This window comes from Mesorhizobium sp. AR02, from assembly GCF_024746835.1.
Classification (GTDB): Bacteria; Pseudomonadota; Alphaproteobacteria; order Rhizobiales; family Rhizobiaceae; genus Mesorhizobium.
Genome location: NZ_CP080530.1, coordinates 802898 through 918240, shown reverse-complemented (window position 1 = coordinate 918240; position 115343 = coordinate 802898). Strand labels below are relative to the sequence as shown.

General features: G+C 61.0%; 79 protein-coding genes and 40 pseudogenes (2 of these 119 running past the window's edge). 58 read left to right on the top strand and 61 right to left on the bottom strand.

Annotation, left to right across the window (positions count from 1 at the left end; genetic code table 11):
* Positions 1-111: pseudogene (locus DBIPINDM_RS04335) on the top strand (HipA domain-containing protein); its annotated part reaches 314 nt to the left of the window's first position; the annotation flags it as partial.
* A gap of 20 nt (positions 112-131) precedes the next feature.
* Here the strand turns inward: DBIPINDM_RS04335 and DBIPINDM_RS04330 are convergent.
* The 9 genes and pseudogenes from DBIPINDM_RS04330 to DBIPINDM_RS04290 form a co-directional block, all read right to left on the bottom strand.
* A pseudogene (locus DBIPINDM_RS04330) lies at positions 132-347 on the bottom strand (transposase); the annotation flags it as partial.
* Positions 348-724: 377 nt separating this feature from the next.
* On the bottom strand, positions 725-2182 hold the full coding sequence (locus tag DBIPINDM_RS04325) for an NAD-dependent succinate-semialdehyde dehydrogenase (protein ID WP_258581220.1): 1458 nt from the start codon (positions 2180-2182) through the stop codon (positions 725-727).
* 475 nt (positions 2183-2657) lie between these two features.
* Positions 2658-4052, bottom strand: coding sequence for a M16 family metallopeptidase (locus DBIPINDM_RS04320; RefSeq protein ID WP_258581219.1), 1395 nt, complete (start codon positions 4050-4052; stop codon positions 2658-2660).
* 7 nt (positions 4053-4059) lie between these two features.
* Positions 4060-5358 carry a M16 family metallopeptidase gene (locus tag DBIPINDM_RS04315; protein WP_258580867.1) on the bottom strand — a complete coding sequence of 433 codons (1299 nt, stop codon included), beginning with the start codon at positions 5356-5358 and terminating at the stop codon, positions 4060-4062.
* Positions 5359-6689: 1331 nt separating this feature from the next.
* A pseudogene (locus tag DBIPINDM_RS04310) lies at positions 6690-7268 on the bottom strand (class I adenylate-forming enzyme family protein); the annotation flags it as partial.
* Positions 7217-7339: a hypothetical protein gene (locus DBIPINDM_RS04305; protein WP_258580866.1), complete on the bottom strand. Its 123-nt coding sequence runs from the start codon at positions 7337-7339 to the stop codon at positions 7217-7219. The pseudogene DBIPINDM_RS04310 and the gene DBIPINDM_RS04305, both read right to left, overlap by 52 nt.
* Positions 7336-7804: pseudogene (locus tag DBIPINDM_RS04300) on the bottom strand (biotin carboxylase N-terminal domain-containing protein). The gene DBIPINDM_RS04305 and the pseudogene DBIPINDM_RS04300 overlap by 4 nt, the downstream one beginning before the upstream one ends.
* A gap of 530 nt (positions 7805-8334) precedes the next feature.
* Positions 8335-9678, bottom strand: coding sequence for an IS1380 family transposase (locus DBIPINDM_RS04295; RefSeq protein WP_258580818.1), 1344 nt, complete (start codon positions 9676-9678; stop codon positions 8335-8337).
* A gap of 371 nt (positions 9679-10049) precedes the next feature.
* Positions 10050-10298: a hypothetical protein gene (locus tag DBIPINDM_RS04290; protein WP_183455186.1), complete on the bottom strand. Its 249-nt coding sequence runs from the start codon at positions 10296-10298 to the stop codon at positions 10050-10052.
* A 205-nt stretch (positions 10299-10503) separates the two neighbouring features.
* Between DBIPINDM_RS04290 and DBIPINDM_RS04285 the strand changes: the two genes are divergently transcribed.
* Positions 10504-10716 (top strand): cold-shock protein, encoded by a 213-nt coding sequence (locus tag DBIPINDM_RS04285; RefSeq protein WP_120019369.1) that lies wholly within the window; start codon positions 10504-10506, stop codon positions 10714-10716.
* A gap of 251 nt (positions 10717-10967) precedes the next feature.
* Here the strand turns inward: DBIPINDM_RS04285 and DBIPINDM_RS04280 are convergent, their stop codons facing one another.
* Entirely contained in the window at positions 10968-11438 is a 471-nt protein-coding gene (locus DBIPINDM_RS04280; RefSeq protein WP_183455479.1) for a MucR family transcriptional regulator, read from the bottom strand.
* Between the two features lie 583 nt (positions 11439-12021).
* Between DBIPINDM_RS04280 and DBIPINDM_RS04270 the strand changes: the two are divergent.
* The 3 genes and pseudogenes from DBIPINDM_RS04270 (at position 12022) to DBIPINDM_RS04255 (ending at position 13880) form a co-directional block, all read left to right on the top strand.
* A pseudogene (locus DBIPINDM_RS04270) lies at positions 12022-13075 on the top strand (cytochrome-c peroxidase).
* 128 nt (positions 13076-13203) lie between these two features.
* Positions 13204-13341: pseudogene (locus DBIPINDM_RS43580) on the top strand (IS3 family transposase); the annotation flags it as partial.
* A gap of 182 nt (positions 13342-13523) precedes the next feature.
* Positions 13524-13880: a hypothetical protein gene (locus DBIPINDM_RS04255; RefSeq protein ID WP_258580862.1), complete on the top strand. Its 357-nt coding sequence runs from the start codon at positions 13524-13526 to the stop codon at positions 13878-13880.
* Here the strand turns inward: DBIPINDM_RS04255 and DBIPINDM_RS04250 are convergent.
* From DBIPINDM_RS04250 to DBIPINDM_RS04235, 4 genes are all read right to left on the bottom strand, one after another.
* Positions 13877-14341, bottom strand: coding sequence for a YbaK/EbsC family protein (locus DBIPINDM_RS04250; protein WP_258580861.1), 465 nt, complete (start codon positions 14339-14341; stop codon positions 13877-13879). The genes DBIPINDM_RS04255 and DBIPINDM_RS04250 overlap by 4 nt on opposite strands.
* Positions 14342-14538: 197 nt before the next feature.
* Positions 14539-15936, bottom strand: a complete 1398-nt coding sequence (locus DBIPINDM_RS04245) for an ATP-binding protein (RefSeq protein WP_258580860.1) — start codon at positions 15934-15936, stop codon at positions 14539-14541.
* A 62-nt stretch (positions 15937-15998) separates the two neighbouring features.
* Entirely contained in the window at positions 15999-16691 is a 693-nt protein-coding gene (locus DBIPINDM_RS43305) for an HWE histidine kinase domain-containing protein (protein WP_318036875.1), read from the bottom strand.
* 176 nt (positions 16692-16867) lie between these two features.
* Positions 16868-18094, bottom strand: a complete 1227-nt coding sequence (locus DBIPINDM_RS04235) for an ATP-binding protein (RefSeq protein ID WP_258580859.1) — start codon at positions 18092-18094, stop codon at positions 16868-16870.
* Between the two features lie 717 nt (positions 18095-18811).
* Here DBIPINDM_RS04235 and DBIPINDM_RS04230 point away from each other — a divergent pair.
* The 3 genes and pseudogenes from DBIPINDM_RS04230 to DBIPINDM_RS04220 form a co-directional block, all read left to right on the top strand.
* Positions 18812-19075 (top strand): annotated as a pseudogene (locus DBIPINDM_RS04230) (twin-arginine translocation signal domain-containing protein); the annotation flags it as partial.
* 51 nt (positions 19076-19126) lie between these two features.
* Positions 19127-19837, top strand: a complete 711-nt coding sequence (locus DBIPINDM_RS04225) for an IS6 family transposase (RefSeq protein WP_258580858.1) — start codon at positions 19127-19129, stop codon at positions 19835-19837.
* A gap of 272 nt (positions 19838-20109) precedes the next feature.
* Positions 20110-20904: a serine protease gene (locus DBIPINDM_RS04220; RefSeq protein WP_258580857.1), complete on the top strand. Its 795-nt coding sequence runs from the start codon at positions 20110-20112 to the stop codon at positions 20902-20904.
* 302 nt (positions 20905-21206) lie between these two features.
* Here the strand turns inward: DBIPINDM_RS04220 and DBIPINDM_RS04215 are convergent, their stop codons facing one another.
* From DBIPINDM_RS04215 to DBIPINDM_RS04195, 5 genes and pseudogenes are all read right to left on the bottom strand, one after another.
* Positions 21207-21911, bottom strand: coding sequence for an IS6 family transposase (locus DBIPINDM_RS04215; protein WP_258580856.1), 705 nt, complete (start codon positions 21909-21911; stop codon positions 21207-21209).
* A 111-nt stretch (positions 21912-22022) separates the two neighbouring features.
* Positions 22023-23593 (bottom strand): annotated as a pseudogene (tnpC, locus tag DBIPINDM_RS04210) (IS66 family transposase).
* Between the two features lie 54 nt (positions 23594-23647).
* The gene (gene tnpB, locus DBIPINDM_RS04205) at positions 23648-24001 is read right to left on the bottom strand and encodes an IS66 family insertion sequence element accessory protein TnpB (RefSeq protein ID WP_014761846.1); all 354 of its coding nucleotides are present in this window, start codon (positions 23999-24001) and stop codon (positions 23648-23650) included.
* Positions 23982-24455: an IS66-like element accessory protein TnpA gene (gene tnpA / locus DBIPINDM_RS04200; protein ID WP_258580855.1), complete on the bottom strand. Its 474-nt coding sequence runs from the start codon at positions 24453-24455 to the stop codon at positions 23982-23984. The genes tnpB and tnpA overlap by 20 nt, the downstream gene beginning before the upstream one ends.
* 235 nt (positions 24456-24690) lie before the next feature.
* Positions 24691-26147, bottom strand: a pseudogene (locus tag DBIPINDM_RS04195) (ISKra4 family transposase).
* Between the two features lie 566 nt (positions 26148-26713).
* On the opposite strand from DBIPINDM_RS04195, the gene DBIPINDM_RS04190 reads away from it, so the two are divergent.
* Positions 26714-27475: an ATP-binding protein gene (locus DBIPINDM_RS04190; RefSeq protein WP_258580854.1), complete on the top strand. Its 762-nt coding sequence runs from the start codon at positions 26714-26716 to the stop codon at positions 27473-27475.
* A 164-nt stretch (positions 27476-27639) separates the two neighbouring features.
* Positions 27640-28782 carry a heparan-alpha-glucosaminide N-acetyltransferase domain-containing protein gene (locus DBIPINDM_RS04185; RefSeq protein WP_258580853.1) on the top strand — a complete coding sequence of 381 codons (1143 nt, stop codon included), beginning with the start codon at positions 27640-27642 and terminating at the stop codon, positions 28780-28782.
* A 106-nt stretch (positions 28783-28888) separates the two neighbouring features.
* Here DBIPINDM_RS04185 and DBIPINDM_RS04180 read toward each other — a convergent pair whose 3' ends face one another.
* On the bottom strand, positions 28889-33832 hold the full coding sequence (locus DBIPINDM_RS04180; protein WP_258580852.1) for a C48 family peptidase: 4944 nt from the start codon (positions 33830-33832) through the stop codon (positions 28889-28891).
* A gap of 282 nt (positions 33833-34114) precedes the next feature.
* On the opposite strand from DBIPINDM_RS04180, the gene DBIPINDM_RS04175 reads away from it, so the two are divergent.
* The 3 genes and pseudogenes from DBIPINDM_RS04175 to DBIPINDM_RS04165 all read left to right on the top strand — a co-directional run.
* The gene (locus tag DBIPINDM_RS04175) at positions 34115-36034 is read left to right on the top strand and encodes a potassium transporter Kup (RefSeq protein ID WP_258580851.1); all 1920 of its coding nucleotides are present in this window, start codon (positions 34115-34117) and stop codon (positions 36032-36034) included.
* A 1283-nt stretch (positions 36035-37317) separates the two neighbouring features.
* Complete coding sequence (locus DBIPINDM_RS04170) at positions 37318-37782, top strand: transposase (RefSeq protein WP_258580850.1); 465 nt, start codon at positions 37318-37320, stop codon at positions 37780-37782.
* A gap of 420 nt (positions 37783-38202) precedes the next feature.
* Positions 38203-38957: pseudogene (locus tag DBIPINDM_RS04165) on the top strand (PLP-dependent aminotransferase family protein); the annotation flags it as partial.
* 79 nt (positions 38958-39036) lie between these two features.
* Here the strand turns inward: DBIPINDM_RS04165 and DBIPINDM_RS04160 are convergent.
* Together DBIPINDM_RS04160 and DBIPINDM_RS04155 are read right to left on the bottom strand one after the other, a co-directional pair.
* A complete protein-coding gene (locus DBIPINDM_RS04160; protein WP_258580849.1) occupies positions 39037-39606 on the bottom strand; it encodes an IS66 family transposase in 570 nt (189 codons plus the stop codon).
* Positions 39576-40280 carry an IS6 family transposase gene (locus tag DBIPINDM_RS04155; RefSeq protein ID WP_258580848.1) on the bottom strand — a complete coding sequence of 235 codons (705 nt, stop codon included), beginning with the start codon at positions 40278-40280 and terminating at the stop codon, positions 39576-39578. Before DBIPINDM_RS04155 ends, DBIPINDM_RS04160 begins: the two co-directional genes overlap by 31 nt.
* A gap of 148 nt (positions 40281-40428) precedes the next feature.
* On the opposite strand from DBIPINDM_RS04155, the gene DBIPINDM_RS04150 reads away from it, so the two are divergent.
* Entirely contained in the window at positions 40429-40593 is a 165-nt protein-coding gene (locus DBIPINDM_RS04150) for a helix-turn-helix transcriptional regulator (protein WP_258580847.1), read from the top strand.
* A 311-nt stretch (positions 40594-40904) separates the two neighbouring features.
* Here DBIPINDM_RS04150 and DBIPINDM_RS04145 read toward each other — a convergent pair whose 3' ends face one another.
* Positions 40905-41087, bottom strand: coding sequence for a hypothetical protein (locus tag DBIPINDM_RS04145; RefSeq protein WP_258581255.1), 183 nt, complete (start codon positions 41085-41087; stop codon positions 40905-40907).
* Between the two features lie 359 nt (positions 41088-41446).
* Between DBIPINDM_RS04145 and DBIPINDM_RS04140 the strand changes: the two genes are divergently transcribed.
* From DBIPINDM_RS04140 to DBIPINDM_RS04115, 6 genes are all read left to right on the top strand, one after another.
* A complete protein-coding gene (locus tag DBIPINDM_RS04140; protein WP_416361683.1) occupies positions 41447-42853 on the top strand; it encodes a TolC family outer membrane protein in 1407 nt (468 codons plus the stop codon).
* A gap of 328 nt (positions 42854-43181) precedes the next feature.
* On the top strand, positions 43182-43571 hold the full coding sequence (locus DBIPINDM_RS04135) for a hypothetical protein (RefSeq protein ID WP_258580845.1): 390 nt from the start codon (positions 43182-43184) through the stop codon (positions 43569-43571).
* Between the two features lie 125 nt (positions 43572-43696).
* Positions 43697-43831, top strand: coding sequence for a DUF2285 domain-containing protein (locus DBIPINDM_RS04130; RefSeq protein ID WP_258580844.1), 135 nt, complete (start codon positions 43697-43699; stop codon positions 43829-43831).
* 201 nt (positions 43832-44032) lie between these two features.
* Complete coding sequence (locus DBIPINDM_RS04125) at positions 44033-45007, top strand: hypothetical protein (RefSeq protein ID WP_258580843.1); 975 nt, start codon at positions 44033-44035, stop codon at positions 45005-45007.
* An 863-nt stretch (positions 45008-45870) separates the two neighbouring features.
* The gene (gene glmS, locus DBIPINDM_RS04120; RefSeq protein WP_258580842.1) at positions 45871-47694 is read left to right on the top strand and encodes a glutamine--fructose-6-phosphate transaminase (isomerizing); all 1824 of its coding nucleotides are present in this window, start codon (positions 45871-45873) and stop codon (positions 47692-47694) included.
* A gap of 143 nt (positions 47695-47837) precedes the next feature.
* Positions 47838-48780, top strand: a protein-coding gene (locus DBIPINDM_RS04115) for an IS630 family transposase (protein ID WP_258580841.1) whose coding sequence is annotated in 2 segments (ribosomal slippage) — positions 47838-48175 and positions 48174-48780 — 945 coding nt in all. Because the reading frame shifts where the segments join, the coding sequence is not laid out codon by codon here.
* Positions 48781-48921: 141 nt separating this feature from the next.
* Here DBIPINDM_RS04115 and DBIPINDM_RS04110 read toward each other — a convergent pair.
* Positions 48922-50553, bottom strand: a complete 1632-nt coding sequence (locus DBIPINDM_RS04110; RefSeq protein WP_416361682.1) for an IS66 family transposase — start codon at positions 50551-50553, stop codon at positions 48922-48924.
* Between the two features lie 83 nt (positions 50554-50636).
* Between DBIPINDM_RS04110 and DBIPINDM_RS04105 the strand changes: the two are divergent.
* A pseudogene (locus tag DBIPINDM_RS04105) lies at positions 50637-51728 on the top strand (IS1595 family transposase).
* Between the two features lie 483 nt (positions 51729-52211).
* A pseudogene (locus tag DBIPINDM_RS04100) lies at positions 52212-52862 on the top strand (reverse transcriptase domain-containing protein); the annotation flags it as partial.
* Between the two features lie 14 nt (positions 52863-52876).
* Here DBIPINDM_RS04100 and DBIPINDM_RS04095 read toward each other — a convergent pair.
* Both DBIPINDM_RS04095 and DBIPINDM_RS04090 read right to left on the bottom strand, forming a co-directional pair.
* A complete protein-coding gene (locus DBIPINDM_RS04095; protein ID WP_258580840.1) occupies positions 52877-55102 on the bottom strand; it encodes a recombinase family protein in 2226 nt (741 codons plus the stop codon).
* Entirely contained in the window at positions 55095-55253 is a 159-nt protein-coding gene (locus DBIPINDM_RS04090; RefSeq protein WP_183454876.1) for a hypothetical protein, read from the bottom strand. The genes DBIPINDM_RS04095 and DBIPINDM_RS04090 overlap by 8 nt, the downstream gene beginning before the upstream one ends.
* Positions 55254-55586: 333 nt before the next feature.
* Between DBIPINDM_RS04090 and DBIPINDM_RS04085 the strand changes: the two are divergent.
* Positions 55587-56426: pseudogene (locus DBIPINDM_RS04085) on the top strand (reverse transcriptase domain-containing protein); the annotation flags it as partial.
* Positions 56427-56561: 135 nt separating this feature from the next.
* Positions 56562-57248 (top strand): annotated as a pseudogene (locus tag DBIPINDM_RS04080) (IS110 family transposase); the annotation flags it as partial.
* Between the two features lie 164 nt (positions 57249-57412).
* On the opposite strand, the pseudogene DBIPINDM_RS04075 reads toward DBIPINDM_RS04080, so the two are convergent.
* Positions 57413-58291, bottom strand: a pseudogene (locus tag DBIPINDM_RS04075) (IS1380 family transposase); the annotation flags it as partial.
* A gap of 324 nt (positions 58292-58615) precedes the next feature.
* On the opposite strand from DBIPINDM_RS04075, the gene DBIPINDM_RS04070 reads away from it, so the two are divergent.
* Both DBIPINDM_RS04070 and DBIPINDM_RS04065 read left to right on the top strand, forming a co-directional pair.
* The gene (locus tag DBIPINDM_RS04070) at positions 58616-58774 is read left to right on the top strand and encodes a hypothetical protein (protein ID WP_183454876.1); all 159 of its coding nucleotides are present in this window, start codon (positions 58616-58618) and stop codon (positions 58772-58774) included.
* Positions 58767-59156 (top strand): annotated as a pseudogene (locus DBIPINDM_RS04065) (recombinase family protein); the annotation flags it as partial. The gene DBIPINDM_RS04070 and the pseudogene DBIPINDM_RS04065, both read left to right, overlap by 8 nt.
* Before the next feature lie 132 nt (positions 59157-59288).
* Here DBIPINDM_RS04065 and DBIPINDM_RS04060 read toward each other — a convergent pair.
* From DBIPINDM_RS04060 to DBIPINDM_RS04030, 8 genes and pseudogenes are all read right to left on the bottom strand, one after another.
* Positions 59289-59948 carry a class I SAM-dependent methyltransferase gene (locus DBIPINDM_RS04060; protein ID WP_258580839.1) on the bottom strand — a complete coding sequence of 220 codons (660 nt, stop codon included), beginning with the start codon at positions 59946-59948 and terminating at the stop codon, positions 59289-59291.
* A 259-nt stretch (positions 59949-60207) separates the two neighbouring features.
* Positions 60208-61551 carry an IS1380 family transposase gene (locus tag DBIPINDM_RS04055; RefSeq protein WP_258580818.1) on the bottom strand — a complete coding sequence of 448 codons (1344 nt, stop codon included), beginning with the start codon at positions 61549-61551 and terminating at the stop codon, positions 60208-60210.
* Positions 61552-62003: 452 nt separating this feature from the next.
* Positions 62004-62522 carry a signal peptidase II gene (locus DBIPINDM_RS04050; RefSeq protein ID WP_258580838.1) on the bottom strand — a complete coding sequence of 173 codons (519 nt, stop codon included), beginning with the start codon at positions 62520-62522 and terminating at the stop codon, positions 62004-62006.
* A gap of 132 nt (positions 62523-62654) precedes the next feature.
* Positions 62655-62849 (bottom strand): integrase core domain-containing protein, encoded by a 195-nt coding sequence (locus DBIPINDM_RS04045; RefSeq protein ID WP_258580837.1) that lies wholly within the window; start codon positions 62847-62849, stop codon positions 62655-62657.
* A 31-nt stretch (positions 62850-62880) separates the two neighbouring features.
* The gene (locus tag DBIPINDM_RS43575) at positions 62881-63189 is read right to left on the bottom strand and encodes a DDE-type integrase/transposase/recombinase (RefSeq protein WP_416361681.1); all 309 of its coding nucleotides are present in this window, start codon (positions 63187-63189) and stop codon (positions 62881-62883) included.
* A pseudogene (gene ltrA, locus DBIPINDM_RS04040) lies at positions 63161-64693 on the bottom strand (group II intron reverse transcriptase/maturase). The gene DBIPINDM_RS43575 and the pseudogene ltrA overlap by 29 nt, the downstream one beginning before the upstream one ends.
* A gap of 590 nt (positions 64694-65283) precedes the next feature.
* On the bottom strand, positions 65284-65697 hold the full coding sequence (locus DBIPINDM_RS04035) for an IS3 family transposase (RefSeq protein ID WP_258580836.1): 414 nt from the start codon (positions 65695-65697) through the stop codon (positions 65284-65286).
* Between the two features lie 4 nt (positions 65698-65701).
* A complete protein-coding gene (locus DBIPINDM_RS04030) occupies positions 65702-66184 on the bottom strand; it encodes a transposase (protein ID WP_258580835.1) in 483 nt (160 codons plus the stop codon).
* 37 nt (positions 66185-66221) lie between these two features.
* On the opposite strand from DBIPINDM_RS04030, the pseudogene DBIPINDM_RS04025 reads away from it, so the two are divergent.
* Positions 66222-66401: pseudogene (locus tag DBIPINDM_RS04025) on the top strand (IS5/IS1182 family transposase); the annotation flags it as partial.
* An 84-nt stretch (positions 66402-66485) separates the two neighbouring features.
* On the opposite strand, the gene DBIPINDM_RS04020 reads toward DBIPINDM_RS04025, so the two are convergent.
* Positions 66486-67517 carry a LacI family DNA-binding transcriptional regulator gene (locus DBIPINDM_RS04020; RefSeq protein ID WP_258580834.1) on the bottom strand — a complete coding sequence of 344 codons (1032 nt, stop codon included), beginning with the start codon at positions 67515-67517 and terminating at the stop codon, positions 66486-66488.
* A gap of 242 nt (positions 67518-67759) precedes the next feature.
* Between DBIPINDM_RS04020 and DBIPINDM_RS04015 the strand changes: the two are divergent.
* From DBIPINDM_RS04015 to DBIPINDM_RS03995, 5 genes and pseudogenes are all read left to right on the top strand, one after another.
* A pseudogene (locus DBIPINDM_RS04015) lies at positions 67760-67984 on the top strand (fatty acid desaturase); the annotation flags it as partial.
* Between the two features lie 113 nt (positions 67985-68097).
* Positions 68098-68255, top strand: a pseudogene (locus tag DBIPINDM_RS04010) (ferredoxin reductase); the annotation flags it as partial.
* Positions 68256-68280: 25 nt separating this feature from the next.
* Positions 68281-68664: pseudogene (locus DBIPINDM_RS04005) on the top strand (3-methyl-2-oxobutanoate hydroxymethyltransferase); the annotation flags it as partial.
* An 11-nt stretch (positions 68665-68675) separates the two neighbouring features.
* Positions 68676-69587 (top strand): LysR family transcriptional regulator, encoded by a 912-nt coding sequence (locus DBIPINDM_RS04000; RefSeq protein ID WP_258580833.1) that lies wholly within the window; start codon positions 68676-68678, stop codon positions 69585-69587.
* 118 nt (positions 69588-69705) lie between these two features.
* Positions 69706-69876, top strand: coding sequence for a hypothetical protein (locus DBIPINDM_RS03995; protein WP_258580832.1), 171 nt, complete (start codon positions 69706-69708; stop codon positions 69874-69876).
* Positions 69877-70292: 416 nt separating this feature from the next.
* Here the strand turns inward: DBIPINDM_RS03995 and DBIPINDM_RS03990 are convergent, their stop codons facing one another.
* Together DBIPINDM_RS03990 and DBIPINDM_RS03985 are read right to left on the bottom strand one after the other, a co-directional pair.
* Entirely contained in the window at positions 70293-70589 is a 297-nt protein-coding gene (locus DBIPINDM_RS03990) for a sensor histidine kinase (RefSeq protein WP_258580831.1), read from the bottom strand.
* 244 nt (positions 70590-70833) lie between these two features.
* Positions 70834-71085, bottom strand: a complete 252-nt coding sequence (locus DBIPINDM_RS03985) for a hypothetical protein (protein ID WP_258580830.1) — start codon at positions 71083-71085, stop codon at positions 70834-70836.
* Between the two features lie 173 nt (positions 71086-71258).
* On the opposite strand from DBIPINDM_RS03985, the gene DBIPINDM_RS03980 reads away from it, so the two are divergent.
* Positions 71259-72464: an ROK family transcriptional regulator gene (locus DBIPINDM_RS03980; protein WP_258580829.1), complete on the top strand. Its 1206-nt coding sequence runs from the start codon at positions 71259-71261 to the stop codon at positions 72462-72464.
* A 4-nt stretch (positions 72465-72468) separates the two neighbouring features.
* Here the strand turns inward: DBIPINDM_RS03980 and DBIPINDM_RS03975 are convergent.
* A pseudogene (locus tag DBIPINDM_RS03975) lies at positions 72469-72891 on the bottom strand (family 20 glycosylhydrolase); the annotation flags it as partial.
* Here DBIPINDM_RS03975 and DBIPINDM_RS03970 point away from each other — a divergent pair.
* On the top strand, positions 72871-73005 hold the full coding sequence (locus DBIPINDM_RS03970; protein ID WP_258580828.1) for a hypothetical protein: 135 nt from the start codon (positions 72871-72873) through the stop codon (positions 73003-73005). The pseudogene DBIPINDM_RS03975 and the gene DBIPINDM_RS03970 overlap by 21 nt on opposite strands.
* A gap of 148 nt (positions 73006-73153) precedes the next feature.
* On the opposite strand, the pseudogene DBIPINDM_RS03965 reads toward DBIPINDM_RS03970, so the two are convergent.
* The 3 pseudogenes from DBIPINDM_RS03965 to DBIPINDM_RS03955 form a co-directional block, all read right to left on the bottom strand.
* Positions 73154-73289, bottom strand: a pseudogene (locus DBIPINDM_RS03965) (IS1595 family transposase); the annotation flags it as partial.
* A gap of 6 nt (positions 73290-73295) precedes the next feature.
* A pseudogene (locus DBIPINDM_RS03960) lies at positions 73296-73617 on the bottom strand (peptide deformylase); the annotation flags it as partial.
* A pseudogene (locus DBIPINDM_RS03955) lies at positions 73614-74143 on the bottom strand (MucR family transcriptional regulator). The pseudogenes DBIPINDM_RS03960 and DBIPINDM_RS03955, both read right to left, overlap by 4 nt.
* Positions 74144-74490: 347 nt before the next feature.
* On the opposite strand from DBIPINDM_RS03955, the gene DBIPINDM_RS03950 reads away from it, so the two are divergent.
* The 8 genes and pseudogenes from DBIPINDM_RS03950 (at position 74491) to DBIPINDM_RS03915 (ending at position 82167) form a co-directional block, all read left to right on the top strand.
* Positions 74491-74673 carry a hypothetical protein gene (locus DBIPINDM_RS03950; protein ID WP_258580827.1) on the top strand — a complete coding sequence of 61 codons (183 nt, stop codon included), beginning with the start codon at positions 74491-74493 and terminating at the stop codon, positions 74671-74673.
* Between the two features lie 236 nt (positions 74674-74909).
* Entirely contained in the window at positions 74910-75896 is a 987-nt protein-coding gene (locus DBIPINDM_RS03945) for a DUF3991 and toprim domain-containing protein (RefSeq protein WP_258580826.1), read from the top strand.
* A 112-nt stretch (positions 75897-76008) separates the two neighbouring features.
* Positions 76009-76611 (top strand): DUF1419 domain-containing protein, encoded by a 603-nt coding sequence (locus DBIPINDM_RS03940; protein ID WP_258580825.1) that lies wholly within the window; start codon positions 76009-76011, stop codon positions 76609-76611.
* A 13-nt stretch (positions 76612-76624) separates the two neighbouring features.
* A pseudogene (locus tag DBIPINDM_RS03935) lies at positions 76625-77024 on the top strand (DUF3085 domain-containing protein).
* A gap of 85 nt (positions 77025-77109) precedes the next feature.
* Positions 77110-79057: pseudogene (locus DBIPINDM_RS03930) on the top strand (N-6 DNA methylase); the annotation flags it as partial.
* A gap of 626 nt (positions 79058-79683) precedes the next feature.
* Positions 79684-80271 carry a hypothetical protein gene (locus tag DBIPINDM_RS03925; RefSeq protein ID WP_258580824.1) on the top strand — a complete coding sequence of 196 codons (588 nt, stop codon included), beginning with the start codon at positions 79684-79686 and terminating at the stop codon, positions 80269-80271.
* Positions 80272-80612: 341 nt separating this feature from the next.
* A pseudogene (locus tag DBIPINDM_RS03920) lies at positions 80613-81167 on the top strand (ArdC family protein); the annotation flags it as partial.
* Between the two features lie 129 nt (positions 81168-81296).
* Positions 81297-82167 (top strand): annotated as a pseudogene (locus DBIPINDM_RS03915) (ArdC family protein).
* A 290-nt stretch (positions 82168-82457) separates the two neighbouring features.
* Here DBIPINDM_RS03915 and DBIPINDM_RS03910 read toward each other — a convergent pair.
* Positions 82458-82676 carry an integrase gene (locus tag DBIPINDM_RS03910; protein ID WP_258580823.1) on the bottom strand — a complete coding sequence of 73 codons (219 nt, stop codon included), beginning with the start codon at positions 82674-82676 and terminating at the stop codon, positions 82458-82460.
* A 182-nt stretch (positions 82677-82858) separates the two neighbouring features.
* Between DBIPINDM_RS03910 and DBIPINDM_RS03905 the strand changes: the two genes are divergently transcribed.
* The 5 genes and pseudogenes from DBIPINDM_RS03905 to DBIPINDM_RS03885 all read left to right on the top strand — a co-directional run bounded on the left by DBIPINDM_RS03905 (position 82859) and on the right by DBIPINDM_RS03885 (position 85343).
* Positions 82859-83167, top strand: coding sequence for a type II toxin-antitoxin system RelB/DinJ family antitoxin (locus DBIPINDM_RS03905; RefSeq protein ID WP_183455093.1), 309 nt, complete (start codon positions 82859-82861; stop codon positions 83165-83167).
* Positions 83164-83455: pseudogene (locus DBIPINDM_RS03900) on the top strand (type II toxin-antitoxin system RelE/ParE family toxin). The gene DBIPINDM_RS03905 and the pseudogene DBIPINDM_RS03900 overlap by 4 nt, the downstream one beginning before the upstream one ends.
* A 641-nt stretch (positions 83456-84096) precedes the next feature.
* Positions 84097-84403, top strand: a pseudogene (locus DBIPINDM_RS03895) (DUF736 domain-containing protein).
* Positions 84404-84681: 278 nt separating this feature from the next.
* Complete coding sequence (locus DBIPINDM_RS03890) at positions 84682-84909, top strand: CopG family transcriptional regulator (RefSeq protein ID WP_258580822.1); 228 nt, start codon at positions 84682-84684, stop codon at positions 84907-84909.
* A complete protein-coding gene (locus DBIPINDM_RS03885) occupies positions 84906-85343 on the top strand; it encodes a TA system VapC family ribonuclease toxin (RefSeq protein WP_258580821.1) in 438 nt (145 codons plus the stop codon). Before DBIPINDM_RS03890 ends, DBIPINDM_RS03885 begins: the two co-directional genes overlap by 4 nt.
* Before the next feature lie 36 nt (positions 85344-85379).
* On the opposite strand, the gene DBIPINDM_RS03880 is transcribed toward DBIPINDM_RS03885, so the two are convergent.
* Entirely contained in the window at positions 85380-85601 is a 222-nt protein-coding gene (locus tag DBIPINDM_RS03880; protein ID WP_258580820.1) for an HU family DNA-binding protein, read from the bottom strand.
* Between the two features lie 176 nt (positions 85602-85777).
* Positions 85778-86023, bottom strand: coding sequence for a WGR domain-containing protein (locus DBIPINDM_RS03875; RefSeq protein ID WP_258580819.1), 246 nt, complete (start codon positions 86021-86023; stop codon positions 85778-85780).
* Positions 86024-86902: 879 nt separating this feature from the next.
* On the opposite strand from DBIPINDM_RS03875, the gene DBIPINDM_RS03865 reads away from it, so the two are divergent.
* From DBIPINDM_RS03865 to DBIPINDM_RS03845, 5 genes are all read left to right on the top strand, one after another.
* A complete protein-coding gene (locus DBIPINDM_RS03865) occupies positions 86903-88246 on the top strand; it encodes an IS1380 family transposase (RefSeq protein WP_258580818.1) in 1344 nt (447 codons plus the stop codon).
* A 1260-nt stretch (positions 88247-89506) separates the two neighbouring features.
* Positions 89507-90190 (top strand): hypothetical protein, encoded by a 684-nt coding sequence (locus DBIPINDM_RS03860; RefSeq protein WP_258580817.1) that lies wholly within the window; start codon positions 89507-89509, stop codon positions 90188-90190.
* Complete coding sequence (locus tag DBIPINDM_RS03855; RefSeq protein WP_258580816.1) at positions 90187-92445, top strand: hypothetical protein; 2259 nt, start codon at positions 90187-90189, stop codon at positions 92443-92445. Before DBIPINDM_RS03860 ends, DBIPINDM_RS03855 begins: the two co-directional genes overlap by 4 nt.
* Before the next feature lie 85 nt (positions 92446-92530).
* On the top strand, positions 92531-93487 hold the full coding sequence (locus DBIPINDM_RS03850) for a TniB family NTP-binding protein (RefSeq protein ID WP_258580815.1): 957 nt from the start codon (positions 92531-92533) through the stop codon (positions 93485-93487).
* Positions 93484-94932 (top strand): TniQ family protein, encoded by a 1449-nt coding sequence (locus DBIPINDM_RS03845; RefSeq protein ID WP_258580814.1) that lies wholly within the window; start codon positions 93484-93486, stop codon positions 94930-94932. Before DBIPINDM_RS03850 ends, DBIPINDM_RS03845 begins: the two co-directional genes overlap by 4 nt.
* 14 nt (positions 94933-94946) lie before the next feature.
* On the opposite strand, the gene istB is transcribed toward DBIPINDM_RS03845, so the two are convergent.
* The 7 genes from istB to DBIPINDM_RS03810 all read right to left on the bottom strand — a co-directional run bounded on the left by istB (position 94947) and on the right by DBIPINDM_RS03810 (position 102327).
* Complete coding sequence (gene istB / locus DBIPINDM_RS03840; RefSeq protein WP_258580813.1) at positions 94947-95681, bottom strand: IS21-like element helper ATPase IstB; 735 nt, start codon at positions 95679-95681, stop codon at positions 94947-94949.
* Positions 95614-97182, bottom strand: coding sequence for an IS21 family transposase (istA, locus tag DBIPINDM_RS03835; protein WP_258581217.1), 1569 nt, complete (start codon positions 97180-97182; stop codon positions 95614-95616). Before istA ends, istB begins: the two co-directional genes overlap by 68 nt.
* Before the next feature lie 329 nt (positions 97183-97511).
* Positions 97512-97850, bottom strand: a complete 339-nt coding sequence (locus DBIPINDM_RS03830) for a hypothetical protein (RefSeq protein WP_258580812.1) — start codon at positions 97848-97850, stop codon at positions 97512-97514.
* 599 nt (positions 97851-98449) lie between these two features.
* On the bottom strand, positions 98450-98737 hold the full coding sequence (locus tag DBIPINDM_RS03825) for a hypothetical protein (RefSeq protein ID WP_258580811.1): 288 nt from the start codon (positions 98735-98737) through the stop codon (positions 98450-98452).
* Positions 98738-98927: 190 nt separating this feature from the next.
* The gene (locus DBIPINDM_RS03820; RefSeq protein ID WP_258580810.1) at positions 98928-100832 is read right to left on the bottom strand and encodes a hypothetical protein; all 1905 of its coding nucleotides are present in this window, start codon (positions 100830-100832) and stop codon (positions 98928-98930) included.
* Complete coding sequence (locus DBIPINDM_RS03815) at positions 100829-101317, bottom strand: ABC-three component system middle component 2 (RefSeq protein ID WP_258580809.1); 489 nt, start codon at positions 101315-101317, stop codon at positions 100829-100831. The genes DBIPINDM_RS03820 and DBIPINDM_RS03815 overlap by 4 nt, the downstream gene beginning before the upstream one ends.
* On the bottom strand, positions 101314-102327 hold the full coding sequence (locus tag DBIPINDM_RS03810) for an ABC-three component system protein (RefSeq protein WP_258580808.1): 1014 nt from the start codon (positions 102325-102327) through the stop codon (positions 101314-101316). The genes DBIPINDM_RS03815 and DBIPINDM_RS03810 overlap by 4 nt, the downstream gene beginning before the upstream one ends.
* Positions 102328-102873: 546 nt before the next feature.
* Between DBIPINDM_RS03810 and DBIPINDM_RS03805 the strand changes: the two are divergent.
* Positions 102874-103656, top strand: a pseudogene (locus tag DBIPINDM_RS03805) (ISNCY family transposase); the annotation flags it as partial.
* A 135-nt stretch (positions 103657-103791) separates the two neighbouring features.
* A pseudogene (locus DBIPINDM_RS03800) lies at positions 103792-103887 on the top strand (TIR domain protein); the annotation flags it as partial.
* A gap of 99 nt (positions 103888-103986) precedes the next feature.
* On the opposite strand, the gene DBIPINDM_RS03795 reads toward DBIPINDM_RS03800, so the two are convergent.
* The 3 genes from DBIPINDM_RS03795 to DBIPINDM_RS03785 are packed head-to-tail and all read right to left on the bottom strand — an operon-like array spanning position 103987 to position 107140.
* Positions 103987-104985, bottom strand: coding sequence for a site-specific integrase (locus DBIPINDM_RS03795; protein ID WP_258580649.1), 999 nt, complete (start codon positions 104983-104985; stop codon positions 103987-103989).
* Positions 104982-105920 (bottom strand): tyrosine-type recombinase/integrase, encoded by a 939-nt coding sequence (locus DBIPINDM_RS03790; protein ID WP_258580807.1) that lies wholly within the window; start codon positions 105918-105920, stop codon positions 104982-104984. Before DBIPINDM_RS03790 ends, DBIPINDM_RS03795 begins: the two co-directional genes overlap by 4 nt.
* Positions 105917-107140 (bottom strand): site-specific integrase, encoded by a 1224-nt coding sequence (locus DBIPINDM_RS03785; RefSeq protein WP_258580651.1) that lies wholly within the window; start codon positions 107138-107140, stop codon positions 105917-105919. The genes DBIPINDM_RS03790 and DBIPINDM_RS03785 overlap by 4 nt, the downstream gene beginning before the upstream one ends.
* Positions 107141-107530: 390 nt before the next feature.
* Between DBIPINDM_RS03785 and DBIPINDM_RS03780 the strand changes: the two genes are divergently transcribed.
* Positions 107531-108535 (top strand): tyrosine-type recombinase/integrase, encoded by a 1005-nt coding sequence (locus DBIPINDM_RS03780; RefSeq protein ID WP_258580806.1) that lies wholly within the window; start codon positions 107531-107533, stop codon positions 108533-108535.
* Between the two features lie 100 nt (positions 108536-108635).
* Here the strand turns inward: DBIPINDM_RS03780 and DBIPINDM_RS03775 are convergent.
* Positions 108636-109273, bottom strand: a pseudogene (locus DBIPINDM_RS03775) (sigma factor-like helix-turn-helix DNA-binding protein); the annotation flags it as partial.
* A gap of 153 nt (positions 109274-109426) precedes the next feature.
* Between DBIPINDM_RS03775 and DBIPINDM_RS03770 the strand changes: the two are divergent.
* Together DBIPINDM_RS03770 and repA are read left to right on the top strand one after the other, a co-directional pair.
* Positions 109427-109996 (top strand): annotated as a pseudogene (locus tag DBIPINDM_RS03770) (IS6 family transposase); the annotation flags it as partial.
* A 200-nt stretch (positions 109997-110196) separates the two neighbouring features.
* On the top strand, positions 110197-111486 hold the full coding sequence (repA, locus tag DBIPINDM_RS03765) for a plasmid partitioning protein RepA (RefSeq protein ID WP_258580805.1): 1290 nt from the start codon (positions 110197-110199) through the stop codon (positions 111484-111486).
* Positions 111487-111514: 28 nt separating this feature from the next.
* Here the strand turns inward: repA and DBIPINDM_RS03760 are convergent.
* Positions 111515-112195, bottom strand: a pseudogene (locus DBIPINDM_RS03760) (IS6 family transposase); the annotation flags it as partial.
* A gap of 130 nt (positions 112196-112325) precedes the next feature.
* Between DBIPINDM_RS03760 and DBIPINDM_RS03755 the strand changes: the two are divergent.
* A pseudogene (locus tag DBIPINDM_RS03755) lies at positions 112326-113953 on the top strand (IS1634 family transposase).
* A 92-nt stretch (positions 113954-114045) separates the two neighbouring features.
* On the opposite strand, the pseudogene DBIPINDM_RS03750 reads toward DBIPINDM_RS03755, so the two are convergent.
* From DBIPINDM_RS03750 to DBIPINDM_RS03735, 4 genes and pseudogenes are all read right to left on the bottom strand, one after another.
* Positions 114046-114120: pseudogene (locus tag DBIPINDM_RS03750) on the bottom strand (IS6 family transposase); the annotation flags it as partial.
* A 49-nt stretch (positions 114121-114169) separates the two neighbouring features.
* A pseudogene (locus DBIPINDM_RS03745) lies at positions 114170-114319 on the bottom strand (IS6 family transposase); the annotation flags it as partial.
* A gap of 182 nt (positions 114320-114501) precedes the next feature.
* Positions 114502-115215: a GntR family transcriptional regulator gene (locus DBIPINDM_RS03740; protein WP_258580804.1), complete on the bottom strand. Its 714-nt coding sequence runs from the start codon at positions 115213-115215 to the stop codon at positions 114502-114504.
* Between the two features lie 77 nt (positions 115216-115292).
* Positions 115293-115343 (bottom strand): annotated as a pseudogene (locus tag DBIPINDM_RS03735) (AAA family ATPase); its annotated part runs 501 nt beyond the window's last position; the annotation flags it as partial.

Here is a 115343-nt window from a genome sequence, read left to right as displayed (position 1 = left end):
ACCGCGACATGGCGGGACGCCGCCAAGGCAGTCGGCGCCCGCTCGGCCGAGATAAACCGCATGGCCAGCGCCTTCGAGCACGACGACCTCAAGCGGGCGCGGGCGCTGTGACAAGGACATTCCTTCACAGTTTCGGCGGTGCCGGCCCGCGTCTCCCAATCGCGATCGCGATAGCCGTTGCGCTGAGCCGTCCGCAGCGGGTTCTTCTCGCCATAGCCGGCGCCGGTGGCGGCGCCCACCTCCAGCTCCATCAGCCGCTCGGCGGCAAAGCCGATCATCTCGCGCAAGATATCGGCGTCGGGGGTCTTCTCCACGAGCGTGCGCAGGTTCATCATGTCGTCGGTCATCGGTGGTTCCTTCGAATCAGGTTGGTGTCAGCAACCCGACCTTACCGGGGAACATCGATGACCGCCGCAAAGCCGCTCGCTCGCTACGGCGCTGTTGAGGGCGCGCTCGCGAGCGGCTTCGCTACCGCCGAGCTACACCACGTCTGGGGACGCGACCGGTGAGGACGCCTGGTCGATCGCAAGCGCCACATGCGCCCTCTTCGCCGACAACGAGGCGCTTGTCACGTCGAGAGAACAATCCAGCCAGTACTTCAGAATTGCGTCTCCACGGGTTGCAGAGCCGCACGCCGGCACCCATCGAGCAGCGATCTTTCGATTTCCGTCTTCGGAGATCGCTCGTGCAATTCCCGGATCTGCGAACCGCGCAAGCAGATGCTTCAGATTCCGCCCATGCAAAGGTATTTCATTTCGAGGTAGTCTTCGAGGCCATGGCGGGAACCCTCCCGCCCGATGCCGGACTGCTTGATCCCGCCGAAGGGTGCCGCTTCCGAGGACATGCGTCCCGTGTTGATACCGACCATGCCATATTCCAGGGCCTCGGCCACACGCCAGACACGCTTCAGGTTTGAGGCATAGAAGTAGGCGGCGAGGCCGTAGATCGTGTCGTTGGCCTCACGCACGACCTGATCCGCATCGTCGAAGCGAATGATCGGCGCCAGCGGCCCGAAAGTCTCTTCCTGCGCAACCGCCATCACGCTGGAAATCTCGGTGAGGACCGTTGGTTCGAAAAACGTGCCATCCTTGCCGATGCGATTGCCCCCGCATCGAATTGTGCCGCCTTTGGCGACGGCATCGGCGATGTGCGACTCGATCTTGGCCAGAGCATGCTTGTCGATCAGCGGCCCGATGTCCACTCCGGCAGCGAAGCCGTCACCAACCGATAAGCGGCGGACTTTCTCCACGAATTTCTCAACGAACTCGTCGTGAACGCTCGATTGGACGTAAAGGCGGTTCGCCGACACGCAAGTCTGGCCGGCATTGCGGAACTTCGCCTGGATCGCACCGTCGACCGCAGCGTCGATATCGGCGTCGTCGAAGACGATGAAAGGTGCATTGCCGCCGAGCTCGAGGCTGACCTTCTTGATCTGGTCCGAGCACTGGCGCATCAGCAGCCGGCCAACCTCGGTCGAGCCGGTGAAGCTGATCTTGCGGACCTTGGGATTGGCGCAGAGTTCACGGCCAACCGCATCACCTTCGGACGCATAGATCAGGTTGACGACGCCTTCGGGAAAGCCGGCCTGGTGGGCGAGGGCGAACATTGCGCCAGCCACGAGCGGCGTCTGCTCAGCGGGCTTGAGCACGATGGTGCAGCCCGCAGCTAAGGCTGGCGAGATCTTGCGCGCGACCATCGAGGCTGGGAAATTCCATGGTGTTATCGTTCCCACGACGCCGATCGGTTGCTTGATCACCAGCATGCGGCGGTCCGGCGATGGTGCGGAGATCGTCTCGCCATATATGCGATTGGCCTCCTCGGCGTACCATTGCAGGTACGCCGCAGCATGCGACACCTCCGATTTGGCTTCGGCAAGCGGCTTGCCCATCTCCGCTGTGAGTATAGCGGCGAGATCGTCGGCGTGGTCGATGATCAACTGATGCCAACGCCACAGAACGTCGCTGCGCTCACGTGCGGTCAATCCTGCCCATCCAGGCTGGGCGACATACGCCTTGTCGATCGCAGCGCATGTTTCCTCGACACCCATGTCGGGAAGCTCTGCCAGCACTTCGCCGGTCGACGGGTTGAGGACCTCGAATGTTCGCTTGCTAATCCGCGTGCCAAGTGCCGGCAGGCGATCAATGGGTCCAAAGAGCTCGGGGGATTTCAGGTGACGGATCATCGGCAGGCACAGGGGCAATACCGGATTCCTCCTCGACGCAGCGGGTATATGTAGCAGGGTGCGATGTATTCCGCGACGTCCGGGTTCCTTAGGGCCTCAGCCAGGCAGCTGGTAGACCACCGTCCCCAAACTGGAAAGGGAGGATACTTTGAATTCTCTAATCGATGCTCGCGGTTCTCGTTCGGCGAAAAAATCGGAAGTCGGCTTCGCCATCCGCACGCAGTGCATGCAGGGGGCCTGCGCCTTTCAATCTGCGGACCATGATCGGGTCTTCTACCTACCCGAAGAGAAGCTGGCGTGAGGAGGAGCGTGCCACAATCAGCCAAGTCGGCCGCCTGAACCGGCAGATGCTTGCAAGGGCCCCCCAACCGCTCGGCGGGACTTTTGAAAAACCCCACTAGCCCACCGAACCGGACTACACTCCCCATGAGAAGACCTCACAAGAGGAAAAGGAAGTCGAAACGGGCTCCTGTATTCATCCTTTGCCCCCCAGCGGCGGGCCAACGACCATAATGGCGGGCTCGGCCGTAAGCAGCTTCTTCGCCGCAGCCTTGACCTGGTCGAGTGTCACTTGATCGATGAGGGCGGCGCGGCGCTGGATGTAGTCGATGCCAAGCTTGTCGAGCTGCAATCCGACGAGCGTGGCTGCAATCGAGCTGGAGGAATCCAGATAGTTGATGGCATAGGCGCCGATCAGATGCTTCTTGCTCGCCTCGAGCTCGGCCTCCGTCGGGCCCTTCTCCGCCATATCCTTCACCACCTGATGCACGATGCTCAGCGTCTCGGCGGCACGGTCCGAGCGCGTCGCCGTCGTAACCAGCAGTTCATGAGAATGCTCGTAGCCGGCCAGATAAGAGCCGACGCCATAGGCAAGGCCGCGCTTTTCGCGCACCTCCTCCCACAGGCGCGACGTGAAGGGCGAGCCGCCGAGGATATCGTTCATCAGCAGCGCGGCGAAGAAACCCGGCTCACTGCGTCCGACGCCAGGAAAAGCCAATCGCAGCGAGGTCTGGGGAAGCTCGTAGTTCACCTCCACCTGCTGTCCGAGTTTGGCGGCGACATCGGCAACGGGGGAGAGCGTCTGCTTGTCGTGCAAATCGCCGAACAGCTGGTCGAGCTTTTCACTCAGCCTCTTTGCGTCAATGTCACCGACCACGGCAACATGGAGCCCGTCGCGAGCGAAAGTGGCCTTGTGGAAGGCGCCGAGATCGGCCGGCGTGATGCCGGCGAGGCTCACTTTGTTCCCTTCGTCCGGCCGGGAATAGGGATGGGTGCCATAGATCGCGCGCAGCCATTTGCGCTGAGCGATCGCCTCGGGGTCGCGCTCATTGGCGATGATGCCGGAGAGCATCTGGGCGCGGATGCGGTCGACCGACTCCTGGTCGAAGCGCGGCCTGTTGACCGCGAGCCTGAGCAGATCGAAAGCGGCGTCCTGTTGTTCCGAAAGCATGCGCATCGAGCCGTGGATGCCGTCACGCCCCGCGTCGAAGCTCATCTCGGCGCCGGCGTCGTCAAGCTTCACCTGGAAGGCATTGCTGTCGAGACCGCCGGCGCCCTCGTCGAACAGGCCGGCCATCAGGTTCGCCAGCCCCTCCTTGCCGGCCGGGTCCTGGGTAGAGCCGCCGTGGAAAGCGAAGCGGATGGTGATGATCGGCAGCGTATGGTCCTCCACCAGCCAGGCGGTGATGCCCTTTTCAGATTTCACCTCCTGGATATTCATCGCCGCATGGGCCCTGAGCGCCGGCAGGATGAGGAAGAAAATGGCGATGAAAAGGATGGCCAGCGGGGTGGCAAGGCGCGCGACGCTGCCTTGTGCCGCTGAAAGCGGAAAAGGCAGGGCTTGTGCAAAGGCGGCACGGTGTTGGTTCATCATCACTTCATTTCTCCGTCTTGGGCAAGAGATAGCCGGTGGTCGAATGGTCGGACACGAGATAGCGGGCGGCAACCGTCTTGACCTGATCGGCGGTGACCTCGCGGATGCGGTCCTGCCATTCCTCGACGTCGTTTACGGTGCCGCCGGTGGCAAGCGTGGAGCCATACATGCTGGCGATGGAGTCCTGCTTGTCGCGGGCGAAGATCACCGAGCGGACACGGCGGTTCTTGGCCTTGTCCAGTTCGTCATTGGTCACACCGTCCTTGGCGATGCGGGCGATCTCGGCATCGACCGCAGCCTCGATGTCGGCGAGCTTGGCGTCGCCGCGCGGCGCCCCGTAGACGGTGAAATTGGTGGCGTCGAGCATGGTGCCCTGAAACCAGGCGCTGGCCTCGGTGGCTATTCCCTGTTTCACCACCAACTGCTGGTAGAGCCGGCTGCGGCTGCCGCCGCCGAGGATCTCGGCAAGCAGGTCGAGCGCCTCGGCCTCGCTATGCTCAGCGGTGCGATAGGACGGCACCACCCAATGCGTCGAAAAGTTCGGCACCGACACGCGCGCGTCGGTGCGCGTCACCGTGCGCTTAGTGTTCTGCTCCGGCTCGACCGGCCGGACTCGCGGCAGCAGCTCGGGTCCACGCGGGAGCTTGCCATAGGTCTTCTCGGCCAGCGCCTTCACCGTCCCCGGCTCGACATCGCCCGCCACCACCAGCACGGCATTGTTGGGGTTATAATATTTGTTGTAGAAGGCGACGGCGTCGGTGCGGTTCAGCTGCTCCATCTCTTGCATCCAGCCGACGATCGGGATGCGGTAAGGCTGATTCTGCCACAACGTCGCGTTGACCTCCTCTTCTAGAACCGCCTGCGGATTGTTGTCGACGCGCAGACGGCGCTCCTCCATGATCACGTCGCGCTCGGTCTTGATATCGTCGTCGGTGAGGCTGAGGTTGCGCATACGGTCGGCCTCGAAGCTCATCATCTGCTCCAACGCCGAGGGCGCCACTCTCTGGTAGAAGGCGGTATAGTCGTAAGAGGTGAAGGCATTGTGCGAGCCGCCGATCTCGGCCACCGCGCGGTTCAGCTCGCCGGCGACGTGATTGGCCGTGGCCTTGAACATCAAATGCTCGAAGAAATGCGCGATGCCGGATTTGCCCGACGGCTCGTCGGCGCTGCCGACCTTGTACCACACCATATGGGTGACGATCGGCGCGCGGTGATCGGGGATGACGACCACCTCCATGCCGTTGTCGAGCAAGAAATCCGTCACCTTGCCGTCGTCGGTGGCGGCCAGAACCGGAGCGGTCATCGCGAAAACCAAGGCGGTCTCAATGAATGCCCTGCGCAGCCACCGAGACGGAAGTTTGGTGGATGGCTCCGGTTGTGGTGGCCGGACGATCGGCAAGGTTCGTGGCAAAGCGATTTCCTTATTTTGAAGGCGCTGCGTCCCCGTCTCCCCGTGTGGGAGAAAGTGGACCGATAGGCAGCGCCGATCCACCCGAGCCGTCTGCATGTTGCCAGGCCTTGCTCGAGCCTCATCTTTGGATGCGTCCGGGAGTCGTGGGGCGTTATTTTTTGGTGAGGTGATCATGGGACGGCTTCTCCTTGGTCCGTGACGCGTTTGCGGATGACCGCGCACGTGCCGTGCCAAATGAGAAAACCGTTTCGGCAATGTGATAAATCGGGCTCTGCTCTGTTGCGTATCCGACATTGTCGGACATCGGACGGCGCCGAACGCGAAGCGCTTGCGGCTTGAGACGATATCTTGCTCGGGTGGAAGACGATTGAGCGTGCTGCCGCGGCAGGGGATAGGAAGCTTCTCGAACTGGCCGCGGCACTGAGAGGGTTGGAATGGAGACGATGGTGGTCGACGCAGAACGCTGTCCTCGACAGGCAGGCCAGGGGCGACGCTGAACGAGCAGCGGAGTCAGGAGCGTGGCCGGTAGGAAAGAGCTGGCCGCCAGGCTATTCGCAGTGGCGGAGAGGCGACCGGGAGCTTGGCAGGCCGACGTCAAGGAGGCCGCTCAATGGCACCTGGCTAGAGCGTGGCATCGCCGGCTCTGGCCTCGGCAGCGTGCTTGATATCAGTTGTCAGAGTTGCCCAAAGCTATCCGGGATCGCGAGGCAATGTGTGTACACCTCCCGACAAAATCGCGGGGCTGCTAGACGCTGGGCCGCGCCCCCAAGCCGACAGACAGCGCCTGGCCGTTTTGAAAAACCAACAAATAAGGCAGCGCCGGGAGACGCTCTCGGCGTGTTTCTTATCGGCATGCCTTCTTCAATGTCCGGAGCGGACCAAGGAACCGCAATTCGCCATCCTCAGGACGCTGAGACATTGCCTTTAATTGATCATATATCGGCGGATGCGAGGACGAAGCGGCCTTGAGCGACGCCCTTTGCTGATCCCGCCGGCAGCCGAAGCTGGGAGATTTCGTAAAGGGCGATCGACGGCCGGACGGCGATTGGTGAGGCGGCATGAGCAGCGCGCTCAATATTACGCTTCACGTCCAAAATCTAAATCGCGAAAGAAATCACAAGCGATAGCCTCCGAACCTTTCGCCGAGGCCGAGTTCGTATGGCACCGTCACCGCCGCATTCATCTTGAATCGCAAGTTCACCTGTGGCCGTAAAAGAACCCAGTCATCGCGCAAGGCCCTGTTCTTCAATTGCTGCCTCTTTGCAGGCATCGCGCTCTTTCAGAATAGAGTGCTGGATTTTGCCCAACGCCGTTCGCGGCAATTCTTTGGTGAAAATAAACTCGCGCGGGACTTTGAAACGGGCGACTTGGGACTGCACATAGGCAGCCAGTGCTTCTGCTTCGATCCGAGCCCCCCGCCTGATCACGTAGGCGACTGGTACTTCGTCCCAGCGCGGATCCGGCCGGCCGACGACAGCGCATTCTGCGACATCGGTCGTTAAGCACACGCTCGACTTCCGCCGGATAGATGTTTTCTCCGCCGGAAATGATCAGGTTCTTTTGCGATCACGGACCCAAAAATAACCGTCGGCATCGCGGTGACCGAGATCGCCACTGCGATACCCTCCCTCACGCTGCGCCTCTCGGGTCGCTTGTTGATCGCGCCAATATTCATAGAAGACGTTGGGGACCGGCACCGCTACTTCGCCTGTCACGCCTGGCGGCAACTCCTTGCCAGTGCCATCGATAATCATGGCTTCGCAGCATCTCCGAAATACCGCTGCGCCTGCGTGCCTGCACAATGGCGTGTTCCAATGCATCGATGTCGCGCGATCCGCATGCCCTTGCCACCGCCGCCGGCGGATGGTTTCACCAAGGCGTTCCAATGGACCGTGCGCGCGAAATGAACGTTGCTGGATCATCCTCTTCGATCGCCGAAGGCGCGACGGGAAAGCCATTCCGCTGAACGAACTTGCGGGCCTGGATCTTGTCGCCCATCAATTCGATATTCTCTGGAGTAGGCCCAATGAACACGATGCCGGCCTCCAACACCTTGCGAGCAAATTCCGCATTCTCCGACAAAAATCCATAGCCCGGGTGAATCGCCCCAGCGTTCAAATCGTGGGCGGCAGCGATGATTATCGAGATAGGCCGCGACCGGTGTGCGACCGCTTATGGGAACCGCCACGTCGGCCATTGAGACGGCTGGCGTCCCCGCATCGAAATCGTGGTAGACAATTGCAGAGCGCAGCTCCAGCTCGCGCAGCGTCTTGATGATTCGTACGGCGATCTCGCCTCTATTGGCGATCAGAACTGTATCAAAGGGTAATTTTTGCATTATCCTGTTTTTCCAAGAACAGGGCTGGGGTTAGTATTGTCGTTGTTCGCAGTTTAGGTGGCGGCCTACCTCAAGGCGTTGGGTCAATCGTCGAGATAGATGCTGCCATTCGAGAGCCGAAATCGCACGGTGTTTGCATAGCCATTTTCGGCAACGGAAATGGACTTCGCTCATTACAGCCTGGCGCAGCCAGGATCGGGCGCAGCCCCGATTGGAAGGCAGAACATCTGATGCTTCGCCATCTGCGAAAGTGCGAAAACACACTTTGCAGTTTGGGCAGTTTGGATCAGAATTTTTCTCTTCTCCGTTCAGTCGTCGGGACAAGCAGAAACCGTAACAATTTCCGCCGATCGGGTTCTTCGGTGCTGGGTGGTTAACCCGTCCTATTCATGACGGATCTGGGTTTGTTTGCCGCTGAGCGGCGGACAGGTGGCGGCTCGGCGTCTTTTTCACCGCGGCTGTGTCTGGACTTGTGAACGCGCTGGAGGGTGGAAGCTGTGTGGTTTCGGCGGGGCCTGCTGCCCCGGCGGTCATGGTCCTGTTGGTAGCAGATTGCTGGCGATCGCCCGGAACAGACTTGCCTCGGGACAGGCGGCGGCGAAGGCCAGGCGGATGCGCGAGACGGTTTCGATGACGCGGGCGCCGAGCTTGAGCAGCCTGAGCCGCAGCGTAGCGAACTCGGCGTTGCGCAGATGATGGGTCGTTGGCACCGCCTCGCGCAGGGTGAGCATCAACCAGTATGCGGCGGTGTGCAGGACAAGACGGACCTGGTTGGCAATCGGTGAGCGGCAGGAGGTTCGGTCGGATGCGAGCTGGCTCTTGTGCATCTTGATCAGGTTTTCGGCCTGGCCGCGGGCGCAGTAGATCACGTCGTAGATGTGCTCGGCGGAGCCTTTGTCGAGATTGGTGACGACGAAGCGGATGTCGAGGCCGAGGGTGGTTGCCTCGATGCGAGCGCAGGTGCGGCGTTCGGCCTTCCAGGACTTCGCCTTGTAGCGGGTCTCGGCATAGCCGCGCAGCACAGGCTTGCGCTCGAGCGCGCGGCGGGTGCGGATGTCGTCGGCGCTCTCGTCGACGAGCCGCTGCAGAACCTTGTTGCCGGGTAGGCCGAAGAGGTAGTCGATCGCATTGTTCTCGCACCAGGCCATGACTTGCGCCCGGCCGTAATGGCTGTCGCCACGGATCAGGATGCGGGTGGTCGGCCAGCGGGCGCGGATGCGGCGCACGAGACGGCGCAGATGGCCGCGGATCTCCTTGCCCGCCGGGGTCTTGCCAGGACGCAGGATCATGGCGACCGGGCGTCCTGTCGCGGCGTCGTAGATGTGGATCGGCAGGAAGCAACGCTCGTCGTAGTGGGCGTTGAAGAGCGAGAGCTGCTGATGGCCGTGAACGACATCCAGCGTATCATCGATGTCGAGCGTGACGCTTGCGGGCGGCGCGGCATAGCTCGACAGCCAGAGATCGACCAGCACCCAGCTGAGCCGGATGACGGTGCGCAGGTCAGGCAGGTTCTCCAGCCGCGAGCAGGTCGGCTGCGAGCACAGATCAATCCCGCTGTCGGGCAGCCGCCCGCAGGCGAGCTTGAAGGCCGGGTCGGTACGCAGTCGGTCGAGATCATTGGCGTCCTCGTAGCCGCACGCGATCGCAAAGATGCGGGCGCGCAGAATGTCGGCCATGGCGTGCGTCACCCGCTCTGGATCGCGCCGATCGTGGATCACCGCGGCCAGCCTGTCGGCCAGTTGCAGGCGACGCTCGGCTGCGGCCAGAAGCATGACGCCGCCATCCGAGGTGATGCGGCCGCCGTCAAACGCAGCTGTGATCTTCTTGCGTCCGACGGCTGGAAAAGACAGCGGCAGCAACGTATTCTCGGTCATGGCGGGTGTGGCTCCCGAGATGAGGTGGAAGGGTTGGCCTAAGCAACCGAATCCTACGCCAAATCAACCGCTTAAGCTACATCCGCCAGCCTCAAAAGCCCATCGTCGTGCATAAGACGGGTTAAGTGGGCGACAAAGAGGGGCCTTTTGCGTGGGCGCCATGCCGAGTTCGCTATTCACTGATGTCCGTGTGACATTGAACGTTTCCTTTTCCGATCGGGGCGGCGATGCTGGAAAGGTGAGCAGTTGCAGCCGCCGCTGGCTGAGGGGGCGACGGAATTTTGCACACGCCATGCAGGCAGTTTTTGCGCGCTGGTGAGCCGACGAACAGATCGATGCCTTCTAACCGGCGACCGGCTCTAAGCTCAAGGCTATGATGCCAACAACAGCCTGACCCTGGTCAATTTCAGATGTGCCAACCGCCGTGCCGGATAATGGAACATCTCTTGGGTGCTTTCTATAACAAACACCAGGGTCATCAGATCAAGCAGGAAGTCGTCGATCGCTTGGGCGATTGTTTGCGACTTATCGTCCAACTGATCCAGCAAAACGCGCGCCCTATCGATCGCATCCGCGCTGGCCGCATCGATTAACGCCTCGATCCTTTTGAAACAATCCAATTCCGAACTCCTTCAAGCCTCGCCAGGGTTATGCACCAAGGTGGCGACGTTAACCACCCAGCCGTTGACCCAGTGGCGCGAGCCACCATCAGCAGATCGAGCCGGGCCCCGCAATTTTTCGTTTTTGCTTTGCCTAAAGTCTCGGCTATGTATCGGACTGGCCTAAAGGCCTGCCCACGTTGCAATTGTACAAAGGAATACGCATATGGCGACCGGAACAGTGAAGTGGTTTAACAGCAGCAAGGGATTTGGATTTATCCAGCCCGACAATGGCGGTCAGGATGTTTTCGTCCACATTTCCGCTGTCGAGCGCGCGGGCCTCTCAACCCTCACAGACGGCCAGAAGATCAACTATGAGATCGAACAGGACCGCCGCACTGGCAAGTCATCCGCTGGCAGCCTCAGCAAAGCTGGCTGATTTTTCGGCTGCGTCCCGCAAGAGCCGGAAGCACGCGGCACGTCCCGGATGGGCTGCCCCGCCCGACAAGAGTGGGCGAGAACATGGCTTGACCGGAGAATCGGTCAGCAGAGTGCTGCAAACCGTCGCGAATTCCTGAAACCAGGCTGTCTGGAGAGACAAGGCGGGGTTGCTCCCCCCGCCTTTTCATATTCCCCGCAGATCATGCCAATGGCAGCAGCACAGTCCAAAACGAATCTCGGTTGCCGAAATTAAGCCGTGACCTTCTTGCGGGTCCGCTTCGCCGGCGCCGGCGCCGGCGTTTCCGGCTCCTTCGGTTTGCGGCCGAGCCCCATCGTCTTGGCCAATGCCGAGCGCGCCGCGGCGTAATTCGGCGCGACCATGGGATAATCCGCCGGCAGGCCCCATTTGGCGCGATATTCGTCCGGCGTCAGCCCGTAGTGGGTCGACAGATGGCGCTTTAGCGATTTGAATTTCTTCCCGTCCTCAAGGGAGATCATGTAGTCCGGTGTCACCGACTTCTTGATCGGGACTGCAGGCTTAAGGACCGCCGGCTCTTCTGCGGAGACGCTTCCGGCCGTGCCTTTCAGAGCCGCATGCACTTGGCCGATCAGAGCAGGGAGGTCCCCTACCGGAACCGGATTGTTGGAGACATAGGCTGAGACCACATCGGCTGTGAGCTCGATGAGGGTGTCGATGTTTTTGTCGGCTTCTTCTGTCATGAAAATCTCCGGGCGGCTTGAAACATAGTCGGCGAAGCGTCGCTTCATAGTGGGGGTTGCCGCTGAACGCAACAATTGTCTCGACAGGATTATTGCGATGCTCATCCCAGCATCGAGGTCTATAGCGCCGCATCCCACCGTCATGCACGTTGATCCGCTCGGTGTTGGCTGTCCCGTAACTGGGTCGGAGTTTGCTTTGAAGCTCGATCCCGTCCGTTTGAATTTTGCAAAATGAAAAAGGCCGAAGGTGTTCCGCGCCGCTGAAGGTTTCGTACGTCATCGAATACACGGCTTCGACCTTCATGGTCTTCAATGATGCTTTCCGCCTAGGCATTGTTGTGGTGATCGTCGCCACGCCCCAAGGAACCAACCAGGCCGTCAGCGCGAGCAAATTGCGATGGCGCCGGCCACGTGTTGGAATCCACGGTCGACACAGCCTGGTGGCGGCTTCCGCCATTCGATCGCAGGCCCGATCGAAGTCTGGCCGTCAGGCCTGATCCTCTCCCGCCGTTGATCTAGCGCAGGGCGTTTACGAACCGCATATCCCACAATGGCGTCCGTGCACAACGCTCGGAGATCATTTATGAAAATGCTATTCACTGCGATGGCTGTCGCCTTGCCGGCAGCCACCGCTTTTGCTGCCGAACCGATCGCCGCCGACCTCAGAGAAACGGCACTGGCCACTTTCAAGGCTTTGCCATCCACCACGCCGGCAGTCGCCAACAACCCGATCACACCGGAAAAGATCGCCCTCGGTAAGGCACTGTTCTTCGATCCGCGCGTCTCGGCGTCAGGCGTTTTGTCGTGCAATTCGTGCCACAACTTGGCCACCGGGGGCGACGACAATCTTGAAACCTCGATCGGCCATGGTTGGCAGAAGGGACCGCGCAACGCCGACGGTACTGAACGCTGTCTTTAACATCGCGCAGTTCTGGGATGGTCGCGCCGAAGACCTGAAGGCTCAGGCCAAGGGACCGGTCCAAGCCGGTGTCGAAATGGCCAACACTCCGGGTCAAGTCATCGCGACGCTCAAGTCGATGCCGCAATATGTCGATTGGTTCAATGCAGCTTTCCCCGGTGAGGCCGATCGCGTCACCTTCGACAACTTAGCCAAGGCAGTTGAAGCCTTTGAGGCGACACTGGTCACGCCGGCGCCCTTCGATTCTATCCTCAATGGCGATGACGCCGCCATGACTTCCGAACAGAAACAGGGGCTGGCGCTTTTCATGGACAAAGGCTGCTCGTCCTGCCATGCCGGCATCAACGTTGGCGGGGAGGCCTATTACGCATTCGGCCTTATTGAAAAGCCCAGCGCCGAGGTACGGCCGGAAAACGACAAGGGCCGCTTTGCCGTCACCAATTCAGCCGACGATTCGTTTGTTTTCCGCGTGGCGCCGCTGCGCAACGTGGCACTCACCGCGCCCTATTTTCATTCGGGCAAGGTTTGGGATCTGAAACAGGCCGTGGCCGTTATGGGCACCACCCAGCTCGGCGAAGAATTGAAGGCCGAAGAAGTCGACCTGCTCGTTGCCTTCCTTAACTCGCTGACCGGAAAGGTACCCGAGGTCGTCTTGCCTATCTTACCCGCCGAAACGGCGACAACGCCTCGACCTGCATCGCAGATCCTAGGGAAATAAATGGCAGGGGCTGGCTACGGAAAGTCGCAATCAAGAATGAATGCGACCACTACTGGGAGGAGACGGATCGCGACCTCTTTGAGAAGGCAAAGCCTGCATGATCCCAAAGTGCAGACAATGCTTCCGTCGCCAGCTCGTTGCGATGGCATCATGTTAGGTATCTTGCGCGAGTCAGGCCAAAGGGGTTCGAAAAGTTGGAGGATTGGCGCAGATACTACAACGAGGAGCGCCCATATGGGGCGATAGGGCACAAGGCCCCGATCGCCGGTCTCAGTCTGTGCCAAAGTCAACGGCGTTTCACCGCCCAGTTCCGCTACTTCACTGCACAGCCACCTGTTCGCTTTGCCAGAAGCCCTCTTGACTAACTGGCGGCGATGTACAGGCTTTCCCGAGAGCTTAGTCTCACACTGTGCAAAGCCCTCTTACTGCTGAGGGAGGGGAGGGACGCTTGGACGAGCATGATCCGAAGGAAGAGCTGATCGACACGATTTTCCGCAATGGCACAATCACTGTCGTGGGCATCCTGCTTGCCTTTTCGCTCGGCTTCGTCACGCATTGGGCGGCAAACCCCGTGCCATGGCGGCTCTACGACCTATTCGCCGTTGTGCCGATACTGGTCGGCATCGCGTTGCAGATGCGGGCGCTGTCCAAGCTGCTCGACATGAGTTCGCTGCGCCGACCCATCTACGAACGCGCCAACCGCATCTTCATGGCCGGCCTCATCCTGACCGCGTGCGGGGTCGGGCTGGCCATCCTGCTCGATGTCTTCGAGATGTCGGCGAAGGGCACGCTGCCCGGCGCTTAACGGCCTGTCACTGGGCTTTGGCGCTGCTGCTCATCGCTGTCAGTCGATTCTTGTATCCGTCGCAGCTCCGGCACCTTGGCAGTGTCGCACCATTTGACGCCGATTCTTACCGCTGGCCTTGGTTTCGCCGGCCGCCGGCACACGTGATCGTGGGCGCGTAGCGACACATCGCAATAGACCGGCAGTGGCGAGGCGAGGCCGGAAGGGCAAACGTCGCCAACCGGGTGGCCGGTGATTTCCACCACCTGCTCGGCGTCCAGCATGCGTGGCTTGCCCCCGAACCCATCACGCGATTTGCGGTTGTCGATGCGCGCGCCAAGCTCTGGGAACGACTGGGCCTTCAGTCTCAGTAGCGCCGCGGCCGGCTGCCCATGGCCGAAAGCGTCATGGAACTCGACAAGGTCATCGGCGAGACAAACAAGCGCCAGATGACTCTCGACATTCTGCGGACCGCCAAGCATCCGATGTCGACCGCCGAATGCTCGCAGGAGTTCGCAACGAGGCACGGGTGTCCGGGGACGATCCGCGCCGTCACCATCATCGCAAGCGCCTGTCTCCGATCCTCAGTACCCTCGAGAAAGCCGGACGCGTCGGACTGAACCGCGAGGGTGACTGGGCGGAGGACCGCATCGACCGTCGCCCGATTTGACTGAGGATTTCAGAGGGCGAGCATGGTGTCGGGCGTCAGCAACACAATCCGCCCGTCCTCCTTGGCACGCTCTTGGACACCTGCCTTGAAACCGGTGCGCGCGTATAGGACGAAGTGGCGATCTTCCACGCCACGACCATAGTCGGTTCTTCCGGCGCGCTCGATCAGTGTCGCGAGGACATCCGCCCCGATCATTCCGCGGCGCCACTTGCACTCGCCGTATAGCATCGATCCGTCCAGCAAGCGTCCGGCTACGTCAATGTCATATTCGGCACCCCAGATTTGACCGATCTCCTGGGCCGGAGACGGAAGAGCCTCCTGCGCATGGCGGCGGGCGTGCCCTCGGCAGATTTCCTCGAACGCGCCGCCCATATACTCGTTCAGCCGCGGCACCACTTGGTGCCGCCAAATCTCGGGACCGAAGCCCTGCATTACACTTGACATGTTCGGCCGAACGAACCGATGCCAGAAGGCAACAAGCGGATCATCCACGAAGTAACGCGTGTCCCGTGACTTGGGGTTGGCGTCGAGGGAATGTACGGTCCGAACCAGCCGCATGCGCTCGAGCCGCTTCATGTAGGGGCTCAGCGAAACGGAATCCTTGATGTCCCGGAGACGGCCGCCGATTTCCCCGAGTTTGGTGCAGCCGTCCGCGATCGCCGCCAGGATGCTGGCGTAGCGTTGGGTCTCCCGAAGTTCCGATTGGAGCAGGACGTTCGGCTCGTCTACCAGCGCCCCAGTATCGGCGAGCAGCAAATTGGTGACGTTCTCCTCGAGACTTGCGCTCGGATCGCAGAGCCTTAGGTAAAAGGGGATACCACCGAAGATGGCATAGGCAAAAATACGATCCGCAGCAGGGTAATCCGGGAAGAACCCGGCCGCGTCCCGCAGCGGCAGCGCCTTGACTTCCAGGGGTAGGGTTTGGCGCCCGTAGAGTGGGTTCCTCTCGGCCAGCAGATCCTCCATCTGGGCAATCATCGACCCGCAGAGCACCAAGTTCAGCTTGCCCTCGGCGGCGACGACCGCGTCCCAGAATTTTTGGATGATCGATGGTAGCGCCTGGTCGCCCTCGACAAGGTAGGGGAATTCGTCCAGGACGACGATCAGCCCAAGCGTTCCCTCGGCCTTACGCGCGAGGTATGTCAGCACGCTCAGCCAATCGCCGAGGCCGTCCAACAGGGGATCGGCGCCGAGCGAGCGGGCGATTTCCGCCTTGAAGCCCTCCAGATTCAGAGTGGGGGTGACACGCGTCGCTTGATAGAGAACGTGGGGACGGTCCTTGGCAGCTTCCTTAAGCAGCGCGGACTTCCCGATCCGGCGCCGTCCATATACCACGAGCAAAGAGGGCCTAGCGAGGGAGAATTCCTTGCGGAGGCGGGAGAGCTCTTGGGCGCGACCTACGAACATTAGCGTAATCCTGATTACGGTAATCAAGGTTACACTAATCCGAGTGGCCAAAGCAAGGGCGGTCAGGCAGCTTGGTAAGTAAAAAGCACCGAAGCCGGGACAGGCCACTGGAAAGACACCGCTCTCAAAGCGCCAAAATCCCGGCCGATGGGTCCGCTGGGCCTGGTTGGTCGAGGAGGACTATGGCCAGAAGGCAGATCGCCTTCTGGCCGATCCAGCCGGGACTCGACCGCTTCGCGGATCGCCCGCGGATCGGAATTGGCTCGCGACGCCTGCCAGACGATCGACTGCACCGTTGCCAGCGTGTTCTTCACCCGATGGTTCAATTCGTCGATGAGCATTTTGGATTGCGCCTGCTCCTCCTTGTGCCTGGTCAGATCGACGAAGGAGGTAAAATACTGGACGATGGCGCAGGACGATGGCGCCGCTCTTGTCGTGCACAGGACTGGCAAAAAGGCCCGCCCATAATTCGCCAAGGCTCCCGCCACCGGATGGATCACGCTACGCCGCCCGCGGCGCGCGCGAGGTGAAGGTGTTGCCCTTGTCACCGACACGCTGGTGCCGTTCTTATCGCTGATGACCTCGATGTTGGCCTCCAGCTGCTTGACCAGCGCCTCGACAATGGCGGTTCCCAGGCCCGCACTTGCGACGATGCTGGCGGGCTTGCCGACGCCATTGTCTTGCCGTGATGCACGTAACCCCTGGCTTCTGCCGCGGTCGCACGGGTGCCGTTCTGGTTGCGGCCTTGAATGCATCGCGGCACGATACGTTCGACGCTGAACCGGCCGTGAGGGCGAGGGGGCCACAAACGCAAGACGGTTCGCGGCGAGATACAACGGCAGTCGGCGCGTTGTGTTGATGTTGGGCTAGCAATTGCGAGCGAAGAATTCCGGCATTCGGCAGCAACGGCCATCCGGCACCGGTACCTGCTCTACCCCCAAAGTACCGAAAGCGGTGCCGCATGGAGGCGCTCTCCGAATGGGACAATCTTATCGTGGTCGTACAGCACCACTCCAGAGACAAAACGATCTCCGCATGCTTCTGCCAGCATTCGCAAGCCCTTGAAATCTGAGCTTGTGACTGTGGCTGCTGCCTTTATCTCAATCCCTGTCACTCGACCTCTCCTGTCCTCTATGACGATATCGACCTCGTGGTGCTGCTTGTCCCGAAATTGAGAGAACTCGAAACGGTCGTCAGCCCAACTTGCAAGCTTGAGAATTTCGGCGAATACGAAAGTTTCCAGCAATGCTCCGAACTTTCCGCGGTCACTCCTAATGTGATCAGGCGATAAATCCCGGAGCGCGGCGAGGAGGCCGGAATCCAGGAAGTGGATTTTCGGAGTTTTCGTAAGCCGCTTGAGTTTGTTGCTGAACCAAGGTTGCAAGGTTCGAACCAGAAAAAGGCTTTCGAAGATGTCCACGTATTTCCGTGTCGTGACGTGATTCATTGCGAGCGAGTTGCCGATGGCAGAATAGTTCACTAGCTGCCCAGAATGTTCGGCAAGCACGCGGAGGAGCCTGGGCATTTGGCTGATTTGATCAACCTGAGCTATGTCGCGAACGTCCCGCTGGACGATCGCCTCTATGTAGTCCGCATACCAGTCCTGCCGCCGTGACCATGATGGGCGCCGTAGCGCCTCTGGGTAGCCCCCTGCAAGAACAGCGCCGACGAGATCTCCGCCGAGGACTGAATTTTTAACTGCGGCTATTTTGTTTTGAAACAGGTTTTCGAGAAAGCTCGGTCTATTTTCATGAATTTCGCTCTGTGCCAGAGGCAGCAAACGAACGATCTCCATACGTCCAGCGAGTGAATCCGCGACACGGGGAAGCGTCATCAAATTGGCGGAACCCGTAAGAAGAAACCGTCCCGCACGCTGATCGGCATCCACGCTTTCCTTGATCGCGAGCAGAAGTTCTGGAGCACGCTGGATTTCGTCGATTACTGCTCGGTCAATGCCCCTTACGAATCCGACGGGATCCTGTTGCGCCGCCTCAAGCGTAGTCGCGTTGTCCAAAGTAAGATACGCAACGTCAGCGCCCGCCATCCTTCTCACAAGGGTCGTTTTCCCGGATTGGCGAGGGCCAGCAACCAAGACGACACGAGTGTCTGAAAGCGCATCCTTGATGCGTTGCTCAACGAAGCGGGGGTAATCAGCCATCGTTCCGATCTCCTGACCGGTTGAAATTTCAGTGGTGACCGATAGAAATTATCGGCGTGACTATTTGAAAGTCAAGGTGAGACCATTTGAAAGCCACTCAACCGCAAAGCGAGTGGCAGGGGCACTGGTGGCGGTTGCTACCTGATGTGATGGCGAAGAATTCGACCATTCGCTGGAACGAGATGATTGCGGCATGGGCTGCGACATCAAACCCGAGAAGCTATCGGAGAGCGAGGATGAGGCAGAAAACGCCACCAAAAGATTCAACGGTTCAACTCATTGATTGGCAATGGCTTTCTCGATGTTTGATAAGGGTCGGTGCAGACATGGCCCTTCGCGCCTGCTGTGGACTTCCAATGCTTGGCCAAAGTTCCTCGAACTATCTCGCATCCAGGGCTCCTCGCAAAGGCGTGGGCCGAGGCGTATGCCCTAATTCATCTTGAGCTTTCGCCACTGGGGCTTAGGGCCGCCTTGGGTAACCCCTCAAGGGTGCAGCTATTGGCTTCCGTTTGAATCGTGACTACGCGAGCTGGCGCTGCGACCCGGTAGCGGACCCTCCAACGTCCGCAGTGGGGTCGGAAACAGCATTATCCCGAACCGGGTGATTATCCCTCTGACCCCTACTAAATTGGTCCGCTTCTTGCAGCAAGCATTTCTGGCAGAGCCCGGCGTCTATCCGGGCGATGCGATGGGGATGAAATTGCTGGAGGAAGCAACATGGCAGCTGCCGAAACCTTATATGACGTCATTCGTCGCCAAGGGATCACCCGGCGCAGTTTCACCAAGTTCTGCAGCCTGACGGCCGCGAGCCTCGGCTTCGGCCCGGGTGCCGCGACAGCGATGGCAGAAGCACTCGAAACCAAGGAACGCGTTCCCGTCATATGGATGCATGGGCTCGAATGCACCTGCTGTTCGGAGAGCTTCATCCGCTCGGCCCATCCGCTCGTCAAAGACGTCGTGCTGTCGATGATCTCGCTCGACGGTGCTGTCACATTGATTGAGGGGTAAGGAAATTGAGGTAGCAGCGCGCCCATGACCATGACCGTGAGTGCACCGACCTACAAGAACCACCGCTATCCGATCGAAATCGTGGCCCGTGCTGTCTGGCTCTACTTCCGCTTCAATCTGAGCCTGCGCGATGTCGAGGAAATGCTGCTCGATCGCGGGATCGTCGTTTCCTACGAGACCATCCGCCGATGGTGCCGAAAGCACGGCCCTGATTATGCGCGCCGCATACGCCGCAAGTCGCCGACGAAAGACGATGTCTGGCATCTGGATGAAGTCGTGGTGCGCATCAACGGTCAGAAATGCTGGTTGTGGAGAGCGGTTGATCAGGACGGATATGTGCTCGACGAGATTGTCCAGACGCGTCGCAACACCAAGGCCGCCGGGCGCCTGCTGACGCGACTTCTGAAGAAGCAGGGTCTGCCGCCAAAGCGTATGATCACAGACAAACTGCGCTCCTACGGGGCGGCCAAACGCCAGCTCATGCCGAACGTGGAACACCGCTCGCATAAAGGCTTGAACAACCGGGCGGAGAATTCTCACCTGCCGTTCCGAAAACGGGAACGAACGCGACAGGGTTTCCGGTCGGTCGGCTCATTGCAGCATTTCGTGTCGATCTTCTCCGCCGTCCGAAATCTCTTCGTCCCATCCCAGACCAACCGCTCCGCAGCACAAATTCGAACCCATCGACGCCAAACCATGGCCGCGTGGGAAGCCGTGAGTGCACGGCCTGCCTGAAAAGCGCGGTATCGGCCTCACGCGGCCACATTTCAGACAACGTGACAACGCCGAGCCTGCCTATAACGGGCCCCGTGCCGTCGTCGCGCTTTCCGAAGAAGTCCTCTGCCCACGGCAACCAGAGCGTCCTATCGAGGACAAAGCATGTTGCCTGCGGCATTCCGAATCACATCCGAGATGAGGGGTTGCCACCTAATGCGTGGGCAGGCAGGAGTGGCGCGCCAACGGCACACGGCCGTACATATGCAATGCAAAATAGTACGAGGAAACCGATGCAACACCTCACCCGTCGTCATGCCCTCTGCGCGCTCGCTGCCCTTTTTGGTGGACAACACGCCCATGCTCAAACTTCTGTACAAGGCGGGCCTGATTCAACGCCGGAGCCCACGAGTTCTTTTGGAGGGAAACAGAAAGTCACGCTCGGCAGGCCGACCACGTTCGAAGCGCATCCTTGGCACGTCGAACTCATTATTGACGGGCAGGTGTGCGGTGGAACGGTGATCGGAAAGCGATGGATCCTCACAGCGGCGCACTGTTTAGAGGGTGCAACAGTCGACCAGGTCCAAGCCTTTGTTAGGGGTGGCCATTCGTTAGATGTAAAGCAGCTTATTCCTCACGAAAAATATAACGACAAGACATTGGAGCATGATGTGGCGCTCGTGCGGGTGCACAGTACGCGACCCGCAGTGGCCATTCGCCTTGCTACCCCCAGGACGCACATTCGTATTGGCGAGGACCTTACCGTGACGGGTAAGGGAGCTACAGGATATAAGGGAGAGCCATCAGACGAGCTCCTAGAGGGCAAGGTCCCGTACGTCGACAACAAAACGTGCAGCCGCAAATATAAAAGGATAAGGATCTTTCCTGGGAACATGTGCGCCGGAACCGAAAGCGGCTGGACCGATGCTTGCCAAGGGGACAGTGGAGGTCCTCTGACCAAAGGCCATGGCAAGAACGCCATCTTGGTTGGAATTGTATCGCATGGGCACAAATGCGGAAAGACATACGGTGTGTATACGCGCGTGTCGTCTTATCACGAGTGGATCATGAACCGTATCGGTGACTGAGGCGGCGAGTCGGGATGCGTGCAGGATGGAAAGTTCACGTTGCCGCGTCTATCTGAACGCGCAGAATGTCCAATTAACCGGAGTTCGGCTTAACAGGTATCCTCACCATGTCCCATGAATGCTGTGCAGGCTAAGAAGAAAAGCCCGCCGCGTGTGCAACTGTCCGAGGAGCAAGCGGCGGGCTTCGCGTCCAAGAGAGAGGGTGGCGGCTCCCTTGGGATGCGTGAAAACAGCGACCAGAGATTCTTGTGGCGTTGTCACGTTGTTTGAAATGTGGCCGCGTGAGGCCGACACCGCGCTTTTCAGGCAGGCCGTGCACTCACGGCCTGCCACGCGGCCATTGCCTGGCGTCGATGGGTTCGAATTTGTGCTGCGGAGCGGTTGGTCTGGGATGGGACGAAGAGATTTCGGACGGCGGAGAAGATCGACACGAAATGCTGCAATGAGCCGACCGACCGGAAACCCTGTCGCGTTCGTTCCCGTTTTCGGAACGGCAGATGAGAATTCTCCGCCCGGTTGTTCAAGCCTTTATGCGAGCGGTGTTCCACGTTCGGCATGACCTGGCGTTGGGCCGCCCCGTAGGAGCGCAGTTTGTCGGTGATCGTACGCTTTGGCGGCAGACCCTGCTTCTTCAGAAGTCGCGTCAGCAGGCGCCTGGCGGCCTTGGTGTTGCGACGCGTCTGGACAATCTCGTCGAGCACATATCCGTCCTGATCAACCGCTCTCCACAACCAGCATTTCTGACCGTTGATGCGGACCACGACTTCATCCAGGTGCCAGACATCATCTTTCGTCGGCGACTTGCGGCGTATGCGGCGCGCATAATCAGGGCCGTGCTTTCGGCACCATCGGCGGATGGTCTCGTAGGAAACGACGATCCCGCGATCGAACAGCATTTCCTCGACATCGCGCAGGCTCAGATTGAAGCGGAAGTAGAGCCAGACAGCACGGGCCACGATTTCGATCGGATAGCGGTGGTTCTTGTAGGTCGGTGCACTCACGGTCATGGGCGCGCTGCTACCTCAATTTCCTTACCCCTCAATCAATGGTAAGCGCTCATTTCCCCGCACATTGACGGCCCTTGCAACAACTGATCGCTTTCAGACGGACGCGTCGGGTCAGGCTGCGGCGGCTTTGAGGAAGTTGAAGGGCAGGAGATCGTCGATAGCCACGTTCTCGGGGCGCTGAGGCAGTTCAGTGAGGACGTGGCGCAACCACGCTAACGGCTCGACGCCACAGGCGCGGCAGGTTAACATCAGGCTGTAGACGATGGCGCTGGCCTTGGCTCCGTCGACAGTATCGCTGAACAACCAACTCTTCCTGCCAGTTGCAAAAATCCTGATGTCGCGCTCCAGAAGATTGTTGTCGATCGGCATGCTGCCGTCCTCGGTGTAACGCGTCAGATATCCCCATTGGTTCAGGGTGTAGGAGACGGCGTCGCCGAGCTTGCTGTCCGGCAAGACTTTGGGGCGATGTCGTCGAGCCATGCCTTGAGAGCATGGAGGATGGGGACACTATGTTGCTGGCGGAAGCGGCGAATGCAGTGATCTCGCGTTTCGCCGTCATCGGGGATTTCGTTCCGCGCCTGCCTTTCAACTCGGTAGAGCTGTTCGAAGAACCGGAGTGCCTGTTCCGGCGGCCCGCCGCCTTTCTTCCTCGCCTTTAGGGCATCGACGAAGCGCCGCCTGGAATGGGCCATGCATCCAAGATGCGTTGCCCCTTCCAGCGTGCGCCAGGCGGAATAGCCGTCGCTCATCACGATGCCGCGGTAATCGCCGAGGAAGGCCTGCGGGTGTATCTGGCCGCGGCCCGGCTGATATTCGAGCAGCACGATCGGCTCGTCACTGTCCTGGCCGCTCCGGTATGCCCACATGTACGAGGTGCTGGCGGCCTCTCTGTCCATTTCCTTCAGCACCTGGACCGTGGTCTCGTCACCATGGATGAGGGGCTGCGATCTGAGCCGCAGCTTCAGCGCGTCATAGATGCGGGAGAGATGCTTTTCGCTCGAGCCGATCACCCAGTGGCCCAGAGCGCCTCGGCTGACAGGAACGCCGGCGCGCTCGAATGCCTGCGCCAGGCGGTAGAGCGGTGTGCCGTCGACATACTTATGAACGAGCGCGAAGGCCAGCGTCGAGGCCGTAGCGATGCTGCCCGGCAAAGGTTGCGTGGGCATCGGCGCGGTCACGACCGGCGTGCTGATCCCGGTGCGGTCGCAATGACGGCAAGCATATTTGAACCGCACATTCTGCAGGACCTTCGCCTTCACCTCGATATGAAGTTGCTCGGTAACGGTCTCGCCCATGCGATGCATCTGGTGACGGCAGCAAGGACAAGCCTTCTGGGCGTCGGGAAGGTCATACTCGACACGCTCGCGCGGCAGGTTTTCCGGCAAGGCCTTGCGGCCGCGCTTCTTTCCCGTCGCCCCTTCGCTCGCCGGCAAGCCCGTGTCCGGCAGGACAACGACATCGCCATCTTCGTTGTCGGCGGCGTCCTCATCCGCGGCCTGTTCGGCTTCATTGAAGAGGCGGTCAATGTGTTTTTCACTGCGCGGCGCAAAACGATGCAGTCGTGCAAGCGCCAGCTCTTCCTCGAGTTTGACGACGCGTTCGGTGAGTTGACGGTTCTCCGCCCGAAGCGCAGCAATACGCGCCATCAACTCTTCAACAGTCGGTTCGCCGGGTCGATTCATCAGATTCTTGAATCGAAAGCATGCCGGCGCGTCAATCGCTCAATTCGAGAGCCCTCAACCGGCAACCTGATATTGCCGCACCGGATGGCGGACCATCGCATCGATATCGATGCCGTCGAGGATCCAGTGCAATTGCTCGGTCGTAAGCGTGACCACCGCTGCCTCCCGGCGCGGCCACCGGAACTTGTCCTCGGTCAGCCGCTTCAGGACCAGCACGAAGCCGGACCGGTCAAAGAACAAGAGCTTCATCCGGTCGCGACGGCGATTGCAGAAGGCAAAAACCGCTGGAGCAAACGGATCGAGCGCCATCGTCTCTTGGACCAGAACCGCAAGGCTGTTGATGCCGGCCCGGAAGTCGATCGGCTCGCGGTGCAGGTAGACTTTCAGGTCAGCGCCCAGTCTGAACATGACCCAGTGCTCCGATGGTCGCCGTCAATGCATCCACATCACCGCATTCCAGCGTCAACTTCACGCCGTTCGGCAGTGACGCGCTCACCTTGGCTGGAGAGGAAAAAAGCGCAGCCCTTTTGGCTTCCGACCCATGCACTTCATCACAGGTCGCCGGCAAATCCACCGCAGCCATGCTGCTCTGTCGCAGCAAGACCCGATCGGAAGTGCTTTCAATCTGAACCGGGATGAACGCCGGTGATGAGGACGGCGGGAGGGACTGGGTCTCAGTGCGCTTCTTTATCCACTTCCGAAGAAGGTTCGCATTGACCCCATGTTCGAGCGCAAGCCTCGATACCGACACGCCAGGCTCAAGGCAGGCCGAGACAAGACGGTCCTTCGATGCAGGGTCGTATCGGCGTCGCCCGTTCCGACCAACAAGCCTTACCTGCAATTTCTGATCATCTTCTTCCATCACAAGGTGTCCACCTATTTGGGTGGACACCTCATGCATCAGAGCACTCAACAGCAAAAGGTGCGGGGAAATTCGCGCTTACAATCAATGTGACAGCACCCGCAGGTCACCAATTGGGAGACAGAGCGCTACGGCGTGTTCGTGCAGACGAGCATCAAGTTCAACTGAGAGAGCAAGAACCGAGGAGAGCGGCGATGCCACTCCAGCTCATTTGAGACCGGTAACTTCTCTGGGGTTAGGCGGCGCGCAGGAGAGGCGGTTTGGGCTTGAATAGTGGTGGCACGTTCGGCTCTGGCTGTCGGAACGGTGCCCGCAATCGATTGCGAAGCTCGCCGTTGAGATCTGCCGTCCTGACCTGCATGAGCATGTGAGCCCCGTGGAGCGACCACCGCATCTGCTGTTTCTTGACCATCCGCTTGCCGACAAGTGAATTCACCGCCGATTCAGCCAGAGTCGTTGCGACGCGAAGGCCGGCTTGGTAGCGCTTGCCATAGTTGACGATCGCGCCGCGGTTCGAACGGATATAGGTCAGGAGCTGCAAGCCGAGGCTTTGAAGTCGGGCGATGGAGAACTCGCTGTCTCCTTGCGAAGCCTTCACCCTCTCCAAGAGTTGCTCCAGATCGGTGATCGCGCGATCGACCCGCCCATGCCACAGGCGCCACTTCACCGCTCTGATGTCACGGTCGATTGCGGGAAGCGCTTCAGAGAGACCCGATCGGGATCGAGCCATATGATCGGCGATCTGCTGCATCGGCTGGACCTTCATGGCGATGTGGAACCAGTCGATGATGTGGGCCGTCGGCTTCGGCATTGCGCGGGTAGCCGCTTCAGGATTTCGGCGCCGTCCGAAATCACCGTCACATCGCCAAAGCCGCGGTAGCCCACTTCCCAAAGAGCATGAAGAGCGCGATCCCGGATTGCCCGTTGGTCGGTGCTGCTGGTCACGAAATAGCGACCGCCACCTTCGCCTCGTCCGCCGCGGCCGCATCGGGCGACAACGAGCTCGAAGTTGCGCGCTGAATTGGAATCGGCGCTGCGAACATGCGCAGTATCGATGCTGATGACGAACTCTTTGCGGTGATCGCCGGGAAGCTGCATTTCAAGCTGGCGTCGTTCGTCCGTTTGCGCCCTTGCGTGCAATTCTTCCTCAGCAACCTGATCGTCGAGCCGTTCGCCAATCCTGATGGTTCGCTTGCGCACGGTGGCATGCGTCTCGGTCGGCTCAACGGGCAGGAATTCGGCAAGCACTCTCGCAGCCTGCCGGTACGGCATCATGCTCCCCAGCCGCGCCGTCAGTTCCATCAGCTCGGATGTCGCTCGATCCGGGCAGATCTCCCGCAGCGGCGCAAAGGCATCGACCATGCCTGGGTAACAATCCCGACACAGCATCCAACGAGGATTGCGCACCTCCACGATGCCAAAGACAGTCCGGATCCGTCGCGTCGTGTAGTCGTTGACCGGCCGAAACCTGTGGCAATCCGGGCAGACCCGACGAAAGAGGGAATACGTCTCCGCCTCATGGTTCACGACCGCGCTCTGCAGCGCCGCCATGATGGTCTTGCTGTCCTCGATCGACAGGCCGAGGTCGCCGTCAAACAGACGTTCCCAGCTCTTGTCGATGCGGACCGCCTTCCGGCAAACGTCTCCGAACTCGTTCCTGCCCTCGATCGTGATCGTCCATTCCACCGCCATCGCTTTCCCTCCGAACAAAGCGGCGCTCATGGACTACGCGGGCCTAACAACCTGTATTCGAGCCCAGAGAAATTACCGGTCTCATTGAGACTCAGGGGCATTGAATCTCATGCTTAGGTACAGTGGTCGCGATAAGTCGGCGCAATCTTACATTTAAGTGCAGTGCGACATCAACTCCACCAGTTGAAAAATAAACCAGAATATATTTTCAAATATATTTTTGTATATCTTTCCAATTCTTGCTAGCTAAATATCAATGGCATAACGCCTTTGATATAAAATAAACAGATATATTATTAAATATACCCTGCTCCTCTTGTCTTAGACACCATATGAGGTATCTACAGACCCAGGCCTTCCACTCAACTTTACATTCAAAGGAACATCGTCATGCCTGAACCCGAACGCTTTGTGTGGCAGAAACTTCGTCGCCATTTCAACACCGATGATTTGACAGCTCTCGTGAGCTCCCGGTGGGAGTTTAACGCACATCTCCTGCCGGATCTTCAATCCCTTATTGAGGACCTAATCGCACCTCGGTCCCCTGAGCTCTTGGCTTCCACCAAATGGTCGAGTTTTTGCCGATGAAGCTGTCAGACTTGACCACTTCCGAGGGAAAACACGTCGTGCAACTGGCGCCCGTCCAGCGTCAGGGCATCGACATTGGCGAAGATGAGCCATATCCTTCGATTAACAACGGTATTTGGCTGATAGCGATCGACGACGACATGCCTGCAGCAGTCATGCTGTCGAAGTTCCTTACCCGCTATGGGCCAATGGTCCAGGTCGAAATAGGTCATCTGCCTAATGAGCTGGGCCATGCCTTCGCCAAGCGCTTTCTGCGCACAATCCAGGCGCAGGGCAAGAGCTATTACCGCAACAAGGCTGTCTCCTTCGAGTCCACTGAATTCGGGGGCACGCAGGAAACAATGCGGGTGCACAAGCTTCCTGCTGTAAGCCGGAACGACGTAGTGCTTTCCAAGGCGACTATGGCCCAGCTCGATACGCACATCTTCGATTTTGTTAAATGCCGGGAGGAGTTGAAGCGCCTCGGCCAATCGGGGCGCAAGGGTATTCTTCTCCACGGACATCCTGGCACCGGCAAGACCCATGTCGTCCACTATATTGCTGCCAACCTGCCCGAGCACACTAAAGTTCTGGTCGCAGGCGCACCACCACAGATTATCGCAGGTTCACGCCCTGGCCTTGACACCCGGGGCGATCGTCACCGGCGGTGCCGCGGCGTGCTGATCGGATCATCCGCCGTCGCTGAGCCTCTCGCCGCCGGTTCAGTGGATCTCTCGGGTCCGCCATCCCTACAAAAATGACGGCTCCGCGACACCGTTTGTCGGGTTTGTCAGGTCCGCGCCACAGGCTTGGTGAGCCGATGTGTTGTTTTGCCGCATGCTAAAGAGCTGAACAGCAAGCATAAACGCGGCTCCGCGATCAACACGACCAACATGATCAACACAACCAACATAAGGAATCTACCATGGCGATGAACGCGGCGATTGCGGACGTGAGGGATGGGGCGGCCGTAGATCGGCTGGACGGCATCGACCTTGCTCGCGGCCTGGCTGTCATAGGCATGTTTGTCGTCCATGTCGGGGGTCCCATTCCCGACGAAGGACTGGTCAGGAATCTGATGGAACTAACCCAGGGGCGGTCGTCCGCCCTGTTTGCCGTATTGGCCGGTTTTTCGATCATCCTGATTACCGGTCGCAAGGAGCCGAAGTCGGGGGAAGCCGGCAGACAGGCCATTGACAGAGTCGCAATTCGTGCCCTTGTTTTACTCGCGCTTGGCTCAATCCTGACCTGCCTCGATACGAACGTCGAGGTCATCCTGGAATACTACGGAATCTGCTTCTTGTTGGTCCTGCCGCTCCATCGGCTCAGCGCACAGCAACTCGGCTTGCTCGCTGCTGGGACCGCATTAGTTCTCCCGCAAGTGTGGTTCCATCTTTTGTCAATGTCTGGCCCCAAGGGCGCGTCCTTCGACCCGGTGTTCAAGCTCATGGTCAGCGGCGATTATCCCGCTTTAACCTGGGTTCCTTTTGTGATCGCAGGCATGGCCATCGCGCGCCTTAGCCTTAATACGCAAGCAATGCATTGGCGCCTTGGTCTAGCGGGGGTCGCGCTGGCCGTGTTGGGCTATGGGGGATCCTGGCTCGCGCTGCGTTTGCTGCCTAGCGTAAGCGCCGAATTGGCCGATTTGCGGGAACTTGGCCAGACTCCCGTCCTCTGGTGGATGAACGCGGACGCTCCCTACACAGCGAGTTGGCTATGGGTTGCCGCACCTCACAGCGAGACGACGTTCTCGATCCTGGGCAACACCGGTTGCGCAATGATTGTCATTGCGGCTTGTTGGCTCGCTATGGATGCGCTCCCGCATCTGCGAAAGCTGGTCTGGCCAATAATCGCGGTCGGCTCGATGCCTTTGACGGCCTATGTGCTGCACATTGTGGGAATAGCCTATTTTAAAAATCTGGTTGGCAGAGACGGGAGCCTGTCCATACTCTTTGGCTTCGTCGTGGTTATCAGCACTTTCGCGGTGCTTTGGCGGCGCGTCTTCCAGCGAGGACCGATGGAAATGCTGATGGTTAGGATCGCAGATCTCGCGCGTCACATCCGCTGAGCACCGCAGCGCCCCGGCCTCCCGATCACATTACGGACAGAAAAAGCTGGGGAGGCCAATCAAAGCCGAGCATGCGAACCAGGACGCGCATGGTCGCGGTTAATAGTTATCTTTTGCGTTCAGGGAGCCACGACGCCTGGGTCGGCTGATGAACACCGTCCGTTCGCGCATGTGAGGTCGAACTAATTGGCGGCGAAGGGGAGGCAGGCTCATCATCCAACAGTCGCCAGATTTCCGCTGGCTCGAATGCCAACAGCGGCCGGAGCTCCGGCGGCAAGCTCAGCCGGTCTTGCAGCGCCTGCCGATCGGCGACGAGGTTGTCGAGGTGCAGCGGCTCGTGGTCCGGCCGCTGCCCGTCCACCAGTCGTTGAACCAGCGCCCGCGTGCCGTCCACCACAAAGACGCCGCAATCATAACGGTTCGGCTGTCTGGCCATGCGGGCTGGCGCCAAGGTGGCGTTCAGCAGCCCTGCGAGCTGTCTTGCAGGCGCGTCGTTGTATCCCTCTCGCTGGAGGGAGTCGTAGTGATAGGCGACCGGCCTTTCCCGGTTGCTGCGATCAACCAGCAGCAGCGACCAATGGGTGCCGAGGCTATGCTCAGTGGCATTGTTCACGGGCAGGAACAGGAAATCGGCTGTGTCGTTGCCATCCTGATCATAGACAATGCGGTGCAATGCGTATTCCCTATCGATTTCGCTGAAACCGCGCAAGCGCAGGGGACCATTGGCTATGAGGGGATCCACCAACTGCGTCTGGCCGGCGAGCCTCGGATCGATCCCCCGCAGCCGCTCCTCCAGCAAATCGTAATCCCTCTGGATATGGTCGGTGCTCAGCCACTCGTCGGCGCCAAGCACCGACCCCACGGGGACATTGGAAGAGGCTGTCGGATGCGACGCCCCGATCTGGGCATCGGAGGAGGTGGTGGTTGGCCTCGTCAGATCAACCACTGGAAGACCGCGGTAGGTTTCTGGCAGCCTAGCGGTTGCTGGCGAGGCGGGTTGGGTAGTTCTTGCCGGTGGCGCTGCCGCTGGCGCAGCTTCACTCATCGGCAAAAGTTGCCCGCGACGGATGAGCTGAACGTCATCGGGCCCTCCCGGCCTGAAGACGGCGGCGGACCCTGTCCCTTGCATCATGGGCTGCCACTCCGTCTCGCGGAGCATCTGCCGCCGCTCCAACTCCTCGCTCAACCACGCCATAGCTTCGTCGTCCGAGGAGGCCGGCAGCGGAGAAAGCGCCAGCGGCGAGCCGGGCTGTCGAGCGCCCTGGTGATGACCCGGTACTGGCCCGGGCGGATTGGGATTAACCGCTGCCTCAAAATCGCCGTAGGCGTCTGAGCGAGCCCTGACATAGTGCACTGGCGCTGCTTCCGACGCTGGCCACATACTCCAATCAATGTTGAGCGGCATCTGCAGCGACCAGGTTGACGTGGACCTGGCAGGTTCCTGCCGTCCAGCTTGGATTATGTCCTGCGCCAGCTCAGGGGGAACCTCGGACCATGGTGGGCCGTCTTCAACCATCAGATCCTGATCGTAACCTTCCGGGCGGACCAATGGCCAAGTAGCAGGTCCCTGCTGCGCAGCGGCGTCCCCGACGGCCGTCGCGACCGCATGCGGCGCCGCGGCGTCTTCGTACCCGCTCCCCTGCATCATCGGCCGTGCCTCCCATGGCGATGCACCCAGTTGATGGGTGGGGCCCGGCGTCAGCAGGCGACCGCCTGACTTAGCGATCCCGTTCAGCTGCGGCTCTGCAGCAAGGCCTTGCGGAACGTCCAGGGTCCTCTGCCTCTTCGCTGGCCTCAACCCAGCTGTGTCATGCTCATCGTCGATGAAGGCCTCCTCGCTTGGCAGGAGGTTGCTCGAGGCAGGTGCACCCATCAGCTCGTTCCGGGACCGCTGGTGATTGGACTCTCCGGGTTTCGGTGCCTGGTCATGGCGCGCGGCGGGCTCTAGAAATGACGACGGGCCAGGTGCGTCCATCAGCCCCAAACGCATATCCTGATCGTGCGCTTTCGCAGGAAGCTCTTTTGCCAAACTGCCAGCCCGGTGCGACGCGCTGTGCTGCGCAGCGGCGTCGCCGACCCGCCTCCGCTCCATCGGTGCCGCGTTTTCGGAGTTGATGAGCGTCACGTTCTGGGGGGGGGGAGGATTCAGCTTAGCGCGGCCTGCGATCGGCACGACGCCCGTCGACCGCAAGGTCCGGAGATGACCTATTGCCGCAACGAGTTTCCTGGGATCACCCTTTCTGATGAACTCGAGCACCTCACCGCCATCGCTCAGCGACTTGCTGTCGAGCCGAGCAACAAGGCTCGGTTTGTGATTTGCGAAGAGCCAGCCACCAAACCGGCGAAGAATACTAACATTGTTCTTGACGGTGAGTTCGGCGACACCACCATTGATGAGAGCCTGCTCAAGGCCCAAAATAAGAGAAGCATCCTGGGGATAGAGAGGCGGCTGCGGCCGAGGCTGCTGCTTCCTGCGAGGCCGAGCTGACTGAGCCGGCTGCGGTGCCGAAGACGACAGCCCGGGTTCGTCCATCAGCTCCAAACGCACATCCTGATCGTGGGCTGCCGCAGCAAGCTCCTTTGGCCAAGCGCCAGCTTCCTGCGACGCGCTGCGCTGCGCAGCGGCGTCGCCGACCCGCGTCGGCTCGATCAATCCCGCGTTCTCGGGATCAGGAACGAGAGGAATGTGGCGCTCGCGCTCAATCGCTTTAGCGCCGGTGTCCGATTGTCGCAGATAATTCAGTGCGGAACCGATCCTTGGATCACCACCGGCGTCCTTCCTATAGCTCTTGACATCTCCATTCAACGCCTTGCCGGAAAGCCGACCAGCAATGCTCTTCTTATTGTTTTGACGCAGGTAGTCACTGAAGCTCCTGAGAGCAGTTGCATTCCTTTTGCCGGTCTGTATCGCTGCTTTGTCTCTGTACTCTTTGATGAGAGCGGCGATGAGAGCCGCGTCCTCCGGATGCGGAGTCAACTCAGCGCGGCCTGCGATCGTCGCGATTCCGCCCGTCGACTGCGAGGTCCGGAGATGATTTATTGCCGGAAGGAGTGTCTTGGGATTACGCTTTCCGATGAACTCGCGCGCATCCTCGGTCAGCGACCCGTGGTCGAGCCGATCCTTAATGGGATCTTTGTTGTTTGCGAAGAGCCAGCGGCCAAAGCTGAGAAGAGAACCTACATAGTCGTTGGCGGTGTGCTCGGAGGCGTTGCCCTTGATGAGGGCTTCCCTGAGGCCCGAAATAAGCGGAGCATCCTGGGGATAAAGAGGCTGGTTCCTTCGAAGCCGAGCTGACTGAGTCTGCTGCGGCGCCGAAGACGACGGGCCGGGTTCGTCCATCAGCTCCAAACGCACATCCTGATCGTGGTCTGCCGCAGGAAGCTCCTTTGGCCAACTGCCAGCTTCCTGCGACGCGCTGTGCAGCGCAATCGCCTCGTCGCCCCGCCTCGGCTCCATCAGTGCCGCGTCCTCGGGATCAGGAACGGGGGGAATATGGCGCTCGAGCTCCATCGCTTTAGCGCCGGCGTGCGATTCTCGGAGATGAGTCAGTGCGGAACCGATGCTCCGATTACCATCGGCGTCCTCCTTATAGGCCTCGACATCTCCATCCAACGCCTTGCCGGAAAGCCGACCAGCAATGCCCTTCTTGTTGTTTTGACGCAGGTAGTCACTGAAGCTCCTAAGAGCGTTTGCATCACCTTTGCCGATCTGCGTCGGTGCTTTATCCCTGTACTCTTTGATGAGAGCCGCGTCCTCCGGATACGGAGTCAACTCAACGCGACCTGGGATCGGCACGATTCCGCCCGTCGACTGCGCGGTCCGGAGATGACCTATCCCCGTAAGGAGTCTCGCGGGATCGCCCTTTCCGATGAACTCGCGCGCATCATCGGTCAGCGACCCGTGGTCGAGCCGATCCTCAATGGGATCTTTGTTGTTTGCGAAGACCCAGCGGCCAAAGCTGAGAAGAGAACGTACAGTATTCTTGGCGGTGTGCTTGGAGGCGTTGCCCTTGAGTAGGGCGTCCTTAAGCCCAAAAACAAGCGGAGCATCCTGAGGATAAAGAGGCTGGTTCCGAAGCCGAGTTGACTGAGCCGGCCGCAGCGCTGAGGACGACGGGCCCTGTTCGTCCATCAGCTCCAAAGGCACATCCTGATCGTGGGCTGCCGCAGCAAGCCAACTGCCAGCTTCCTGCGACGCGCTGTGCTGCGCAATCGCCTCGCCGATCCGCCTCGGGTCCATCAGTGCCGCGTCCTCGGGATCAGGAACGAGGGGAATATGGCGCTCGAGATTCATCGCTTTAACGCCGGCGTCCGATTTTCGAAGATGAGCCAGTGCGGAACTGATGGTCTGATCACCGGCGTCCTCCTTATAGTCCTTGACATCTCCATCCAAGGCCCCGCCGAAAAGCCGACCAGCAATGCCCTTCTTGTTGTTTTGACGCAGGTAGTCACTGAAGCTCCTGAGAGCAGTTGCATGCCTCCTGCCGCTATGTGTCGGGGTTTGGTTTCTATACTCTTCGATGAGAGCCGCGTCCTGAAGATACGGAGTCAACTCAACGCGGCCTGGGATCGGCACGACGCCCCCCGTCGACTGCGAGGTCCGGAGATGACCTATTGCCGTAAGGAGTCTCGCGGGATCGCCCTTTCCGATGAACTCGCGCGCATCCTCGGTCAGCGACTGCTTGTCGAGCCGATCCTTAATGGAATCTTTGTTGTTTGCGAAGAGCCAGCGGCCAAAGCTGAGAAGAGAACGTACATAGACATTGACGGTGCACCCGGAGGCTTTGCTCTTGATGAGGGCTTCCCTGAGCCCCAAAATAAGCGGAGCATCCTGGGGATAAGGAGACTGGTTGCTGCCAAGCCCCGTTGACTGAGCCGGCGGCGGCGCCGAGCCGGCCGGCATTGCTCCACCACCTCCATCTGAATTGGCGATCGCGCTCAGTTGCCGCTCAAATGCCGCCGCACCTGCGGACGGAGCCGCACGTGAGCTCTCTTGCAGGCCGGTCCTGTTCGATTGTCCGCGCACCCGCTTGGTCGAGGTGAAATCCATCCGTTCTCACTTTCAGCAATACAAGCCCGTTTGAAGCTGGGCTTGGATCTGACATAGGGAAGCTGTCGAGAACCTGACGACAACGTGCCCGCCAGGACAGCATGGCGAGCGCGTCCTAGCCGCAGCTTTAGTATGGTCTCACAATGATCTCACGCTCTCTTCGAGGTTGATGAGTCTGCCAAGCGGAAGACTGGCAATGCCAGAACGGAGTCATTACGCGACGGCACTTGATATTGCAGTGCAGCAAGCGTAGAGGACCGCGCGCTTATCGGAGTGTCGTCCATGGCCCTTACCAATACTGGTAGTGAGGCAGAACCCGTCGAACAATCGAGCCATTCGGAAGTCGAGCAGCACAGCACCAAGGTTCTGATGCTGGGCGCGCTCGGTGTCGTCTATGGGGATATCGGTACCAGCCCGATCTACGCCTTTCGCGAGGCGCTGGTGGCGTCGTCGGGCGGCAATGTCGCCCAGCGCGGCGATATTCTCGGCGTTCTGTCGCTGATCATCTGGTCGCTGACGATTATCGTCACCATCAAATATATCATGTTCGTGCTGCGCGCCGACAACCGCGGCGAGGGCGGCGTGCTGTCGCTGATGGCGCTGGCGCAGGGCAGTTTTCCGAAGCGCTCGGCGCTGATGCTCGGCATCGGCATCGTCGGGGCATCGCTGTTTTTCGGTGACGCCGTCATCACGCCGGCGATTTCGGTGCTGTCGGCGGTCGAGGGCATGAATGTCGTCACGCCGACCTTCCAGCCTTATGTCGTGCCGCTGACGCTGGTCATCCTTGCCATGGTGTTTGCGGTGCAGCGCTTTGGCACGGGCGGGGTGGGGTTGGTGTCCGGCCCGGTGACCGCAGTATGGTTCCTGGCCATTGGCCTTTCCGGTCTCAACCACATCATCGCCGATCCTGAAATCCTGTGGGCGGTGAGCCCACACTACATCGTCGCCTTTCTGATTAATTCGCCCGACGTCGCCTTCGTTACCATCGGCGCCATCTTCCTCGCGGTCACCGGCGCCGAAGCGCTCTATGCCGATCTAGGCCATTTCGGCCGCAAGCCGATCGTGCTCGCCTGGCTGGCGATCGTGTTTCCCTGCCTGCTGCTCAATTATGCCGGGCAAGGCGCCTTCGTGCTGGCAAAGAACGGCGTGGTCGGCCATCCGTTCTTCGAGATGAACGAGGGCTGGACGCTGATCCCGATGGTCGTGCTGGCAACGGCCGCGACGGTGATCGCCAGCCAGGCGGTCATCTCTGGCGCCTTTTCGCTGACCAGGCAGGCGGTGCAGCTCAACATGCTGCCGCGCCTGGAAATCCTGCACACATCGGAAAGGCAGTCCGGCCAGATCTACATGCCGCGCGTCAACCTCTTGCTGGCGCTGGTGGTGATGATGCTGGTCGTCGGTTTTGGTGAGTCCAGCAAGCTGGCGTCGGCCTATGGTATTTCGGTGACCGGCAACATGCTGGTGACGACGGTGCTGCTCTATGTCGTCATGACGCGCATCTGGAAATGGCAGCTGTGGCTGGCAGTCTCGCTGACGGCGCTGTTCGGCTTCATCGATGTCGGCTTCTTTGCCTCCAACATCGTCAAGGTGTTCGAGGGCGGCTGGGCTTCGCTGGCCGCGGCCTTCACCATTGTGCTGGCTATGTGGACGTGGTTGAGGGGCAGCCGCTATCTGTTTGACAAGACCCGTCGCAACGAGATCCCGCTCGATTTCCTTGCCGGCAATCTCTTGAAGAAGAAGCCGCAGCTGGTGTCCGGCACCGCCGTGTTCCTGACCAGCGACCCGCTCAGTGCACCGACCGCGCTGATGCACAGCCTGAAGCACTACAAGGCGCTGCATGAGCAGAACGTCATCCTTTCGGTGGTGACGGCACCTCAGCCTGTCGTGCCCGACAGCGAGCGCGTCAAGATGGAAACGGTCAACGAGCTGTTCATGCGAGTGACGTTGACGTTCGGCTACATGGAGCAGCCCAACATCCCGCGCGCGCTGGCGATCTGCCGCAAGCAGGGCTGGAAGTTCGACATCATGACGACATCGTTCTTCCTGTCGCGGCGCTCGCTCAAGGCTTCGCCCAATTCCGGCATGCCGGTTTGGCAGGACAAGCTGTTCATCGGGCTGGCGCGCACGGCGGCCGACGCAACGGAGTATTTTCAGATCCCGACCGGACGTGTCGTCGAGATCGGGTCGCAGGTGACGATTTAGGGCATGCTGCGGTTGAGCAGAATCAAATTGGAATTCACGAGGGTGTAAATGCTGGCGGGCGGAGGCCAGCATCGGATAGCGACACCTTATTCAAGATGATGGAATGGTGAGCGACTCAGACGAGGGATGGCCACCCTCCTGAACGGTCAGTGTCGGTGCCCATCATCAAGATTTTGATATCAACGTTAGCAGCAGCCGAGCCGGGATTGGCCCCTGATGGTCCGAAACAGCGGAGGAGGCCTACAGCGCCAATGCCCTCTTGAGATCATCACGCATCAAGGCGCGCTCGCCTCGGGTTCATCTACCGATCGGGCGGCCACCGCCTTGGCAACATCGCGCCAGATCGCAGTCACGTGGCGACATCCTTGATGATCGTTGGCGCCTGCGCGAGTGTGAGCGCGAAGAACTCGGACGCGCAAGAATTGGATCGTCACATCGCCGCACATATTCGGTCGGAGCGGGCAATGGCTTTGATATGCTCCGGTAGCTCGGCATTCCGGTCTATCAAGACTCGCCGCCAAGGGCGCAGGCTTCAAGAAGGCGAAGATCGCGGTGGCGTGCAAGCTCGCCGTTATCCTCCACGCCATGTGGAAGACGAACGAGCCGTTCCTCCACTCTGCTGCTGCAGCCTGAGGAGGAGCTTTCGATTCCCTAACAACTCCAATTCCCGAGATGCGTCCTTGCCGGGACGCTGCACGGATGAGGTCGCTCCCACGCATGCGGTCCAACGGAACCGCGAACACCACTTCGACCCACCCGTTCCAACGCAAACAAGCGGCGATCCTTGCGATCGACCCCGGAGAGAACCCTGAGCCCGGCACGCGCTGCATCAACGAGGAGAAAGGAGCCCGTTGACAAAGGCGATTAGAGAACCTGATGGGACACGACCCGAGATGGAGTAGCCTGCCTGCTCATAGGGACCGGTCTGTTCAGGGTGTGTGTCGTCAGCAGGCTTGCTCGGGCGGTCGGATCCATATAGCTCGGGGCGACAGAGGTAGCGCCAGACGTTCAACCGTCGTCCGCCGCGACTTCCTGCGCAATTCGTGTCTAACAAGGAAGAAACTATGAGGCGGCAGACTCGACCGTTCACTGTGGAGATCAGACAGAAGCGCAGTTCTCAAAAACGGGGTCGTTCCCTCTGGAGCGATGTCGATCTCTCCGCAGCAATGGCCGAGACAACAAGGGAACTCAAGGAGATGGAGTTGCCAAATCGTCGCCTTGTTGACTCTAGTGTCGTAGCGCTTGATGCTGAACACATGCACATACCGCGAGCGGAGCACCTCATGGCAAATCCCCTGGACGCTGAATCAGTAAAAACTGCAACGGAACCGGCAGCCAAAGTGGAGACGCCTAAAAAGAAGAAAGCCCCACGGTCGCGGAAGGCGAAGGCTGAGCCTAAGCTGCCTGCTCGGAAGAATGGCGCCAATACGGCGTCTCAGACGGAGGAAGCACCAGCAGCGGCCGTGCCGACCAGGCGGAAGATCTACTCTGAAAGGGATCGCGCCCAGAAGCTCGCGCAGATCGAGAAGTCTATCAGTGGCGGCGCCACTCACAAGAACGCCGTAAAGCAGGCCGGCATCTCGGAACAGACCTACTACCAATGGAAGAAGGCTGCGGCGCCTGCATCGGATGGTGACAATCTGAAGGACCTGGTCGCGCTCGAGGAAGAAAACAAGCGACTGAAGAGCCTACTCGCGGAACGCCTGCGCAAGGAGAACACGGAACTGAAGAGGAAGCTGGGGCTGTAATAACGCTGAATCGCAGATCCGAGCGACAGCCTATTCTTCGCCGACGCGCAATCTGAGAGCTCATGGGCACGGGTCTGAGCGTCGGCACTTGCTGGTCTGAGGGAACACGATCGGCGGTGGTGCCGGAAAGGCCAGGCCAGGTGAAGCGGCGGCTGCGCGACCGCGCGCCAACCCGAATTTGCTCAATTGGTCGAGCTCGTTTTTCGCCTGCTAATCTGATCCAGGACGGGCTCAAAGTGCACGTCAACAACGACGTTCGAAAGGCACCGAGTCCTGCGCTGCCTTACCGAGACCGAGAGGCGGAGGAGGTCCTCGTCGACGGCGCCAGATCTACCAGCTCAGCGATCAGATACTTGGCCGTGTCGATGAAATCGACAGTTCGTTGCCGTCATCCCGCAATCTGGCGATCGAACTGAGTGTGATCCGCCCGGATCGCAAGGATTGCGCCAGGCATTGCAGGGCTATCTTTGGCGCACCCGAACGTTGAGCTGCGACCTTTGAGCAGATCGAACTGGATTTTTGCGCGCGCCTGCTGCTTGATCCAGCCGACCGATTCTTCGTGGAGAACCCGTGCTACAGGACGGCGCGTCAAATCTTCGCCAGCACAGGTGCATCGCCGATCCCGATTGCTCTCGATGGTGATGGTCTTGAGACGGATCAACTGGCAAGCTTCGAGGCGCGGCTGGCCTATGTCACGCCTCACATTAGTTCCCGCTGGGCGGCGTTATGCCGATCTCGCGCCGGCATCAGCTACTGGACTGGGCGCGGCGCAACGACGCCTATGTGATAGACGGACGATTACGACAGCGAGTACCGCTACGACATCAATCCGGTGCCCCCACTGCATAGTCTGGAGCGCGGCAGCAATGTCATTTATCTGGGTACGATTTCAAGACGCTCTTACCCATGTTGCGCATCGGCTATCTCGCGTTGCCGCCGGATTTGCTGAAGGTCTTCGCGATAGCCAAACAGCTGTTGGACAGGCTTTCTCGGATGACCGAGCAGCAAGCACTGGCCTCTCTTATCGAGGGCGGCGCCTATGGAAGTCAGTGCGCCGCGTGCGCCGCTGAATGGTGAGTGCCGAGAGACTCTGCTGAACGCCCCTCCGACACGGGTTCGGACACAGGATCGCTATTGAGGGCGCCGATGCCGGGCTGCATGTTGTCGTCTGGTTCAAGGGTAAACGCTCATTTCCACGCACGTTGACGTCTCTTGCGATGCCCGATCGCCTTCAGACGGACGCATGATGTCGGATCAGGCTGCGGCGGTTTTGGGGAAGTTGAAGGGCAGAAGATCGGTGATATCGGCGTCTTCGGCGCGCTGAGGCAATTCGGTGAGGACGCGGCGCAACCACGCTAAGGGCTCGACGCCGCAGGCCCGACAGGTCAACATCAGGCTGCAGATGACAGCGCTGGCCTTGGCTCCTTCGACGGTGTCGCTGAACAACCAACTTTTTCGGCCAGTGGCAAAAATTCTGATGTCACGCTCCAGAAGATTATTGTCGATCGGCATCCTGCCATCTTCGGTGTAGCGCGTCAGATACTCCCACTGGTTCAGGGTGTAGGATACGGCATCGCCGAGCTTGCTGTCGGGCAAGACCTTCGGGGCGATTTCGTCGAGCCATTCCTTGAGAGCATTGAGGATGGGGACGCTGCGTTTCTGGCGAAAGCGGCGAATGCAGTCGGCCTGCGTTTCACCGCTGTCCGGTTTTTCGTCCCGCGCCTGTCTCTCAACCCGATAGGGCGTTGTCACGTTGTTTGAAATGTGGCCGCGTGAGGCCGACACCGCGCTTTTCAGGCAGGCCGTGCACTCACGGCTTCCCACGCGGCCATTGCCTGGCGTCGATGGGTTCGAATTTGTGCTGCGGAGCGGTTGGTCTGGGATGGGACGAAGAGATTTCGGACGGCGGAGAAGATCGACACGAAATGCTGCAATGAGCCGACCGACCGGAAACCCTGTCGCGTTCGTTCCCGTTTTCGGAACGGCAGATGAGAATTCTCCGCCCGGTTGTTCAAGCCTTTATGCGAGCGGTGTTCCACGTTCGGCATGACCTGGCGTTGGGCCGCCCCGTAGGAGCGCAGTTTGTCGGTGATCGTACGCTTTGGCGGCAGACCCTGCTTCTTCAGAAGTCGCGTCAGCAGGCGCTTGGCGGCCTTGCTGTTGCGACGCGTCTGGACAATCTCGTCGAGCACATATCCGTCCTGATCAACCGCTCTCCACAACCAGCATTTCTGACCGTTGATGCGCACCACGACTTCATCCAGGTGCCAGACATCATCTTTCGTCGGCGACTTGCGGCGTATGCGGCGCGCATAATCAGGGCCGTGCTTTCGGCACCATCGGCGGATGGTCTCGTAGGAAACGACCATCCCGCGATCGAACAGCATTTCCTCGACATCGCGCAGGCTCAGATTGAAGCGGAAGTAGAGCCAGACAGCACGGGCCACGATTTCGATCGGATAGCGGTGGTTCTTGTAGGTCGGTGCACTCACGGTCATGGGCGCGCTGCTACCTCAATTTCCTTACCCCTCAATCAATGTGACAGCACCTCATCGCGGCCGGTTTGCAGGCGCTGACCTTTGCTTCCGACGAGTCGCGTCCGCCTCTTTGCGGTCACTGCCACGTTATGAAAAGGCATCGCAGCTGGTGGCGATCAACTTTCATATCCATGTGCGGCGCAGGCTCGCCAACGATCACGTGGTGGATGGCGCAACGCTCAACCCGCGAGAGTTCGAATGCCTGAAATGGACGGCGCGCGGCAAGTCGCCTTGGGACGTCAGCCAGATCCTCGGCGTCTCAAAGCGCACCTGACCTTCCATCTGAAAACGCCAAAGCAAAGCTCGGCGTGCGAACGGTCAACCAGGCCGTCGCACGGCTGGCTGCCTCCGGTCAGGCGAGTTCTGATCCCTTCCACCGCGATAGCTGTAAACGTCTACAGGCTGCATCACCAGCGGCTTTGTCCTTCGATGGCGGAAACACACCCCGCACGGAGGCGACCAGATGGTGAATTGGGCTCACGAAGGGCAGCAAAGCGTGAACTTACGCCGAAGCGTCCCGCATCTGGCTGATCGCCAGCAGAAGCTCGCAGATTCTTGGCGACGGCACTTAGTGCAAGGCCAAGGCTAAGCGCTGCCGCCTCCGATGCGCCACACCGGGATACCGACCTTGCGCGCCTTGTCGGCAAGATTGGCCCGATTCCAGCGGGGGAAGACCGCGACACCAGTCGGCAAGACCTGCGGCGTATCGTCGTTGCGCATGAAACCGTGCGGCGTTGCCGTGCTTTGTCCCGTCCCGCTTGAAGGCATTTGCGGCATCTTGCGAAAATCGGCCCAGGGCGGCAATGCGCTCGGCGATTTTGGCGACCTTGGTTCTCGAACCAGTCCCGCCGTCGGAGGCGAATGACGGTCTCCCGGATAGTGAACTTTATTGCGATCGCCGATCCGCTGTACCGCTATGCCTCCAGCTTGCGGTTGGTTCCGTTGATATCCATCATGTAGATGGGTTTCCATCAAAACAATCGATTTTACGCAGAATGACCGGAATGAAAAGGGTCGCTCGGGTGGCTCTCTCTATGCGCAAGCATAGAGCATGAAGGGCCCCGAGACGTCGTGTCGGCTGGTTAATCGCGACCGCCGATGCGGCGCAGTTGCCATGACGAAATAAAATGAGGGATATGTTTGTGCCGACTGTACGCAACAGCATTTTTGCCATTATTTTTTGCTCTGCTAGCATCCTACCGCCGTTAACGGCGTCGGCAGAGACTATCTTCGGAACCCTATCTAAGGCCTATCAGAACAATTCTTCGCTGAATTTGACCCGCGCCGGCACACGCGTCACGGACGAGGGCGTGGCCATCGCCAAGTCGGGCTGGCGTCCGACCATCACCGGCTCCGCGGACATCGAGTATTCCAGCAGCCACCTTAACGGCTCGAACCGGAGCGTGCGCCTAACCCAAGGCAACTTCGGCGTCGAAATCGATCAGACCCTGTTCGACGGTTTTCAGACCAGGAACAATGTCGCGGCTGCCGAAGCGCAGGTCGGCGCTTCGGTCGAGAGCTTACGCAACGCCGAACAAGACACCCTTTTCAACGCGGCTCAGGCCTATATGAACGTAATTCGCGATCGGCAAGTTGCCGTGCTGACGGAGCAGAACCTGCAGTTCCTGACCGAACAGGCGCGTGCTGCGCGTTCGAGCTTCGAGGTTGGGGAAGGCACGCGCACCGACGTCGCGCAGGCCGATGCCCAGCGCGCCAACGCAGTGGCGAAGTTGAGTGCCGTCCGCGCGCGGGCGCTGGCAAGTGCGGCAACCTATCGTCAGATCGTCGGGGACGAGCCGGGGAAGCTCAGGCCGGCGGCGCCGGTGGCAAAATTGCTGCCGTCGAGCCTCGATGCGGCAATCGCGATCACATCAGCCGAGCATCCGGCCATCCTCGCCACCCAGCTTCTGGTTGACGCGGCGGAGTTTTCAGTGAAATCGGCCGAAGGCGCGCTGCTGCCCCAGCTTTCCGCAAGCGCCGGCGTCTCGAGCGCTTATCGCAACACCGTGCCCGGTGTGATCACCTCGGGAACGGAAGGCACAACCAATTCGGCCAGCATCGGGGCGACGCTGACCGTCCCCATTTATTCTGGTGGCCGCACTTCAGCACTGGTGCGCCAGTCCAAGGAATCGCTCAGCCAGGCTAGGATCAAGGTCGACGTCAGCCGTGACCAGGTGCGCCAAGCCGTGACCGCGGCATGGACCGCTTATACCGCCGCTCAGCAGAGCGTCGCGGCCAACCGGCAGGCGATCGCAGCCGCGCAGCTTGCCTTGAACGGCGTCATCGAGGAGCGCAATGTCGGCCAGCGCACTACGCTCGACGTGTTGAACGCCCAGAACGACCTCATCACCGGCAAGATCGATCTTGCCAGCGCCGAGCACGACGTGGTGGTAGCGAGCTATGCCATCCTACAGGCGACCGGGCGTCTGTCGGTCGAGCGCCTTGGCCTGAACGTGACAAAATACAAGCCTGAAGACCATTACAACGCGGTCAAGGACAAGTGGATCGGCCTACGCACGCCGGACGGTCGCTAGCCGATCAACGCACGCCCTGCGAAAGATCCCTCTTGACCGGAGTCGAGAACGGCAAAGGCAGCTATCCAAGCCCACTTCGAGCATCATACGTTGTCCAACTTTCCCAGCACTGATAAACTGCGGTAAAAGTTGTCAATGCCGGGGCGCGGGGAGATCAGATACGTCCAGATTCGCAGCCCTAGTCTTAGTCTAGTAAGCACCACTTGCGCGAAACGCGGAAGTTCATTGGTCTCCAACAAAATCTGCTCCTTAGGCGAAGAAAGCACGAGATACCTCAATCTCTTAAAGGCCTGCGATCAGCTCTCACACGGCGGTGAAACTCGTTCACTTGAACATCATCCTCAAGGAAGACACCGCGCACAGGCCGCGTCCTAGCGTTGAGATCGCTTCCTCCTTTTTCGCGGACGCGTCACAATCGGACGCCACGTCGGCAAGGTTCTTTTGGGGTCCGCGCGACTGCGCCCGTATTCTACGAGCGGCCGCGGAGCCGGTTGGGCTCGACCACGATTTTGAACCGCTTGATCCTTCTCCGCTCTCATACGGCAAGGACATCCTGCTGACGCCTGCCGGCGTGCAGCTCGTGCTGCTGAGGGAGGACTGTCGGAGTCTGCAGATCGCCGTTTCCGGTGCCTCCATTCTCCGCCCGTTGCGGCTATATGTCGACGCAATCGTGCCGCCGCGGCACCTGAAGTTCCATGTCGCTGCCCGTAGTTTCTGAATGACATCAATGGTTGCGGCCGCCTGGTAGCTGCTTGCCTTCCGCCGGAACCCCGCAGAGGGCGTCTGCGTATCCTGCTCCAGGCTTTAGATGGTTCGCTGCCGGAGCATCCTAGGAGATCGCCATTGCCCTGTTCGGGAGACGGCGAGTCGAAGAAGATTGGTCTCATCCGGGCAGCCATCTTCGCGATCAGGGTGCGTCGCGCCGTCCAACGTGGCCGCTACCTGATGGGCGGCGGCTACAGACAGTTCCTGGTGTAATTGTGGTGACAGCCTACTATTTGGCTTATTCCAAAACACGCAGGGATCTGTCCGCATCCGCCCATGACGGGCTTATTGTGCATTGCACAAAACCTGACGCGCGGTTAGTCTTTCCACTGCGGGAATTGGGTTTGGGTAATACGGACGAAGCACTGAGAACCAAGGCTTCGTTGATAGTGCATTCATACCCCGAGGACCCTGATGACCGATACGCACCCCGACAAAGCCGGCGCTGCAAGCCTTGAGGCGATCGCGCGAAACGGCAGCATGCTCCATCGCATCGCTGTGCGTATCCCGACCTATCTCTCGGATTTTCGAGAGAATCCGGCGTGGCTGCCGATGTTCATGCTCGCCCGCACCATGCCGGCACGGAAAATGCACTGGCGTGGTGCAAAGCCTGTTCGAGTGTCGCAGAATGCCCAGGACACGATGTTTGCTGGCGTCAATCGCCAGGATGTTGTCGACGCTCTGCGGTCGGATGGGCTTTTTTCCGGTCTCGTCTTGCCAACAATGGTCTCTGAAGATGTAGCCGCATTCGCCAGGTGCACACCTTGCTTCGGCAATTTCGACCGCCGCCTCGAATTCATGCCGACGGAGCATGCGGAGGCTGAGGTCCGGTTTGGCCGTCCGTTGCTCAGCGGCCACTATTTCGAGCGCATTCTGGGCTGCAAGGCGGCACTCGCCATCCAGAACGATCCGCTGCTCATGGATATCGCCGCGCACTATCTCGGCGGCCAGGCGAAGTTGATCACCACGCGTGTCTGGTGGAGTTTCCCGACCGGCCAAGCCTCCGACGCCGACAAGAACCTGGCTTCGCTTGGCAAATACCACTTCGACCTCGACGACTGGCGGATGCTGAAGTTCTTCTTCTACCTGATGCCCGTCGACGAGGGCACCGGCCCCCATGTCTATGTCCGAGGCAGTCATAACCGCCGCGCCCTCAAGCACCAGCTTACGCTTCTCGTCGGCCATCCCGCGCAAGAGGTTCTGGATGTCTACGGGGAGCAGAGCCCGGTCACGCTGACCGGGGAGGCCGGTCTCGGTTTCGTCGAGGATCCGTTCGGCTTCCATATGGGCACCGTGCCGGCCCGCAGGCCACGGCTGATGATGGAAGTCGGCTTCGGCGTTTCTCCTCCATCGCGCCGCCGCTTCCATGGCGAGCCTGTGATCCGCTGATTTCGAAAAGTCACGAAAAGAATATGGCTATGGCGCCATTCCAGTCTGTTCGGCGCCGAAGCGGTTGTCTGCACATCCGTTGGATGTGGCTGGCGCTATGGGTCTCGCCATGGCGCTAGCCAGCGCATGTTCGAATCGAGGTGCGATGGCGCCGATTTCCGCGGACCGGCTCAGCTGCCAAACTTGAATGAATCGATCTCAAACCGGGCGTCGATGCGCGACGACGACCTTAAACCGAGCTCGGAAGGATGCATGCGACCGGCTCCTCTCGCGCCAAAATATCCGCATCAGGTCTTGCCAACGGCCGATCTCGCGCGCGGCGGCGCGGGGCTAACGCAGGCGTACGGGCGCCTGTAACGATAACCGGATCGGGCGCGGTGCGGGCGTCGGCCGCGTGCTTGCTGGCGCGACCGCTTCGCCGACTTCCGGCAGCGCGCGTCGTCTTCAAGTCCCGCGTCGTCAAGCTGGATGGAAAGGGTCTTCAGAGCGCGCGTCGCGCCTCAACGATCTGCCGACGCGAGTGGATTGGAAACCTCAGGGAAAGGACTGCGTCGGCGGTTGTGTGGGGAGGTGCGTAGCCGGGATGGCCGCGCATGGCCGGCCGACCGATGTTGTTGCTTAGTGCCGCGGGTGTGAGCTTGCGTTCGGTCATGAGAGTGTCAGGCGCAACGAGGAGTTTAGATCAGGGCCCGCGTCTTGGTCTATGCCCGCGTCTTGGTCTATCCATAGAGTGGATGGTAGCTATCCTTACAATCAATTGTACCGATATTACCAAATACTACTACAAGATCCTGAATGAAAGCGGGCCGGGTGGGTGTCGTCTCACGTGGGCTGAAGCTGCCGGGAAGAATGCGGAGACGAACATGTGCGGGATTGTTGGCATTGCTGGGCAACAGCCGGTGTCGGATCGGTTGGTCGACGCGTTGAAGCGTCTGGAATATCGCGGCTATGACTCGGCCGGCGTTGCGACGATCACCGAGGGCGCCTTGCACCGCCGGCGCGCCGAGGGCAAGCTCGTCAATCTCGAGACGAGACTGAAGGAAGAGCCGCTGAGCGGCAACATCGGCATCGGCCACACGCGCTGGGCAACCCATGGGGCACCGACTGAACGCAACGCGCATCCGCACTTTAGCGATGGTGTGGCCGTCGTCCATAACGGCATTATCGAGAATTTCGCGGAGTTGAAGGACGAATTGGCGGCGGCGGGAGCCGAGTTCCAGACCGACACCGACACTGAGGTCGTCGCGCATCTCTTGGCAAGACACCGCCGGGAGGGCATGGGGCGAGGTGAGGCGATGCATGCCATGTTGAAACGCGTCAGGGGCGCCTACGCGCTAGCCATTCTCTTCGAGGATGATCCATCGACCATCATGGCGGCGCGCAATGGACCGCCGCTGGCGATCGGTCACGGCGACGGCGAGATGTTCCTGGGCTCCGATGCGATCGCGCTTGCTCCCTTCACCAATGAAATTACCTATCTCATCGACGGCGACTGGGCCGTAATCGGCAAGACGGGCGCCGATATCTTCGATTTCGACGGCCATCCTGTCGAGCGTCCGCGACAGACCTCCACGGCCGCGGCCGATCTCGCCAACAAGGGCAACCATCGCCACTTCATGGAGAAGGAAATTTACGAGCAGCCCGAGGTCATCGCGCATGCGCTCGGTCACTATATCAACATCATAGAGAATCGCGCCGACATGGTTTCTGGCATCGATTTCGCCAGAATCCCGAGCTTGGCGATCTCTGCCTGCGGCACCGCCTATCTCGCCGGACTGATCGGAAAATACTGGTTCGAGCGCTATGCGCGCCTGCCGGTTGAAATCGACGTTGCGTCCGAATTCCGTTACCGCGAAATCCCGTTGTCGCCGCAGTCGGCGGCACTTTTCATTTCGCAGTCTGGCGAAACCGCCGATACGCTGGCATCGCTGAGATACTGCAGGGAGCTTGGGCTGAAAATTGGCGCCATCGTCAATGCCCGCGAATCGACCATCGCTCGGGAGGCCGATGCGGTCTTCCCGATCCTTGCCGGACCGGAGATCGGCGTCGCCTCCACCAAGGCTTTCACCTGCCAGCTTGCCGTTCTTGCCGCACTCGCCATCGCCGCCGCCAGGGCCCGCGGAACCGTAACCGAAGACGAGGTGCAGGCGCTCGTCAGGAGCCTCGCCGAAGTCCCGCGCGTCATGGGCCAGGTACTCAACAGCATCCAGCCACAGATCGAGTTCCTCTCGCGTCAACTGTCAAAGTGTCGTGACGTCCTGTATCTTGGCCGCGGCACCAGTTTCCCGCTGGCGATGGAAGGTGCGCTGAAGCTCAAGGAGATTTCGTACATCCACGCCGAAGGCTACGCGGCGGGTGAGTTGAAGCACGGTCCGATCGCATTGATAGACGAGAACATGCCAGTTATCGTTATCGCGCCACATGATCGCTTTTTCGAAAAGACCGTCTCCAACATGCAGGAAGTGGCTGCCCGTGGCGGGCGGATTATCCTCATCACCGATGAGAAAGGGGCAGCCGCATCGAAACTCGACACCATGCATACGATCGTGCTGCCTGCCGTCGACGAGATTATCGCGCCGATAATTTTCTCGCTGCCGATACAGCTTCTTGCCTACCACACGGCGCTCTTCATGGGCACAGATGTCGACCAGCCGCGCAATCTCGCAAAATCGGTCACCGTCGAATGACTGTGACGTTTTGATAGGTGGCGATGCTCGTCCATCCGAAAGCGCCAACACGTGTCTAGAGCACGTCCCGCGATCGATGAATCGATTGTGATGTGACGTCGGGCTGCATGGGTGATTCAACATCCCCTTTGATGAGGTGGATGATGACAAGAGCACTGAGCGGCGATCTTCGATCCCGGGTCTTGAAGGCTTCGGACGCGGGCATGTCCGCACGGCAGGCGGCGGCGCGGTTCGGCGTCGGCATATCGAGTGCGATCCGGTGGATCGCACGGGCGAAGATCGGCGAGCGGATGCCTCGCCCGCAAGGCCGCCGACGCGCGTCCAGCCTTGATGCCCACGAAGCCTTCATCGTCGGGCTGATCGATGAGCGCAAGGACATCACGCTGAACGAAATGGTGGAACGGCTGGGGGACGAGCGGTCGGTGCGGATCAGCCGCAGCGCCTTGAGCGCATGGCTTCGCGGCCACGGGTGGACGTTCAAAAAAGTCCGCACACGCACTGGAGCAGGACCGCCCCGACATCCTGAAGCGCCGTCGCGCCTGGTTCGACGGCCAGCTCGATCTCGATCCAGCGAAGCTCGTCTTCATTGATGAGACCGGGCTGTCGACCAAGATGGCCCGTCTGCGGGGACGTGCGCCGCGCGGTGAGCGCTGCCGGGCCGGCGTGCCGCACGGCCATTGGAAGACCACCACCTTCACCGGCGCGTTACGGCTGACAGGAATGACCGCTCCGTTCGTCTACGACGGCGCCATGAACGGCAACGTGTTCCTGGCTTATGTTGAGCAGGTTCTGGTTCCGACCCTGTCGGAGGGCGACGTCGTCATCATGGACAATTTGCCGGCGCACAAGGCGGCCGGCGTGCGCGACGCGATCGAGACGACCGGCTCGAGGCTCATGTTCCTGCCGCCCTACAGCCCCGACTTCAATCCGATCGAAAACGCCTTCTCAAAACTCAAGGCTCTTATGCGCGCCAAAGCCGAGAGGACAATCACAGCCCTGTGGAACGCCGTCGGATCGCTCGTTGACCTCTTCACCCCAGCCGAATGCCGGAACTACTTCAAGGCCGCAGGCTATGACCCGGATTAAACCGGACGTGCTCTAGAACTGAAGCTCGGATGAAATCCAACAATCGCCATCCCTTTTTCGGCAGGTCGGGCAATTGCGCAGGGCAGCCGGATTGAGCTTGCTCAACCCGACGTCAGGTAACCGGGGCAGATTACCGGGCAGTCAGGCTTGAGCGGCTTGCCTAACGAGATCCGGGAGCGGCGGAATCGACTCTTGTGTTGGTATGCCGAGGCGGTCGCCGAGATAGCGGAAGAATGAGACGTCGAGCTTGATGTAGGTCTTCATCAGGCCGAGCAGGACGTCGCGGGCGTTCTTGCCTGCCTCACTGACGGTTCCGCCGGAGATCTTGCGCTTGGTGACGAAGGTGCGGATGTCGTTTTCCGAACCATTGGTGTGGAGTGGGATCTCGGGACGATCGAGAACGCGCAGGAGTTCATGCTTGCGGCGATGCAGCCCGACAAGAAGCCGGTCGAGCATGACGTAGCCGGTTCGTCGTTTGAACAGGCGCTCGAAGCGGGCGCGCAGGGCCGCCGCGTGGCGCGGACAAGGAGCACGCTGGTAGCTCTTGAGGTCGCGATAGAACCACCAGATCAACTGGCGCATGATGTCGACGGCCTGACGTTGATCCGGGGTCACGGGTATCAATTTGTGGACGAGCCGCTCGGCGTGGACCCAGCACAGAGCATGGTCGCCGATGCGGAACTGGCCGGCATCATCGGATACGACGACGGTATCGGCGAGAAAGCCGTGGTGGCGGATCGCTCCCCACATCGCCCCTTCGGTGGCGATCCTGACTGGGTTGGGCTCAACCGCGAGCTGGTCGAGGCCGAGTGCGGCCAGATGCGCCTGCCATGCGGCGCTGTCGGCAAATGCCTTGTGCGGCGCAGCCGCCAGCCGCGCGATCACCGGACCGGCGAGGTTGCGGCCGCGCATATAGGCCAGGGCCTCTTCATTGATGAAGTAATCGCTGTGCCCGGCACGCAGCGTCGCCAGGAACGCCTCCCGTGACTTCGATCGCCCGGTGCGGAACGCGGTGAAGCGGCGATCGCCGATCTGGGTGGTGTAGCCGTCCTGGTGGGCGTGGCGCGCCGACGTATCATCGACGGTGATCCAGGGCGCCGTAGCCAGCCCGGCGCGCAGCACGTCACGGTCCTCCGCCGCGAAGGCCTCCAGGCCCTCCGAAATCAGCCGCACCACCTGGCGCTTCGAAATGTCGACCCCGATCCCGGTCAACAACGCCGTCAACCGCTCCGTCGTCACCTGGCCTTGAATGTGACAGGCCAGAATGAAGCGGCGCAGGTTCGCGCCCCAGCCGCCGATGATCCCCGCCGGCAAGGGCGCCACCATCGTTTCGCCGGTCGGTGTCACCCAGCGCTCGCGGCGATAGCGCACCACCTCGGCCGACAACGCCAGATCGCGCACCAGGATCGTCTCATACCCCTTGAAGCGAGAGCCCGCAGGAGCGCTCACCGCAACCGTCACCTCGCGGCTCACGCGACCGCCGTCGCGCTTGGCGCCGCGCCGGCGGCGCTTGCCCTTGCCAGATGTCGGCTGCGTCGCCTTCTCCATGCCCGATGGCTTGGTCGGCTTGACCGGGGGACGCGGCGGCAGGTCCTTCAGCCGGGCGATCTCATCCTTCAGGGTCTGGTTCTCGGCGCGTAGCGCCTGGTTCTCGATCTCAAGGCTCTCGACCCGGCCTTGAAGACCGCGCACTTCGCCGATCAGCGCAGAAACCAGCCCGCGGAGTTCCGCAAGCGACAAGCCTTCAAGCGAATCAGTCGGTGGTAGCGTCACGGCCCTTATCAACCAAAGACCGCAATATCCTTGTGACCTATGGCCTTTCATGCGATTCTTCGGGCTGGTCTAAGGAGGTGAGAATGCCTGAAATACTTGCAGCGCTTTCCAACATTCGGACTGTTGAAGAAATGATCGCGGCCTTCCGGGATGAGCAGCATTGCCGTCGGTTGCTGGAAAGCATGGTGTGGCCGGATGGCCGGATCTGCCCCGCCTGCGGATACAAACGCTCGATTGCGCTTGGCGGTCGCGATACCGGCAAGCGTCGCGCCCGACCGGGTCTTTATCAATGTTCCAGCGGCGATTGCCGGTTCCAGTTCACGGTGACGACACACACGCCTCTGCACTCCACGAAGCTTCCCTTGCGTGTTTGGCTGAAGGCAATGTGGCTGTTACTGCAATCCGACAAGGGTTTGTCGTCGGTGCGCCTGGCCGAGGCGCTCGGGGTGAGCCAGCCAACGGCCTGGCGGATGGGACATGCACTGCGTCTCATGGTGGCGGGAGAACATGCTCGCCGGCACGGTGGAGATCGACCATTTCCATCTCGGTGGAAGGCCCAGAAAGAATCCCGACGACCCGCCTCCGGGCCGCGGCCGGAAAGGCCAGGCGAATACGGACAAAACGCCAGTCATGGCAATGGTGCGGCGCCCGAGTGACGTCATGCCTGGCACTCTGGCCGGTGACGCGCGTGCCGCGGTCGTGACCAGTCTCTCGGCGCGAGCAAGCGAACGCGTCATTGAAGCGCAGATCGAATTGGGAGCTCATTTGATGAGCGACGAGTGGAAGGCATTCATGGCCATTGGTAGAGCTTTGCCAAGCATGAGACAGTGAAGCATTCCAGCGGTGAGTATGTGCGCGACGCCGTCCACGTCAATTCGGTGGAGGGCTTCAACTCCCGCGTCCGCCGTACCATCGCCGGCGTTTTTCATCATATCAGCCCGCAGCATGCCGACCTGTATTTCCACGAGATCGGCTTCCGATGGTCGCAGCGCGTCGTCACAGGAAACGTCATTCGCAAAACCCGGCATGGCCGGGAGAGCGTGCGAACCTTGTGGTCGCGCGTGCCGCCTGCGCTGCAATTGACGAATGTTTTTCGCACCGCCACGGGTCGTCAGATGCGCCGAAGCCCGCATGGCGGCATCATCATCAAATCAGCCGTAGCTGTCTTTGGTTGATAAAGGCCGCGTCACGCAAAGGGTGAATCACGAACGCACGCGCCTGCAAACCCCCACCGCCCGGTAATCTGCCCCGGTTACGCTAGTCCCTATGATTGGAGAGCATGAGATCCTATGGGGGTGCGCCGGGAGACCGGCAAGGAGTAGATGGTGAAAGTCCATTACGATGAAGGAGCAGCGATCCACGTCGGCCCCGAGCCGTGCGCAGGCATCCGCGAGGATGTCGGCGAAGCGTCGGTAGGGGAGCATGCAGGCCAGCCATTGAGCCGCGAAAGGGATCTTATCTCGGATGCCGACGCTGTCCTCATAGCGGAAGGCAATATGGGAGGTGCGCTATGCGAGTGCCTCACCAATCCGGCGCGGTCTTTTAGACCCTGGCATGCATGGACGCTCTTTGTACGGGAACCGGGAGATCTCCGGGTCGGCCATGGCCTCTTTGGAGGACATGGTCCGCAGCGGGAAGGCGAGGAGCCGTAGCCGCTGATGCACGACACGGAGAAGTCTGACTCTGGCATAGTAGCTGTGAAGCTGACGAACAAAGCCGGGCAACCGGTGGCGGAGTTGGTGGAGCCAAGGCCGGGGACCAAGGGGAACGCGGAACAGCAACGCATGCACCGGACACAGGGCCGGGCTCGCATGACCCAGTCGCTGGATCGCGTACGGAAAGCCGCAAGGCTGAGGAAGAAGGATCGGTTCACCGCGCTCTTCCACCACCTCACTGTCGATGCATTTCGCACGGCGTTCTTCGCGCTTAGGCGCAAGGCCGCCCCCGGGGTGGATGGCATGATGTGGCAGGACTACGAGGCAGACCTCGAGCCTCGGCTCGTAGATTTGCACAAACGAGTTCATCGGGGAGTGTATCGCCCGCAACCGTCGCGCCGGACATACATACCGAAGGCGGACGGGAAGCGGCGGCCGCTAGCGATCGCGGCTCTGGAAGACAAGATTGTCCAAGGGGCGACCGTCATCGTGCTCAACGCCATCTACGAAGGTGACTTCTGCGGCTTCTCCTACGGGTTTCGGCCCGGGAGAGGCCCGCACGATGCGTCGGATGCGCTGTGTACAGCGATCGACAAGCGGCAGGTAAACTGGATCATCGACGCCGACATCCAAAACTTCTTGGATCCATTGTCATAATACCCCCTGGTTCACGGTATCTGTTCGAAGAGGCTGGGATTTTGGTCTATCGTCTTGATCCATAGGCCTTTTCTCTGTCCACGCACGACATGGACGGCTTCGAGTTCGCCGCGTTTTACTCGCTGCAACACGACCTGGCGCGACAGGCCGAGGTTCTCCATGGCGTCGCGGATGGGCTCAAAGCCTTCGCCAGGCGTGGCCAGGAAGCGGGCCTTGAGTTCGGCGGTCAGGCGAATGCGCCATGGCGCACCGGGTGTCACCTGTTCGCCCGGGATGAGGCCGTCGTTGACATGGCGGTGAAGCGTCGATGGCGCCACGCCGAGCGCGGCAGCGGCCTGACGGACGGTGACGATGTCGCCGTCGGCGGCTGGTGGCTTGGCCTTGCAGGCGGGAATCTTCCAGTGCTTACGCAGATAGCCGACGCGGTTGGCGTCAAACCGGTGGCCGTACGCCGTTCGGCGGCCCTGGCGGTTGAGGACGCCGGCAATGACCGCGTCGGGATAATGCGGTGCCAGCCGCCGCAGCAGCGCCAGCGTGTCCTCGTCGGTACGAACCGTCGCCGGCCGCGAGCGCGGCAAGGCGACGGTGAGGCGACTCGTAGCGTCGCCCTTCCAGCGCAGGACGAGAAGCGCCGCTGCCTCGTCGCGATCGACATGGAGGGTGACCTCATCGAGGAGCGTGCGCAGCAATTCCTTGCGGTCACGCGGCGTGGTGGTGGGCGCGTACCAAACGCTCGCCAGATCGGCCCCGAGGGCAAGCAGCTTTTCCCGCTCCGTGGCCGACAGGACGCGCGGACGCTGCTCCTCGCGCCGCGCCAGTTCCGCCTTTGCCGCCTCCAGTGCGCGCAACGCCTCCTCCCACTCCTGCTCGAGCCTGCGGGCGACCAGGCGATTGTCGGGATCGACGGCGCAATAGCGGCGCTCGGCGCGGTTGACGGCGAAGGCGGCGCGCTCCACGTCGAGCCGCCATTGCTTGAGTGCTGCGTCGCGATCGTTCTCCAGCCGCTCGGCCGCTTCGAGCGTGGCGGTCAGGCGCACCGGCTCCAGCGCCTCCAGGAAGGCCGCCACCACGGCTTCATCGATCTGCCCGCCGCCAACATTGAGGCAATGGACGCCTCTGCCCTCGACGACCACCTTGCCGGGACAATGGTAGCCCGGCGTCACGGTGCGGCCGCGATAATGGGTGTGCAGCCGTCGCCCGCAGTGGCCGCAGCGGGCAATGCCCTGCAGCAGGGCGCCACCCTCTCTGGCGGCGCCACCGGCCTGTTCCTGCGCCTTGGCGTGCGTCCGGGGTTGGGTGTTGGCCGCCATGCGCTCTCGATTGGCCTCGAAGGTGGGCCAATCGATATAGCCCTGGTGGTGGTCCTTGATCAGCACTTGCCAGTCTTCCATCGGCAGCTTGCGTATCCGCTTGCACCGCGCGCCGGTTTCGTCGAGCACCGTCTCTCGGCGATACTTGCCATAGACATAGGCGCCGGCATAGACTGGATTGGCAAGCACGCTGTGAATCGCGTGGTAGCTGGCCTCGCCCCAGCGCAGCTCGGTGCGTGCATTAAGCCACAGCGGGAACTTCATCGCTTGCTCGCGGAACCACAGCCACACGCGGCGCGCCGAGCCGAGCTCGGCAAAGCGGGCAAAGACGGTGCGGATGGCATGGGCGACGGCCTCGTCGGGATGGATCAGGATCTCGCCGTCCGCCTCGCCCCAGACGAAGCCGATCGGTAGGCCGCGGCGCAATTCACCGCGCGCTGCCTTGTTGCGGATGCCGCCATTGAGGCGGGCGCGCAGGACGTGCAATTCGGCCTCGCTCATGGCGCCTTTCAACCCGAGCAAAAGCCTATCGTTGAACAGAGCCGGGTGGTAGATCCCGTCGGCATCGCCAATCAGCGTATCGGTCAGCCCGGCCAACTCGATCAGCCGGTGCCAGTCGGCATTGTTGCGCGCCAGCCGCGAAACCTCCAGGCCAAGCACGATGCCGACCCGGGCCAGCGCCACCTCGCTGGTCAGCCGCGCAAAGCCGGCGCGCATGACGCTGCCGGAGCCGGACAGGCCAAGGTCCTCGTCGATGACCAAGACACGCTCGTCCGGCCAACCCAGCTCGCGCGCCCGACCGGAGAGCGCGTATTGCCGCTCGGTCGATTCACGGTTGTTCTCCACCTGTGAGGCGCTCGACTGGCGCAGGTAGACGACAGCCAGCCGGGCCTGGTGACCGGCGGCGATTTTGCTGTGTTCAGTCATGACCGGCCTCCCTCACTGTCAGCATGCGCGCGATCACGAGGGCGAGCCGGCGCAACGCCTCCGCCCGCGCCTCGGCGTCCAGCGTCTCCCAGGTGGGTGGGTCGGGAGGCCGCTTGCGGTCTTCCTCGGCGAATCTCAGCTTCAGTTGCATGTCGCTCCTCCTTGTCATCGGGCGGCGACTCGCCGCGCCGTTCAAGAAGAGCGTCGGTCAGAAAGCGCAGATGCAGAAGGTCTGAAAGCCGCCCAATGCTGGAGTGATTAGCCGGCGAGGCTGTGGAACCACCCCCCAGGCCCCCGAGATCCGTCCACGCGACGGGAATGTAGGTCCGGCTGCCGTCCGGCAATTCTAAAAGCAGCGTTGGCTCGCCGCGGCGTTTGAGGCGGCTGATTACGGCCAGAGGCCGCCCTTCAAAGGCGTGGCCCTCCCGCATGATCGTTGCCGAGGCGGGAAGGTCCTGGTGATGGGCAGTCTGGAGATGTTTCCTTTGGGGCTGTCAGCCAGACATGGCTGGTCCGCTTCCTGGAACATCGGATCGGCGACAAACGCATCATCCGCCTCATCCAGAAGTGGTTGAAGGCGGGTATCCTCGAAGACGGGATCGTGACCGTCGATGACAGGGGAACGGGTCAAGGGTCGGTGATTTCGCCGCTCCTTGGCAATATCTACCTGCACTACGTTCTCGACCTGTGGGCCAAGCGCTGGCGACAGCGCGAGACCACCGGCGACATGATCATCGTGCGCTATGCGGACGATGTGGTGGTCGGCTTCGAGCGAGAGGAGGACGCCCGTCGTTTCCTCGATGCGATGCGTGCGAGGCTTGAGGAGTTCATGCTGTCGCTCCATCCGGACAAGACCCGCCTGATTGAGTTTGGTCGCTTTGCGGCGGTCAATCGCAAGCGGCGTGGGCTCGGAAAACCGGAGACCTTTACCTTCCTGGGGTTCACACTCATCTGCGGACGATCCCGTCGCGGCCTCTTCCAGCTTCAACGGAAGACCCGCGGGGATCGGATGCGGGCGAAGCTCCAGGAGATCAAGGAGGAGCTACGACGACGATGGCACCAGTCGATCCCTGAACAAGGGAAATGGCTACGGCAGGTGGTGACCGGGCATTTTGCCTACTTTGCAGTCCCCACCAACAGTCGCGCAATCTCGGCATTCCACCACCATGTGGTGAACCTCTGGCGGCGGGCGCTCCAGCGCCGCAGCCAGAAAGACCGAACCACATGGACAAGGATCGCTCTGATCTCGGGCGACTGGCTTCCCAAACCGCGTACTCTTCATCCTTGGCCAAGCGTCCGCTTCGCCGTCACTCACCCGAGGTAGGAGCCGAGTGCGGGAATCCCGCTCGCTCGGATCTGTCCGGGGGGCGCCCAGAAACGGGCGTCCCTACCGGGAAAGTGGATAGCGACCTACGTTGTGGCAAAGTGAGGTTGCTCAAAAACTCACTGGAGGAGAACCATGCATTCTGCAGCTGATCATCCAGAGGCGTCTGTCGCAATCCGCGTCAATCTTGGCGCGATTTTTGTTTCGATGGAACTCGGGAAATCGACTTGGCTAATCACATCTCTCTCGCCGGGCGGTGGAGAGAAAATGTCGAGACACGCCGTTACCGGCGGCGATATCACCGGACTGTTTGCGCGCTTTGATGACCTGCGCAAGAAGGCGCAGGCGCGCACGGGCAAGTGCTATCCGCTCGTGGTGATTCAGGAAGCTGGTCTCGACGGGTTCTGGATCGATCGGGTGCTGCGCCAGGAAGACTGGATCGAAAGCCATGTCGTCGATGCCGCTTCGATTGCCGTGTCGCGTCGGCGTCGCCGTGCGAAGACCGACCGGATCGACGGCGAGACGCTGGTCCGCACACTGATGGCCTACAGGCGCGGAGAGCCGCGTGTCTGCTCGATGGTGCGGGTACCAACGCCCGAGGACGAGGACCGTCGCCGGATCAGCCGGGAGCGCAAGACGTTGATCGCCGAGCGGATCGAGCACTCCAACCGGATCAAGGGCCTGCTCTTCAGCCAGGGAATTAGGGATTATGAACCACTACGCCGCGATCGGCGCAAGCGTCTGGATGAGCTTCGCACTGGGGATGGCCGGGCGCTGCCTGTCCGCATCAAGGCCCAGATCAACCGAGAACTAGCCGCCTTAATGCACGGCGATAAGCTTTTGACGGCCTGAAGCGACGCTGTGGTCGCCGTTGCGGTGCTTTTCCACGCGCCTCGTCAGGCGCCGGAATTGCTCCGTCGTGATGGCAGGCGGGGGTTTGCAGGTTGCGGTCGACGGGTTCGTTTCGGGGCGTCTGCGCCCCATCGTTAGGTCGCGAGTTGGGGGATGCGATCGAGGACGATGCGCAGGATGCGCTGGTCGGGGCACGATGTCGGCAGGTGCAGGCGGATTTGCGATTTCATCTCGACCACCCGCGCAGCGATTTTGATGAGGCGCAATCGCAGCGTGTCGAATTGGGCGACGGCAAAGCTCGAGCGCCTCGGCATCGCGGCCCGCAAGCCCCACATCAACCAGTAAGCACCGGCATGCAGGAATAGCCGGAACTGGTTGGCCGTCGCTCTGGTGCAGGATGTGCGGTCGGCGGCAAGATGCGTCTTCCGCGACTTGATGTGGTTCTCGGCCGCGCCGCGCCGGCAGTAGACATCCTCGTAGAGCGCCTTGGCCTTCCCACCGGCAAGGTTGGTGACGACGAAGCGGGTATCGGCACCTTGGGCGCCGACCTCGACCCGCGCGATGATGCGCTCGACGCGGCTCCAACTAGCGGCGCCGTCAACGAACTCCTTGAACCTGCGGACCTTGCCTGTCTTGGCCGACGCTTCGAAGCGCGCCGTCGTGCTGGCCTCCAGATCCGCGACATGCTTGCGCAGGGTCGTGGTGGGCGCGAGGCCAAAGATGAAGTCGACGTCGTTGGCGCGGCACCAGTCGATGACCTGCGGGCTGCAATAATGGCTATCGCCGCGGAGCAGGATTCGAATGTTCGGCCAGTTGATCCGGATCGCCCGCACCAGACGGCGCAGGTGGGGGCGGATCTCAGCCCCACTCGGCCGCTTGGCCGGTCGCAGGATCGCGCTGACGAACCGTCCCGCACCATCGAACACTACGATCGGCTGGAAGCCGTACTCGTCATGGTGGGCATTGAACAGGCGAAGCTGTTGGCCTCCGTGCACAGCGTCGAAGGAAACATCTCCAGACTGCCCATCACCAGGACCTTCCCGCCTCGGCAACGATCATGCGGGAGGGCCACGCCTTTGAAGGGCGGCCTCTGGCCGTAATCAGCCGCCTCAAACGCCGCGGCGAGCCAACGCTGCTTTTAGAATTGCCGGACGGCAGCCGGACCTACATTCCCGTCGCGTGGACGGATCTCGGGGGCCTGGGGGGTGATTCCACAGCCTCGCCGGCTAATCACTCCAGCATTGGGCGGCTTTCAGACCTTCTGCATCTGCGCTTTCTGACCGACGCTCTTCTTGAACGGCGCGGCGAGTCGCCGCCCGATGACAAGGAGGAGCGACATGCAACTGAAGCTGAGATTCGCCGAGGAAGACCGCAAGCGGCCTCCCGACCCACCCACCTGGGAGACGCTGGACGCCGAGGCGCGGGCGGAGGCGTTGCGCCGGCTCGCCCTCGTGATCGCGCGCATGCTGACAGTGAGGGAGGCCGGTCATGACTGAACACAGCAAAATCGCCGCCGGTCACCAGGCCCGGCTGGCTGTCGTCTACCTGCGCCAGTCGAGCGCCTCACAGGTGGAGAACAACCGTGAATCGACCGAGCGGCAATACGCGCTCTCCGGTCGGGCGCGCGAGCTGGGTTGGCCGGACGAGCGTGTCTTGGTCATCGACGAGGACCTTGGCCTGTCCGGCTCCGGCAGCGTCATGCGCGCCGGCTTTGCGCGGCTGACCAGCGAGGTGGCGCTGGCCCGGGTCGGCATCGTGCTTGGCCTGGAGGTTTCGCGGCTGGCGCGCAACAATGCCGACTGGCACCGGCTGATCGAGTTGGCCGGGCTGACCGATACGCTGATTGGCGATGCCGACGGGATCTACGAGCACACATCTTAATGCCCCAATTAGATTTGGAGATGATCAGCGCATAACAGTTACTGATCCGGCGCACCCTCTTTATGGGCGCGATTTCATTTTAGCGGCAGGACCGAGCGGCGCCGGCGCCTATCGTCAGCTTCTTGTCGTTTACCGCGATGATGTTCTCCTGAAGATTCCGATCTCGGCCACCAATCTGTATCCATCGGCACCAGATTCGCCGTCAGCCAAGCTTTCGACTGCGAGCGTTCGCGATTTTATTCGCCTTGTTAGCTGTGCAAAGGCGCAGGCGCCGCGAAGTTCCGGCGATATGGCTGACCATGGTAGCGTAACGTTAGAAAAAGGATTGTAGAAATAAACCACCAGCGGCGCTTCGGGAAATTCGTAAGCCGCCGCATCCGCCTCGACGACACTGAGCGCCCGGCATTTCCGTGACGGATCCCTGAAGCGAGCGATGTTGCCTCTGGCGATTTCGACCAGCTCGCGCGCGAACTCCACCCCGATGATCGCTGCAAACGGATATCGCGACGCCAGCAACAGCGTTCGCGATTTTCCAGAGCCGATGTCTACGAATGTATGGCCCTGGAGGTCGCTGGGCAGCGACTTCATGATGAAATGAAAGGTTCTGGGCGATGTGCATACGGCTTCGTTGCCCTTGCTGCGATGCGGGCCGATGACATCCAACGCAGCGAGCTGGACCGAACCGGCCCGTATCGACACCGTGCTGGCGATCCCATTTTCGCGCGGGGCGGTCGGCAACGATATAACGGACATTTCGCAGGACAAAGCCAGCGCTTGCGCCGATCCCATGCCGGTGAACGAGCCTGATCGGCTCGAACAGACCCCGCTCACGGATATAGGACCAGGCCCTGCCAAAACGACCAAACGAACGGTCTTCGAGGCTGTTCGAGCCTAGCCCGTCCTATTCATGACGGATCTGGGTTTGTTTGCCGCTGAGCGGCGGACAGGTGGCGGCTCGGCGTCTTTTTCACCGCGGCTGTGTCTGGACTTGTGAACGCGCTGGAGGGTGGAAGCTGTGTGGTTTCGGCGGGGCCTGCTGCCCCGGCGGTCATGGTCCTGTTGGTAGCAGATTGCTGGCGATCGCCCGGAACAGACTTGCCTCGGGACAGGCGGCGGCGAAGGCCAGGCGGATGCGCGAGACGGTTTCGATGACGCGGGCGCCGAGCTTGAGCAGCCTGAGCCGCAGCGTAGCGAACTCGGCGTTGCGCAGATGATGGGTCGTTGGCACCGCCTCGCGCAGGGTGAGCATCAACCAGTATGCGGCGGTGTGCAGGACAAGACGGACCTGGTTGGCAATCGGTGAGCGGCAGGAGGTTCGGTCGGATGCGAGCTGGCTCTTGTGCATCTTGATCAGGTTTTCGGCCTGGCCGCGGGCGCAGTAGATCACGTCGTAGATGTGCTCGGCGGAGCCTTTGTCGAGATTGGTGACGACGAAGCGGATGTCGAGGCCGAGGGTGGTTGCCTCGATGCGAGCGCAGGTGCGGCGTTCGGCCTTCCAGGACTTCGCCTTGTAGCGGGTCTCGGCATAGCCGCGCAGCACAGGCTTGCGCTCGAGCGCGCGGCGGGTGCGGATGTCGTCGGCGCTCTCGTCGACGAGCCGCTGCAGAACCTTGTTGCCGGGTAGGCCGAAGAGGTAGTCGATCGCATTGTTCTCGCACCAGGCCATGACTTGCGCCCGGCCGTAATGGCTGTCGCCACGGATCAGGATGCGGGTGGTCGGCCAGCGGGCGCGGATGCGGCGCACGAGACGGCGCAGATGGCCGCGGATCTCCTTGCCCGCCGGGGTCTTGCCAGGACGCAGGATCATGGCGACCGGGCGTCCTGTCGCGGCGTCGTAGATGTGGATCGGCAGGAAGCAACGCTCGTCGTAGTGGGCGTTGAAGAGCGAGAGCTGCTGATGGCCGTGAACGACATCCAGCGTATCATCGATGTCGAGCGTGACGCTTGCGGGCGGCGCGGCATAGCTCGACAGCCAGAGATCGACCAGCACCCAGCTGAGCCGGATGACGGTGCGCAGGTCAGGCAGGTTCTCCAGCCGCGAGCAGGTCGGCTGCGAGCACAGATCAATCCCGCTGTCGGGCAGCCGCCCGCAGGCGAGCTTGAAGGCCGGGTCGGTACGCAGTCGGTCGAGATCATTGGCGTCCTCGTAGCCGCACGCGATCGCAAAGATGCGGGCGCGCAGAATGTCGGCCATGGCGTGCGTCACCCGCTCTGGATCGCGCCGATCGTGGATCACCGCGGCCAGCCTGTCGGCCAGTTGCAGGCGACGCTCGGCTGCGGCCAGAAGCATGACGCCGCCATCCGAGGTGATGCGGCCGCCGTCAAACGCAGCTGTGATCTTCTTGCGTCCGACGGCTGGAAAAGACAGCGGCAGCAACGTATTCTCGGTCATGGCGGGTGTGGCTCGCGAAATGAGGTGGAAGGGTTGGCCTAAGCAACCGAATCCTACGCCAAATCAACCGCTTAAGCTACATCCGCCAGCCTCAAAAGCCCATCGTCGTGCATAAGACGGGCTAGCTTTCGACCTTGACGATCAGACAATGGAACGGCTCCAACTGAGGACGCTTTCCAGAGGTGCTCGCAGACGACGCTTAAGATTCGGCGAATGTTGCAGGTGAGAACGAGGCAGCCGAGTAATTTTCCGCAGTTCGACGCAATTCTTTCACACGCCTGTCACGCGGTCTGATTGCAGATTCGTTCCCCAATTCGGCAAGCACAGAGACCACCAGGCGGCGTCAGCGATGGGTAACCGTCGCGCTCGACGACCGCAACAGGCGCTCTATAGTCCAACTCGGGAAGCGATCAAAACTTGAAGGTACTTCAAGTGCAAATCGAACCGAAATTCTATGCTTCCCCGGGACCCTCGTTGCGTCTCTCCCGTGAGCCAAAGAACACCAGAATCGAACCAAGAACCAGCCAAATGTCGGCCAGATTGAAGATGACGAAATACCAGCCGCCTACGTGCAGACCTATAAAATCCGTCACCATCCCTATGGTCAGCTGATCGACGAGATTACCGAGCGCACCGGCTGCCATGAGACCAGCGCCAACAATGACCTGTGGCCCTTGGGCACGCGCGACCCACCACCAAAGACCAAGGATAGCCAGCACGGTTACCGTCACCAAAACCGTCAGACCTAATGTGGTGCCACCTGACAGCAGGCCGAACGTCGTGCCCTCGCTGTACCGCGGGCGCAGCGCCAAAAACGGTAATGGGTCGAGCCCGTCGGGAGATGGAAGTGACGCGCGTACCCACATCTTTGTCCCCAAGTCGAGCATCAACGCTGCGACGGAGACGATTGCCGCCGCAGTCGCGGCTGGATGGAACCGCCCCGCGGCATCTCGCTTGCTTTCTTTTCTCAAACTTTCTGCTCTCAGGTTATAAGCGGACGCCTATGGAGTGCACCCCTATTGTGAGACAGGGAAATTGCGAGACAATTCCATGCTCGTGAGTTCAAATGCGGCATTTTCCGATGGTGTCGATAAGGTCTTTTCTTATTCTTCCGGGGTGAGATAGTCGAGTGCTGAATGCAGCCGTTGCCGATTGTAGACATCTTCAATGAAGCTCGCGATACGTCGCCGGGCATCGGGTGCATCGCGATAGGCCAATCCTGCGACTTCTTCCTGCTTCAAGGTTTTCATGAAGCTTTCCGCGCGTGCGTTATCATAAGGGTTCCCCACCCGGCTCATGCTCGGCTGGATCCCATGCCCATGGAGGATATCAGAATAGCTGGTGCAAGCGTTGAACTCCTCTGTCCGAATGATGGATCAAACTGCCGGGAACCGGAACACGTGCGGAGATCGCCATTTTTAGGGCATCGACAGCAAGGCTGGCCCGCAAGTGGAGTTCGAGCGCCCATCCGATGACCTTGCGACTGAATGCATCGAGCACAACCGCCAGATAGGCGAACTGCTCGGCAAGGTGCAGTGGTGTAAGAAGCGCAGATGCGCTTCTCCTCCCCGAACCGTACTTGCACCTTTCAGCGCATACGGCTCTCCATTCAAACTTGGCCCATGGCCATAGCAACATCATTGTAGTGCGATGTAACGGTGCTGCGGGTTTCTAACCGGAAGATGTATGGATTTTCCTCCGGATTACGCCACCGGAATTGCGCCTTTGGGCTTGAGACAAGCCGTAGCAGCGCTTTGCCGACGGGTACGCCGCGTTCATTCCGACCGAACACGAGCCAGGTTTTCGCCTTGCCCGGCTCCGGGTCCCGGTACCATTTCCGCATCAAGGGTTTGATGCGAGATCGGTATTTATGTCCCATCCAATGCGCCATTTTCCAGAACACGACATGGTCGATGCGCCGGAATACATACGCCGTGAAGTCGGTGAACTTGTAGAACGCCCCCCATCCCACCAATTGGCGGTTCAGGCTGGCGATCATGTCGACCGTGCTGACACTATGATTGCCGGAAAGGCTTTCAGTAAGTTTGCGAACAAACCCCTTGGCCTTTTCCTTGGGTATCGTCGTGACGACGGACATCCGTCCGTGCGCCCCTCGCTTGCGAATGATCCGGTGCCCCAGAAAGACGAAGCCGTCATTGACGTGTGTCACATGGGTCTTTTCCATGTTCAGCGTCAACTTCAACTCCCCTTCCAGAAACGCCCGGCACTCCTCGCGGATTTCCTCTGCCTGAGCCTTGGTTCCTTTTACGAACTCGAACGACAAAATCGTCAGCGTATCGGCAATAGGCGACGGCCGGTTTCCATTGCCGGTTCTCTCGAACCGTAATGGGGCGGCCCTGCTTGATGCCGAAGTTCCATGCCCATCGGTCCTTGCGGGCCTTGTCGCTCAGATATTTCGCCTCCAACCAGCCATCAAACTCATGGAGCATGATGTTGGAAAGGAGCGGTGACAGGACGCCACCTTGCGGAACACCCTCGCTGGAGGCCGTGAACAGGCCACGATCAATGTGCCCTGCCTTCAGGAACCGCCAGAGAAGATCGACAAAACGCCCGTCCTGCACCCGTCGCCGCACACATTTGAGAAGTAGCCGGTGATGGACCGTATCAAAGTAGCTTGCCAAATCACCTTCGATGATCCAGCGGCCCCTCGTCGTGTCGGCTCCATCCTGTAGCTGTATCCTCACGGTGCGGACGGCATGATGCACGCTCCGTTCCGGCCGGAAGCCATAGGATAAACGATGGAAATCGCTCTCCCAGATCGGCTCCATGGCCATCAGCATGGCGCGTTGAACGATGCGGTCCGTCAGGGTCGGAATACCCAGTGGTCGTAGCTTGCCGTTGGATTTCGGGATATAGATGCGCTTGACCGGCTGGGGGCGATAACTCTCCTCCAACAGGCTTGTCCGCAAGTCGTCCAGATGCTGATCCAGTTTGACCTGCAGTCGTTGCTTGTCCATTCCGTCGATGCCCGGCGTTCGCGCGCCACTTGACGCCAAAACGATCCGGGCAGCCTCAGCAAGCCATTCCCGGTCGGCAATCAGCCGAAGAAGGCGATCGAACCTTCGGTTCGGATCGCTCTCGCCCATGTTGCGAGCTTGTGCTGCATTTCGCTGATTATCAAAGGTCTTCACCTCGCTTGGTCAGATAGTTTGCACTTCAAGCAGTTTGAACTGTCCCCCTTCGCCATGTGGCAGGCTTTCCCTGCCGCGGACTACTACGGGAACTCCGCCAACATGATGGACATCAGGGTCAACTCCCTTGCGATGCAGAACACCGTTGTCATTCCATCATGCCTTCCCTCGTTCATATGCTGGACGTCATGCATATTGGTGAGGCTGCCGATCGCAGTCTTTTCCCTTGCTTTCCGCAAGTCGATGCCGATGTCATGGTCTGGCTGCATTCTCCCCATAACCCTTCGCGAGCGTCCTTACATCTATGCTCACGTTCGGATGCACGCCGTCATACCTGTCCGGCGACATCATCAGCATTCCGCCTGTTAAGCCGTGTAGGCGAAGGCGACATTCCAGCCCTCAGATGCGGGTGAATCGGTTCGTGTTCCTCAACCTTCCAATACTTCAGCCTCGGGGACCATCTTGGTGTAACGGCTTCGCCTCAATCCCCTTTACCTGCGGGCTACGTCACCCTGCCAGTTGACGGCAGGTCACCGCCGCTTGGGCTCATGCCCCCTCACAGCAGGGGACAAGGCAGCTCTTAAAATCCTCCTTTCTCTTTTGCATTCCAGTCATACGCTTCCCCAACATCAGGGCGAGGCGCACAATACGTGATGTCGGCGACCCAAAGCTGGTTGACGCCTGTCAGTTCCATGCCTCTGGCAAGGTTCGGCACCACCCGCCAGCTGTGCCGGGAATCCGTAGTGCGCGGCACAAATGGCCGAGTGCGCAAACATAAGAGATTATCCTCCCCCATTACCCGCAACACACGTTTGTGGTTTACCTGCCAACCCTCGCGGCCAAGAAGGGCGCCGATCCGGCGATAGCCATAGTGCCGGTTGGCCAAGGCCAGCCTTTGAATAACATCTCGCAGACCAGTTTCTTCCTGACGCGGCGCCGACTGTCGCCAGTGCCGATAGTATCCAGCCCTGCTGACACCGGCGCGACGGCACATCTGTTCAATTCCTGGAGAGCCTTGCGGCACATGGGCTGTCATTTTTTGAATGACTTCGAAGACGCTGCACCGCCAGGTGCGTCTTTCTGCTGTTGACTGCCCCTGACATGCCGCAAGGCTTCTTGAAAAAAAAATCAAGTTCAACCTGTTGCTGCCCAATCTTGCGTTCAAGTTCGACAATGCGGCGACGGGCTTTTGTCAACCCATCGGCACGACGCTGTTCAGCCGACAGTGCAAAAACTGCCGCCAAGGCTTGCCGATCTGGTGGTGCCTCGGGAGGCCGCTTCTTTGGACGCCCCTGTCGGCTCGGCGTTAGATTGCCACACACCCGCAACTGTTCACGCCAGGCATATAAGCGTTGGCGGTGAATACCCAGTTCATCAGCCAGCCGGCTGACGTTCTCCCCGCTTTGCATCCGTAGGAGCATGGAGAGTTTCTCTTCTTCGCCAAATCTCGGCTTTTTTCCAACCATTTCCAGTCCCTGCAATCCAGAAACTGTCCGCTATTTATTTGTCTCAGTCGAGGGGTGCACTCCACTGGTCGAGACCGCCATAGGGCGATACAAGTCCACCATCGGGCGGCGTTTGCGGGCACGGTCGCTTCCCGTTCAGCAGACCGAAGTCGCCATCGGCTGCGCCGTCCTCAACCGCATGCTTGCCTGCGCACGCCCGAAATCCGCCCGCCGCAAGGCGGCCACGGCATAGTCTGCCGCTTCAAAGATCGACATCCGCTCAAGTCCGGACCCATGCACCAACGCCCATCTATGATAGATTTTATCGCAGAGACGCCTAGATATTCTCCGGCAGGTAGATGTCGAAGGGCAGGAAGGTCTGTCCCGGCGCGTTGGCGGCGCCGTCCTTGATGGTATGCGCCATGAGATCGACGAGATCGCTGCCCAGCCGCGCCAGCGGCGTTGCGAGCACCATGGTGAGGATGTTGTTGGCGAGTGCAGCGCGCGACTCAGGCGTTATCTCGTTGCAGATCATGACCGGAGGCTGGGCAGGCATGGCCATTCTCACCGCCGTGATAGCTCCCTCCATGCCGCCCCCGGCTATGTAGCACCCGACGAGATCGGGATGCCTCTCGAGCAGGTCGAGCATTGCATCGTGGGTCAAATCGGCCGTCTCGAGATTGACCAGCGTCTCAAGTACTATGAAGTCCGGTGCGTGTTCCCGGAAGTAGGCGCGCACGCCGATCTCGCGCAACTCTTGGCCGTGAAAGCGGTGGCTGCCGACAAACACCGCGACCTTGCCGGGCCGCCTAGCGCACTTCGCGATCATCCACGCGGCGGTGCGTCCTACCTTGCGGTTGTCGAGGCCCACATAGCCCTCCCGTACGCCGGAGGCGCAATCGGACAGGAGCGAAAACACCGGAATACCGCGGGCCTTCAAGCTCTCCACGGCGACCGTGACCGTTGGATGATCGGGGCTGACCAACGCGACGGCGTTCGTTTTCGCTGCAAGTTTCTCCAGATGGACGACGATGTCCTCGGGAGCCTGGCTCGACCAGAAATCAATGACCGCAACGCCGCGGAACCGCGACGCATGGGTCGTCGCGGCCTCCAACTCGCGCGCGAACTCCTGATAGAAATGCTGCTCGGGCTTCTGCAGAAGAAAGCCCAGCCGGTATTCCGGGAGATCCTGGCGGATCCGCTGCTTGATCAGGGGCGCGGCATGGTAGCCGATGACGGTCGCCGCCTCATAGACCCGCTGCGCCGTCTCCTCGCGCACCGGAAGGCGGCTGTTCAAAACCCTGTCGACCGTCGCCACGCTGACCCCGGATGCCCGAGCCAAATCCGAAACCGTTGGTCGCTTGGCCAAGGCTAGCCTCCTTTGAAGGTTTCGAAGGAATGATAGTAGATGATAGAAAAATTGCAAGCGCTGTTGAGGTAAATGATTGAATATGGTAGTTCTGTTGCATGACGGTTTGTCAGCCTTGGTCCTGGCCTGAAAAAGGAAAAAGGAAGATCGTGATGAGCGCAACTGCCGCAGCCGACGACTATAGGCAGACGAAACGCGACTACAGTCTGATAGGTCGCTACGCGCAGCGCGCCGTCGAGCAAATCAAGCACCACAGGTTCCCGATGGTGCCGTACCACGCGCTGCTGAAGCTGAACGGTTTGGTCAAGCACGACCAGCCGTCGCCGTCCATCACCGGCAACCGCGAAATGATCCCGGCCTTCCTGCGCCAGTTGCGCAACGAGGACTACTTCGTCAAGCGCGAGCTGCCGCCAACGGCGCGGCCGTATCGCGAAGAGTTCCACGCCGAAACCAAGGTTGCCGCGGAACAACAGCCTCCCAAGGCTACGGAGGCGGCGGCCCGCCGCCGCCTCCGACTTCGACCAGACAAGATCCACGGAGATGAAAGTGACGGATTGGATCGAGGCCTGCGGCGCCGGCCGCGGACAGACATCTGCTTTTGGCGAGCGGCATCGGTCCCGGCAACGCCGTGGCCCGCGACATTCGCCTGGCCGACATGCTGATCGCGAGGCGGGCGCGGCCGGACCCTCGGAACTGATGTCGCCCGACGTGAAACTCAAGACGTTGCTGGCGTCATGATCGCGCAAAATGGGAGGTGCAGCCGATGAGCAGGAAGAGACCCACGGTAGCGCATATCCGCGCCTTGAAAGGCAAGTATCAGTTCACGATGATCCGCGTGGAGACGCTGGACGAGTTGGAGGCTTCCGAGAAGGCCGGCGTCGACATGGTTTCGGTGCCGCCTGAGATGATGGTTCTTCCGCATTTCCGCGAGGTTGCGCCGAGCCTGTTTGCGGTGCCGGGCGTCAATTTCTTCGAGGTCGGCACGGCGGACGATTTTGTGCGCTGGGCTTTCGCGCTCTACAAGGCGAGCGCCGACGCCGTCTATTGCAGCGCCAGCCTGGCGACCGTGAAGCGGCTCTCCGACGAGGCCATTCCGGTGATCGGCCATGTCGGGTTGATCCCATCGCGGGCCACCTGGACGGATGGATAGCCGCAGACATGCGTTTCAAAGGGCTTGATCTGAACCTTCTCGTCGTGCTCGACGCCCTGCTGGCCGAGCGCAATCTCTCGGCGGCGGCACGCCGCATCAACCTCAGTCAGCCGGCCATGAGTGCGGCCGTCGCCCGGCTGCGCGATTTTTTCGGCGATGAACTGTTCAGCATGAGCGGCCGAGAACGTATTCTGACATCACGTGCAGCAGCACTTGGCCCCGCAGTCCGCGAGACTCTCCTAAACATCCAGTCCTCGATTATGTCGTCGGATCCGTTTGACCCTGCTCGATCCGATCGCCGCTTCAGGATCATTATTTCCGATTTCGCCACGCTCGTGTTTTTTGAAACGGTCGTGGAGCGTGTTGCCCGGGAAGCCCCCGCCGTCACATTCGAATTGATGCCTCTCCACGGCAGCCCCGATGAGGTCCTCCGGCGTGGTGAGGTCGATTTTTTGATCACTCCGGATGTGTTCATGTCGAACGCGCATCCAAGAGTGGCGCTTTTCCACGAGAGGCTCGTATGCGTAGGCTGTCCCACGAACAAGCAGCTGCCACGGCACCTTACATTCGAGAGATACATGTCGATGAGGCACGTCTGCGTCAGGTTCGAACGTTTGCTGAAGCCCTCCATCGAGGAAGGGTTCTTGCTTGAGCATGGTCTTAAAAGACGTGTCGAAGTCGTCGTGCAGAGCTTCAGCATGATCCCGCCCATGGTGTCCGGCACAGCTCGTATAGCGACCGTGCCCCTCCGGCTGGTCAGGCATTTCGAAAACACGTTTCCCCTTCAGGTTGTCGAACTTCCGCTGCCGCTTCCCGGTTTCACCGAAGCCGCCCAGTGGCCGGCTCTCCACAATAGCGATCCGGCAAGCATCTGGATGCGAGAGATAATGATGCAGGAGGCATCTCGGCCAGAGCTATGACGGAATTTGGGTGACTGGGTTGATCAAGCGGCGCTTTGCGGCGTTGGTGCATGGGTGCGGACGGTGGTGTCACATTGATTGAGCCGTAAGGAAATTGAGGTAGCAGCGGGGGGCAGAAATGCTGCGGGATCAGCTCCGTCTGATCGAAGGCGGCAATCCCGCCGCGGCAGGCGGGACATCGATCCCGAAGGCCGCAACCGTGCACGAAGCAGAAAAGACGCGATGCCAGTCGCCACTGCCGACGAAAATACAGAGCCTCGTCGTCGGCGAGGCAAAAGGGGAATACTGAATCCAGGTCGAACGGTTGCGCTTCGCCCTTTCGCGCAGCGGCAGCAAGAGCGGTGGCAGAGCCCGACCAGCCATTGCCACCGCCAAGATTGTTTCCCGCGAAACGCCTGTCTGGCGGCCGAGCAGAGTTTTCGTCGAGGGCTTCGAGAGGCCTTTTGGTGAGGTGATCATTGTACGTTTTCCCTTTGGTTCCTCACGTCCTATTACTGCCCATGTGAGCTTCGACAGCTTGTTCGCGACGTGCTGGGAACGGCGGAGCGACCAGCGTTATTCAGCCGCCGTCAGCCTCGCCAAGGCCTGCTCCCGCCGACGAACGGCCGGATCGTTCATGAAATCCGTCCTCCTTCGAGGTTCGCTGCCCTCGGCGCCTGCTGATCTTTTCGCGGAACCAGTACCCGTCGGGAATTCGTGCGTTAATCATACCTCTCCTTCCGCCCTGCTTTCACAAGGATATGCGCCCGCCGTATCAAGATATGCCGGAAACGTGACGACAAAGCAGGCGCCGCCGTCGGATGGCGATTCGTGGTGCACGGTTGCGCCGTGACGCAAGGCGATCTTGCGCACCAGCGATAGGCCGAGGCCCCAGCCGCCGGCCGTCTCGCTGCGGCCCTGTGGCCGGAAGAAGGGCTCGAAGACGCGCTCACCGGTTCCTTCCGGCAGGCCCGGCCCGTGATCGCACACCTTGAGCACCACCGAGCCGCCTTCGATCCCCACATGCGCGCTAACCGTGCCACCGCCGCCACCTCGTCGCTGCCGCGCACGGCGACGCGCTTGTCGAGAGCGCCTGCGCCCCAGCGATCGACGCCCTGGCGCATTGCTTCAAGGCGGCGTGTGAGATGACGCACGACTGGAAAGGCGGCAAGCCCTATCACCGCGGCGATCAGCGCGAGAAAGCCTGCCTGGCCGAGCGGCATTCTCAGCCGCGCCGCGATCACACTTCCGTCCAGCTGCCGGCTGATCAGCAGGTAATGCCCGCCGGGGAGGATCCTACGCGGGGATCCGAACTTGATCGGCCGGCCGATCTCTGCAACCAGCCCCCTTGCGGGCCGAAGACGGAGATGTCGGCATTGAAGGCCGCCGAAACCCGCTCGGCCGTCGCCTGCAGCAGAGCGGGGTCGGAGTCCGCCGGCGGCATCGCCGCGAAGGCGTCGCACGCGGCATGGTCGCGTTCCCGGCTCATGTGCAGGAAGGTCGCGCTGGCGATCGCCACCGCAAGGCGGCCACGGCATAGTCTGCCGCTTCAAAGATCGACATCCGCTCAAGTCCGGATCCATGCACCAACGCTGATACATTAGCGAAACCGACTAGAAGTGGTAGCTACTATTGCCTATAATTAAATCAACTTGATTTGTTTTCTGCGGAAAGTTTGTTGGCAACGCGCACATGACCCTCAGGAAAGCCATCGCTGGCACCAATCTCGAACAGGCCAAGTCCCACAATCGCCGCGTGGTGATCGAAGCGATCAGGACCAACGGCGCATTGTCGCGGGCGGCGATCGCGCGCCTGACGGCGCTGAGCACGCAGACCATCTCCAACATTGTCGAGGAATTCGAGCGCGAACAGCTGCTTCGCGCGCAGGCCACGCTGAAGGGCGCCCGCGGCCAGCCGGCGGTGCCCTATTCGATCAATCCCGACGGTGGCTATTCGATCGGCCTGCAGTTCGACCATCAGCTGGCGGTCGGCGTCATCACAGATCTCTCGGGCACGGTTCGCGCCCGCATCGAGCGCCCGGTCGATCGGCCGACGCCGGCGCAGGCGATGCCCTTGCTGGCCGCGATAGCCGGCGACCTGATGCGCAAGTTTCGTTTCGACCGCAACCGCCTGCTTGGCATCGGCATGGCGATGCCGGGCCCGTTCGACGTCGAGGGCATGACCTCGGTGGGGCCGACCGCGCTGCCCGGCTGGCAGGATTTCCCTATCGCCGAAGAATTGCAGCGGTTGACCGGCATTCCAGTGACGGTCGAGAACGACGCCACCGCAGCGGCCATCGGCGAGCGGCTCTATGGCGTTGCCCGCAACCTCGGCAGCTTCGTCTATCTGTTCATCGGCACCGGCCTTGGCGCCGGCTTGTTCCTGGACGGCCATCTCTACAAGGGCAGCGGCCACAATGCCGGCGAGATCGGCCACATGATCGTCAGGCCCGGCGGCCTCGAATGCGGCTGCGGCAAGCGCGGCTGTCTTGAGCGCTACGTCTCGTTGCGCGCCGCCTATGAGTGCCTGGATATCCCCGATCCCGATCATGCCTCGCCGGAATTGCTGGAAGCGTTGCTGGCCAATGGCGACAGTCTGGAAGCATGGGTCGCCCAGGCAATCGATCCGCTGCGCCAGGCGATCAACATGCTCGAACTCGCGCTCGATCCCGAAACCGTGGTCCTCGGCGGCTTCATGCCGGTGGGTGTCATCGAGCTTCTGGCGAGCCGGCTCGACCCCCTGTACCTGTCGGTCAGCTCGACCAGCGCCCGCACCGTGCCGCGGGTCCTTGTCGGCGCCGCCGGCAAGGACACTTCGGTTCTGGGCGCCGCAGCACTGCCGATCTTCTCCGAAACCAACCCGCAATTCGACGTTCTGCAAAAACCGCATTCCGGCTGAGTCTCTACGTCGCCCCGCAGAGCACCGGCATCAGCCCGGCCAGCGCCTTGAACCGCTCCCAGGATTTTTGCTCCGGCTGCGTCCAGCCGGTTTCCGCGAGCGCCGAGATGCGGGGAAACACCAGCCGGTCGAAGACGGCGCGATCGGTCATCGGCTCCGACCAGATACAGCACTGCACGCCGAGCAGTTTCGTCTTCTGCGTATCCGTCCAGCCCTCGACAGGATCGAAGCCGTCCAGCTTTTCCGGATCGGACCAGCCGGCCCAGGCCGCACCCGGTTCCGACCAGGCCGGGCTGTTGGCCATGTCGAGATAATAGACCTGGCCGGGGCACACCACCATCGCGTAGCCCTCGCCCGCAAGTGCCGCTGAAGCTTCGACCGTTCGCCAGCCGCAGAGGTAGCTTTTGTGCTTGTCGATGACGGGCTTTTCGGCACGCCGTTCAATTCGATCATCACCGTGGTCACGGTGGCGTTGCTGGGCTGGATCGCACCGCCGCTGCTGCGCTGGAGCATCCTCGACGCGACATGGACGGGAACGTAGGCCGACTGTGCGCTCGCCACCGGCGCATGCTGGGCGTTCGTCGGGGCAAAGTCCGCTTCACCCTGTTCGCCTTCTACCCGCCGCCGCTGCAGTGGCGCCGCTGAGCGGGGTCGGGACAAGAGCAGTGCGAAATCGTACGCGGCCTTTATCAACCAAAGACAGCTACGGCTGATTTTGATGATGATGCCGCCATACGGGCTTCGGCGCATCTGACGACCCGTGGCGGTGCGAAAAACATTCGTCAATTGCAGCGCAGGCGGCACGCGCGACCACAGGGTTCGCACGCCTGCGCGAACGAGGGCATGGCGTTCGCTCTCCTCAGTGACGCCTGGCATCGAGACACTACCTTCCGTGTGCCGGATCATTTCGGCGGAGGCCCAAAGGATAGCCGGATTGACGTAAGTTCGGAGCCGCGCTGGGGACAGTTCGATTACGACCAGTCGCTTCAAAATGCCGATATGCGGGGCGGTGATCCCGATGCCGGGCGCCGCGTGCATGGTGTCCGCCAGGTCGATGGCGAGGTTCCGCAAATCGTCATCGAAGTCTGTTACGGGCTCGGCGACAGCTCGAAGGCGACGGTCGGGAAATCTTAACGATCGGCCGGACCGTCACATGTCACTCCTTCGCCCAGCGATCATCGTGTCGGAAGTCAGGTGATCTTCAGGCCGATCTTGCGGCGTTTCGCCGGTGCTGGCGCCGGGGGGAACTACGGGCTCAGGTACGGCTCCCTTTTTTCCTAGGCCGCTTGCCTTCGCCAGTTGAGACCGCGCTGCCGTGTAGTTAGGGGCAACCATCGGGTAGTCCGCAGGCAAGCCCCACTTTGCGCGGTATTCATCCGGCGTCATATTGTATTGTAGTGAGTACCGATGTGGCGCCTAAGCGATTTGAATTTCCTGCCGTCTTCCAGGCAGATGATGAAATCTGGCGTCACCGAGTTCTTGATCGGGACCGCTGGCGCGCCCCTTTCTTCCGGCTGTGCCGCCGGTGCTTCCCGCAGCTTGCTGACCGCTGCATAGGTATCGGCAGCCACGCGGCCGAGTTCGGACGTGCGAAGTGGATTGTTGCTGACATACGCGGCAACGATGTTCGCGGTCAGCTCCAGGAGCTCAGTTTCGGGCGCAGCAATCTCTTCAGGCATTTGCGAATTCTCACGCTATTTCGTTCTTTGCGATCCCCACCGCGATCTCGCTACAGGAAACTTGGCCGGCCGTACAGGACCGGAAGCCGTCGGTGACGATCCGCATTGTCTGTGCGGACGAGGGATTGCGCGTTATTCGCACTGGCGCCCATGGCAGGTTCCAACCCCGCTCCTATCGGCTCATTTCCCTTGGTCCAATCCCGACCTTTCCGATCAACCCGCAAGGGGTCCGCTACGCGAGCGTGCGGCCTTGAGGCTGACGCCTGAGCGGTGATCGCGGTCCGTCCCGAACCCGACGGGCGCCTGTCGAGCGGGGAATTGGTTCCCGCCAGAACGGGAGCCAGACCATGTCGCACAATCTCAGCCTCTCGCAGTCCCACGCGTTCCAGCTTGCCCGCACCCTGATGGTCCCGGTGACGCTATTCCAGGTCGACGGCGAATACGGCGTCCTGCCGAGCGACGAACTCGACGACGCCGACGTCATCGTCCTCCACGAATACGACCCCTACCAGTTCGGCCCGGCTCATTGAGCCGGGTTCGCCCGGGCGGGCATTTGCCGCTTGCGAGCGGCGGCCGCAAGGGAGGCTGCGCCGCGGCTGGCTATGCCGTGGCGCTACCGCGCCCTGATTTGATTCATCACGTACCAGCCGCGCCCTTGCCCCCTTCGCTCTTCGCGGCGGGCGAGGATGGTTCCGCAGAGGCTGCGGAAAGGAAAGGCAATCGAGGAAAGGGCCGGGGAGTGTGAAGGCGATCCGGCGGAACAACGATGGAAAAGAGAGACGTCGAGGAATTGAGGGATCGCGTGCTCTGCGCGGCCGTGCTGGAGCAGGCCGGTTTCGCGATCGATCAGAAGGAAAGCACGCGCCGGGCGGTCAAATACCGGCGCGGTGACGATATCATTATCGTCATCCACGATGGCAAGGGCTGGTTCGATCCGCTGTCCGACGCTAAAGGCGACGTGTTTTCGCTCGTGGCGCATCTCGACGACATCGGGTTCGCGGAGGTGCTGCAGCGGGTTTCGGAACTGGTCGGCTTCGTGCCGAGCGAACCAGTCTGGACGCGCCAGCCCCGCGACCACGCGCCGGACATCGGCGTCCCCGAGCGCTGGCGTTTTCGGCGCAAGCCCTGGCGAGGCTCCATGACCGGGCGGTATCTGCGCAACGAGCGGGACCTCCCGGAATCCGTCATCCGGGCGGCGATGCGGCAGGATCGGCTTCGCGAGGGACCGCGCGGCAGTGTATGGGCCGCTCATGTCGACGACGACGGTGTCGTCACCGGCTGGGAAGAACGCGGACCGGAATGGCGCGGATTCGCCACCGGCGGTGGGAAGGTATTGTTCCGCTTGGGGCCACGCGAGGCCATTCGCTTCTGCGTTACGGAGGCGGCGATCGACGCGATGAGCCTTGCCGCGATCGAAAGCCTGCGGCCCGACAGCCTCTATCTGAGCACCGGCGGCGGATGGGCGCCCGCGACCGAGACGGCCATACGGACGCTTGCGACCCGCCCGAATACGCAGCTTGTCGCCGCGACCGACAACAATGTGCAGGGCGAAGCCTATGCCGAACGCATCGAGGCGATCGCCGTCGCGGCGGCATGCGGCTTTGCGCGGTTGCGGCCGGTCACGGAAGACTGGAACGACGATCTGCAGGCGATGATGAAAGAAGAAGAGGAACGGAGAGGGAAGAAAAAACCCAACTGCCGCATGCCGCCTGCCGCGTCAAGGGTGAAGCTTCGCCCGCTGCGCGGCCCTTGACCCGGCCGGACGGAGAGGCGGCCGCGGGGGAGGGGTCATGAAGGGCTGAATTGACGGCGAAATCGGAAGGATGAGCCGCGCTCCAGCCCGACCAGGCTGAAAGGAGCCCGCCATGCACCCCGTATCCCAGATCAGAAAGGTCTTTCAGGGCGTCGCCGACCGGCGCCAGATATTCCGCATGTTCGACCGTCGCGCGCAGCGGCCTAACCGCTGGGACGCCGACGCGAGCGCGCTCTATGCCGGCGAATGGTTCGAGACCGGCCAGGCAGACCACGACTATATGTTCGAGATCCTGCCGCCACTCTGGATGCGCGGCGACATGTTCGCGATGCGCCAATTCCTGACCGGTAGTGTCACCAGCGTCTTCTTCGCGCTGACGATCGACAGCCAGCTCCGTCATTTCCACGGCTATTGCGACATTTCCGACAGGGGCTCACCCGAGCGGATGCGTGCCGCGATCGTCGACCGGGAATCGCGGCCGGTGAAGGCAATGACGCGGACCGAGCGCCGCAAACACATCTGGAGCGCGACCCATGATGATTATCGCGGCTATGCCGGTGACCGCTGGCCGGAGCCTGCACGTGGCAAGCGGACCATCACCGTCTACGGCGGCAGCCGGGGCACGACGTTGAAGCTGCTCAACGATCTCACCGACGAAGAGATCTCGGCCAAGCTTCCGGTGCATCTGTGCTACCTCCCCGACGCGATCGCGTAGTGAGGGGGCGGCCATGTTCACGTTTCCCATTCTCGGCGTTCGCAAGGTCATCGAACGCGGAAAGACCGATGCCGCCGCCAATGGCGGATTCCGCAACCCGTATTACGGCCTCAGGCCCGGCAAGGGCGAGATCGCCGGCGTTTGGCTGGTCGGAGACCAGGGGGTCTACATCCATGTCGAACGGAAAACTCGCCGACGGTGACCGCCCGCTCGTGGTCTATTCCGACGAGTGCCATCCGGTCGGCAATCCGGACTGGTTCCATTACAAACACCGCCATCTCGGCGGCGACGACGGGATCGAATTCATCGACGCAGAGAGGCTCATTCCGCTGTTCGATCGGAACATCCGCCGCACGCATCTGCTCGTGCAGCTGACCGAGAACGAAGTCTCGCTGTCCCTGATCGCCCGCTAGCCCCTTCACACCCTCACCAGCCCTTCACGCGGCCGACAACGCCGTCCGCGTGATCGCGCTCGCCAAAAATCCAAGGAGATTTTCCATGCCCCACGACGACCCCTTCACTCTCGACCTCTTCGGAAACACTGCGCTGTCCTCGGGCCTCGGCGTCCGGGTAACGGCCTTTTCGACGTCCTCCGCCGATAGTCCGGTCGATGACGATCCGTCTCCCGTCTCACCAGCCCCGGCCATGCCGATCGGCGCGGCCGCATTGCCTGCTCGGGCGCATCAGGTCGATAAGGGCGAGAACTTCAAGCTGGCGGCGACCCGCGACCTCGCCAAATCCTGGCGGGACCGGGCGCGTGACAATCTCGCCGCCATACGGCTCGCCGCCGATATCGTCGACCAGCAGCGGTCTGCCACGCCCGAGGAACAAGCAGCGCTGATCCGGTTCACCGGCTTTGGAGCGTCAGCACTGGCGAACGGCGTGTTCCGCCGCCCCGGCGAGCAGACGTTCCGCAAGGGTTGGGAGGAGATAGCCGCCGATCTGGAGGAAGCAGTCGACAGACGGGACTACGCCTCGCTGGCCCGCTGCACCCAGTACGCCCATTTCACACCGGAATACATCATCCGAGCGATCTGGGCCGGCTTGTGGCGGCTCGGCTTCCGTTGCGGCAGTGTGCTGGAGCCGGGCGTCGGCACAGGGCTCTTTCCGGCGTTGATGCCAGAGGCATTGCGCGCTGCCTCGCACGTCACCGGCATCGAGATCGATCCGGTCACGGCGCGGATCGCGCGCCTCCTTCAGCCGAACGCCCGAATCCTCAACCAGGATTTCGCGCGGGTCGACTTGGCCGAGCATTTCGATCTGGCGGTCGGCAATCCGCCGTTCTCGGACAGGATCGTCCGATCCGATCCCGCATACCGCTCGCACGGCTTCCGGCTACACGACTACTTCATCGCAAAGGCCGTCTCTCGGCTGAAGCCGGGCGCACTCGCCGCCTTCGTCACCTACAGTGGAACGATGGACAAGGCCGATGCCCGCGCCCGCGAGCACATCGCCACAATGGCGGATCTGGTCGCTGCCGTTTGCCTGCCGGAGGGCAACTTTCGCGCCGATGCCGGGACGGATGTTGTCGTCGACATCCTGTTCTTCCGCAGGCGCAAGCACGGAGAGCCCGAAGGCGATGTGTCATGGCTCGACCTGGAGGACGTTCAGCCCGCCACCGAGGACGAGAGCGCAATCCGCGTGAACCTCTGGTTTGCGATGCATCCTGACATGGTCCTCGGGGAGCATGCCCGTCGCCGCGAGATCTACGGTCCCGACGAGACCTATACCTGCCTGCCGCATGCCGGCACGGATCTCGATGCGGCACTGACAGCCGCCGTGCATCTCCTTCCGGAAGCCATCTATGACGGCGAACCGGAAGAGATCGGAGCAGACGCTGGCGAGCATTTTGAAGCGCCGGCGCGCAACGCAGCGGACGGCGCGACAATCCGCGAGGGCAGCTACTTCATCGGCCAGAACACCGCGCTGAGGCAGATGGTCGACGGCGAGCCCGTCACCATCCAGATTCGGAAGGGCGGGACCGGCGACGGCATCCCGGAAAAGCATGTCCGCATCCTCCGCAAGCTGGTCCCGATTCGTGACGCCGTACGCGAGGTGCTGAAGGCCCAGGAGTTCGACCGGCCGTGGAAGCCGGCGCAGGTCAGGCTGTGCATCGCCTGGTCGAGCTTCGTGCGCGCGTTCGGACCGATCAACTTTACCACTGTCTCGACCGCGCAAGATGAGGAAACCGGCGACGTGCGCGAGACGCACCGCCGGCCCAACATCCAGCCGTTCCTGGACGATCCCGATTGCTGGCTGGTGGCCTCAATCGAGGACTACGACCTGGAGACCAACACGGCAAAGCCCGGACCCCTGTTTACCGAGCGAGTGATCGCGCCACCCCGGCCGCCCGTCATCACGTCGCCGGCCGATGCGCTGGCGGTCGTGCTCAACGAGCGCGGGCATGTCGATCCCGATCACATCGCCGAGCTGTTGCAGGTGCATTCCTCGAACGGTATCGCGCCAACCTCGCTGCCTTTACCGCTGAGCGCCAGCCGGAGATCGACGCCTTGTCGCGCAAGCTGGCGCGGCAGGAAAGCGCCATGGCGATATTGCGGCAGCGACTTCAATCGGAGACGCTCTGTGCGTGATCCGAGATGCTGGCCAGCCACTGCCAAAGGTCAAACATGGATGCGGGGGTGGCAACATCCGTGTCGAGCGAGCGACCATCATCAGATCGACGGCGCCCGGCGCCAGTGCGGCAACCCATGGGACTTTATTGCGGCGCGAGCCGAACAGGCGCCTATCCTTCCGCATGCCGGTGCCCGTGATCATCCCTTGCCGGTCTTCCCGGCGGGTTTGCTGCGGTCTGAACCGGCGGCTGGCCACTTCAAGGCCGCTGACGCGCCGCGGAGCGGCCGGAACCCGCCGATCTCGGCAAGGCCGGCCCGCGTCCTTCACAAGGACCAGTGAAAGGACTGGCCCCCGCTTGTCCGCAAGCCGGCCTCGCTCGCCTGGCAGGTCCCGGACCCTGAAGTGTCCAGCTTCCGCCGGTTCCTTTTGACCGCACCCGCAGGAAAGACCGGCAAGGGCCGGAACACCTGAAGGGCATCGCTAGAAAGGTAAGCTCAATTGTCCAGTTCAGCCCGCTCAAGCAAGGCCAAGGCCCGCGTCGTCCAGCTCCGCAAGGTCACGACCCTCGAAATGGTCCGGCTCTGCTGCCCGGACTGCAACCAGGCCTCTCTCATATCCGAAAGCTTCGGCCTTCCTGTCCTCGACAGCGACGGCATCCGGGACTTTCATGAGCGCAGCCTGATCGAAGGCGCTGATGCACTCTCCGAGGGGCTTTCCGACAAGGCCATGCAAATCCACCTACAGCGGATCGTCGGCTCCTATGTCGGCTCGGCCTTTGGAGCAGGCCAGTTCTACTCGAAGGCCGTTACCGAGGCCAAGGACGCCACGGCCAAGCTCGCCAATGACACTCGCGACGAGGACATTGACGGTCCGGTCGGCTTCGACAGCAAGGCCCAGCGCAAGCGCGAATTCGCCGCCGACATGGGCCTTCAGGCACACGCCCTGCGCATGGCGGCCGAGGGCGCCGTCGCCGCCTACGAGCACATCATCGGTGAAAGCTGGAAGCCCTACGAGCGCCAGCCCGAAAGCCCCGGCCAGATCGTCAACCGGCAGGCAGCCGATCTCCAGATGGCGGCGCTTGGCTAACCCCCAACGGGCGGAGCTTCGGCTCCGCCCGATCTTCCTCCCGTTGAGGCTGGCGTCCTACTGGACGCCGGCCTCTTCGCGTGCGCCAGGGCATCCGAAGCCAAAGAAATGGAAACCGTCGTCGAGGCCGCGCCAATCGCGGCCGTCACGAATGTTGGTCCTGCTCCGGTCCTCGGCCCCGAAACGGCTGCGCCGTCCTCCACTGACGTTGCGGCCCGGCTGGGAGATTTCTCCTTCCTCCGATTCAACCTCGACCGGGTTCGCGGACCTGCGGTCCTGCGCGTGCGGACCTCGTGACGGCCGCGATTGGCGCGGCCTCGAATGGAATGGAGGTTCGGAAAATGGACAGGAAGAGCAGCAAGCCCCGCGTCGACATCTACGCGAAAATCACCGATCGCATCGTCGCGGACCTGGAAAAGGGTGTGCGCCCATGGGTGAGGCCGTGGAGCGTGGGCAATGCGAAAGGTCGCATCACGCGCCCGCTACGCCACAATGGCCTTCCGTATCAGGGCATCAATACCTTGCTTCTGTGGTCGGAGGCGGTTGCGCGAAGCTTTGTTTCCCCGACCTGGATAACCTTCAAGCAGAGCGTCGAGCTCGGCGGTCATGTTCGCAAGGGTGAAACCGGCTCCATGGTCGTCTATGCCAACCGCTTCAACCGAACCGAAACCGATGCCCAGGGCGAAGAGGTCGAGCGCGGCATTCCCTTCCTCAAGGCCTATACGGTGTTCTGCGCCGACCAGATCGAGGGGCTTCCGGCACAATATTACGGCAATCCCGCTCCGGTAGCCGATCCGGTGGAGCGGATCGAAAACGCGGCCACCTTCTTCGCGAACACCGGTGCTGTCATCCGGCACGGTGGGGATAAGGCCTATTTCAATCCGGCTCTCGATGTCGGCAGTTATCTAAACAGTCAAGCTGTCTCACCGGCTTTTCACTAATCCCTTTCCATCGACGCCGAGCCTGACGCCACCCGCAAGCGGTGGCGACCCGTGCGCTCGCGTCGCTCCGAAGGAGCTATCACGATGTCTTCCAAGATGCAGTCCGGAGCGCGTGCCGATGTTTACACGCGCATCACCGCCGAGATCGTAGCGGCAATACAGCAAGGTGCAGGCGAGTGGCGTGCGCCGTGGTTCCACAACGGAACGAGTAGTGCCCGCCCGACCAATATCGCTTCCGGCAAGCGCTACCGTGGCATCAACACGGTGGCGCTCTGGGTCGCAGCCATGGCCGTTGGCTACGGCGACGGCCTGTGGGGAACCTACCGGCAATGGCAGGACGCCGGCGCGCAGGTGCGCAAGGGTGAACGCTCGACCACCGTCGTGCTGTGGAAGCAGATCGCTTCCTCCGAGTCGGCTGACGACGATGACAGTGATGATGGTGGCCACCGACGGATGTTTCATCGGCAACCTCGGGATCAAGACCGTGTTCGGCGGTACGGAGGCTTACTATCTCCCGTCATCGGACACGGTATTCATGCCGGACTTCGCTTCTTTCCGCGACGCCGCGTCGTTCTATGGGGTGTGGCTGCATGAGAATGGCCACGCCTCAGGCATGAAGCACCGGCTTGACCGCGATCTCTCGGGCCGGTTCGGCTCGGCCGCCTATGCCGCCGAGGAATGCTGCGTCGAGATTGTCAGCGGGCTTGTCCTTGCCGATCTGGGCATCGCCCACCATCCGCGGCCCGATCATGCAGCGTATATTGCCTCGTGGATCGAAGTGCTGAGGGGCGATCCTCGCGCCATCTTCATTGCCGCCAGCAAGGCGCAGCAGGCCGCCGACTGGATGCACGCGCAGCAGCCGGAACGCCCTGAAGAGCATCAGGCTTCATCCGCCATCCCTGACAAGACGGATGCGGGCCAGCCTGCTTCTCCGGTTCTCGCTGGCGCGTTGTAACAAGGCGCGGACCTGAACATGCTGGGCGATCACGTTCTCCAGCTCACCCTGGATCCGCTCCGCGTCCATCTGCGGGGAGCGGGGCTCCTTCAATCGGGATGGCCTTGCAACCTCGCCCTCTCGCAGTTCCGCCAGTATTGCCGGAGCGCGGTTTGCGGTCGCCCGGCTGACACCGGCCTCCCGTGCCAGATTGGCGACCGTCAGTCGGCCATCCGTCCGGATCGCATCCCCCGAGACAAGCCGGGTGAGCGCTTGGCGAAGCGCTTGCTCGGTCGACGTGCTAACCGGCTTCACGACCGTTCCTCCAGAAGCGGCGCGATCAGCTTGCGCATTCGATCACGGTCCTGCCTGATCGTGGCTCGCTGCACGTTCGACAATCGCTTCTCTTCCAGCATGGCATCGGCATGTGCGATCGCAGCTTGCCACGCCGGCAGGTGACGACGTGCGATACAGGAGTTCGGGCAGCGGTCAGGCACGCAGTTCGACAGGATGGGATGGCGCTGGGCCATCCCAGAGCGCTGAAGGGCCACGCTGCGTTCGCAGCGAGGTATTGGAAGGCCGCCTGCGCCTTGCCACCGCAGGGGAGCCGCCTGCATTCTTCGCCAGCGATGCCACGATTAGTGTGTGGTCGTCGTAGCTAGCAACAGTCATTCAAGTGCATTACATTGTGGATTCGAGACAGGAGACAACCATGGCGACAAACGCACTCGTGCAGACACGTATCGATTCCAACATCAGGGACCGCGCGGCGTCCGTGCTTGAAGGCATGGGGCTGACGGTTTCCGACGTAGTACGCATCCTGCTGACGCGCACCGCCAATGAAGGTGCACTGCCGCTGGAACTGATCAGCAACAGCGAGGCTCATGATGCATGGTTTCGCGCCAAGGTGATGCAGGCACTCGAAGATACCCGGACCGATGTCACCGCTGAAGATGTAGAGACGCATTTTGCATCCCGACGCGCTGCCGCGCTACGCAAGGCAGGAACTACCCAGTCATGAGGCTGAAATGGTCAGCGTTCGCTTGCTGATCGCGACGACATCTTCACCCATATCGAAGCCGAAAGCCCGCGCGCGGCTGCTGCCGTTGACGAGCATATCGCGCAGGCGGTGCTCCGCCTGGTCGAGTTTCCCGAGAGTGGACGCCTTGGACGAGTGCCCGGCACGCGGGAGCTGGTCATCTCCCGAACGCCATATATTGCAGCCTACGTTCTAACCCATGATGCTATCCGTATCCTGCGTGTTCTCCATGGTGCGCAGATGTGGCCCGAGGACTTTTCGTCCGACTAGCTTCCGTGATGCAATCGCCTGCACGGTGACGCTGATCCCGACTGAAGCCGGGCACCCGATACGCCGTTGCCGGCAGCGTTCTGCTGAACCGGCGCCATAGTCTCGGCTTCGGTTGAATGCCCCGGTCGGCCTGACGAGTGACGTCGAGCGCTCACATTGCTATCCTGCCACGACGTCTCGGTTCTGATGTCGGCGTTGGTGCTTGTGAGCACGACCCTGCCTACTGGGTCTGGGCAGATTCGCAGGCTGCCGTCGTCCGGACGGACAGTTGATCACACAAGTCGCCGTCTCATGGCGATGAGGCGGTGGTGGAACGCCTGTCTTCATTCCTGTTTCCGAAAGCACGTCCATCTGCGTCCTCGATGTGACTGGTCTGACCGAAGGCCGATCCCGCAGCGCGGGCTCTCGATCTTGTCCCGGCAACGGCCTGCGCGACTTTCTTCCCCTGCCGGCTGCGCCGCCATTCCTCGCGATCCAAGAAAGTCGCTCCCGGCCGCCTTCCACTTCGTTCCAGCCCTAAGGACCACCCCATTGCGCACGCGCAACGGGGACCCCGGTGGGTGCGGGTCGATCGCCTCCGTTCCACCGACCGTCATCGAGGTCGCGATGGGCGCGGCCCGACCAACAAAGGAATGAGACAAATGGCTACCATAGGCACCTTCATCTCCACCGGCAACGGCTTCACCGGCACGATCAAAACCCTCAACCTCAACGTCAAGGCCAAGCTGGTCCGCGTCGAGAACCCCTCGGCGCCCGCACTTCCGCATCTTCGCGGCGGCGAACGTCGAATTGGGCGCCGCCTGGCAGAAGGTCTCCGCCGAAGGCCGTGACTACCTCTCGGTCAAGCTGGACGACCCGAGCTTCCCCGCTCCGATCTACGCCACCCTGATCGAAGTTGACGGCGAGGAAGGCCTGCAGCTGATCTGGTCCCGATCAAACCGGGACTGAGGATCTCGCGCGAGGGCTCCGCCGCAAGGCGGGGCCTTCAGCCTTCCACTGGCGAACTGGTCAACCGAAAGGACACATACATGACGAGCACCATCGCGCATCAGCAAGAGCTCTTGGTTCCGTCGACATCCCCGTCTGCCCGGGCGGTGCGTGGACCGAACTGGTCGACGTCTGGAACGGCGATGCGGCTTTCGTGTCCGATAACTCGAGCCGCTTGAGTATCTGTCGTCGCTGCTCTATATGATGCGTGATGATTGATGCGCACCAAGGAGGGCGATATGAGAACGACACTGGCGATCGATGACGACGTCCTGGTCGCGGCCAAGGCCATGGCCCGGCAGCAGGATCGCAGCGTGGGGGAGATCATCACCGATCTCGCCCGGCGCTCGCTGCGCCGCCCGCAGGCCGGCAGCGAGCGCAACGGGATTCCTCTGCTGTCGCCTCGGCCGGATGCACCTCCTGTCACGCTTGAGACGGTCAACGCCTTACGTGACGAGCTGCCGTGACCTTCCTGCTCGATGTCAATGTGCTGATCGCGCTGATCGATCCTGGCCATGTCGCCCATGACGATGCGTATGGCTGGTTCGAAGTGACCGGCCACGCCGCATGGGCTACCTGTCCCATCACCGAAAACGGTGTCCTGCGCATCGTCGGCAACCAAAAATATCCTAATTCTCCCGGCTCGCCTGCCGTCGTTGCGCAAATCGTTACCAAGTTGCGAGCCCTGCAGGGGCACAGCTTCTGGCCCGACGATGTGAGTCTGGTTGGCTCCGGCGACATCGATGCTGCAAAAATCCTGACCTCGGCACAGGTCACCGACACCTATCTTCTTGCGCTCGCCAAGGCCCATGGTGGCCAACTTGCGAGCTTTGACCGCAAGCTGTCGGCGGCGGCCGTGAAGAGCGGGAAGTCTTCACTACACCTGATCACCACAAGCTAGACCGCCGGGCTCTTTCTGTCAGGTATCCCGGCAAGATCAGCCGTTGAGCGCGTCCTTGATGGCTTTTGCCGGCGTGAAGGACAGCTTCTTCGAGGCGGAGATCTTGATGGTCGCGCCCGTCGACGGGTTGCGGCCCTCGCGTTCAGGTGTGTCCTTCACCTTGAATTTGCCGAAACCGGGCAGGCTCGTCTCGGCACCGCTCGCGGCCACATCGGCGATTGCCTTGAACACGCTGTCGACGATGCTCCTGGCCTGCATCTTCGTCAGACCGTTGTCGGCTGCAATCTTGTCAGCGATCTAATTTGCGGTCGTCATGGAACGTGCTCCTCGCGTTGTTGCTGGTCACTGTTTGGCTCACAACAACACGGGGTTGGTAGTCCGCGCGTGCGCAACGCTTGAAAAATGCCGGAAGACTGCGCGATCGGCCTGATTTCCTACGGAGCCATATATCCGCGCTTACGTTTGCGGCGCTCGAGCCGGGAGACCGCTTCGTCGGAATCCGCGCGCTCATCGAAGGTTTCCATCATCACCTGGCCGTTTGTGCCGATCCGGCCCCAGTTGCGGACCAGCGACGCGCCGCCGAACAATGTCGGCTGAATGGACAGCACATAGAACCGAGACATGTTGCGAGCGGGATCGATGCGGCGAAGATGAAGCGGTTCTGTCACAGGTTTCGGCATAGCTGGAATCTTCGCTTCCTTTGGAAGCAACGTCCAACGACTTCGATGAATCGATCACGCGTGACCGATTCATGCGGCTGATGCGTGCGGCTCAATACACCAGCTGCGCCGTGATTGTTCGCCTGAAATGTCGTGCTACGCCGATCGTGTCCAATGAGTGTTCCCAATCGGTTGCCGGTGCTTCGCAGTATTGATGGAACGCATTCGCTTGCGGCACTGTCAGCGATCGACGGCTCGCGTGTTCCCCAGCCCGAAGGGCCGCCGCCCAACTTGGTGGGCGGCCAAGCGGAGGGGCTGAACGCGCTATCCAAACGCGCCGTAGAGAAGCCCCGGAGCTTTCACAGGGAGAGAAGTCCTTGCCCGATCGGGCAGGTCATTTCTTGTTCGGCCCGAACCTGTTCGTGCCAACTCGTTCAAGCATTCGTTGCGCCGAAAGTAGATCGCGCGGCCGCAGCGCAGCGGCGGGTTGCCGGCGGTGAGAGACGATCTGCTCATCGGTGCGTATTTGTATAACTTCATGAGGGATGATCAGCGGTCCTGGAGCGATCTTCTTCATAACACACTGATTTACCAACACAATCTCGTGTTCCATAATGTATGTTATGCGACATACATGTACTGCATGGCGTCTTTCGCACGACTTGTCTTTTGACTCATAAGTTGCGGTTTTAACCCATAAGTTGACTCGTCCGCAGTCCGCTCCTTGCCCCTCACTCGCCCGATCGGGCTGGCCGACAGTTAAGTTCTGAGGTGATTAGCCCGTCTTATGCACGACGATGGGCTTTTGAGGCTGGCGGATGTAGCTTAAGCGGTTGATTTGGCGTAGGATTCGGTTGCTTAGGCCAACCCTTCCACCTCATTTCGCGAGCCACACCCGCCATGACCGAGAATACGTTGCTGCCGCTGTCTTTTCCAGCCGTCGGACGCAAGAAGATCACAGCTGCGTTTGACGGCGGCCGCATCACCTCGGATGGCGGCGTCATGCTTCTGGCCGCAGCCGAGCGTCGCCTGCAACTGGCCGACAGGCTGGCCGCGGTGATCCACGATCGGCGCGATCCAGAGCGGGTGACGCACGCCATGGCCGACATTCTGCGCGCCCGCATCTTTGCGATCGCGTGCGGCTACGAGGACGCCAATGATCTCGACCGACTGCGTACCGACCCGGCCTTCAAGCTCGCCTGCGGGCGGCTGCCCGACAGCGGGATTGATCTGTGCTCGCAGCCGACCTGCTCGCGGCTGGAGAACCTGCCTGACCTGCGCACCGTCATCCGGCTCAGCTGGGTGCTGGTCGATCTCTGGCTGTCGAGCTATGCCGCGCCGCCCGCAAGCGTCACGCTCGACATCGATGATACGCTGGATGTCGTTCACGGCCATCAGCAGCTCTCGCTCTTCAACGCCCACTACGACGAGCGTTGCTTCCTGCCGATCCACATCTACGACGCCGCGACAGGACGCCCGGTCGCCATGATCCTGCGTCCTGGCAAGACCCCGGCGGGCAAGGAGATCCGCGGCCATCTGCGCCGTCTCGTGCGCCGCATCCGCGCCCGCTGGCCGACCACCCGCATCCTGATCCGTGGCGACAGCCATTACGGCCGGGCGCAAGTCATGGCCTGGTGCGAGAACAATGCGATCGACTACCTCTTCGGCCTACCCGGCAACAAGGTTCTGCAGCGGCTCGTCGACGAGAGCGCCGACGACATCCGCACCCGCCGCGCGCTCGAGCGCAAGCCTGTGCTGCGCGGCTATGCCGAGACCCGCTACAAGGCGAAGTCCTGGAAGGCCGAACGCCGCACCTGCGCTCGCATCGAGGCAACCACCCTCGGCCTCGACATCCGCTTCGTCGTCACCAATCTCGACAAAGGCTCCGCCGAGCACATCTACGACGTGATCTACTGCGCCCGCGGCCAGGCCGAAAACCTGATCAAGATGCACAAGAGCCAGCTCGCATCCGACCGAACCTCCTGCCGCTCACCGATTGCCAACCAGGTCCGTCTTGTCCTGCACACCGCCGCATACTGGTTGATGCTCACCCTGCGCGAGGCGGTGCCAACGACCCATCATCTGCGCAACGCCGAGTTCGCTACGCTGCGGCTCAGGCTGCTCAAGCTCGGCGCCCGCGTCATCGAAACCGTCTCGCGCATCCGCCTGGCCTTCGCCGCCGCCTGTCCCGAGGCAAGTCTGTTCCGGGCGATCGCCAGCAATCTGCTACCAACAGGACCATGACCGCCGGGGCAGCAGGCCCCGCCGAAACCACACAGCTTCCACCCTCCAGCGCGTTCACAAGTCCAGACACAGCCGCGGTGAAAAAGACGCCGAGCCGCCACCTGTCCGCCGCTCAGCGGCAAACAAACCCAGATCCGTCATGAATAGGACGGGTTAGCGAGGTGCGTTAGCGGTACACGACAACGAGGCAATGATGTGCTGCTGTCCTCAACTGCGTGCATCACGCACGCCCGCAATCGCTTTCGAGCTGGGCATCGGTTCCCGCTACCGTGAATTCGAACAGAATGCCGGACCTTGCCGTTTCGCCTCAAGCGAAGCGCAGGTGCCGCCGAACTGCTTCAGAGCCCGCATTGATCATCGTCACCTGATCTCGCCTCTGAAATTCATTCGACCCCGAACGTCCCACTTGTCCATGCCGAAGCAGTCAATCCAGGCGATGCGGCTCGAAACTATGAGGCTCATAGCTCCCTAGGCAATCAGCCTACTGGTATGTGAAACTCATAGCAATTTCAAATAGTTGACAATTCCGCCCCATGTCGCTGGCGACAATTTGTTAGGAATTTCGTGATGTCCTGCTGCAGGATTCAAAAAGGAATCCTTGCTCCGGTGCCCCAGCATTGCAGGTCGACGACATGGCAATCCAGAAAACTGAACTGCCGCCATCCATCCGGCGCAAGCGCCCTCGCCCTGTCGGGCTTCCCCTCACGGGCCGGAGGACTGGCGTGAGGTCGCTCCGAGAAGAAGCCTCTCCGCACTTCCCACCTAGGCTATCGCCCAGGTGGAGTGGGTCACCTCATCGGTGACCCACTCCAGGTCCTGTTAGCAGACAGGGCCCAATCTCCCGTCACCCACCAGAAAAGATAGAGAGAGAAAAGGAGGCACGCCATGTAATAGCACGCAAAGACACTCCTACCGCAAAGAGGTTAACCAATCACCGGCGAAAGCCGCGGACCTGGTTGACTCCGGAAAGTGCGTTCCGTATTCGTTCAGGCCTCACAGATCCCACTCCCCATTTGGGCTGCGCCCGGCGGATACATGAACGGACCTCGATGCTGTCCTTTCGAATACGGACTTCGATAGCTTAGCGCCAACGCGCTTTTCAGCCGTCGCGCAGGAGTGCGCCTCCACGACATAGCCTGAGTCCTGCTCCGACACATCCGAGCCATCTGATAGCGCGCGGACGTTTCCAGGGGACAAGGTCATCCTTCCGAGATTTTACCGTCGTCCGACCGTGCGGTTGGCGAGCGGTGGAGTAGTGTCATGAGCAATCGTCCGTCTGGACAGCATCGCACCAACATCCCCTATCGTAACCCCGAGCCCCCGCTCGCCCACACGAAACCGAAGGGTCGATGGACAATCGCCAGCGGGTTCCCGTCTTACAGGAGCGGCTACTGTGTCAGCTATTGGGGCTTCGAACAGCACCAGTTCCTGACGCTCGCGGAGGTCAATCCGACCGTGTCGTCGATCCGCGCCCGGCCAGAGACGCTGGAATGGTTCGACGGAAGCAAATGGATCGAGCACACGCCAGACTTCGGTGTCTGGACCGACCATGGCTGCGGGCTGTTCGACATTGAATCGCCGGCGGCCTTCCAGTCGCCGATGTCGCAGCTGCGCGCCAAGGCTCTCGCCCGCTCTCTCGCGCGCTCGGGAACCTCGTACAGGACGGTTCCGCGTAACGAACTCAAGATCCAGCCACGGCTGGGCAACTCCAAAGACGTCAATTCCTGTTCCGGGCTCGTCTTTCCGGACGGAGAGGACAGTCGGGTTTTCACGGCGACTCCCGCAGTCGGATCGGACACCGTAAGCGGGATCGCCATGCGGTCGCGCATTCCCGTCGGGGAGGCATTTGCAGCGATCCTCAACCTCGTCTGGCGGGGAGTTCTCAAGATCGACATGGGCACGGAGTTCTCCCATGCCAGCATGGTGCGGAGGCCGCTGCCATGACCGCTGTACTGCTGCCTCGAGGCACTCTTGTCACATACAACGACATCGCGGGGATGATCGACGGCCGCACTCCGGACCGGAGCGGCTATTGGCTCCGCCCGATCGCAGGCCGAGACAGCGGACCCACGATCCCGTTTCCTGTGAGCGACCGCCAGATCGAGGCCGGATATCTGGACGGGTCCTTCCGGGAAGGCGCCGACAACGAACTGCTGGACGACAGCAATGCCCATCTCGCGTCGGTCGACACGACCAAGGTTTCCGACCGTGACGAGATGGTCGCGGCATACCGCCAGCGCATCGTCGACGCGATCGAAGAAGAGCTTCGCTCGAATCCGGAGGGCTTCAAGCAGAGACGGAAGCTGTTCGCGCGGATCGCGGCAAGCATCCCTCCGCCGGAGGGCGTCGATCCGGTGCTCGGCGCCTCGGTCGAGCGCCACTACAAAGACTACAGGATCACCGGGTGCAGCACGGCCGCGCTCTATCCCCGCCATGGCTGGAAAGGAAACCGCGAACAGCGCAAGCCCGACTTCGTCTATGAAGCCATCGAGCTCGCGATCGACAACAAATACAACGGCCGCGGCTCCCTGCCCGACGTCCAGACCGAGGCGATCTCCATCGCAAGGATGAACCTTCCGACCGACCTGTCGGACTACACGCGCGGGAAGAGGATGCCGGACGGGACCGTGGAACAGGTTTCGATGATCCCGCGCCGCGAAGACGGCGGCATCCGCTGGGAAGAGCTGGTTAGCTACGCGATAATCCGCCGGGCGATCAAAAAACGCTCGGCCATCGACAGGGCGATCCGGATCCTCGGTCCCGAAGAAGGCAAGAAGGGCTTCCGCGTGGTCGCAGCCGGTCCCGTGGAGACACGCGCGCTTGCGCTGGGGGAGACCGACGACTGCCACCTGTCGAGGCTCTTCGTGGTGGACGATGAAAATTGGTTCCCGCTCGGCTACCCGCATTTCACGGCCATCATCGACGTCGCCACCAGGTGCATCCCCGGCTTCGAGATCGGCTTCATGCCGCCGAGCAGCGATTCCGTCGGAAGGTGTCTGAGGCACGCCATCCTGCCGAAGGACCTGTCGTGGGTCGGCAACCATCCGGACGGCACGCCGATCATCAGGAACCGATACCCGATGTTCGGCACCTTCAGCGAACTGAAGTGCGACCAGGGCGGAGGTTTCATCAGCGGGCACACAAGGGACAACGCCTACCGATGCGGGACATCCCTGACGGTCCTCCCGCCCGCGGCTCCCCAGATGAAGGGCCATATCGAGCGCTTCTTCGGCACCTTGAAACGCAGCGCCTTCGGAAGGTCGATCGGACTGCTGCCGAAGGCCCTCGTCGACGCGCTCTCCAAGTCCGGAAAGAAGGGCCGCAGGGATCCGGTCGTGATCACGCTGAGGGAACTCAGGCTGCTGCTGACGTTCTGGATCGTCGAGGTCTACCACCAGACGCACCACAGCGGCATCGGGATGCCCCCGCAGGAGGCATGGGAGATCAAGACGGCCCAGAGGTTCGTCCCGCCTCCCCGGCCGAAACGGGAAATCGACCTTCTCGTCGGCAAGTACGAGCCCTCCCGCGTCATCAACGCGAACGGGATCAGGATGTTCGGCCTCGAATACAATTCGGACGCGCTCGGCGCCCTGCGGGAACGCGGCGCGGGCATCGACGGGATCATGCACGGCGTCGAGATCAAGTACGATTCGCCCGACATCTCGGTGGTCTGGGCGCTGGCCGAAGACCCCCTGTCGCCGGGCAAGACCATCGCCGTGCCGGCCTTCTGCAAGCAGATGAAATACGCGAAGGGCCTCAGCGAATACCAGCACATCGTCATCAAGGCCCACGCGCGGGCGAAATCGAAACACAGGATTCTTTCAATGACCCAGCTCATGGAAGCCAAGCTCGACCTCGCCAGGATGGCCAAGGAAATGATCGGCGAACGGAATGCGAGCGGCGGCGCAGTCAAGCTGGCGCGCCACCTGAACGTCAACCGCGCCTATCTCAATAATCCCGAGGACATCGACGACGCCGAAGCCTCGAAACGGTTCCTCGCGCTGGTGGACGAGGAGCCGATCGCCGACGACAGCGCCGAAGCCAGCGAACCCATGGTCCGGAAAAAGATCTCGCCCCCGCCGTCCACGGAGACGCCCGACGAAGCCGTCGCGGAACCGATGGAGCCTCTGGGCACCCGCATGCTCGCCGCCGAAGCCAGGATCGGCCGGCTGAACCTCGGAGTGATCCACGATGACTGAGACCGCATCGTTTTTAGTCCCGCAGGGGATCGCCGCATATGTCGACGCAGGAATGGCCAGCAAGGTCGCGCAGGCCAGGATCCGGATGCGCAAGATGCTGGTGCCTCATCGGCGCTTCAAGAAGGGGCTGCAGGCGGCCTTGACGGAGCATATGGCTTTCACCCCCTCGCCCAGCGCAGAGGGGACGGCGCTGATGTTCACGGGACGCTCCGGTTCAGGCAAGTCGAAGACGCTGCGCTACTACGCGAAACAGTACCCGGCCGTGCGGGACGAATCCGGCATGCACCGCCGGGTTCTCTACGTTCACGTTCCGCCCGGCGCTGACAAGTATGCGCTTCAGCGCCGCATCATGGCGGCCCTCGGCATTCCTGTCGACAAGCGCCGGACGTCCGACGAGCTTTCGCTCGACATCGCCTGGCATCTGAAGGAGCAGCGCGTCGAACTGATGATCCTCGACGAGTTCAACCACATGGTCGACAACCGCAGCAACAGGACCCAGTTCCTGGCAGCGGACGTGCTAAAGGAACTGGCCAACTGGAACTGCTGCCAGATGGTCTTCGGCGGACTGGCGAGCTCCCTTCTGGTGCTGGAATCCAACCACCAGCTGCTGCGGCGCACGTTCAGCCGTTTCGAGATGAAAGGCTATGACTGGAACGTCGACGCCGAGCAGACCGAGTTCGTGCATTTTCTCGGCACCTTGGCGGACGAGATCGACTACTTCCACAGGCGGCCAGCGCTCGACGACATGGACATGGCGGAGCGTACCTGCCGCGCTACCGGGGGTCTCGCGGGCCTTTCGAGCATCCTCACGTTCAAGGCGCTGGAGGTCGCGCTGACCATGGAGTCCACAGCGCTCCTGCCGCGGCACTTCGAGGCGGCATTCGACGTCATGAAGCCGATCGGCACGAAGGGAAACCCATACGTCGGCAAGGTGTCGTCCGTTTCGTTCCCCGAGGACTACGACGGGAAGCGTTTCCTCGAGGAGGACGAACGCCTGGGCTTGCGGGAAAACAGGCCGAAGAAGGCGAAGGAGGCGGCATGAACGGTCGGCTGGACCTCCCCGTCGAAACCTTCGCCCAGATGGAGGCATTCCCGCTTTCGGTCCGGCACGTCGCCACGGAACCCAAACAGGGCCTGCTTGGCAGGACGGTAGAACGGAACCTTCGCGGGGATTTCAGCCGCTTCTGCCGGGAGATCGGCGTTCCAGGCAGCCAACAGGTATTCAATCTCCCGGTGGAAGACGTTGCCCGGCTCTGCGCTGCCGACCTGTCAGTCCTCGAGCACGCTTCTCCGCGCGTGGACGCAGGCTGGATTCACCTGCTTGGCCAGCGCTTCCGGAAGCGCGACGTCCGTTTTGGCAGCCGCCGATGGTGCCCGCACTGCCTCCGGGATTCCGGAACCCATCACGCATGGTGGGACGTCGGCTTCGTGACGACGTGTCCGGAGCACCGGTGCGCCCTCCTCGATGCCTGCCAGTGCGGCGTCAGGCTCACGTGGCACAATTCCCCGAGCTTCTATTTCTGCGCCTGCGGCAGGGAGTTGGCCTATACGAGGACGGAAGAGGTTCCGGTTGAGGAATGCGCCTTCGATGCCTATGTCAGCGCGCGCATGGACGGCGCGCCCGCCTCCGCGCCGTCGTTCCTCGACCGCGTGCCGATGGACGAAGCCGTCGAGACATGCCGCGAGATCGGCAAGTTCGCGCTCGATCCGTTCCAGACCGTGCATCCGATGACCCGGAAAAACGGAGTCCGGAAGGTGATGAACGCGGGCCTGGCCATGGTTCTGGGCCTGCCCGACAGTTTCCAGACTCTGCTTGAGCGCATCGAGGCCGAGCGCCCGAAGCAGCCGCCTGCCCCAGTGTATTCAGACGAGTTCAGATACTGGCTGGTGCACGGGCAGCCCGACGGCGTTGACGGTAACGTGTCCTGGCACCTGAGCGACTGCATGCATGAACGGCCACCCAAGGAGCAGGAGCCGTCGTATGTGCCCCATGGTCATTTCACATACGCCGAGGCCGCCGAACAGTGCGGCATTCCGGAGAGACGGCTGCGGTTGATCCTGCGTCAGATAGAGGTGCGCCGGCGCGAGGCCGTTTTGCCCAAGCCCAAAAGCCTCGATCCCCATACTGTCTATCGGCTTGCCTCCGACATTCGGTCGGGGGAGAGCGTCCGGGAGGTCGGACAGGAACTCGGAGTCTCTTCCGCTGACATCAGGGAACTGGTGCGCCTGCATTTGCTGCCCACCGTCGCCGAAGAGGAGCAAGGCGTGCCATGCATCATCAGGGGAAAGGCAACCGAGTTTCTGCTGGGCTGGCTGCGGAGCAAGGCAGTGACCGACGGAACGGGTCCGGATGTCAATGACCACGGAATCGGGACCCTGTTTTTTCGCGCAAAAGGGACCCCGGCTTTCGGTGTTGAGAGGCACGCCGGTAAGCGCCCGATCAGGCGAAGCTGGTCAGGGTTGCACAGCCTGATCGGGCGCGACTGATTGGCTTTCGGACTTCAGCTTTGAGAGCGGCTCTTGAAGCGCCAGGATTCGTTGCCAGTCTCGGCGATCTCACAGTGATGGGTGAGGCGGTCGAGCAGCGCGGTTGTCATCTTGGCGTCGCCGAAGACGCTCGGCCATTCCCCGAAGGCGAGATTGGTGGTGATGATGACGCTGGTGCGTTCGTAAAGCTTCGAGACCAGATGGAAGAGCAACTGCCCGCCGGCCTGGGCGAAGGGAAGATAGCCGAGTTCATCGAAGACGACGAAGTCGAGCCGGGTAAGGTGATCGGCAATGCGGCCCTGCCGGCCGGCACGGGTCTCGGTCTCGAGCCTGTTGACGAGGTCGACGACGTTGAAGAAGCGCCCGCGTGCTCCGTTGCGGATGAGAGAACGGGCAATGGCGATGGCCAGATGCGACTTGCCGGTGCCTGTCCCGCCGACCAGGACGACGTTGCGCTGATCGGCAACGAAAGCACCGCCGGCGAGATCGCGGATCAGAGGTTCGTTGACCGGCGTGCCGGCAAAATCGAAGTCCTCGATATCCTTGGCCAGCGGAAGCTTGGCGACGGTGAGCTGGTACTTGATGGAGCGGGCCTGCTTCTCCGATATCTCGGCCTGCAACAGATCGCCGACGATCTTCGGCGGTTCGTGCTGCCGCTTAATGGCGACGCCCATGATCTCGTCATAGGCCGCGCGCATCCCGAAGAGTTTCAGCGCCCCCATCAGTTCCAGTACTTCGGTGCGTTCCATGGCTGTTCGTCCTCCTGAGGCTGTCATAGCGGGCGCAGTCGGCGATCGGCTCGTGAGCCAGCTTCAGCGCCTGGGGAATGGAAAGGATCGTGCCCGGCGCCGGATCGCGGCTGCGGGCCAGGATGTTGAGGATCACCGCCGCCGACGAGACGCCGTGTTCGATGGCTTCCTGGCAGGCGGCCTCGACGGCGCTCAATCCGTCGGTCAGCACGCAGGTGAGGATCGACACCATCTGCCGGTCGCCGTCATCAACCGCCTTGAGCTTGCGGCGCACCTTCTCCATTGCCGACGGCAGGACCCAGCCAAGGAACGGCGCGCCGTTGCGCAATCCGCCCGGCTTGCGGGCCAGGACCGGCACGTAGTGCCAGGGATCGTAGATGACCTCGTTGCGGCCGAAGCAGCGGGCATGCTCGCCCACGACCACGCCGTCCTGGCGGATAATGATCCGGTCGGCATAAGCATGGATCTCGACCGGCCGGCCGACGGCACTCGACAGCACCGAGTATTTGTTGTTGTCGAAGCGCACCGTGCAGGTCTTCGACACCGACGCGGGAATGCAATGGAAGCCGTCGAAGCGACCGGCATAGGGAATGAAGCTAGCGCGCTCTTCTTCGAATACGTCCCAGACCGTGCGCTCGCCCCGTTCGGGATGCCGATGCGCCTTGGCATAGGCAACGCATTTGTCGGCCAGCCAGCCGTTGAGATCCTCCAGCGTCTTGAAGCGCAGCCTCGGTGTGAAGAAGCGCTCGCGCACCAGCCCGACCTGGTTCTCGACTTGCCCCTTCTCCCAGCCGGCCGCCGGCGTGCAGGCCTCCGGCTCGACAAGGTAATGCCCGCACATCTGCGCAAAGCGGCGGTTGTAGCGGCGATCCCTGCCGATGAAGATCGCGTCCACCGCCGTCTTCATGTTGTCGTAGATGCCGCGCGTGCAGGCGCCGCGGAAGAAGCTGAACGCCCGGTCATGGGCATCGAACACCATCTCCTGCGTTTCGCGCGGATAGGCCCGCACGAAGAACATACGGCTGTGGCAAAGCCGCATGTGCGCCACCTTCACCGTTACCGTCACGCCGTCGAGCAGAACGATCTCGTGGCTCCAGTCGAACTGGTAGGCCTCGCCCGGCGCAAAGCTCAACGGAATGTAGGCTTCGGCCGCGGCGCTGCCGCGATCTGCCTCCCAACTCTGAGCATGCCGCCACACCGAACTGTAGCTGCCGTCATAGCCGAGGCCGCGAAGCTCCTCAAAGATGCGGATCAGTGTCAGCCGCTCCCGCTGAGACTTGGCCGCATTCGCCGACAGCAGCCGATCCAACTCGTCACGCCAGGCGCCCATCCGGGGATAAGGCTGATGCTTGCGCTCGTAGCGGAACTCTGTCTCCTCGGAACGCAAAACCTTGCGCACCACCTTCCGGGAGATCTTCAGCTCCCGACAGATCGCCTTGATCGACTTTCCCTGCACCAGCGACAGCCGGCGTATCTTTGCAATCGTCTCCACAACCAACATCCAAAACACAAATGCCTCCGATCAAACCGGAGGCATCTTGATGGCCCCATCGTTAAGGGGGCCCGTTTGGACGAAAATCACCCCTCAAACAGGGTCCTCATTCCATGAAAAATCACATCCGGAATTGCCGCTCCCTGCCGCCGCGGCGGCTCGGGGTGTCTCGGTGGCGGATATGGTGGAGATGGTGCGCAAGGGTAGCGCGCGCGTGACAGGGGTGACGGATGGAACAGAGCTGAGTTCGATCCTGGTCGATGTCGTGAATTGAAGACTAAGAGAGGGCAGTAGCCAACGCCTGTTTTCGCCATGGTTGGGCAGGAAGGAATTGTCTTTTATTCGATTGCAACAGAAGTGGCTTTATCCATCTGCAAGATCGACTGCAACAAAGCCTTCTGTTCGTTCCCTCCCAGCGTCTCGCCGCTCACCAGTATTCCGTGCAGGATCTTTGCCTTGCTGCGCAGCGTGGCGAAGTCTGGACAAGGCCAAGTACAGATCTTGCGGAGCGCCGTCTCTTTCGCTTTGCGCCGACCATGGAGGTCTGCCAACTCCGAATCGGTTGCCGATCGCCCCATATGAGCGCGGTCGAGATAATGTGCGACGAGTTGCAGCCGTTCAACCGCGGTAAGGTAAGCACGGTGCGCCTGCTGAATGTCGACGGGTTCGCGATCCATGAATCCGTTCCTTATTTGAAGATTCGGCCTGAATCTTACGACGCAAGCGGCGACTGCGGGTGCGAAACCTTTTGTCATGCCCGCTTTTCACAGCCGCAGGCATGAACGCATGCACCTAGCGACAATCAGCTATAAGGCTATTGAGTTCGCCGGATCGTCTTGGCAAGTCCCAGCCGATGACTTTCCGCCAGATGGCTAGTGACCTCCTTGAACCAGTCGCTCGGCAGAGCGCCGATCACGCATGTTCCCCGTGCAACGGGTGACTGCGAAAGGTGTTCGGCGGGACGGACGTCAGGTCCAGGCCACGCGAACACGTTGATTTCGTCCGTATATATCCATGATGGCTTGTCATCGAGGCCCAGATGGCGCTTCAGCTTGGGAGGAACTTCAAGCGCCCTCCTCCCTTCCCAAGGCGGCGTATGCGAGGTGCCCAGGACATACGCAACAGGAGTTGGTCCGACATCGTGCCTGGCGAGAACGACCGCTGCGGGGTAGGTTTTCTCTCCATCTTCCCGTTGGCCGGCTTTAGATCTCCAAAGATACTCGTAAGCGATTACATGACCGACAGGAGGAACAGCAGGAATCTTCACTGAAGGTTCCTAGATTCTTGGACCTGCAGGCGCCTCTTCCTGATCGGGGATGTCATCCAGGTTGTAAGGCTGATCCGTAGCCACTTCGGAACTCAGGATCATGTCAACTTCGCCGCTCGACAGGTTGGCCGTCGGGACGGCTTGCCGGAACGAAGCCCACATCGCCTTGAAAAGCGGGGCGGACACAAGGAAAGCAGACGTTCGACCGTACTTGGTGATTTCAACCGGGCCTTGGAACGATCGATCATGCCACTCTCCAAAATTCTTCTGGATTTCGGATGCTGCAACGGAAACCATGGGGCTTCTCCATCTAAGTTTTCCGCATGTTACGTAACATACGGATTTTTGTCAAGGTGGAGTGTCACGAGATATCCGCAGGCATGCGGCTGAATGGCGGTGGTCCGCGCAGCTGCTCAGTCTCTGCGTCTACAAGTCGGTGTTCGGGAGCGCCTGCGCTATCTCCCGGGGAGCGCTCGCCGCCTGTTGGTCACGTCAGCGATGGGAACAGACCCTGCCGCCCGTCCCCGTTCTCGCCAGCGAATGCCTGAACCCTTGCCAGAGACTCGATGCCGGATGGCGGATCCGTGTTCTCAACGACGATGAACTGTCCGATGCCAGCTAACGACGACAGGTGTTCGTAGAACCGCCGACTGAGCGGCGTTGCGGCGAGCTGCTTTTCATACGAATCCAGTTCGCCGTACTTTTCGTAGAGCAACGGCCCGCGGTAGGTCAGCAACGGAGAATCCAAGAACACGAACCCCGGGTGCGGAAGGGACTTCTGACGGCAGTAGATCAGCACGGCGACCTTGAGCGCGGAGTGATAGATGGCCCTCACGCCTTTGCCGTTCTGCCGTCTCTGGTGGCCGTTGACCTGAATGTCGTCAGTCTCGGGATTCCAGACCACCCCGTCGACACGCGGGTACTCCCACTTCCGGAGCACGTCGGCAACCACCATCGACAGCTCGTGCCCGACGGTGGGGGCTATTCCCATGGTGATCCCTTCGGCGCGACCTTGCGAGGTCTTCAGCTTCTTCACCTCGTCCAGCTGGCGCTGCAGCGCGTCACGGGCGGCGATGGCTTCGCTTCTGAGGCGCGCTTGATTGAACTTGGACTGGAGGTCCAGGTAGCCGCGCCGCAACGATGCTTCCTGCGGCACCGCCGCCTTTATCTGGGCATCGATATTGTCCAGCGTTTCCTTCAGTCGGCGTTCCCGCCCGCGCAGCCGCTCGATTAGCGCCGTCAGGGAGACGATCAATTCCCGAAGGTCCTTGATGTCGCGTTCGATCTTCGCGATCTCCACCACCGAGGCCTGATGCTGCCGCTCCAGTTCGCCCTGTTCGTGAGGCCGATGCTGATTGCCGGGTTCGGCTCCGCAGACCGGACACGGCTGGTCGTCGAAGCGAAGCAGGAAATAGCCTCCTTCCTCGATCGCCTTGAGCCGCCGGATGTCGGATATGAACGTTTTCTCCAGGTCGCCGTATCGCATCAGGGACGTGTCGATTTCGCTCGCTTCGTCCCGCACGTCGTCGATGTCGATCATCAGGTTCCTGCGGTCCACGCGCAGCCTGTCGAGCTTCGTCTGAGCTTCCGCGAAGGTGTCACCCAGCGAGGAAAGGACTTCGTCCTCGACGCCGTCCGAGCCTTTGCCGTCGACGAAATCGATCAGAAAACTCTCGGGAAATCTGGCGATGCGGGCCTCGGCCTCCGTGATCATGGTTTCCAGTAGTTCGGCCTTGGCTGCCTTGGAGGTCTTCGCCTCGTTCGAATTCTGCACCCTGACAATCGAGGAGTCGTCCATACCCGTCATGATGAACCGGAACAGGTTCTTATCGGCGCCGGACATCGACCGCGAGTGCTGTCTCAACGGACTTTCGTCCCCGAGCATGCTCGTTTCGTCGACAAGCAAATACGGCATGAAGTTCCGGATGCTGAACGTGTCCTTCTTCCCTGCCTGGGTGACCGCGATCTTCGCGTCGTGGACTCCTAGATGCCCGAGAAGCTTCTCGGAAAGCGAAGTGGCCCCCTTGCGGGCCTTGCCATGCCTTGTACCCAGTCCCTCGGACGGCATCGACGCCGCGGAAACTTCGTCCGATGCTCCTTCTATCCATTCGATGTCGCCGCCGCGCGTGGAGCGCCGCAGCGTGACGGGCCGCCCCTCTGGCTCGAGCACGAACGAAAGGAAGACGTGTTCGTATCCCGCTGACTGCTCGATTCCGGGAAAGGGATCCCCGCTCCCCAGTATGTAGTCGACAGCCTTCAGGATGAACGACTTTCCGGCGTTGGAGCTGCCATAAAACAGTGACACGGCGCGGGCGAAATCGACGGCCGCCACCTCCTTGTCCTTCCCTGTGAAGCTGAGGCGCGTGAGGCGCATGGCGGGAGCGGAAGTCATTGAGCTGCTCCCGGCGCTTCACGCTGCTGGAATTCGACGACCCAACGCTCGATCTTCTGCCTCAACCCAGCGAGAAAGCCGGGATCCTCGTAGTGACGGGAGCGCAGCCAGCGCGCGCGGTCGATCAATTCCCGGTTATACGGAGAGTTGAGCAGGTCGACGAAGCCGGGCGCGTCGTCGCCCGCGCGAAAACAAACCCCGCGCTTCGGGTCGGCGACGACCTCGATCAACCGAACCCGGACCAGCATCTTGACGCCGTCGTCGATCCGGCGGCGTCGGACGTGATACTCCGTGAAACTCGACTTGTAGGTCGGATGCATGTCGTCCGGTCCGCCTGCCTGCGAAGAATGGACAACGAAATAATCGAGCAGCCCGAGTTGTTCTCGATCAAGCTCCATGGGGCTGAACTCGTTCAGAACGACAACCGAACGCATCCCCGTTTCGAGGACACCGTTAAAAAGGTCTTGGGAACGCGAAGCGCTCATCTCTTTTTCCACCACGGCATCGATCGCTCGTTGGCAAACACGTGACAGGTACCCTGCCTCACGCGTGTCGTCACACGACTGTGCCTGTCGAACAGTCCCCCGATTCTAGCGCTGCCGGCCGCATCCATCACAGCCCTAACTCGAGACAGGCCCACGCCCGAGCGGTACGCTTCATGAACCGCCGAACGGAGATTGTCCTGGTACTCGCCCACCACCTCGTGGCCGACCTTGCCGCTGAAGAACCTTTCAAATTCCACGGCGTCGAAATAGCGCCGACGGTGCATCTGGAAGTCCTCGCCGTGCTCATCGTGGGCAAGGATCGCCGCCGCATCCGCATAGGCGAATCCGTCGTGCTCGGAATAGACCATCCTGAGCTGCTCGCCGTAATGCTCGGATACCAAGTCAACCGTATCGGGCACCGTTCCACGAGGTGCATCTCCAGGATCGTCGCCGAAAGCCTTTGCCGCCGCGTAGACCACGTTCGGCAGCGTCATGATCTTGCCGCTCTCCCAGGCCTCCACGCAGTTGAAGTCAAAAGATTCGACGAACGTCCGGATGCCGGTGCTGAACGGTACCTTCGTGCCCTTGACGATCTTCCGGGAACACTGTTCATCCCACCCCTCGATGAGAGCCAGTTTCATCCGGCTCTTCTGATCGAACAGCGCCCGCGCAGGTCCCGACAGGTTCCCTGGCACCACGAACACATATTTGGACGGTAGAACGAACGCGCCCTCAGAGGCGTGAAAAAACATCTTGCCGAGCTCGAGGAGAATGTAATCCGGGCCAAGCGGCCGACGGTACTGTTTGCACTGGAAGTTATGCCACTCGCCTTCGTGCCTGCGGTTGGTCAGGAAACCCGCGACGTCTCGTCCCTTGTCGCCGGAGCCCGCATAGATTTCATGGTCGGAATAGATCTGCGTCTCGAGCGAGACCAAATGGTGCACGAAAATCTCGAGCGTCTTGTCGGAAGCCGCCGAGAGGCGACGAAGGAATGCTTCGTCGAGCGGCATGTCAGTACTCCCCTCTTGCCCTTTAACGGATTCCCTTCCAGCAGGGTCGCATCAGGGCGGTTTCGTCGCAAGGCTTCGACGGCGACACCACACAATGATTCCATGCGGCCGACCTATTTCCACCTTCCCAGCGAGAACGGCAAGCGTTGCTCCACTACTACAAAAAACTTACCTAACTTATGCGTCAAAAATCATCTTTTATTGAACTTATGAGTCAAATCCCACGCAACATATGAGTCAAAATCGGGATCAAACCCTTCCGATTTTCGCCGCCGGACGAGTCAAGTTATGGGTCACGGGACACGACTGTCGGTGCGACGAGTTTCGCGAACCGGCGCAGAGTTTCGTGTCCCGGGGCGAAGTTTCGCGGACTCGATTCACGAACCGGGAGCCAGGTCATGAGTAGGCTTGGCGCGCGGTCCCCTTGGCTTCATCGGCCCCCACAGACGCCGGCGACGGCGGACGCTGCCTGGCTTTCGGTCGCGATGCTTCCTCAGGAGGTTCGACGCGATGTCGAGGCTAAGCTCGATCCCGAACAGCGCCTTTGCGACGCATGGGTCCGAGAAGGATCGAACGACCGGCCTGACAAAGTTCGGCCGCGCGCTTTACGAGCTCAACATAGACATCATCTGCGCCAATTCTCCGCAGGCCAAGGGGCGTGTCGAGCGCGCAAACCAGACGCTACAGGACCGGCTTGTAAAGGAGCTGCGCCTGCGCGGTATCAGCACGAACGAGGCGGCGAATGCCTATGCGGCCGAGTTCGCTGCCGACTTCAATGCCCGCTTCGGCAAAGAGCCACGCAACCCGAAGGACATGCACCGCCTCCTCGCCGCTCACGAGAATCTGGACGGCGCCATGTGCCGCAAGGAATTCCGGACCCTGTCGCGAGCGTTGACGCTGCGCTACGACAAGGTGCTGTTCATCCTCGATCCGAGCCCGTTTGCGAAGGGTTTGGCCGGCAAGAAAGTCGTGGTTTGCGATTACCCGGACGGCCGGCTCGATATCATGGAAGGCAGCACCTCTCTGCCCTACAGAACCTTCGACAAGCTACGCTCGGTTCACAGATCGGAGATCGTCGAGAACAAACGCTTGGATGAGGCGCTTTTGATGGTGGCCGAGATGCAGGTCGGGCGGGACATGCAGCGCAGCCAGCATGGGCCGCGGCGAACTGGCCAGACGAACCATATGTTCGGCATCCCTGATGGCAGCCAGAGCAACGGCTATGTGAAGCGCGGCACGAAGCCGGGTCGCAGGACGGATTTCATGAATGATCCTGCGGTTAACGCTCGGCTCGAACAGGCGCTAGCGAGGCTGGCCGCAGCAGAATAATCGGCCGCTTTCGGCCCGCTGCAAGACGTTCGCCGTGCCCGCTTTGGGGGCGCGACTGGCGGACTAACAGCCGAGGGTGAAGTCGCTTTGCGATGACGCTAGAAAGCACCCACGCGACTCGGGTAAGATCGCCTCATGGCTAGATGCACAGCACCAGTAAGAGGCCATCGCTCAGCGGCCGCTGCCGCGGACTGCCCAGCATGTGGTAGCCGCTATGGCCGCGGCTACAGCTGCATGATCTTCGTCATAACTCCGAGTGCCGGATTATTCCGAGTGACGGTCCGGGAGGCCAAAGAGTGCGGGCGATCTGTGGCTGTTGGGTCGGCATAATCAGAGGCTCTTCAGGAATGCAAGGAGATGGTCGTCGGGCTTGTAGCGGCCCAACCGGATGTCGGCCGTGTCGGTCTTCGCCAGAGCTTGCTCCTTGAGCTTCATGTCGGCCTGAAGATAGATGGCGGTGGTTTCGACCGACTCGTGGCCCAGCCACAGAGCAATGACCGAGCGGTCGACGCCGTGCTGGAGCAGGTCCATTGCCAGGGTATGCCTCAGGACATGCGGCGTTACGTGCTTGCTGGCCAGCGATGGGCAGTGGCGACGTGCGACGGCGAGGTGCTTGTTCAGCAGATATTGAAGTGCGTCGTGACTCAATGACGTGCCGCTTATCGTCGGGAAGGCAGGATCGGCGCTCCGCCCGCGTCGCTCGGCAAGCCAGGCACGCAGCACCGTGACCGTATCCTTGCGAAGCGGGGTATTGCGGAGTTTTCGGCCCTTTCCCTGACATTGCACATAGGCGGCCGGGCCAAGGACAATGTCCTCGCAGCGAAGGCCGACGATTTCGGCAGCACGCAGGCCGGTCTGCACGGCCAGCAACAGAAGCGCCCGGTCACGGCGCCCGATCCAGCTGCCGAGGTCGGGGGCGGCGAGCAAGGCGGCGACTTCGACGCTACTGAGGAAGGCGACCGGCCGGCGCACGTAACGCTTGCTCGGAATGGCGAGCACGCGCTGAGCCAATGCGCTGTGTTCCGGCGCATGCAAGGCCACATAGCGGAAGAAGGAATGGATGGCGGCAAGACGGACATTGCGGCTCCTGGCGCAGTTGTCGCGTTCGTGTTCGAGATGATCGAGGAAGGCGCCAAGGAAGGCGGTGTCGAGATCCGGCAAGGTGACGTGCGAGGCCCCCTTGCGTAGCTGCCGCTGGGCATAGGCCAGCAGCAGGCAGAAGGTATCGCGGTAGCTCGCCAGCGTATGCGGGCTTGCTTGTCGTTGTCTGATGAGGCGATCGGTGAAGAAGGCCTCAAGAAGAGCGGGGAACGTTGGGGCGGCGCTCATGGGCGGGATTCCGGCTGAGATTGTTCCGCCCGCAGCAGCGCTTGCTGCAGCAGCTCCGGCGTTGCCGTCAAATACCAATAGGTGTCGGTGATGTGGGCATGGCCGAGATAGGTCGCCAACTCGGGCAGGTGGCGTTCGACATCGATGCCGTTGCGATACCAGCGCAGCAATGTTGTCACGGCCAGTCGGTGGCGAAGGTCGTGCAGGCGTGGCCCGCGGGAGTCATTGGCGCCGCGGAGGCCGACCTCGCGCGACAGCTTGACGAACGTCCACCGCACGGCCCATTCGGTTAAACGCATGCCGCGCTCGGAAAGGAAGAAGCTGGAGCTCAGGGGATTGGGGCATGACCGGTCTCGGCTGGCCGCATAGATTTTGAGAGCGTGTTGCGTCGAGGGGTGAAGCGGCACGTAGCGCGACTTGCCGAACTTCGTGTCGCGAACCGTCAGCACGCCATCAACGAGATTGGTGTCGCCGCGATCGAGACGCAGCGGTTCGTTACAGCGCATGCCGGTCGCCGCGTACAAGCCGAAGAGCGTGGCATAGGTCTGCGGGCGAAGGCCGACTGTCGACGGCAAGCGCTTTGCCGCGTCGATCAGTCGGGTGATCTCTTCGTCGCGGTAAACATAGGGCGACGATGGCCGACGATACCGGTGAGGAAGAAGGTCGGGCGGCGGGACGACGGTCTGCGGGTCAATGGCGCTGCAATAGCGCGCGAGCCGGCGAACCATCGCCAACCGGTTGGCCCACTGGGCGGGCTGTGCCTCTGCCGGCTGCATGGCCCAGGCCAGGGCAATCTCGGTGGTGATGACGGTGGCGCCGGAAGATTCGGCAAAGACAACGAAGCGCTGCAGCAACCGTCCGGAAAGACGCAGCTTATGGCCGAGGGCGCGGCGCGCGGCCAGGTACTCTTCGAGCGCCGCTTGCAACGCGCTCATGATGCGACTCCTGGCCAGGGTAGCGCAATGGCACGCAACGCCGCGATGTCGACTTTGGCATAGATCTGTGTCGTGTTCGGCTGGCTGTGGCGGAGAAGTTGACCGATTTCAACGAGCGAGGCGCCGCGGCGCAGCAGATCGGTGGCGAGTGAGTGACGCAACAGGTGCGCACCCTTGAACGCCGGCGTCAGACCGGCGCGCTTGAGCGCACGATGGACGATGCAGCAAATAGTCGACGGGCTGACAAAACTCCGTCTGGGCGCCTTTATGCGAATGAAGACGCGGCGTGTTGAGCAAGCAGGCCGATCTTGCCGCAGATAGTCGACCAAGGCGGCACCGACATCCGCCGGCAGTGGCAGCCGCGCCAGCCGTTGACCCTTGCCATGCACGACGATCTCGCCGCAATCCCAGTCGAGATCGTCCAGGGTCAAGGCCGAGACTTCGCCACCCCGTAAGCCGAGGCGCGCGAGCAGCATCAGAACCGCGTAGTCCCTGCGGCCGGCCGGTGTTCTCCTGTCGCAAGACGCAAGGAGCCGTTCGACCTGTTCGGCAGGCAGCGCCTTCGGCAGATGTGCCAAGCGCCAGCCGGCGATCCCAGGCACCGCGACAGCGAGATCGGTGGCAAGCAACCCGCGTTGCTGGAGGAAGCGCAGAAACGAACGCAGCGCCGTGACCGCCAACTTGGCGCGGCCGGGCGAACCGGCCTGGGCGCGCCGCACGATGAACCGATGAACGTCGCCCACTCGCAAGCGGTCAAAATCCGGATCGTTGCCGCCAAACTGTTCGTCCAGGAACCCACGAACAATCGGCAGATAGTTCGTCAATGTCGATGCCGAGAGACCACGCTCGGTGCGCAGGAATTCCCCAAATGCGTCGATCAGCTTACCCTTGGCGCTCGTATCGACCTCCAGCAGCGGTACCGGCACGCCGCCCGTGTCGCGCAGATATCGGAGCAACTGCCGAATGGTCCAGGCATCGCCACGCCTCGGGCGCCGACCAAGTTCCGTCAGAAATCGATCTGCGTCCTCTTCCCCGAGCAAGCTCAGCGGAACATCCTGCCTCTCCACCCAAGCACTGAAACCAGCCAGGAGCTTAATCTTCTGCTGAACAGTCGTTTTGGGGTATCCCTGGCCATCGAGCAAAGCCTCGAAACCATCCAGGTGGCTAGCCAATCGGCCTATCCAGCGATCTTTGGCTAGCGCCTCATTCAGATCAATCATCGTCTGTCTCCCTATATCGTGGGAAAGTTCACGCTCAGAAAGAGCAGCCGAATAATGTCGCGCAATCAACGGCCGACGCTGATCCAATTACTTGCAATCATGAGAAAATTACGCCGCGGCGATGGCGTCACTCGGAATAATCCGGCACTCGGAGTTATGTCGCTAATTCCGAACCCGGAATTATCGTCACAGCTTTGCGGTCGGGCGACTTCTGCGGTGGTATCGCGACGGACATAACCCCACCGACAAGCTCGTTAAGCTGTCGACCTTCATGGGCCACGTCGACCCCGCTTCCACCGCCGTCTATCTCACCGTTACCGCCGATCTCCTGGAAGCCGCCGGCCAGCGCTTCGAACGCTGTGCAGCACCCCTTTCGTATGGAGGACGGCTATGAGAACCGTCGGCAGTCTCGTCTATCAGTTCTTCGAACACCATCTCAAAGCCGAGAAGGGTCTGGCGTCCACCTCGATCCGGAGCTACCGCGACGGAATACGGTTGTTTCTCCTATTCTTGGCCCGGGAGAACCGAACTCCGATCAGCAAGCTCAGGCTGAGCGACCTCAGCGCCGACAATGTGCGGGCATTTCTCGCCCATCTTGAAGCCGAGCGCGGCAACGACATCCGAGCACGGAACCACCGGCTAGCAATGCTACACACCTTCTTCGCCTATGCCGGCGGCCAGGAACCTATAGTGCTGCCGGAGGCCGAGCGCGTCGCCGCCATCCCAAGGAAGCGTGCGCAGCCGGCAGCCACCTATTATCTCGAACGCGACGAGGTCGAACGGCTCTTCGACAAACTGCCGCGCGGCGGAAAGCTCGCCATCCGCGACAAGGCGCTGCTCATGTTCCTGTACAATACGGGCGCCCGCGCAACGGAAGTCATCGGACTGATCGTCGATCAGTTGGTTTTGACCTCCTCACCGCGGGTGAACCTGCACGGCAAGGGCGATAAGTGGCGGACCTGCCCACTATGGCCCGAGACTGCCCGCCTGCTTGGCGAGATGCTGCGTAACCGACGCCAGCCAGCCACGCCGGAAAGTCCGGTATTCCTGAGCAACGTCGGCAAGCCGCTGACGCGATTCGGCCTCTACAAGCTTGTCTGGCGTCATGGTTCGAGTATTCGCATTGGCAACGGACAAAGGTCCATATCTCCACATGTTTGGAGACACACGACGGCCGTTCATCTCCTCGAGTCCGGCGTCGACGTGAACGTCATAAGAGGTTGGCTTGGCCACGTCAGCCTGGATACGACCAACCGATATGCCGAGATTAGCATCAGGATGAAGCAGGAGGCACTTGAGGCTTGTCAGGTGCTTGCTACTTCTTCGGTGGGACCGCCCCGAAAGCCAGTCTGGCAGAGCGAGCCAAAACTTCTCGAATGGCTTGCCGGCCTCTGATCGTTATGTGCCCCGTGTCGTCGAGAACGCTTGGGTCAGCAGGTCGCGGGGCACATAACCGCTCGGGACACAAAAGCCCGATTACGTGCCCGGGCACGTAATCGGGCACCGTGATGGTCGCCACTCCGCCGAAGGCGGCGAACATGCCGACATGGCAGCCGATCCAGTCGCCCAGCCCTTCGCTCGGCCGAGCCTCGCAGTAAACATAGCTGGAGGCTCCCAATGCGCCGACGAACAACTTCATGGCCTGAGCTTCGCCCGTTATCGGGTCGACGATATCGATGGTGTCGCCGGCGTAATCGACAAACACCTTCTCACCGGCGGCGTGGCGTTGGCGCATCGTTGGCGACACGCGCTGCTTCCAGGCCTCGTAGCTCGTGCAGAACCAGGTATAGCCATAGCCGTTGGGACGGTCCGTGCGATATTCCACCCAGAGCAGCGAACGCGTCACTCCGGGGCGGCGCAGTTCCCGATCGACATGAGCCCAGTCAGGCTCGGGGCCGCGGTCGGTCTTGACGCAGACCTGCCCCGGAAACAGCAACCGTTCCAGGCTCGTGTCGGTCATCGCCTCGGCAACGGCCAGGTTAGTTTGGCTGCATTGGCCCGGTGAAGGTAAATTCCCACGGCCCCTTTGCTGATCCCCAACGACTTGGCAATCAGCCGGCTGCTAAGCCCGCTCTCGTACTTCAGTCGCAATAGTTCGCGTATGCGGCGCATCGACAATCTCTCGGTCGGCATCTGGATTCCTCGTGTCAAAACGAGTGTGTCCATAGCCCAGTCAGACTGTCGGTCGGGATCCCTTCACCCTTGCTCTAAAGGTGCCCACCATCCTCTGAAATCACTGCCCACGATCCTCTGAAATGGGTGCCCACGATCCTCTGAAATCCGCACGTTTCCCACGAGACCATCCGCCGATGGTGCCGAAAGCACGGCCCTGATTATGCGCGCCGCATGCGCCGCAGGCACCGACGAAAGATGATGTCTGGCACCTGGATGAAGTCGCGGTGCGCATCAACGGTCAGAAATGCTGGTTGTGGAGAGCGGTTGATCAGGACGGATATGTGCTCGACGAGATTGTCCAGACGCGTCGCAACACCAAGGCCGCCAGGCGCCTGCTGACGCGACTTCTGAAGAAGCAGGGTCTGCCGCCAAAGCGTATGATCACCGACAAACTGCGCTCCTACGGGGCGGCCAAACGCCAGGCTCATGCCGAACGTGGAACACCGCTCGCACAAAGGCTTGAACAACCGGGCGGAGAATTCTCATCTGCCGTTCCGAAAACGGGAACGAACGCGACAGGGTTTCCGGTCGGTCGGCTCATTGCAGCATTTCGTGTCGATCTTCTCCGCCGTCCGAAATCTCTTCGTCCCATCCCAGACCAACCGCTCCGCAGCACAAATTCGAACCCATCGACGCCAAGCCATGGCCGCGTGGGAAGCCGTGAGTGCACGGCCTGCCTGAAAAGCGCGGTATCGGCCTCACGCGGCCACATTTCAAACAACGTGACAACGCCGGCAAAATATGTCTTCGAGGTTCACGGCATCGACAAAGCACGGGATGAGCTGACGAAAGGCGGCAATCTTGTTGACCGTTGACTGAAGTGAGTTTAAACGGTGGCGGAATAAACTCGACATTCAGGAGAAAAACCGTCGCGATGCCTTATGCCACAACCTGTGAATCCTAAGGAGATAACGTCGGAGCGCATTCGGCGTCATGGCAAAGAACTCTGGGAGAGCGTACGCGCGCGCGGCGCAGGTATCAATTATCCTTTTCCAGACCATATGACCTTGCGCTCTTTCTCGTTGGGAGAGGTCGCTGAGATTCTCAGTGTGTCGGACAGCTATCTGCGCCAGCTGTCAATTGATGGTCTGGGGCCAACACCGGAGCTAGGGACCGCAGGGCGACGCTCCTATACGCTTCGACAGATCAACGAACTTCGTGCTTATCTCGCTTCGGCCCGTCCGAAAGAGGCTTTGAAGTTTTGCCCGCGGAGGCGCGAGGGTGAGAAACTACAGATCATCTCAGTAGCCGCCGGCCCCGCAAGAACCACTACAGCGTTCTATCTGGTTCAGGGCCTTGCACTTCAAGGATTCCGCGTTCTCGCTGTAGATCTCGATCCGAGGGGCTCATTGTCGGAAATGTTCGGTTACTTCTCGAGTATCATTCCCGTCCACAATGCGAGCATGTATGCCGCGATACGCTATGATGACCGCCGGGCCAGTATACGTACTGCAATCCGATCGACCCATTTTGATGGTCTTGATCTCGTGCCGGGCTCTTTCGAGCTCGGCGAGTTCGAGGAGGAAAGTTCGCGGCGCTACCATAGCGAGAACTTGAGGTACCCAGATGCCAGCGTCAGAATGGTGTCTGCGATCAAGGAAGTCGAGGCGGATTACGACGTCGTCGTTATCCACTGTGCACCTGAATACAGCTTCTTGACCGTGGGTGCGTTTGAAGCAGCGACCGGCGTGCTGGTGATGGTCCGCCCGCAATTGGCTGATATTGCGTCAATGGCCATGTTCCTCAACATTTTCTCGCATTCCGTCTCCCTGATCGAAAAAGCTGAGCGGCCCGTAAATTATGATTTTATCAAATTCTTGGTGACACGGCACGACCCGCGCGACGTCTCACAGCAGGAGGCTGTCGCCCTACTGCGGGACTTACTGGGGGATGATCTCTTGACTGCGACCGTCTGGGAATCGAACGCGATCCGGGAAGCGCGGCTCAAAAACCGATCATTGTATGAGATGTCAGCGGGAGCGGTAGGCCGATCGGCATACGAGCAAGCGATGGAATCGCTGAATTCTACCAATGCGGAGGTAATGGACATCATATCCAAGGTTTGGGGCCGTCCCCCGATTTATGTGTCGCAGGCTTCGCACTCGACGACTGCAGGTAAGGCGAAACCCCCATCGAGGAGGCTTAGCGGCACCGTAAACTTAACGCTGTGAAAACAAGATCTGGGAGTGAGGCTTTGGTTCATTCGGCGTGAAGGCGGGCGATTTGGCGCCATGCTTGCATGGCAGTTGCTCGCAGTTCTCGATGGTGGGTGGATGGAATATCGTGGCGGGGAACGTTAAAGAGGTTGGCGATCGGGTCGTGGACGGAAACGAAACGCTGAAGATGTCGCGCTGACTTGAAGCGCTTCATGATCCTCTCCCGCCGTCGGACGGGTTGATGAGAGTTCTCCGCCCGATTGTTCAGGCCCTTGTGCGAGCGATGCTCGACGCCTGGCATGATCTCCCGCTTCGCCGCACCGTAGGATCGAAGCTTGTCGGTGATCATCACACGCGGCGAACGGCCTTGCCCTTTCAGAAGCTTTCGCATCAAGCGCTTTGCCGCCTTGGCATTGCGACGGCTTTGCACCAACACGTCGAGAACAAACCCGTCCTGATCAACGGCGCGCCAAAGCCAGTGTTTCTTTCCACCGATGGTGATGACAACCTCATCGAGATGCCATTTGTCGCCGAGCTTGCCGGCCGATCGCTTCCGGATATCATTGGCAAAGTGTCTGCCAAATTTCTCAGCCCAAAGTCGCACGGTCTGGTGAGAGACGATGACGCCACGAGCTGCCAGCATATCCTCGACCATCCGCAGGCCGAGCGGAAACCGGAAATAGAGCCAAACCCGACTTGAACAGTTGGAGGTGAACGGATGGCGAACGCTGTCCGTTAAGCTATTGAATTCACTCGCCTTGAGTTTTCGGCGCGAAAATTTGTGGTAACAACATTTGATCTGCTAGCCGCATGTCGTATGGATTTTATGGCATTTATTCGCTAACAACGCTGGCATGTTTGTCGTTGAGAGAGTCGCGCGCGGCCACCGCTATCTTTACCTCGTGGAAAGTGTCCGCGACGGCAAAACCGTTCGCCAGCGCACGATAAAGGCGCTGGGCCGCAAGGATGCGCTGGTTGCCAGCGGCGAACTTGACAGATTGGCGGCCTCGATTGCGCGCCATGGCGAGCGCAGCCTCATCCTGTCCGACATTGACGCGGGGCGAATTGCCTCTCGCCGCATCGGCGGTCCGCTGTTGTTCGGGCGGCTGTGGGAGCGGCTCGGGATCGGCGATGTGCTGGAAGAGGTGCTGGAAGGGCGCCAGTTCGGCTTTGCGGTGGAACGGGCGGTGTTCATTGGCACGTTGCATCGGCTGTTCGTCTCGGGCTCGGACCGCGACTGCGCGAACTGGATGGCCGATTATGGTATCGAGGGCGCCGAGGGTCTGGCGCTCCATCACTTTTACCGGGCCATGGCGTGGCTGGGCGAGGAACTCGGCGAAAAGGCGCAAGGCGCGCTGGTGGCGCGCTGCGTGAAAGACGCGATCGAGGAAAAGCTCTTCGCGCGCCGGCAGGACCTGTTCACCGACCTCAGCCTTGTGTTCATGGACACCACCTCGTTGTGCTTCTACGGCGCGGGCGGCGAGACGCTGGGCAAGCGCGGGCATTCCAAGGACTTCCGCCCCGATCTGGCGCAAATGATCCTGGCGCTGGTCGTTGATGCCGAGGGCCGGCCGATCTGCACCGAGATGGTGCCCGGCAACACCGCTGACGTGACCGTCCTGTTGCCGGTGGTCGATCGGCTGCGAACGCGCTTCGGCGTCACACGCGCCTGCGTTGTCGCCGATCGCGGCATGATCAGCGCCGATACCATCGCCGCGCTCGAAAAGCTGGGCATGGAATACATTCTGGGGGCCCGCGAACGCTCGAGCAGCGTGATCCACAACGTCGTGCTCAATGACGCGGCACCGATGGTTCCGCTCGTTCTCGAGCGCCAGCGCGGTGAAACTCAGTTGTGGGTCAAAGAGGTCAAGGTCGGTAAAGACCGCTATATTGTCAGCCGCAATGACGCCGAGGCCGAGAAGGACAAGGCCGACCGCCAGGCGATCATCGCCGGCCTCGAGGCACAGCTCAAGAAGGGCGACAAGGCACTGGTCGGCAACTCGGCCTACCGGCGTTACCTCAAGGCCAGCGGCAAGAACTTCAAGATCGATGTCGGCAAGCTTGCCGAGGAAGCCCGGTACGACGGCATCACCGTGGTGCGGACCAACGCGAAGGTGACCCCGCTCCAGGCCGTGCTGCGGTATCGCGATTTGCTCGAGGTCGAGAGCCTGTTCCGCGCCGCCAAGGCAACCTTCAATACCCGGCCGATCTTCCACCAATCCGATGCCGCCATCCGCGGGCATGTGTTCTGCTCGTTCCTGGGGCTCGTACTCGCAAGGAACTGTACCGCCTCTGCCGGGCCAAAGGCCTGACGCCCGAATGGCAGCCGCTTCTACGCGATCTCGACCGCCTCCAGGAAGCCACCATCGAAAAGGATGGTCGCATCGTCACCACCAGAACCCACGTTACGGGCCAAGTAGGCAACGTCTTCAAGGCAGCTGGCATCGCTCTGCCACACAACCTCGACGAACAACTCGCCTGAGATCATCCCCAAAATGTAGTGGTAACACGCGCCGGCGCGCGCCTAACGTGCTGATATAATAACATATTCTTACAGGCGGTGTTTAAGTGGGGCCAAACGGCATGGGCAATCACCTGCGCCGGAAATCGGTGGCGACGATAAAGAGGATCACGGGAAAATCTGGTCATGCCGCCAGATCCCACATTTTGATCGATGCCCGGTTAACGTTACGGTGCCCTTCTGACCGTTGATGCGCACCGCGACTTCATCCAGGTGCCAGACATCATCTTTCGTCGGCGACTTGCGGCGTATGCGGCGCGCATAATCAGGGCCGTGCTTTCGGCACCATCGGCGGATGGTCTCGTAGGAAACGACGATCCCGCGATCGAAGCTGGATTTGAACGGTGTTCGCTACAACCTTCACATCAACTACCGCGCCAATCCGTCAGGCGCGAGGCTCGCGCGGGGAAGTCGATGTTGCATAAGCTAATCCGCCGGGGAATCAGCAAAAGCGTCGGCCGCAACAGCAGCAAAAGTGAGCCAGAGCCACATCTCGGTGGAACGCCGGGTCAGCTCTCAGTCCACATCAACAACAATGTCTCCAACCAGCTCTCTTTCGTATTCCCGGCACGATGATTGCCCTCCAGCACAAGCTCGGGAACGGTGTTAATTATCGCACTGAATTGCCGATCAACATTTGCGATCGCCCCATTCTTGTCTCGCTTATCAAGAAGCTCCAGAAGCTCGCTCATATCACCTCTGATACATGATAGACGCTCCGGCCGTTGCAAGTCCAAAAAACGAACGTATCTCGTCCGAATGTTGAACTCACGAACGAGGTCCAGCATTCTTTCGTTGTTCGAAGACTCTGCGATCCCATCGTAAAGTACCTCAAGAAACTCCCTGATCAAGTAATAGTCGTTCCAGCTGGGATTCGTTGGAAGCACCGGCCACGGCTTAGAATGCTCATCTAGGTTTTCTCTGAGAGCATGCTGGAGGATCATGTTGATAAAAGCATATTTATCTGAGAGTTGCTTTGTATCCAGTTTCTTGGTGTAGTAGCCGTTGCGTGTAGAGCCCACGATGTACTTTTCGGTTTCGAGCTTAATCAATGCCTCGCGTATCGGGGTCGCGCTCGTTTTCAGGACATCGCTGATTTCACGCATATCGAGTCGCGTATAAGGGGGCACCTTAAAATCGACAATAAGATTCTTCAATGCTTTATAGACTCGATTGCCCTTGAACCGAGTCCATCCCGGTGTATCTTCGTGCTGCTTATACATGTCTTCTCCTCGGAGCATGGTTTCTGCTATTCAAAGAAGCTTGGTCTGCAGCCCCACTCCTGGCGTGGGCGTGTAATTTCTCCTCTATAGCGCATCGCGGCATACATGCTCGCATTGTGGACGGGAAT

Bases quoted from the DNA above. Each gene is read 5' to 3' on its own strand.
- glmS (WP_258580842.1), top strand. From the start codon at position 45,871: ATGTGCGGGATTGTTGGCATTGCTGGGCAACAGCCGGTGTCGGATCGG.
- DBIPINDM_RS03780 (WP_258580806.1), top strand. From the start codon at position 107,531: ATGAGAACCGTCGGCAGTCTCGTCTATCAGTTCTTCGAACACCATCTC.
- DBIPINDM_RS03845 (WP_258580814.1), top strand. From the start codon at position 93,484: ATGAACGGTCGGCTGGACCTCCCCGTCGAAACCTTCGCCCAGATGGAG.
- DBIPINDM_RS04180 (WP_258580852.1), bottom strand. From the start codon at position 33,832: ATGGATTTCACCTCGACCAAGCGGGTGCGCGGACAATCGAACAGGACC.
- DBIPINDM_RS04175 (WP_258580851.1), top strand. From the start codon at position 34,115: ATGGCCCTTACCAATACTGGTAGTGAGGCAGAACCCGTCGAACAATCG.
- DBIPINDM_RS04045 (WP_258580837.1), bottom strand. From the start codon at position 62,849: ATGAGCCGGGTGGGGAACCCTTATGATAACGCACGCGCGGAAAGCTTC.
- DBIPINDM_RS03860 (WP_258580817.1), top strand. From the start codon at position 89,507: ATGAGCAATCGTCCGTCTGGACAGCATCGCACCAACATCCCCTATCGT.
- DBIPINDM_RS04090 (WP_183454876.1), bottom strand. From the start codon at position 55,253: ATGCAACTGAAGCTGAGATTCGCCGAGGAAGACCGCAAGCGGCCTCCC.
- DBIPINDM_RS43305 (WP_318036875.1), bottom strand. From the start codon at position 16,691: ATGCATTCAAGGCCGCAACCAGAACGGCACCCGTGCGACCGCGGCAGA.
- DBIPINDM_RS04125 (WP_258580843.1), top strand. From the start codon at position 44,033: ATGACCGATACGCACCCCGACAAAGCCGGCGCTGCAAGCCTTGAGGCG.
- DBIPINDM_RS03905 (WP_183455093.1), top strand. From the start codon at position 82,859: ATGGCGACAAACGCACTCGTGCAGACACGTATCGATTCCAACATCAGG.
- DBIPINDM_RS03810 (WP_258580808.1), bottom strand. From the start codon at position 102,327: ATGCCGCTCGACGAAGCATTCCTTCGTCGCCTCTCGGCGGCTTCCGAC.
- DBIPINDM_RS03740 (WP_258580804.1), bottom strand. From the start codon at position 115,215: ATGTATAAGCAGCACGAAGATACACCGGGATGGACTCGGTTCAAGGGC.
- tnpB (WP_014761846.1), bottom strand. From the start codon at position 24,001: ATGTTCAGACTGGGCGCTGACCTGAAAGTCTACCTGCACCGCGAGCCG.
- DBIPINDM_RS03940 (WP_258580825.1), top strand. From the start codon at position 76,009: ATGCACCCCGTATCCCAGATCAGAAAGGTCTTTCAGGGCGTCGCCGAC.
- DBIPINDM_RS04285 (WP_120019369.1), top strand. From the start codon at position 10,504: ATGGCGACCGGAACAGTGAAGTGGTTTAACAGCAGCAAGGGATTTGGA.
- DBIPINDM_RS04320 (WP_258581219.1), bottom strand. From the start codon at position 4,052: ATGAACCAACACCGTGCCGCCTTTGCACAAGCCCTGCCTTTTCCGCTT.
- DBIPINDM_RS03825 (WP_258580811.1), bottom strand. From the start codon at position 98,737: ATGGTTTCCGTTGCAGCATCCGAAATCCAGAAGAATTTTGGAGAGTGG.
- DBIPINDM_RS03830 (WP_258580812.1), bottom strand. From the start codon at position 97,850: ATGGATCGCGAACCCGTCGACATTCAGCAGGCGCACCGTGCTTACCTT.
- DBIPINDM_RS03795 (WP_258580649.1), bottom strand. From the start codon at position 104,985: ATGAGCGCCGCCCCAACGTTCCCCGCTCTTCTTGAGGCCTTCTTCACC.
- DBIPINDM_RS04070 (WP_183454876.1), top strand. From the start codon at position 58,616: ATGCAACTGAAGCTGAGATTCGCCGAGGAAGACCGCAAGCGGCCTCCC.
- DBIPINDM_RS04190 (WP_258580854.1), top strand. From the start codon at position 26,714: ATGGTCGAGTTTTTGCCGATGAAGCTGTCAGACTTGACCACTTCCGAG.
- DBIPINDM_RS03910 (WP_258580823.1), bottom strand. From the start codon at position 82,676: ATGGCCCAGCGCCATCCCATCCTGTCGAACTGCGTGCCTGACCGCTGC.
- DBIPINDM_RS03785 (WP_258580651.1), bottom strand. From the start codon at position 107,140: ATGATTGATCTGAATGAGGCGCTAGCCAAAGATCGCTGGATAGGCCGA.
- DBIPINDM_RS03855 (WP_258580816.1), top strand. From the start codon at position 90,187: ATGACCGCTGTACTGCTGCCTCGAGGCACTCTTGTCACATACAACGAC.
- DBIPINDM_RS04245 (WP_258580860.1), bottom strand. From the start codon at position 15,936: ATGTTCGTAGGTCGCGCCCAAGAGCTCTCCCGCCTCCGCAAGGAATTC.
- DBIPINDM_RS04155 (WP_258580848.1), bottom strand. From the start codon at position 40,280: ATGACCGTGAGTGCACCGACCTACAAGAACCACCGCTATCCGATCGAA.
- DBIPINDM_RS03890 (WP_258580822.1), top strand. From the start codon at position 84,682: ATGAGAACGACACTGGCGATCGATGACGACGTCCTGGTCGCGGCCAAG.
- repA (WP_258580805.1), top strand. From the start codon at position 110,197: ATGCCACAACCTGTGAATCCTAAGGAGATAACGTCGGAGCGCATTCGG.
- DBIPINDM_RS04295 (WP_258580818.1), bottom strand. From the start codon at position 9,678: ATGACCGAGAATACGTTGCTGCCGCTGTCTTTTCCAGCCGTCGGACGC.
- DBIPINDM_RS04185 (WP_258580853.1), top strand. From the start codon at position 27,640: ATGGCGATGAACGCGGCGATTGCGGACGTGAGGGATGGGGCGGCCGTA.
- istA (WP_258581217.1), bottom strand. From the start codon at position 97,182: ATGTTGGTTGTGGAGACGATTGCAAAGATACGCCGGCTGTCGCTGGTG.
- DBIPINDM_RS03980 (WP_258580829.1), top strand. From the start codon at position 71,259: ATGACCCTCAGGAAAGCCATCGCTGGCACCAATCTCGAACAGGCCAAG.
- DBIPINDM_RS03950 (WP_258580827.1), top strand. From the start codon at position 74,491: ATGTCGCACAATCTCAGCCTCTCGCAGTCCCACGCGTTCCAGCTTGCC.
- DBIPINDM_RS04055 (WP_258580818.1), bottom strand. From the start codon at position 61,551: ATGACCGAGAATACGTTGCTGCCGCTGTCTTTTCCAGCCGTCGGACGC.
- DBIPINDM_RS04170 (WP_258580850.1), top strand. From the start codon at position 37,318: ATGGCAAATCCCCTGGACGCTGAATCAGTAAAAACTGCAACGGAACCG.
- DBIPINDM_RS04145 (WP_258581255.1), bottom strand. From the start codon at position 41,087: ATGCCTTCAAGCGGGACGGGACAAAGCACGGCAACGCCGCACGGTTTC.
- DBIPINDM_RS03850 (WP_258580815.1), top strand. From the start codon at position 92,531: ATGCGCAAGATGCTGGTGCCTCATCGGCGCTTCAAGAAGGGGCTGCAG.
- DBIPINDM_RS04280 (WP_183455479.1), bottom strand. From the start codon at position 11,438: ATGACAGAAGAAGCCGACAAAAACATCGACACCCTCATCGAGCTCACA.
- DBIPINDM_RS03790 (WP_258580807.1), bottom strand. From the start codon at position 105,920: ATGAGCGCGTTGCAAGCGGCGCTCGAAGAGTACCTGGCCGCGCGCCGC.
- tnpA (WP_258580855.1), bottom strand. From the start codon at position 24,455: ATGGAAGAAGATGATCAGAAATTGCAGGTAAGGCTTGTTGGTCGGAAC.
- DBIPINDM_RS43575 (WP_416361681.1), bottom strand. From the start codon at position 63,189: ATGTTGCTATGGCCATGGGCCAAGTTTGAATGGAGAGCCGTATGCGCT.
- DBIPINDM_RS03815 (WP_258580809.1), bottom strand. From the start codon at position 101,317: ATGAGCGCTTCGCGTTCCCAAGACCTTTTTAACGGTGTCCTCGAAACG.
- DBIPINDM_RS04235 (WP_258580859.1), bottom strand. From the start codon at position 18,094: ATGGCTGATTACCCCCGCTTCGTTGAGCAACGCATCAAGGATGCGCTT.
- DBIPINDM_RS04225 (WP_258580858.1), top strand. From the start codon at position 19,127: ATGACCATGACCGTGAGTGCACCGACCTACAAGAACCACCGCTATCCG.
- DBIPINDM_RS04000 (WP_258580833.1), top strand. From the start codon at position 68,676: ATGCGTTTCAAAGGGCTTGATCTGAACCTTCTCGTCGTGCTCGACGCC.
- DBIPINDM_RS04250 (WP_258580861.1), bottom strand. From the start codon at position 14,341: ATGCTTGGCGGTCCGCAGAATGTCGAGAGTCATCTGGCGCTTGTTTGT.
- DBIPINDM_RS04095 (WP_258580840.1), bottom strand. From the start codon at position 55,102: ATGACTGAACACAGCAAAATCGCCGCCGGTCACCAGGCCCGGCTGGCT.
- DBIPINDM_RS03820 (WP_258580810.1), bottom strand. From the start codon at position 100,832: ATGACTTCCGCTCCCGCCATGCGCCTCACGCGCCTCAGCTTCACAGGG.
- DBIPINDM_RS03875 (WP_258580819.1), bottom strand. From the start codon at position 86,023: ATGCCGAAACCTGTGACAGAACCGCTTCATCTTCGCCGCATCGATCCC.
- DBIPINDM_RS04035 (WP_258580836.1), bottom strand. From the start codon at position 65,697: ATGTGCCGTCGCGCCGGTGTCAGCAGGGCTGGATACTATCGGCACTGG.
- DBIPINDM_RS04220 (WP_258580857.1), top strand. From the start codon at position 20,110: ATGCAACACCTCACCCGTCGTCATGCCCTCTGCGCGCTCGCTGCCCTT.
- DBIPINDM_RS04315 (WP_258580867.1), bottom strand. From the start codon at position 5,358: ATGACCGCTCCGGTTCTGGCCGCCACCGACGACGGCAAGGTGACGGAT.
- istB (WP_258580813.1), bottom strand. From the start codon at position 95,681: ATGGAACGCACCGAAGTACTGGAACTGATGGGGGCGCTGAAACTCTTC.
- DBIPINDM_RS04140 (WP_416361683.1), top strand. From the start codon at position 41,447: ATGAGGGATATGTTTGTGCCGACTGTACGCAACAGCATTTTTGCCATT.
- DBIPINDM_RS03880 (WP_258580820.1), bottom strand. From the start codon at position 85,601: ATGCAGGCCAGGAGCATCGTCGACAGCGTGTTCAAGGCAATCGCCGAT.
- DBIPINDM_RS04325 (WP_258581220.1), bottom strand. From the start codon at position 2,182: ATGATCCGTCACCTGAAATCCCCCGAGCTCTTTGGACCCATTGATCGC.
- DBIPINDM_RS03945 (WP_258580826.1), top strand. From the start codon at position 74,910: ATGGAAAAGAGAGACGTCGAGGAATTGAGGGATCGCGTGCTCTGCGCG.
- DBIPINDM_RS03865 (WP_258580818.1), top strand. From the start codon at position 86,903: ATGACCGAGAATACGTTGCTGCCGCTGTCTTTTCCAGCCGTCGGACGC.
- DBIPINDM_RS04215 (WP_258580856.1), bottom strand. From the start codon at position 21,911: ATGACCGTGAGTGCACCGACCTACAAGAACCACCGCTATCCGATCGAA.
- DBIPINDM_RS03995 (WP_258580832.1), top strand. From the start codon at position 69,706: ATGCTGCGGGATCAGCTCCGTCTGATCGAAGGCGGCAATCCCGCCGCG.
- DBIPINDM_RS04060 (WP_258580839.1), bottom strand. From the start codon at position 59,948: ATGGGATCGGCGCAAGCGCTGGCTTTGTCCTGCGAAATGTCCGTTATA.